The 83,534-nt window shown below is 63.3% G+C and carries 88 protein-coding genes and 1 tRNA gene; 52 read left to right on the top strand and 37 right to left on the bottom strand.

Annotated elements, in window-relative coordinates:
• Window positions 1-14: 14 nt before the first annotated feature.
• From GWC77_RS05815 to GWC77_RS05850, 8 genes are all read left to right on the top strand, one after another.
• Entirely contained in the window at window positions 15-548 is a 534-nt protein-coding gene (locus GWC77_RS05815) for a chemotaxis protein CheW (protein ID WP_173255928.1), read from the top strand.
• Between the two features lie 83 nt (window positions 549-631).
• The gene (locus tag GWC77_RS05820; RefSeq protein WP_173255930.1) at window positions 632-2,572 is read left to right on the top strand and encodes a methyl-accepting chemotaxis protein; all 1,941 of its coding nucleotides are present in this window, start codon (window positions 632-634) and stop codon (window positions 2,570-2,572) included.
• Window positions 2,573-2,620: 48 nt separating this feature from the next.
• On the top strand, window positions 2,621-3,586 hold the full coding sequence (locus GWC77_RS05825) for a CheR family methyltransferase (RefSeq protein ID WP_173256022.1): 966 nt from the start codon (window positions 2,621-2,623) through the stop codon (window positions 3,584-3,586).
• Window positions 3,583-4,335 (top strand): chemoreceptor glutamine deamidase CheD, encoded by a 753-nt coding sequence (gene cheD / locus GWC77_RS05830; protein ID WP_173255932.1) that lies wholly within the window; start codon window positions 3,583-3,585, stop codon window positions 4,333-4,335. The genes GWC77_RS05825 and cheD overlap by 4 nt, the downstream gene beginning before the upstream one ends.
• Window positions 4,332-5,417 carry a chemotaxis response regulator protein-glutamate methylesterase gene (locus GWC77_RS05835; protein ID WP_217283183.1) on the top strand — a complete coding sequence of 362 codons (1,086 nt, stop codon included), beginning with the start codon at window positions 4,332-4,334 and terminating at the stop codon, window positions 5,415-5,417. The genes cheD and GWC77_RS05835 overlap by 4 nt, the downstream gene beginning before the upstream one ends.
• Window positions 5,418-5,468: 51 nt before the next feature.
• Window positions 5,469-5,861 carry a chemotaxis response regulator CheY gene (gene cheY, locus GWC77_RS05840; RefSeq protein ID WP_173255935.1) on the top strand — a complete coding sequence of 131 codons (393 nt, stop codon included), beginning with the start codon at window positions 5,469-5,471 and terminating at the stop codon, window positions 5,859-5,861.
• Window positions 5,862-5,883: 22 nt separating this feature from the next.
• A complete protein-coding gene (cheZ, locus tag GWC77_RS05845) occupies window positions 5,884-6,582 on the top strand; it encodes a protein phosphatase CheZ (RefSeq protein WP_173256023.1) in 699 nt (232 codons plus the stop codon).
• Between the two features lie 200 nt (window positions 6,583-6,782).
• Complete coding sequence (locus tag GWC77_RS05850) at window positions 6,783-7,274, top strand: DUF2844 domain-containing protein (protein WP_173255937.1); 492 nt, start codon at window positions 6,783-6,785, stop codon at window positions 7,272-7,274.
• 32 nt (window positions 7,275-7,306) lie between these two features.
• On the opposite strand, the gene GWC77_RS30250 is transcribed toward GWC77_RS05850, so the two are convergent.
• Window positions 7,307-7,657, bottom strand: a complete 351-nt coding sequence (locus GWC77_RS30250) for a hypothetical protein (protein ID WP_367949007.1) — start codon at window positions 7,655-7,657, stop codon at window positions 7,307-7,309.
• On the opposite strand from GWC77_RS30250, the gene GWC77_RS05855 reads away from it, so the two are divergent.
• From GWC77_RS05855 to GWC77_RS05865, 3 genes are all read left to right on the top strand, one after another.
• Window positions 7,581-8,642 (top strand): DUF3443 family protein, encoded by a 1,062-nt coding sequence (locus GWC77_RS05855; RefSeq protein WP_367949004.1) that lies wholly within the window; start codon window positions 7,581-7,583, stop codon window positions 8,640-8,642. The genes GWC77_RS30250 and GWC77_RS05855 overlap by 77 nt on opposite strands.
• Before the next feature lie 302 nt (window positions 8,643-8,944).
• The gene (locus GWC77_RS05860; protein WP_367949005.1) at window positions 8,945-9,421 is read left to right on the top strand and encodes a DUF2844 domain-containing protein; all 477 of its coding nucleotides are present in this window, start codon (window positions 8,945-8,947) and stop codon (window positions 9,419-9,421) included.
• 25 nt (window positions 9,422-9,446) lie between these two features.
• Entirely contained in the window at window positions 9,447-10,688 is a 1,242-nt protein-coding gene (locus GWC77_RS05865; protein WP_217283184.1) for a DUF3443 domain-containing protein, read from the top strand.
• Window positions 10,689-10,742: 54 nt separating this feature from the next.
• Here GWC77_RS05865 and GWC77_RS05870 read toward each other — a convergent pair whose 3' ends face one another.
• Window positions 10,743-11,210, bottom strand: a complete 468-nt coding sequence (locus GWC77_RS05870; protein ID WP_173255941.1) for a GNAT family N-acetyltransferase — start codon at window positions 11,208-11,210, stop codon at window positions 10,743-10,745.
• Window positions 11,188-11,481, bottom strand: a complete 294-nt coding sequence (locus tag GWC77_RS05875) for a DUF1778 domain-containing protein (protein ID WP_173255942.1) — start codon at window positions 11,479-11,481, stop codon at window positions 11,188-11,190. Before GWC77_RS05875 ends, GWC77_RS05870 begins: the two co-directional genes overlap by 23 nt.
• 242 nt (window positions 11,482-11,723) lie before the next feature.
• On the opposite strand from GWC77_RS05875, the gene flhB reads away from it, so the two are divergent.
• Genes flhB through GWC77_RS05900 form a run of 5 tightly spaced genes read left to right on the top strand, consistent with a single transcriptional unit; the run spans window position 11,724 to window position 18,530 of the window.
• Window positions 11,724-12,923: a flagellar biosynthesis protein FlhB gene (gene flhB / locus GWC77_RS05880; protein WP_173255943.1), complete on the top strand. Its 1,200-nt coding sequence runs from the start codon at window positions 11,724-11,726 to the stop codon at window positions 12,921-12,923.
• A complete protein-coding gene (flhA, locus tag GWC77_RS05885) occupies window positions 12,920-15,025 on the top strand; it encodes a flagellar biosynthesis protein FlhA (protein ID WP_173255944.1) in 2,106 nt (701 codons plus the stop codon). Before flhB ends, flhA begins: the two co-directional genes overlap by 4 nt.
• A complete protein-coding gene (flhF, locus tag GWC77_RS05890; RefSeq protein ID WP_173255945.1) occupies window positions 15,022-16,902 on the top strand; it encodes a flagellar biosynthesis protein FlhF in 1,881 nt (626 codons plus the stop codon). Before flhA ends, flhF begins: the two co-directional genes overlap by 4 nt.
• The gene (locus tag GWC77_RS05895; RefSeq protein ID WP_173256025.1) at window positions 16,895-17,770 is read left to right on the top strand and encodes a MinD/ParA family protein; all 876 of its coding nucleotides are present in this window, start codon (window positions 16,895-16,897) and stop codon (window positions 17,768-17,770) included. Before flhF ends, GWC77_RS05895 begins: the two co-directional genes overlap by 8 nt.
• Window positions 17,771-17,801: 31 nt before the next feature.
• Window positions 17,802-18,530 (top strand): RNA polymerase sigma factor FliA, encoded by a 729-nt coding sequence (locus GWC77_RS05900; protein WP_173255946.1) that lies wholly within the window; start codon window positions 17,802-17,804, stop codon window positions 18,528-18,530.
• Window positions 18,531-18,534: 4 nt separating this feature from the next.
• Here GWC77_RS05900 and GWC77_RS05905 read toward each other — a convergent pair whose 3' ends face one another.
• From GWC77_RS05905 to GWC77_RS05915, 3 genes are read right to left on the bottom strand one after another with little or no spacing between them, the layout of a single operon-like run.
• Window positions 18,535-18,981 carry a hypothetical protein gene (locus tag GWC77_RS05905; RefSeq protein ID WP_173255947.1) on the bottom strand — a complete coding sequence of 149 codons (447 nt, stop codon included), beginning with the start codon at window positions 18,979-18,981 and terminating at the stop codon, window positions 18,535-18,537.
• Window positions 18,982-19,033: 52 nt separating this feature from the next.
• Window positions 19,034-19,516 (bottom strand): DUF2778 domain-containing protein, encoded by a 483-nt coding sequence (locus GWC77_RS05910; protein WP_173255948.1) that lies wholly within the window; start codon window positions 19,514-19,516, stop codon window positions 19,034-19,036.
• 26 nt (window positions 19,517-19,542) lie between these two features.
• Window positions 19,543-20,049 (bottom strand): hypothetical protein, encoded by a 507-nt coding sequence (locus tag GWC77_RS05915; protein WP_173255949.1) that lies wholly within the window; start codon window positions 20,047-20,049, stop codon window positions 19,543-19,545.
• A gap of 310 nt (window positions 20,050-20,359) precedes the next feature.
• On the opposite strand from GWC77_RS05915, the gene GWC77_RS05920 reads away from it, so the two are divergent.
• From GWC77_RS05920 to GWC77_RS05930, 3 genes are all read left to right on the top strand, one after another.
• Window positions 20,360-20,746, top strand: a complete 387-nt coding sequence (locus GWC77_RS05920) for a diguanylate cyclase (RefSeq protein ID WP_173255951.1) — start codon at window positions 20,360-20,362, stop codon at window positions 20,744-20,746.
• A 224-nt stretch (window positions 20,747-20,970) separates the two neighbouring features.
• The gene (locus GWC77_RS05925; RefSeq protein ID WP_173255953.1) at window positions 20,971-21,267 is read left to right on the top strand and encodes a type II toxin-antitoxin system Phd/YefM family antitoxin; all 297 of its coding nucleotides are present in this window, start codon (window positions 20,971-20,973) and stop codon (window positions 21,265-21,267) included.
• Window positions 21,221-21,523 (top strand): Txe/YoeB family addiction module toxin, encoded by a 303-nt coding sequence (locus GWC77_RS05930; RefSeq protein ID WP_173255954.1) that lies wholly within the window; start codon window positions 21,221-21,223, stop codon window positions 21,521-21,523. Before GWC77_RS05925 ends, GWC77_RS05930 begins: the two co-directional genes overlap by 47 nt.
• Window positions 21,524-21,586: 63 nt before the next feature.
• Here the strand turns inward: GWC77_RS05930 and GWC77_RS05935 are convergent, their stop codons facing one another.
• From GWC77_RS05935 to flgA, 3 genes are all read right to left on the bottom strand, one after another.
• A complete protein-coding gene (locus GWC77_RS05935; protein ID WP_173255956.1) occupies window positions 21,587-22,027 on the bottom strand; it encodes a flagella synthesis protein FlgN in 441 nt (146 codons plus the stop codon).
• A 74-nt stretch (window positions 22,028-22,101) separates the two neighbouring features.
• On the bottom strand, window positions 22,102-22,440 hold the full coding sequence (flgM, locus tag GWC77_RS05940; RefSeq protein WP_173255958.1) for a flagellar biosynthesis anti-sigma factor FlgM: 339 nt from the start codon (window positions 22,438-22,440) through the stop codon (window positions 22,102-22,104).
• 144 nt (window positions 22,441-22,584) lie between these two features.
• Entirely contained in the window at window positions 22,585-23,883 is a 1,299-nt protein-coding gene (gene flgA, locus GWC77_RS05945) for a flagellar basal body P-ring formation chaperone FlgA (protein WP_254366829.1), read from the bottom strand.
• Between the two features lie 246 nt (window positions 23,884-24,129).
• On the opposite strand from flgA, the gene GWC77_RS05950 reads away from it, so the two are divergent.
• The 12 genes from GWC77_RS05950 to flgL all read left to right on the top strand — a co-directional run bounded on the left by GWC77_RS05950 (window position 24,130) and on the right by flgL (window position 36,263).
• Window positions 24,130-24,642: a flagellar basal body rod protein FlgB gene (locus GWC77_RS05950; protein WP_173255961.1), complete on the top strand. Its 513-nt coding sequence runs from the start codon at window positions 24,130-24,132 to the stop codon at window positions 24,640-24,642.
• 82 nt (window positions 24,643-24,724) lie between these two features.
• Window positions 24,725-25,147 carry a flagellar basal body rod protein FlgC gene (gene flgC, locus GWC77_RS05955; RefSeq protein WP_173255962.1) on the top strand — a complete coding sequence of 141 codons (423 nt, stop codon included), beginning with the start codon at window positions 24,725-24,727 and terminating at the stop codon, window positions 25,145-25,147.
• Between the two features lie 11 nt (window positions 25,148-25,158).
• Window positions 25,159-25,881, top strand: coding sequence for a flagellar hook assembly protein FlgD (locus GWC77_RS05960; RefSeq protein WP_173255964.1), 723 nt, complete (start codon window positions 25,159-25,161; stop codon window positions 25,879-25,881).
• Between the two features lie 36 nt (window positions 25,882-25,917).
• On the top strand, window positions 25,918-27,156 hold the full coding sequence (gene flgE / locus GWC77_RS05965) for a flagellar hook protein FlgE (protein WP_173255966.1): 1,239 nt from the start codon (window positions 25,918-25,920) through the stop codon (window positions 27,154-27,156).
• Between the two features lie 56 nt (window positions 27,157-27,212).
• On the top strand, window positions 27,213-27,971 hold the full coding sequence (gene flgF / locus GWC77_RS05970) for a flagellar basal-body rod protein FlgF (protein ID WP_173255968.1): 759 nt from the start codon (window positions 27,213-27,215) through the stop codon (window positions 27,969-27,971).
• Window positions 27,972-28,020: 49 nt separating this feature from the next.
• Window positions 28,021-28,809 carry a flagellar basal-body rod protein FlgG gene (flgG, locus tag GWC77_RS05975; protein ID WP_173255969.1) on the top strand — a complete coding sequence of 263 codons (789 nt, stop codon included), beginning with the start codon at window positions 28,021-28,023 and terminating at the stop codon, window positions 28,807-28,809.
• Window positions 28,810-28,881: 72 nt separating this feature from the next.
• The gene (locus tag GWC77_RS05980; RefSeq protein ID WP_173256026.1) at window positions 28,882-29,577 is read left to right on the top strand and encodes a flagellar basal body L-ring protein FlgH; all 696 of its coding nucleotides are present in this window, start codon (window positions 28,882-28,884) and stop codon (window positions 29,575-29,577) included.
• Window positions 29,571-30,743 (top strand): flagellar basal body P-ring protein FlgI, encoded by a 1,173-nt coding sequence (locus GWC77_RS05985; protein WP_367949002.1) that lies wholly within the window; start codon window positions 29,571-29,573, stop codon window positions 30,741-30,743. Before GWC77_RS05980 ends, GWC77_RS05985 begins: the two co-directional genes overlap by 7 nt.
• A gap of 42 nt (window positions 30,744-30,785) precedes the next feature.
• Entirely contained in the window at window positions 30,786-31,787 is a 1,002-nt protein-coding gene (flgJ, locus tag GWC77_RS05990; protein WP_173255971.1) for a flagellar assembly peptidoglycan hydrolase FlgJ, read from the top strand.
• Between the two features lie 356 nt (window positions 31,788-32,143).
• The gene (locus GWC77_RS05995) at window positions 32,144-32,899 is read left to right on the top strand and encodes a flagellar brake protein (RefSeq protein WP_173255972.1); all 756 of its coding nucleotides are present in this window, start codon (window positions 32,144-32,146) and stop codon (window positions 32,897-32,899) included.
• Between the two features lie 188 nt (window positions 32,900-33,087).
• On the top strand, window positions 33,088-35,025 hold the full coding sequence (gene flgK, locus GWC77_RS06000) for a flagellar hook-associated protein FlgK (RefSeq protein WP_173255973.1): 1,938 nt from the start codon (window positions 33,088-33,090) through the stop codon (window positions 35,023-35,025).
• 11 nt (window positions 35,026-35,036) lie between these two features.
• Window positions 35,037-36,263 carry a flagellar hook-associated protein FlgL gene (flgL, locus tag GWC77_RS06005; protein WP_173255974.1) on the top strand — a complete coding sequence of 409 codons (1,227 nt, stop codon included), beginning with the start codon at window positions 35,037-35,039 and terminating at the stop codon, window positions 36,261-36,263.
• A 27-nt stretch (window positions 36,264-36,290) separates the two neighbouring features.
• On the opposite strand, the gene fliR is transcribed toward flgL, so the two are convergent.
• The 13 genes from fliR to fliF form a co-directional block, all read right to left on the bottom strand.
• On the bottom strand, window positions 36,291-37,082 hold the full coding sequence (gene fliR, locus GWC77_RS06010; protein ID WP_173255975.1) for a flagellar biosynthetic protein FliR: 792 nt from the start codon (window positions 37,080-37,082) through the stop codon (window positions 36,291-36,293).
• Window positions 37,083-37,123: 41 nt separating this feature from the next.
• Window positions 37,124-37,393 (bottom strand): flagellar biosynthesis protein FliQ, encoded by a 270-nt coding sequence (fliQ, locus tag GWC77_RS06015; protein ID WP_173255976.1) that lies wholly within the window; start codon window positions 37,391-37,393, stop codon window positions 37,124-37,126.
• Between the two features lie 26 nt (window positions 37,394-37,419).
• On the bottom strand, window positions 37,420-38,199 hold the full coding sequence (gene fliP / locus GWC77_RS06020; protein ID WP_254366830.1) for a flagellar type III secretion system pore protein FliP: 780 nt from the start codon (window positions 38,197-38,199) through the stop codon (window positions 37,420-37,422).
• On the bottom strand, window positions 38,200-38,718 hold the full coding sequence (gene fliO, locus GWC77_RS06025; RefSeq protein WP_302181328.1) for a flagellar biosynthetic protein FliO: 519 nt from the start codon (window positions 38,716-38,718) through the stop codon (window positions 38,200-38,202). It abuts the gene before it with no gap.
• Between the two features lie 71 nt (window positions 38,719-38,789).
• Window positions 38,790-39,272: a flagellar motor switch protein FliN gene (gene fliN, locus GWC77_RS06030; RefSeq protein WP_173255978.1), complete on the bottom strand. Its 483-nt coding sequence runs from the start codon at window positions 39,270-39,272 to the stop codon at window positions 38,790-38,792.
• Window positions 39,265-40,263, bottom strand: a complete 999-nt coding sequence (fliM, locus tag GWC77_RS06035) for a flagellar motor switch protein FliM (protein WP_173255979.1) — start codon at window positions 40,261-40,263, stop codon at window positions 39,265-39,267. The genes fliN and fliM overlap by 8 nt, the downstream gene beginning before the upstream one ends.
• A gap of 63 nt (window positions 40,264-40,326) precedes the next feature.
• The gene (gene fliL, locus GWC77_RS06040) at window positions 40,327-40,821 is read right to left on the bottom strand and encodes a flagellar basal body-associated protein FliL (RefSeq protein WP_173255980.1); all 495 of its coding nucleotides are present in this window, start codon (window positions 40,819-40,821) and stop codon (window positions 40,327-40,329) included.
• Window positions 40,822-41,233: 412 nt separating this feature from the next.
• The gene (locus GWC77_RS06045) at window positions 41,234-42,820 is read right to left on the bottom strand and encodes a flagellar hook-length control protein FliK (RefSeq protein ID WP_173255981.1); all 1,587 of its coding nucleotides are present in this window, start codon (window positions 42,818-42,820) and stop codon (window positions 41,234-41,236) included.
• 103 nt (window positions 42,821-42,923) lie between these two features.
• Window positions 42,924-43,376 carry a flagellar export protein FliJ gene (fliJ, locus tag GWC77_RS06050; protein ID WP_173255982.1) on the bottom strand — a complete coding sequence of 151 codons (453 nt, stop codon included), beginning with the start codon at window positions 43,374-43,376 and terminating at the stop codon, window positions 42,924-42,926.
• Window positions 43,377-43,402: 26 nt separating this feature from the next.
• Window positions 43,403-44,974 carry a flagellar protein export ATPase FliI gene (gene fliI, locus GWC77_RS06055; protein WP_173255983.1) on the bottom strand — a complete coding sequence of 524 codons (1,572 nt, stop codon included), beginning with the start codon at window positions 44,972-44,974 and terminating at the stop codon, window positions 43,403-43,405.
• Complete coding sequence (gene fliH, locus GWC77_RS06060) at window positions 44,968-45,636, bottom strand: flagellar assembly protein FliH (RefSeq protein ID WP_173255984.1); 669 nt, start codon at window positions 45,634-45,636, stop codon at window positions 44,968-44,970. The genes fliI and fliH overlap by 7 nt, the downstream gene beginning before the upstream one ends.
• The gene (gene fliG, locus GWC77_RS06065) at window positions 45,629-46,624 is read right to left on the bottom strand and encodes a flagellar motor switch protein FliG (RefSeq protein WP_173255985.1); all 996 of its coding nucleotides are present in this window, start codon (window positions 46,622-46,624) and stop codon (window positions 45,629-45,631) included. The genes fliH and fliG overlap by 8 nt, the downstream gene beginning before the upstream one ends.
• Complete coding sequence (gene fliF / locus GWC77_RS06070) at window positions 46,614-48,437, bottom strand: flagellar basal-body MS-ring/collar protein FliF (protein ID WP_173255986.1); 1,824 nt, start codon at window positions 48,435-48,437, stop codon at window positions 46,614-46,616. The genes fliG and fliF overlap by 11 nt, the downstream gene beginning before the upstream one ends.
• Before the next feature lie 256 nt (window positions 48,438-48,693).
• Between fliF and fliE the strand changes: the two genes are divergently transcribed.
• The 5 genes from fliE (at window position 48,694) to GWC77_RS06095 (ending at window position 52,017) form a co-directional block, all read left to right on the top strand.
• A complete protein-coding gene (gene fliE, locus GWC77_RS06075) occupies window positions 48,694-49,035 on the top strand; it encodes a flagellar hook-basal body complex protein FliE (protein ID WP_173255987.1) in 342 nt (113 codons plus the stop codon).
• A 227-nt stretch (window positions 49,036-49,262) separates the two neighbouring features.
• Window positions 49,263-49,697 carry a flagellar export chaperone FliS gene (fliS, locus tag GWC77_RS06080; RefSeq protein ID WP_173255988.1) on the top strand — a complete coding sequence of 145 codons (435 nt, stop codon included), beginning with the start codon at window positions 49,263-49,265 and terminating at the stop codon, window positions 49,695-49,697.
• Window positions 49,694-50,023: a flagellar protein FliT gene (locus GWC77_RS06085; RefSeq protein WP_173255989.1), complete on the top strand. Its 330-nt coding sequence runs from the start codon at window positions 49,694-49,696 to the stop codon at window positions 50,021-50,023. The genes fliS and GWC77_RS06085 overlap by 4 nt, the downstream gene beginning before the upstream one ends.
• 72 nt (window positions 50,024-50,095) lie before the next feature.
• The gene (locus GWC77_RS06090; RefSeq protein ID WP_173255990.1) at window positions 50,096-51,646 is read left to right on the top strand and encodes a flagellar hook-length control protein FliK; all 1,551 of its coding nucleotides are present in this window, start codon (window positions 50,096-50,098) and stop codon (window positions 51,644-51,646) included.
• Window positions 51,643-52,017: an EscU/YscU/HrcU family type III secretion system export apparatus switch protein gene (locus GWC77_RS06095; protein WP_173255991.1), complete on the top strand. Its 375-nt coding sequence runs from the start codon at window positions 51,643-51,645 to the stop codon at window positions 52,015-52,017. The genes GWC77_RS06090 and GWC77_RS06095 overlap by 4 nt, the downstream gene beginning before the upstream one ends.
• 44 nt (window positions 52,018-52,061) lie before the next feature.
• Here the strand turns inward: GWC77_RS06095 and GWC77_RS06100 are convergent, their stop codons facing one another.
• The 7 genes from GWC77_RS06100 to GWC77_RS06130 form a co-directional block, all read right to left on the bottom strand.
• Window positions 52,062-52,598: a CoxG family protein gene (locus tag GWC77_RS06100; RefSeq protein WP_173255992.1), complete on the bottom strand. Its 537-nt coding sequence runs from the start codon at window positions 52,596-52,598 to the stop codon at window positions 52,062-52,064.
• Between the two features lie 151 nt (window positions 52,599-52,749).
• Window positions 52,750-54,147 carry an amino acid permease gene (locus GWC77_RS06105; protein ID WP_173255993.1) on the bottom strand — a complete coding sequence of 466 codons (1,398 nt, stop codon included), beginning with the start codon at window positions 54,145-54,147 and terminating at the stop codon, window positions 52,750-52,752.
• 179 nt (window positions 54,148-54,326) lie between these two features.
• Entirely contained in the window at window positions 54,327-54,986 is a 660-nt protein-coding gene (gene rqpR, locus GWC77_RS06110) for a response regulator transcription factor RqpR (protein ID WP_173255994.1), read from the bottom strand.
• The gene (locus tag GWC77_RS06115) at window positions 54,983-55,903 is read right to left on the bottom strand and encodes a sensor histidine kinase (protein ID WP_254366832.1); all 921 of its coding nucleotides are present in this window, start codon (window positions 55,901-55,903) and stop codon (window positions 54,983-54,985) included. The genes rqpR and GWC77_RS06115 overlap by 4 nt, the downstream gene beginning before the upstream one ends.
• A 415-nt stretch (window positions 55,904-56,318) precedes the next feature.
• Window positions 56,319-57,089 carry a ferredoxin--NADP reductase gene (locus GWC77_RS06120; RefSeq protein ID WP_173255995.1) on the bottom strand — a complete coding sequence of 257 codons (771 nt, stop codon included), beginning with the start codon at window positions 57,087-57,089 and terminating at the stop codon, window positions 56,319-56,321.
• 120 nt (window positions 57,090-57,209) lie between these two features.
• Window positions 57,210-58,016, bottom strand: a complete 807-nt coding sequence (locus GWC77_RS06125) for an endonuclease/exonuclease/phosphatase family protein (protein WP_173255996.1) — start codon at window positions 58,014-58,016, stop codon at window positions 57,210-57,212.
• A gap of 29 nt (window positions 58,017-58,045) precedes the next feature.
• On the bottom strand, window positions 58,046-58,666 hold the full coding sequence (locus GWC77_RS06130) for a hypothetical protein (protein WP_217283185.1): 621 nt from the start codon (window positions 58,664-58,666) through the stop codon (window positions 58,046-58,048).
• A 254-nt stretch (window positions 58,667-58,920) separates the two neighbouring features.
• Here GWC77_RS06130 and GWC77_RS06135 point away from each other — a divergent pair, with 254 nt between their 5' ends.
• The 3 genes from GWC77_RS06135 (at window position 58,921) to GWC77_RS06145 (ending at window position 61,658) form a co-directional block, all read left to right on the top strand.
• Complete coding sequence (locus GWC77_RS06135; RefSeq protein WP_254366833.1) at window positions 58,921-59,898, top strand: AAA family ATPase; 978 nt, start codon at window positions 58,921-58,923, stop codon at window positions 59,896-59,898.
• Window positions 59,899-60,068: 170 nt separating this feature from the next.
• Complete coding sequence (locus GWC77_RS06140) at window positions 60,069-61,175, top strand: NAD(P)/FAD-dependent oxidoreductase (protein ID WP_173255997.1); 1,107 nt, start codon at window positions 60,069-60,071, stop codon at window positions 61,173-61,175.
• Between the two features lie 171 nt (window positions 61,176-61,346).
• Window positions 61,347-61,658, top strand: a complete 312-nt coding sequence (locus tag GWC77_RS06145) for a high-potential iron-sulfur protein (protein ID WP_173255998.1) — start codon at window positions 61,347-61,349, stop codon at window positions 61,656-61,658.
• Between the two features lie 119 nt (window positions 61,659-61,777).
• Here GWC77_RS06145 and GWC77_RS06150 read toward each other — a convergent pair whose 3' ends face one another.
• The gene (locus tag GWC77_RS06150; protein WP_173256031.1) at window positions 61,778-62,473 is read right to left on the bottom strand and encodes a dienelactone hydrolase family protein; all 696 of its coding nucleotides are present in this window, start codon (window positions 62,471-62,473) and stop codon (window positions 61,778-61,780) included.
• A 280-nt stretch (window positions 62,474-62,753) separates the two neighbouring features.
• Between GWC77_RS06150 and GWC77_RS06155 the strand changes: the two genes are divergently transcribed.
• A complete protein-coding gene (locus tag GWC77_RS06155) occupies window positions 62,754-63,851 on the top strand; it encodes a nitronate monooxygenase family protein (protein WP_173255999.1) in 1,098 nt (365 codons plus the stop codon).
• Between the two features lie 437 nt (window positions 63,852-64,288).
• Window positions 64,289-65,470 carry a branched-chain amino acid ABC transporter substrate-binding protein gene (locus GWC77_RS06160; RefSeq protein ID WP_173256000.1) on the top strand — a complete coding sequence of 394 codons (1,182 nt, stop codon included), beginning with the start codon at window positions 64,289-64,291 and terminating at the stop codon, window positions 65,468-65,470.
• A gap of 270 nt (window positions 65,471-65,740) precedes the next feature.
• On the opposite strand, the gene GWC77_RS06165 is transcribed toward GWC77_RS06160, so the two are convergent.
• The gene (locus GWC77_RS06165) at window positions 65,741-66,949 is read right to left on the bottom strand and encodes an MFS transporter (protein ID WP_367949003.1); all 1,209 of its coding nucleotides are present in this window, start codon (window positions 66,947-66,949) and stop codon (window positions 65,741-65,743) included.
• Window positions 66,950-67,168: 219 nt separating this feature from the next.
• Here GWC77_RS06165 and GWC77_RS06170 point away from each other — a divergent pair, with 219 nt between their 5' ends.
• From GWC77_RS06170 to GWC77_RS06180, 3 genes are all read left to right on the top strand, one after another.
• Window positions 67,169-67,837 carry a HugZ family protein gene (locus GWC77_RS06170; protein ID WP_173256001.1) on the top strand — a complete coding sequence of 223 codons (669 nt, stop codon included), beginning with the start codon at window positions 67,169-67,171 and terminating at the stop codon, window positions 67,835-67,837.
• A gap of 384 nt (window positions 67,838-68,221) precedes the next feature.
• Window positions 68,222-68,515 (top strand): H-NS family nucleoid-associated regulatory protein, encoded by a 294-nt coding sequence (locus GWC77_RS06175; RefSeq protein WP_173256033.1) that lies wholly within the window; start codon window positions 68,222-68,224, stop codon window positions 68,513-68,515.
• Between the two features lie 308 nt (window positions 68,516-68,823).
• Window positions 68,824-70,008: a cation diffusion facilitator family transporter gene (locus GWC77_RS06180; RefSeq protein ID WP_173256002.1), complete on the top strand. Its 1,185-nt coding sequence runs from the start codon at window positions 68,824-68,826 to the stop codon at window positions 70,006-70,008.
• Window positions 70,009-70,092: 84 nt separating this feature from the next.
• Here GWC77_RS06180 and GWC77_RS06185 read toward each other — a convergent pair whose 3' ends face one another.
• The 3 genes from GWC77_RS06185 to GWC77_RS06195 all read right to left on the bottom strand — a co-directional run bounded on the left by GWC77_RS06185 (window position 70,093) and on the right by GWC77_RS06195 (window position 71,928).
• Entirely contained in the window at window positions 70,093-70,551 is a 459-nt protein-coding gene (locus GWC77_RS06185) for an Lrp/AsnC family transcriptional regulator (protein ID WP_173256003.1), read from the bottom strand.
• A gap of 91 nt (window positions 70,552-70,642) precedes the next feature.
• Entirely contained in the window at window positions 70,643-71,287 is a 645-nt protein-coding gene (locus GWC77_RS06190; protein ID WP_173256004.1) for an exonuclease, read from the bottom strand.
• Entirely contained in the window at window positions 71,284-71,928 is a 645-nt protein-coding gene (locus tag GWC77_RS06195) for an MBL fold metallo-hydrolase (protein ID WP_173256034.1), read from the bottom strand. The genes GWC77_RS06190 and GWC77_RS06195 overlap by 4 nt, the downstream gene beginning before the upstream one ends.
• Window positions 71,929-72,614: 686 nt before the next feature.
• Between GWC77_RS06195 and GWC77_RS06200 the strand changes: the two genes are divergently transcribed.
• Complete coding sequence (locus tag GWC77_RS06200; protein ID WP_173256005.1) at window positions 72,615-73,235, top strand: septal ring lytic transglycosylase RlpA family protein; 621 nt, start codon at window positions 72,615-72,617, stop codon at window positions 73,233-73,235.
• Window positions 73,236-73,310: 75 nt separating this feature from the next.
• On the opposite strand, the gene rsmI is transcribed toward GWC77_RS06200, so the two are convergent.
• Window positions 73,311-74,189, bottom strand: coding sequence for a 16S rRNA (cytidine(1402)-2'-O)-methyltransferase (gene rsmI / locus GWC77_RS06205; protein ID WP_173256006.1), 879 nt, complete (start codon window positions 74,187-74,189; stop codon window positions 73,311-73,313).
• 73 nt (window positions 74,190-74,262) lie between these two features.
• Here rsmI and GWC77_RS06210 point away from each other — a divergent pair, with 73 nt between their 5' ends.
• The 5 genes from GWC77_RS06210 to GWC77_RS06230 all read left to right on the top strand — a co-directional run bounded on the left by GWC77_RS06210 (window position 74,263) and on the right by GWC77_RS06230 (window position 76,659).
• Complete coding sequence (locus GWC77_RS06210; RefSeq protein WP_254366842.1) at window positions 74,263-74,652, top strand: YraN family protein; 390 nt, start codon at window positions 74,263-74,265, stop codon at window positions 74,650-74,652.
• A 93-nt stretch (window positions 74,653-74,745) separates the two neighbouring features.
• Window positions 74,746-75,336 (top strand): SIS domain-containing protein, encoded by a 591-nt coding sequence (locus GWC77_RS06215; protein WP_173256008.1) that lies wholly within the window; start codon window positions 74,746-74,748, stop codon window positions 75,334-75,336.
• 24 nt (window positions 75,337-75,360) lie between these two features.
• Window positions 75,361-76,161 (top strand): BON domain-containing protein, encoded by an 801-nt coding sequence (locus GWC77_RS06220; protein ID WP_173256009.1) that lies wholly within the window; start codon window positions 75,361-75,363, stop codon window positions 76,159-76,161.
• 38 nt (window positions 76,162-76,199) lie between these two features.
• Entirely contained in the window at window positions 76,200-76,505 is a 306-nt protein-coding gene (locus tag GWC77_RS06225) for a c-type cytochrome (RefSeq protein WP_367949006.1), read from the top strand.
• Window positions 76,506-76,583: 78 nt separating this feature from the next.
• A tRNA-Ala gene (locus GWC77_RS06230) sits at window positions 76,584-76,659 on the top strand.
• 146 nt (window positions 76,660-76,805) lie between these two features.
• On the opposite strand, the gene GWC77_RS06235 is transcribed toward GWC77_RS06230, so the two are convergent.
• The gene (locus tag GWC77_RS06235; RefSeq protein ID WP_254366835.1) at window positions 76,806-77,291 is read right to left on the bottom strand and encodes a DUF4145 domain-containing protein; all 486 of its coding nucleotides are present in this window, start codon (window positions 77,289-77,291) and stop codon (window positions 76,806-76,808) included.
• A gap of 361 nt (window positions 77,292-77,652) precedes the next feature.
• Between GWC77_RS06235 and GWC77_RS06240 the strand changes: the two genes are divergently transcribed.
• Complete coding sequence (locus tag GWC77_RS06240) at window positions 77,653-82,641, top strand: type ISP restriction/modification enzyme (RefSeq protein WP_173256012.1); 4,989 nt, start codon at window positions 77,653-77,655, stop codon at window positions 82,639-82,641.
• A 30-nt stretch (window positions 82,642-82,671) separates the two neighbouring features.
• Entirely contained in the window at window positions 82,672-83,022 is a 351-nt protein-coding gene (locus GWC77_RS06245) for a hypothetical protein (RefSeq protein WP_173256013.1), read from the top strand.
• An 85-nt stretch (window positions 83,023-83,107) separates the two neighbouring features.
• Here GWC77_RS06245 and GWC77_RS29120 read toward each other — a convergent pair.
• Window positions 83,108-83,534: hypothetical protein (locus GWC77_RS29120; RefSeq protein WP_217283187.1), on the bottom strand; the 427-nt coding region annotated here is incomplete at its 5' end.

Here is an 83,534-nt window from a genome sequence, read left to right on the forward strand (position 1 = left end):
GTTTGGGGGCTAACGTGGCAGAAGGCCAAACCACTCATTCGAACACTGCGCTCGTCGCAGGCGGGCGCCGCGATGCGCAGCAAGCCGATGCGGCCGGCCAGGAGTTCCTGGTCTTCACGCTCGGCGCGGAAGAGTACGGCATCGACATCCTCAAGGTGCAGGAAATCCGCGGCTACGACAGCGTGACGCGCATCGCGAATGCGCCCGAGTTCATCAAGGGCGTGGTCAATCTGCGCGGCATCATCGTGCCGATCGTCGACATGCGCATCAAGTTTCATCTCGGCCGCGTGGAGTACGACCACCAGACCGTCGTCATCATCCTGAACGTCGCGCATCGCGTCGTCGGCATGGTGGTGGACGGCGTGTCCGACGTGTTGACGCTCACGCCCGATCAGATCATGCCCGCGCCCGAATTCGGCGCGACGCTGACGGCCGAGTATCTGACGGGCCTCGGCACCGTCGACGGCCGGATGCTGATCTTGATGGACATCGAGAAGTTGATGGTCAGCAAGGAAATGGCGCTGATCGAGTCTTTCTCGGGGCAGTAATTCGGACGAGCGGTGCGATGCGGACGCCGGCGTGCGATGCCGGCGCGTCGTGCTGCGCGCGGTCCAGAACGGAGATTTGAAAGATGCTGCAGAACTGGTCGATTCGCACCACGCTCACGGCCATGGGGGCCGTGTTCGTCGCGCTGACGCTGGCGGTCGGCGCGCTGGGGCTCACGGCGCTGTCGAGCGCCGGCCGGGTCGTGGATACGCTCGCGGGCGATGATTTACCGGCGATTCACGCGCTCGACGACACGGGCTCGTACTTGCTACGCACGCGCATTTCGCTCGATCGCTATCGCGCGCTGACCGAGTCGAACAATCTCGACGAGGCGAAGAAGGTGCTCGATCGTTCGCAGGTCCTGCTCAACAAGGCGAACGAAGCCTGGCAGGCCTTCCAGAGCGAGCCGAAGCAAGGCGTCGATGCCGCACTCGTCACCGAGATCGCCGCACGCTACGCGACGCTGTTGCATGACGGTGTCGAGCCCGAATTCGCGGCCGTTCGCGCGGGCGACATGGCGGGCTACCACGCGCTCGCCGACACGAAGATCAGCCCGATGTTCGTCGCGTTCGGCGATGCGGCCGATCGCATGCTGAAAGCGTTGCGGGATCGCGCCGAAGAGCAGCGCGTGCAGTCGGCGTCGAATATTTCGATGATGAACGCGCTGATCGTCGGGGCGCTCGTGCTCTCCGTCGTGCTGATGGTGGTCATCCGCTTCGTGCTGCGCGGTCTGATCGTCCAGCCGATCGACGATGCCATCTCGCACTTCGGCCGTATTGCCGACGGCGACCTCACGTGCACGATCGAAGCGAAGGGGAGAAACGAAATCGGCCGGCTCTTCGATGGCGTGCGGCAGATGCAGGACAGCATGGTGACGATGGTCAAGGCGATTCACGGCGGCACCGAATCGATCGATGTCGGTGCGCGCGAAATCGCGATGGGCAATACCGATCTGTCGCAGCGCACGGAAGAGCAGGCGTCGTCGCTGCAGCAAACGGCGTCCAGCATGGAGCAGTTGACGGGCACCGTGCGCCAGAACACCGAGAACGCGCGCCAGGCGAGCCAGCTCGCGGTCAATGCGTCGGATATCGCGATGCGCGGCGGCGAAGTCGTGAGCGAGGTCGTGACGACGATGCAAGACATCGCGACGAGCTCGAACAAGGTCGTCGACATCATCGGTGTCATCGAAGGCATCGCATTCCAGACCAACATCCTCGCGCTGAACGCTGCGGTGGAAGCAGCCCGTGCCGGCGAGCAGGGACGCGGCTTCGCCGTGGTGGCGGGCGAAGTGCGCAGCCTCGCGCAGCGCAGCGCGGCCGCAGCCAAGGAAATCAAGGCGTTGATCGGCGATTCGGCCGACAAGGTGGCGAGCGGCTCTGAACTGGTGGGCCGTGCCGGCACGACGATGGACGAGATCGTGCAGGCGGTGCGCCGCGTGACCGACATCATGGGTGAAATCAGTGCCGCGTCGGAAGAGCAATCGACCGGTATCGAAGGCGTCAACCGCGCGCTGGCTCAGATGGACGATGTGACGCAGCAAAACGCGGCGCTCGTCGAAGAGGCCGCGGCCGCGGCCGCATCGCTCGAAGAGCAGACGCGGCAACTGAAGACGGTGGTTGGGCGTTGGCAGGTCCAGGGCTCTCATGTGTCGGTTGCCGCGGCGAAGCCGGCGGCCGTTGCGGCGAGCAAACCGGCCAGCAAACCGGCCAGCAAACCGGCCAGCGCGCCGGTGGCCCGGTCGATGGATCGATCGATCACGAAGCCGGTCGCCAAGGCCCCCGCCGCGTCGACTCCGAAGGCCGTTCGCGCTGCTGCGCCGGTGGCACATGAAGCTGCCGCGCCGAGCCGGACCGCCGCAACGGGCGAGAAGCGCGCCGCCGCACCGGCCGTTGCCGCGGCGACGAAGGCAAACGTTGCACCGAAGGCAAGCGCGGCGCCGGCCATCAAACCTGCGCCGCTCGTCAAGCCGGCGCCGGCCGTGACGGCTGCGTCGGGCAAGTCGGACGACGACTGGGAAACGTTCTAACACCGTCGCGCGGCAACGCGCGACGGGTAGTGCAGGTAACCGAGCAACATCATGACAGCGCGCGCACCCCAACGGCCCGAGCGGGCCGAGCCAGCCGGCACAGGTCCGGCCGAGCGTACCGCGTTCGCCGATCGCGATTTCGAATTCACGTCGGCGGATTTCGCACGCATTCGCGAGCTGATCCACCGGCGCGCGGGCATTTCGTTGTCCGATCACAAGCGCGACATGGCGTACAGCCGGCTCGCGCGGCGCTTGCGAGCCCGCAACATCGAGACGTTTCGTCAATATCTCGAGTTGCTCGAGTCGGAAAACGATCCGGCCGAGTGGGAAGCGTTCACGAATGCGTTGACGACGAATCTGACGGCATTTTTTCGTGAATCGCATCACTTCCCGATCCTGGCCGAGTTCGTGAAGCGCCGCCAGCAACCGGTGTCGATCTGGTGTTCTGCCGCCTCGACGGGCGAGGAGCCGTACTCGATCGCCATGACGCTCGTGGAGGCGCTCGGCGATTCGGCCGCGCGCCAGGCGACGATTCTCGCCACCGATCTCGATACGCAAGTCCTCGCGAAGGGCGAGGCCGGCATCTATTCGCTCGAGCAGGTCAAGCCGCTCTCGCAGGAGCGCCTGAAGCGCTTTTTTCTGAAGGGTACCGGGCCGCACGCGGGGCTCGTCAAGGTGCGCCCGGAGTTGCGCGCGATGATCCGCTTTCAGCAGCTCAATCTCACGGATGCGGATTACGGCTTGCGTACGCAGTTCGACGCGATCTTTTGCCGCAACGTGATGATCTACTTCGACAAGCCGACGCAATCGCAGGTGCTTTCGCGTTTCGATCCGCTCATGAAGCCGGGCGGATTGCTGTTCGCGGGGCATTCGGAGAACTTCACCTACGTGACGCAGTCGTTCCGGCTGCGCGGCCAGACGGTCTATGAGCTCACGCGCGACGTGGCATCCGGCACCCGTCCCCGCGCGCCTGCTCGCACCACCGCGCGCACAGGCGAGGAGGCTGAAGCATGAGCGGACTGCCCATCGCAACCAATCTGTATTTCGACAACCACTTCGGGCGGCGCGGTGTGAAGCTGCTGCCGAACGAGTTCTATACGACCGGCGAAGACATGGTGCTCGTCACTGTGCTCGGCTCGTGCGTGGCGGCCTGCATTCACGACCGCACGCTCGGCATCGGCGGCATGAATCACTTCATGTTGCCCGACGATGGCGATAACCCGGCCGCCGCGGCGTCGGACTCCATGCGCTACGGCGCGTTCGCGATGGAAGTTCTTATCAACGAATTGATCAAGATGGGCGGACGGCGCGAGCGCTTCGAGGCCAAGGTGTTCGGAGGCGCGGCCGTGCTGGCCGGGATGACGACGATCAACATCGGAGATCGCAACGCCGAGTTCGTGCGCCGCTATCTGGGGCTCGAGAACATCCGGATCGTGGCCGAGGACCTGCAGGGGCAGCATCCGCGCAAGGTCGCGTTCATGCCGGCCACGGGTCAGGCGATGGTCAAGAAATTGCGCCTGCAGCAAGAGCCGAATGTCGCCGAGCAAGAGCAGGCGTTGGCCAGGCAGGTCGCGGAAGCGCGTGCGGCGCGTCATGCGCGTGCGCGAGCGAAGGAACATGCCGAATTGTTCACATCGCCTGCCGCGGCGGGCGCAGGCAAGCCTCGCATCGAGCTTTTCGGTGCGAGGCCTGCCGCGCGCACAGAGCTTTTTGGTGCAGGCATCAGCATGAACGACAGCGCCAAGACCGTGAAGGAGGCATGATCGCTGTGCAGAAAATCAAAGTATTGTGTGTCGACGATTCGGCGCTGATCCGCAGTCTGATGACGGAGATCATCAACAGCCAGCCCGATATGGCGGTCTGTGCGACGGCACCCGATCCGCTCGTCGCGCGCGAGCTCATCAAGCAACACAATCCGGACGTCTTGACGCTCGATGTGGAAATGCCTCGCATGGACGGGCTCGATTTCCTCGAAAAGCTCATGCGGTTGCGGCCGATGCCGGTCGTCATGGTGTCGTCGCTGACGGAGCGCGGCTCGGAGATCACGCTGCGCGCCCTCGAACTCGGGGCCGTGGATTTCGTCACGAAGCCGAAGGTCGGCATTCGCGACGGCATGCTCGAATATGCGGAGAAACTCGCCGACAAAATCCGCGCGGCTTCGCGCGCCCGCGTGCGCGCAACGCAGGCCCAGCCCGCGCATGTTGTCGCCGCGGCGCCGGCGGCGAGCCATGCGCCGATGCTCAACAACCCGCTCATCAGTAGCGAGAAACTGATCATCGTCGGCGCCTCCACGGGCGGCACCGAGGCGATTCGCGAGCTGCTCGTGCCGCTGCCGCCCGATTCGCCGGCCGTGATGATCGCGCAGCATATGCCGCCCGGTTTCACAAAATCGTTCGCGCAACGCCTAAATGGTTTGTGCCGAATTACCGTTAAAGAGGCTGAGCACGGCGAGCGTGTGCTTCCGGGCCATGCCTATATCGCGCCCGGGCATGCACATCTGTTGCTGGCGCGCAGTGGGGCCAACTACATCGCGCACCTGTCGGACGATCCGCCCGTCAATCGGCATCGGCCGTCGGTCGATGTGCTGTTCCGCTCGGCGGCCCAGCACGCGGGCAAGAACGCCGTGGGCGTGATCTTGACTGGCATGGGGCGTGACGGTGCGGCGGGTTTGTTAGACATGAGAAATGCGGGCGCATACACTCTCGCACAGGATGAGGCGAGCTGTATCGTCTTCGGGATGCCGCGCGAGGCGATTGCGCTGGGTGCGGCCGATGAAGTCGCGCCCTTGTCGGAGATGAGCCGACGCGTGATGGCGCGCCTGGGCGATCGTGTCGGGCGCGTGTAGCCGGGGCTTAGCGCAGCGTCTTCGCCGCGAAATTGGGATAAAGGGATCGAGATGGATAAAAGCATGAAAATTCTGGTGGTGGACGACTTTCCGACGATGCGCCGGATCGTCCGCAACCTGTTGAAAGAGCTCGGCTATGCGAATGTCGACGAAGCCGAAGACGGTGCCGCCGGGCTCTCGCGTTTGCGCGGCGGCGGCTACGACTTCGTGATTTCCGACTGGAACATGCCGAACCTCGACGGCCTGGCCATGCTCCAGGAAATCCGTAAGGATCCCGCGCTTTCGCACCTGCCGGTGCTGATGGTGACGGCGGAGTCGAAAAAGGAAAACATCATCGCGGCGGCGCAAGCCGGCGCGAGCGGCTACGTGGTGAAGCCGTTTACCGCTGCAACGCTCGACGAAAAGCTCACGAAGATCCTCGAGAAGATGCAAAAGACGGGGTGATCGAGTGGACCAGTCGACCAATATGGGCGCTGCCGCGAGCGCGGGTGCCGAAGCCGGCACCGAAATCAATGCGGACCGCATCCTGGCCCGGATCGGACAGCTCACGCGCACGTTGCGCGATTCGATGCGCGAGCTCGGTCTCGACAAGCACGTCGAGGAGGCGGCCGAGGCGGTGCCCGACGCGCGCGACCGGCTCAAGTATGTCGCGGCGATGACGGAGCAGGCGGCCGAGCGGGTGCTGACGGCGATCGATATCGCCAAGCCGATGCAGGAACAACTGCAGGCCGATGCAGCGACGCTCGATGCACGCTGGGCGCAGTGGTTCGCAGCTCCAATCGAGCGTGACGAGGTGCGTGCGCTGATGACGGATACGCGTACGTTTCTCTCGCGTGTGCCGGACTCGACGAGCGCGACCAACGCGCAATTGCTCGAGATCATGATGGCGCAGGATTTCCAGGATCTGACGGGTCAGGTGATCAAGAAGATCATGGATGTCGTCTATCTGATCGAGCAGCAGTTGCTCGGCGTGCTGGTCGAGAACATCGCGCCGGAGCGGCGCGAGCAGTTCGCGCAAACGGCGGCGGCGCTGGCTGCCGAGCCCGGCTCCACGGGCAGTCCCGAGCATCTGCTCAACGGCCCGCAGATCAATCCGGAGGAGAAGACCGACGTCGTGCAGGATCAATCCGACGTCGACGATCTGCTCGCCAGTCTGGGTTTCTGACGCAATTCCTTTATTTCAGGTTACGAGGTGCGGCCCCGCGTTGTGCGGCGCCGCCCTCGGCATGCGTGTAGCGGGGTAGCGCTGGCTCACGCCCCGCGCGCTCGGCGCGACCGTTTGTGCGCCGATGGTTGTTCAAAGGTGATGCCGGCATCAAGCGCCGAAGTGCGCAATAAGAAATCAACCAAAAGAGGGTTTTTCCGATGTTGAATCGAACCATGCGCGCCGCGGTTTGCGCGGCGCTGACGTGCGGGGTATGGGGCGTGGCCGCGCCCGCTTTGGCCGCGCTCGGCGGCACGCCCACGCCGCCGCCGGCGGGGGCTGTCTCGAGTTCGCTGGCTCCTGTCGTCCATGCCGCATCGGGCGCGGTCGTCGCCGCGTCATACACGGTGACACAGACGACGTTCGCCGCCGGCACGATCGTGCGCGAATATGTCTCGACGGCCGGGACGGTGTTCGGCATCGCCTGGAATGGGCCGATCATGCCGAATCTGCCGGTTCTTCTTGGCACCTACTTCACCCAGTTCGATAGTGCGCGTGTCGCGTTGCGCGCGGCGCATCCGGGCCGCGGTCCGATTGCTCTGGACTTGCCTGGCCTCGTCGTGCATTCGGGCGGACACATGGGCGGCTTCTCCGGGCAGGCTTATCTGCCGCAATCGCTGCCGGCCGGCGTGAGTGCCGCCGACATCCAATAACGAACGAGAGCGAGGAGAACCATGTTGCGTATTCAAAGCAAATTGGCCCGAGCGCTCGGCGCGTTCGGTTTGGCGGCAGCCGTTGCGCTCGTCGCGGGTTGCGGCGGCGGAGGCGGGTCCAGCGGAACGCCGACGAGCACGACGAGCAGCACCAGTAGCACCAGCAGCACGACTACGGGTAGCACGAGCAGCACCGGCACGACCACACTCGCAGCCGGCGCACCGGTGTCGAGTACGCCAGCGACGCTGGCGAGCAACCAGGTCGCTGTCGTCGTAGCGGCAAACACGATAAGCAATGCGGCGAACATACCGATGGTCAGCGTGAGGGTTTGCGCGCCCAGCACCACTACGTGCCAGACGATCGACAACGTCCAGGTCGACACGATGTCGTACGGCTTGCGACTTGCGAAGGATGCGCTAAATAGCACGATGTTGAGCGCTCTGTCGGCCGAGACGGTGAGCGGGAAAGCGGTAGCCGAGTGCGCGGGCTTCGCCGACGGGAACACCTGGGGAACGGTGCGCACGGCCGATCTGACGATTAGTGGTGAAACTGCCTTGAGCGTGCCCATTCACGTGCTCGGCGACCTGCCGCAATCGGCTGCCGGTGGCACCAGCAACAGGTGTGCAAGCGGTACGCTAAACGACACTTCGTCCGCGATTGCCTCGCACGGGATACTCGGCATCGGGACAGCAAAGTTCGACTGTGGTTCCAATTGTGCGAGTACGACCGTGGACGTCTATTACGGGTGTACGACGGTTGGCAGCACGACGACTTGCACCGACATGGTGGTGCCGGAGGCGCAACAGGTGACCAATCCTGTGCGGCTCTTTGCCACCGACAACAACGGTGTGATCCTCAACATGCCAGCTGTGACGGCAGCGGGGTCGACGAGTGCTTCGGGTTTCTTGACCTTCGGCATCGGCACCCAGGCGAATAATGTGCTGCCGGGTTCGGGTATCAAGCAGATGACGACAGACCATTACGGCAACATGCAAACCGCATCGTTGAGCGGTACGAGCACGAATGCTGCGTTTTTCGATACCGGATCGAACGGCTTGTTCTACGCCGATTCGCTGACTCGGTGCTTACCGAGTATCGATTTCTATTGCCCTGCCTCCACAGTGTCGCGTACGCCTTCCGTGACCGGCTTCAACGGTACGACGGCCTCCGTCGCGCTGAGCATTGGCAACGCGCAGAACTTGTTCAACGACGGTGGTTATGCCTACAACAACATCGGTGGTGTCCTGTCGGGGACGGCGTTCGATTTCGGCATGCCGTTCTTTTACGGTCGTACCGTGTATGTCAATTACGACTCGGCAGCCGACGGCAGCATCGGTGTTTCGTCTTCGGCTTTCATCGCATTCTAATCGGGCGCACCTGACCTGAACCTCGTTGTCCCCCCGAAGGGCGGCCCGCGCAAGCGGGGCCGCCCTTCGGCGCTTCTGTCTTCGTTTTTCTGCATTTTTCCAAAATCGGGTCGGGCGCGAATATTGCGCATTGCAAGATGGCAGTAGCCAGTCGCCGTGGTGTGCGTTAGATTTTTGAAAGGCGTTGTTCTGAAGACTGGCGGTCGTTTGAGGCGTTTGACGTGCAGGATGCGCGCCGAGGCGCGCGTAACACTTCGAAGAGAGGAACCCATCCCATGTCGATTCGATTGATTCGAGCCCTAGTGCCAGCAGCGGCCGCCTTGTGCGGCGCGCTGGGTTTTGGCACGCCGGCTAGTGCTGAGCTGGGGGGCGCCCCGATGACAACGCCGTCGGGCGCGGTCGCGAAGACCCTTTCGCCCGTCGAGCGAGCTGCTTCGTCGACGAGATCGTCGATTGCGTCGCCGAGCTATAGAGTCCAGGAGACGACGTTTCCAGTGGGAACTGTGGTGCGCGAGTACATCGACGCTGACGGTAAGGTATTCGGCATCGCGTGGCGCGGGCCGTTCGCGCCGAATTTGTCAGCGCTGCTTGGCACTTATTTCTCTCAGTACAAAAGCGCGGTCGAAGCGCAGCGTGCGCGGCGCCCAGGACGCGGGCCCGTCGCGGTCGAGCAGTCCGGGCTTGTTGTCCATTCACTAGGTCATATGGGCGCTTACTCCGGACAGGCCTATTTGTCCACCGAGCTGCCGTCGGGCGTGAGCGCCGACGATATCCAATAATCGGGTAGCCACGAGGAGAACGATCTTGCAACCAAACAGCAGACTCGTGCGCGCTTTGAGTGCATTCGCCGCGGCGCTGATTGCCTTGATCGTCGCTGGCTGCGGCGGCGGCGGTTCCAACAGTTCCAGCAGTTCGGGCGGCACGACGGCGGCTTCGAATCAGGTCGCGGTAAGCGTTGAGACCGGCACGGCCGGGTTGGTCAACATCCCGACCGTTAGCGTGACCGTTTGCAAGCCTGGGACGTCGACGTGCCAGACCATCAATAACATCCAGCTGGACACGATGTCGTACGGTTTGCGCATCGTAAACACGGCGGCTGCCGCGGTGCTCAGCAGTCTTTCGATCGAGACCGACAGCAGCGGTAACCAGATTGCCGAATGTACGGTATTTGCTGACGGCTACACCTGGGGATCGGTGCGGAGCGCTGACGTGACCATCGGGAGCAAGACCGCGGGCAACATCCCAATCGGGATCATCGGTGATATGGCGGCGTCGACGGTGCCCTCGGGCTGTTCCAGTGCCGGCAACGCGGAGAACACAGTGGCCGCAGTGGGCGCGAATGGAATTCTCGGTATCGGCGTGAAGCCGTATGACTGCGGTTCGACCTGCGTAACATCGGTGCCCACTTCGCCGTTTGTTGCGCCCTATTATTCCTGCCCAGGGGGCACCAACTGCACTGGCACGATGATCGCGCTTTCTCAGCAAGTGACCACTCCGGTCGTCAAGTTCTCGAGCGATAACAACGGCGTGATCCTCACGATGCCGACTATTAGTTCGGGAGGCGCGAATTCGGTGACGGGCATGCTGACGTTCGGTATCGGAACGCAATCAAATAACGGCCTGTCCGGCGTGACGGTCTTCGGGACTGACTCGGCAGGCGACGTCAACGGCACTTTCAACGGTACTACTGGATTGACATTTTTTGACTCCGGATCGAACGCTTTCTTCTTCGCCGACGCGACGCTCGCGGAATGTTCGAATGGTTTCTACTGCCCGCAGTCCCCGACCACGCGCTCGGTCTCGATTTCCAACGCTTCGGGCGCAAGCGCGTCGGTGGCAGTGACGATGCCGATCCAGAACGCGGCTACGCTTTTCAACAGCGGTAACTTCGCGTTTAATGACTTGGCTGCCGATTCGGGAACGACTCTGTCTAACGCTGGCTTCGTCGCCGATGTCGGCATGCCATTCTTCTACGGACGCACTGTCTTTTTCGGCTACGACCAGTCCTTGACCGGGGGCACCCAAACGCCTTACGTCGCGTTTTAGCGAGCTCCGCCCCACGCGTCGTCGGCCCATGGCCGCCGACGTGTGGTATTTCCGCTATAGCGGCAGGAACAGATTGAGCGGATGGTCAGCCATCCGTTCAAAGCCATATCGGGTATAGAAATCGACAGCGGACGGCTTTGCGTTAACTATGAGGCAGATCCCCCCAATTTCGGTCGCGATGCGAGTCACGCGATCGATTGCATCGAAAAGCATGAACTCTCCGATGCCTTTGCCTGCGTGGAGTTTAGCGGTGGCCAATCGGCCAAGCCGGAAGGCGGGCACCTTGGTAGGCAAGCGCTTACGATACTGCGATGGCAATTCCGCATTCACCAACTCGGCCAAGCTGATAGCGTAGAAGCCCTGCACCTCAGTGCTGGCTTCCTCCTCGACGACGACAAACGTCGATGAAATACCTTTTTCCTTGTGTTGCCTGGCTACCTGAGCGAACCAACTGTTGAGTTCGGCATTTCCACAATCAAATCCCTTCCTGTCGTGCTCGTTACTTAGCGGTAGAACCAGCACCGTTCTTTATCCTCTTATAGCGGGCTTGCGCTTGCATGAACTTCTCGTTGCGCGGTGGCGGATTTTCGATCAGTTCCAACAGCCTTAAAGATTCACGGCGTGTCAGGACAATCGTCGACTCGCTTTCAATGACCTTGTCCGCCTTTTCGAGTGCAGCTTGCACGACGAACTGGTTCAGGGTGGCGCCCACGAGGTCCGCCGCCGCTTGCAGCTTTTCCTGCACGTGGTCGGTGATTCTCGTGGTGAGACGTTTACTGGTATGAGCGAGCATAGCGGCCTCGTTGCCGGATAGAAGCTGGTCATTCGCAGTATAGATCGGTGGCGTCATTTTGTCACCAGGTGGTCGGTGACCCGCGAAAACAAGGGTTTTCCCTTATTAAGCGCGCGCAACCGATCACTCGAAATACACCCCTTTCCCCGTCCTTATCCGCCGATCGTCGATAGACGCCAACAGGAATAATCGCTCTCAATGAAGAAGCGGCATGTTGCCGTGCCTGGAGCGGAGAAAACCCTGTGGCAGAGGATAGCGACCTCGAGAAGACCGAATCAGCCACCCCCCGGCGCCTGGAGAAGGCGCGCGAAGAGGGGCAGGTTGCGCGTTCGCGCGAGCTCGCGTCGTTCGCGCTGCTCGCGGCGGGCTTCTTCGGTGTCTGGGCCCTTTCCGGTTCAATCGGCGCGCATCTGCAAACGATGCTGCGCGGCGCGTTCACGTTCAACCACGCGAGCGTCGTCGATACGAACCGCATGCTGATCGGCGCCGGCGCGGCGGGCCGCGAAGGGCTGCTGGCCGTGCTGCCTGTGCTCGCGCTGACCGGTGTCGCAGCGCTCGCGGCGCCGATGGTGATCGGCGGCTGGCTCCTGTCCCCCAACGTTTTCCAGTTCAAACCCGAGCGCGTCAATCCTATTGCCGGCTTCGGCCGCATCTTTTCGCTCAACGGTCCGATCCAGGTCGGCATGTCGATCGCCAAGGTCCTCGTGGTCGGTGGCATCGGCGGCACCGCAGTCTGGCATCGCAAGGACGAACTGCTCGCGCTCGCCAACGAATCGCTGACGGCCGCCGTCGGCCATGGACTTTCGCTGATCGCCGTGTGTTGCGCGACGACGGTGGGCGGCATCTTCGTGATCGCCGCACTGGATGTCCCGTACCAGCTCTGGCAATTCCACAAGAAACTGCGCATGACGAAGGAAGAAGTGAAGCGAGAGCACCGCGAAAGCGAAGGCGATCCCCACGTGAAGGGGCGCATTCGCCAGCAGCAGCGTGCCATCGCCCGCCGCCGCATGATGAGCGCCGTGCCGAAGGCCGACGTCGTGGTCACGAACCCGACCCACTATGCGGTCGCGCTGCAATACGCCGACGGCGAAATGCGTGCGCCGAAGGTCGTCGCCAAGGGCGTCAACCTCGTGGCCGCCCGCATCCGCGAGCTTGCCAGCGAGCATAACGTGCCGCTCCTCGAAGCGCCGCCGCTCGCTCGCGCGCTCTATCACAACGTCGAACTCAACCGCGAAATCCCGGGCGCGCTCTACAGCGCAGTCGCCGAAGTGCTCGCATGGGTCTATCAGCTGCGGCGTTTCCGCGACGAAGGCGGCGATGTACCGGCGGCACCGACGGAGTTGGACGTGCCGGCCGGCATGGACAAGAGCCCGATTTCGGATAGCGACGTGCGTGAAGAAGAAGAGGATGTGCTCGGCACGGACAACGGAGCTTCGGCATGAACGCACGCGTCGGAAGCTTCTTCGGCAAGCGGCCGCCGGCACTGGCGGCAACGAATCTGAGGGCACTCGCAGGTCCGATCCTGATCTGCATGATCCTCGGCATGATGATCCTGCCGTTGCCGCCGTTCCTGCTGGATCTGCTCTTCACGTTCAACATCGCGCTTTCGGTGATGGTGCTGCTCGTCAGCATGTACACGATGAAGCCGCTCGATTTCGCGGCCTTCCCGAGCGTGCTGCTGTTCTCCACGCTGCTGCGGCTCTCGCTGAACGTCGCCTCTACGCGCGTCGTGCTGCTCGAAGGCCACACAGGGCCGGCCGCGGCAGGCCGCGTGATCGAGTCGTTCGGCCACTTCCTCGTCGGCGGCAACTTCGCGGTGGGTATCGTCGTCTTCGCGATCCTCATGGTCATCAACTTCATGGTGATCACGAAGGGCGCCGGGCGTATCGCCGAAGTGGCAGCCCGCTTCACGCTCGATGCGATGCCGGGCAAGCAGATGGCGATCGACGCCGATCTCAACGCGGGCCTCATCAACGAGGAAGGTGCACGCAAGCGTCGCCTGGCCGTGTCGCAGGAAGCCGAGTTCTATGGTGCGATGGACGGTGCTTCGAAGTTCGTGCGCGGCGACGCCATCGCGGGCCTCATCATCATGGTCGTCAACGTGTTCGGCGGGCTCATCGTCGGCATGGTTCAGCACGGCATGGATTTCGAATCGGCTGGCACGACCTACACGCTGCTCACGATCGGTGACGGACTCGTCGCGCAAATCCCGTCGCTGATCATTTCGACGGCGGCCGGCGTGATCGTTTCGCGCGTGGCCACCGATGAGGACATCGGCACTCAGCTCACGGGGCAGCTTTTCACGAACCCACGGGTGCTGATGATCACGGGCGTGATCATCATGGTGCTCGGCCTCATTCCCGGCATGCCGCACTTCGCATTCGTGCTGCTGGGCGGCGGCGCGATCCAGTTGAGCCGCATGCTGAAAAAGCGCGCTGAGCAGGCGAAGGCGAGCGCCATCCTCGTCGATGCGGCACCGGCCGTCACCGCTCCCGCCGAAGCGCACGAAGCGAGCTGGGACGACGTGACGCTCATCGATACGCTCGGACTCGAAGTCGGCTACCGCCTCATTCCGCTCGTCGACAAGAACACCGACGGCGAGCTGCTCAAGCGCATCAAGAGCATCCGCAAGAAGTTCGCCCAGGAAATCGGCTTCCTGCCGCCCGTCATTCATATCCGCGACAACCTCGAGCTGCGTCCCAACGGCTATCGCATCGCGTTGAAGGGTGTGGAAGTGGGCGTCGGCGAGGCATATCCGGGTCAGTGGCTCGCCATCAATCCGGGGCAGGTCTCGGCCGCCCTGCCGGGCACGCCGACGCAGGATCCGGCCTTCGGTCTGCCCGCGGTCTGGATCGACACCAACCTGCGCGAACAGGCGCAGGTCTATGGCTACACCGTCGTCGATGCGAGCACCGTCGTCGCCACGCATTTGAATCATCTCGTCGTTCAACATGCCGCCGAGCTGCTCGGCCGGCAGGAAGTGCAGGCACTCATCACGCGTATCGGCAAGGATGCGCCCTCGCTCGTCGAAGACCTCGTGCCGAAGACGCTCTCGCTTTCGACGCTGCAAAAGGTTCTGCAAAACCTGCTCGAGGAAGCCGTGCCCATCCGCGATATGCGCACGATCCTCGAAGCGCTGTGCGAGCAGACCGGCAAGACCGGCGACGCACACGAACTGACCGCCATCGTTCGCCTCGCGCTGGGCCGTGCCATTACGCAGCAGTGGTATCCGGGCGCCGGGGAAATGCAGGTGATGGGGCTCGACGCGAATCTGGAGCGCGTGCTCTCGCAAGCGCTCTCGACCGGTGCCAATCCCGGGCTCGAGCCGGGTCTCGCTCACTCGCTTCTGACGGAGACGCAACGCGCGATCGCCCGTCAACAAAATTCCGGGCTGCCGCCTGTGCTGCTCGTGCAGCACGCGCTGCGCACGATGCTCGCGCGGTTTTTGCGCCGCAGCCTGCCGCAATTGAAAGTGCTCTCGTACGCTGAAGTGCCCGAGTCACGCACGATCAAAGTCGTCAACCTCATCGGGGGTCTAGCTTGAACATTCGTAAATTCATTGGTGCAACGAGTCGCGACGCTTTGCGTCTCGTGCGCGAGGCCCTCGGTGCCGACGCAGTCGTCCTGTCCAACCGCACGAACGACGATGGCACCGTCGAAATCGTGGCGCTCGCCGATACGGATTTCGCGGCCATCGCACCCGATGCCGGCGAAGATTCGGGGCAAGGCACGGGTCAATCGCCGCGTCGCGCGCCGGTCGCTTCGCTGCCCGCGCAATCGCAGACGATGATGCCGCCCGCCGCTGCCGCGCCTGGCATGGCGCCGATCAATCCGTACGCGAACGGCATGCCGGACGTGTTCTCGGCTGTTTTCGGAACGAGCCCGGAAGCCGGTCTGAGTACGAGCGGTGCGTCTGCTGCGATGCCGTTCAACACGGCCGCCACCGCCGTTGCCGGCGGCGGCAGCGCGGCCGGTGGCAACGCAGCAGCTTTGACCTCGCGCGAGCCGCGCGCCGAAGCGAACGCGGCCCACGCCGCGCCCGCCACGGCCCGGCCGGCACGGACCGCGCGCCCGGCTGCGCCCGCGGTTGCCGAACTTTCGCCGACGCTGGCCGACTCGAACCCCTGGCTCATCGATCATGCGCAGCGCATCGCCTCGCAGCAGCGTGGCGCCGAGCCTCAAGCCGCCCATACGGCGCGCACGCATGCGATGACGCCCGCTGCTGCCGCCGCAAAGGGACTCGGCACGCCGGGCAAGATTCTTTCGCCGGAAGAGCTCGTGGCCGGGGAACTCCCCGACTGGGCGCATGAGGCCGCGCAAGTCGCCGCGCGCCGCGCCATGCCGCGCATCGCGCCGGCGTTCGAGGGCGTCGGCGCGAAGAGCGGTAGTGCCGAAGACACGGCAGCCATGGCCGACGCCGTTCGCGCGCGCATCGAGGAAGTCGTCAATCAAACCGTGATGAGCGAGCTGTCGTCGATGCGCGGGATGATGGAAGAGCAGTTCGCGGGTCTGCTGTGGGGCGAGCGCCAACGCCGCAACCCGCTGCAGAGCACGCTCACGAAGCAGCTCTTTGCGGCTGGGTTTTCCGCTCAGCTCGTGCGGATGATGGTCGAGCGCATGCCCGAGCTCGAGAATGCCGATGCCGGCATGGAGTGGGTGCAGTCGGTGCTCGGTGCTAACCTTCCCGTGCTCGAGAACGAAGAGGCACTGATGGAGCGCGGCGGCGTGTTCGCGCTGATGGGGCCGACGGGCGTCGGCAAGACCACGACGACGGCCAAGCTGGCGGCGCGCTGCGTCATGCGCTTCGGCGCGAGCAAGGTCGCGCTGCTGTCCACCGATAGCTACCGGATCGGCGGCCACGAGCAACTGCGCATCTTCGGCAAGATTCTCGGCGTATCGGTGCATGCCGTGAAAGATGCCGCCGATTTGCAACTGGCGCTCACCGAGCTGCGCAACAAGCACATCGTACTGATCGATACGATCGGCATGAGCCAGCGCGATCGCACGGTCTCCGACCAGATCGCGATGCTGTGCGGAGCCGGGCTACCGGTGCAGCGCTTGTTGCTGCTCAATGCGACGAGCCACGGCGATACGCTCAACGAAGTCGTGCAGGCTTATCGCAGCGCGGAAGGCCAGCCTGAGCTTGCCGGCTGCATTCTGACGAAACTCGACGAAGCCACGAATCTCGGTGGCGTGCTCGATACGGTGATCCGCTACAAGCTGCCCGTGCACTACGTGTCGACGGGACAGAAAGTGCCCGAGAACCTTTACGTCGCGACGAAGAAGTTTCTGATCAAGAGCGCGTTCTGCATTCCGCGCGACCGCTCGCCGTTCGTGCCGCACGACGACGATATCCCTGCTTTGCTGTCTTCGCTCTCCAGCCGTACGAGCGCTGAGCTGCATGAGGTCCGCTTTGGATAAGCACGTCACCGATCAAGCCGAAGGGCTGCGCAGGCTGCTCGCGAAGAGCGGCTCGCGCGTGGTAGCGATCACGGGCGGGCCCGTGGGCGTGGGCTGCACGTCGACGGTCGTCAATCTGGCTGCGGCACTGGCCGGGCTCGGCAAGGATGTCCTCGTCATCGACGAATGTCTCGGCGCGAAGTCCGTATCGGCGATGTTGGGCGGCGTGAGCGGCGCGGGCAATCTGCGGGCATTCCTCGCCGGTCACATCGGCATCGAAGAGGCTGCGCCGCGCCACCCGCTCGGGTTTTCGGTGCTGGCCGCCTCGCGTGAGAACTGCGCGGACTATAGCCCCGCGCAACTCGGCGCGATCCTCGCCGGACCAGCCGACGTGGTGCTCATCGACGCGCGGCTCGACCGCCGCGGCATGCTTTCGGCGCTGGCCTCCCAAGCAAATGACGTGATGATCGTCACGCGTGTCGCGGCGCAGGCGATTACCGAGGCCTATGCCGGGATGAAGCGGCTGCATTACGAACACGCGATTGCACAGTTCCGCGTGCTCGTGAACCACGTTTCGAGCCACTCGGACGCGCATACGGCGTTCGAGAACCTCGCCGAGGTGGCCGCGCGCTATCTGACGGTGTCGATTGCGGACGCCGGCTGCGTGGCGGAGGACGCGTTCATGGAGCGTTCGCTCGAACTTGGACGATGCGTGGTCGACGCGTTTCCATCCGCGCCGTCCGCGCGTGATTTCCGGCACATCGCTGCCGAAATGCTTTACTGGCCGATGCGTCCGGCGCTTTCGTCGTGCGCATCGACAACAAAGGTACGCACGGCCATGCCGGCGTCGGCGCTCGCCGACGCGCCGACCGCGCGTCAACATGCTTGAAACGTTAGGGACAAGGAGAAGGAGACCCTCGATGTACAACGCTCAAGGGAAAATGTCCCAGACGGAAGTCTTGGAGCAATATGCGCCGCTGGTGCGCAGGCTGGGTTTGCAACTCGTGGCGAAGATGCCGGCGAGCGTCGATCTCGACGATCTGATTCAGGCGGGCATGATTGGTTTGCTCGATGCGGCGAGCCGCTACAAGGAAGACCAGGGCGCGCAATTCGAAACGTACGCGAGCCAGCGGATTCGTGGCGCGATGCTCGACGAGCTGCGCAACAACGACTGGTTGCCGCGTTCGCTGCGCAAGACGTCGCGCGAGGTGGAGTCGGCCGTGCATCAGGTCGAACAGCGGCTGGGCCGCTCGGCCAGCGAGACTGAGGTGGCCGATCATCTGAAGATGCCGCTCGATAGTTATCAGTCGATGCTGCAGGACCTGCATGGCTCGCAGCTCATCTATTACGAAGACTTCGATCGTTCGGCTGACGATGAACCGTTCCTGGATCGTTACTGTGTGGACCATACGGACCCGCTTTCGGCGCTGCTCGATGAAAGCCTGCGTGCTGCGCTGGTCGAGGCGATCGACAAGCTGCCGGAGCGCGAGAAACTTTTGATGTCGCTTTATTACGAGCGCGGGATGAACCTGCGCGAGATCGGGGCGGTGATGGAAGTGAGCGAATCGCGTGTGTGCCAGCTGCATAGCCAGGCTGTCGCGCGGTTGCGGGCGCGGTTGCGGGAGATGGCTTGGGCGAGTGTGGACTGAGGGTTCACGAAGTCCTCGTCCGCATTCGGTGCCGGACTGCCCAGGCGATTACGCACGCGATCAGCGCGAGGAACAACCATGTTTCCCACCATAATTCGTAGCCAGCGGCATCAAAAGCGTATTCGCCATCAAGGCCGAACAGCGACGCGATCACGCCGAGCGTCATCCTGTCGAGGATGGCTGACGGAAGCGCACGTGTGACCACCTGTGTCAGCACGTTTAGCGCTGCGGCGGCTGCAAGGACGATCAGAAAGATACGGCTTCTTCGGCGTGCCAGGGTAACCGCGAGCCACGACGCGCCGATACCAAGAATCAAAATGGCGACGAGGCTGGCAATCGTAGATGAATCCGAGCTTGGGAATGGCAGAAGTACGATGAACGGAGCCACGTCAAACACCGTTAGAAGTCCTGCCAGGAGGGCGCGTGCGAGGGCGGAAAATGGTGTGCGCATGACGTTGGTTTCGAGACGATAGGGCCGGGACTCAGTTGCGGCACGGAGATACTTAGCGAACCGTGACCGTTCCGTAATAGTTGATTGTCGTGCCGGGAATTTTCCGTGTGGGTTGTGCCTTGAGGAATTGACGCAGCTTATCGAACTGCCCGGCGTGCGGCAGTGTGATGCAGCCTTCACTCATACCCCACCACCCGGATGGATGAAGGCGAAAATTGCCTCGGCGGACGCCCTCCACGAACGTCCAATCGTCGATTGTTCCGTCGTTGCGGTAGAGCGCGAACCACCTGGAGCGATCTGTTCCCGCTCTCGCGTCGGCCATGAGGTCGTTGAACCATCCTAGTCGGCCACCGCTCTGACGATCGACGATGAAATACGTCCCAGCGGGGAGAGGGCCTGCTTTCTTCAATGCAGTGGCACCCGGATCGTCTATATGCTTCCCCCTGCCGGAATATGCTGGCACCGAGCCGAAGCCCGGGCATACGAGGTTTGACACACTGCTTCGATTCAAAACGAAAGTGCATGCAACCGGCATATTAGTACCCGTCCATTCGCGATGCGCTAATTTACCCCCTTTTTACCGCTCTTGCGAAAGTCAGAGGGATGCGATGCTGTTTGTCGGATAGTTGCTGTTTTGAGCTCCAGCGCGAGAAGAATGATGTACGCGTCGTTATGCTGGTAGCCCGTTTGCAACTCGAATACCTTTTCCGGATCGCCCGCGGTGATGAGGCTTTCGTCGACAGATCCTAGCAAGGAAAGCGATAACGAGTGGCCGACCGCACCATATTCGAGACCCGGCTGGGTGTAGTCAAGCTCGCTTGTCTGGGAAGTGACGTTATCGATTTTCTGAACGACCGCGGTTGGTGTTTCAAGTTCGGGTTGGTAAATCGTTTCCACTCGTTTCAGCGTCTCCTCTTTCCATCCACAGGGAACGGTATCCAGCGTGTTAAAAACGCGTATCCCGCGCTCTTCCATCTGATTATCGAAATACGCCGCGAACGCGCCGTTACCCGCCGTCGGCGCGCCAAACGTATCGCACTGGTGAATCTCTCCTGACGACGCCCACATTGGGATTCGGCACGTCTTTTCCCGAGGTGTCCGTGGTTGCGCCGTTGAGGACGAACGAGAGCAGGAGGTTCGTCTGGGCTGTTCGAGCATGCCTGAGGGGAGCGTATTCCCGCGCCTTCCTCTCCGCCATGGCACCGAGGGATGGCATCAAGCCCCGGCTGAAAGGCCGCCATTGCTTGATTTGGTTCGATTGCGGCGAGGCCCGGCCCACCCATCTACGAGCGCTCAATGACCGCGATGCGGCCACTGCGATAACATCTTGGAATCGCCGACCGCCCGAATGTGGCGGCCGCACTACGGAGGATTCTTTATGCCCGTGATCGGCTTCAGTCACTACAACCTGCGGGGCGATCGACGCATACTCGACGCGTTGCGCGATTTTTATGTCGACGTGATCGGGCTACGGGTCGGCGAACGCCCGCCGTTCGCGCATTTCGGCTATTGGTTGTACATCGGCCAGCAAGCGGTATTGCATCTGAGCGAAGCGCGTCCGAACGAAGTGCGCGAAGCGAACGTGACGGGCACGTTCGATCACGTCGCGTTCTCATGCACGGCGCGCGCCGAATTCGAGGCGCGCTTGCACGAGCGCGGCATCGCTTACCGCAGCTCGCGTGTACCGCTTACCAATCAGTACCAGCTCTTCCTGGTCGATCCCGCCGGCAATGGCGTGGAGCTTAATTTCGCGGATGACGAATAAGGCAACTGCACCAACTCAAACCAGCGAACCCCGCTATCCGGCATCTATGGGCACGCTCGATCACGCGCGCCAGGGCGCGGGTCGCATTTACGTGATCGTCGAGTGGCAATATAGTACAAAACTATGTACAATTGGCTGTCCGCTCCCAAGTTCGGGGGCGGCCATTGCGTAGCAGACACGCCTCGCCTCGACAACTCGAGGCGCTGGGCAAAGTGAGAACAGAGATGAATATCCTGACTTTCAGTGAGGCGCGAGCCGGCTTTAAGCAGGCGCTGGACACGGTATGCCGAGATCATGAGCCGACCGTCATCACGCGGCAGCGCGGTGAGCACGTGGTTATGATTTCGCTGGACGATTACAACAGCATGCAGGAGACGTTGCACCTTCTGGGAACGCCAACGAATGCTGATCGACTGCGCCAGTCCATTGCCGAATTCAAGGCCGGCAAGACCTTGATAAGGGACTTGCCAAAAGATGTCGCAACAGAAGAAAGCAAAAAACAAGGCCGCAGCCGCAAGTAGCTGCAAGGTTGCTTGGAGCACGAACGGTTGGGACGACTACCTACACTGGCAAAAGCACGACCGAGATATCGTCGAAGAGATCAACGGTCTCATCGAGGAAATTTGGCGTGACCCGTTCAGAGGTACAGGAAAACCCGAGCCTCTGAAGGGTGATCTCACAGGCTACTGGTCAAGGCGCATCACCAAAGTTGACCGTCTGGTGTACATCGTTCAAGACGGCATCATCCACGTGATGCAGTGCCGATTCCACTACTAATTTCGGCACGACAAGGGCGGCGCAACGGCGTCCTTGTCGGTTCGATGCCGCAGACCCCGCAGCCTAAACCAACGAAACCCGCCCATCCGGCCCATACACGCCCGATGCGTTATTCGCGGTCGCCCCACGCAAGATCGAAAGCGCCTTCTCGTTGTAATTCATGCGCACGCGAATCATGAGCCCATTGGTCATATTGGCGCGCCGGGCGCGGTCGACCACGTCCTGAAGCAGCTTCCATTGCTGGGCGAGCCGCGGCTCGTCCGCGCTCGCGAGCTCCATGCCGCGCTTGCCGGCAGGCAGCCCAAGCGCCTCCAATTGAGCGTCGCGTGCTTTCTCCAGCGACGCGAGCTTGTCGGTCAATTCGGTTTTCTTTTCGAGGATGGCAGGCAGCGTCTCGAGCGGTGACACAGCAGCGAGCGCTTTTTCCTCATAGACCAGCAGCGACGCAAACGCCTCGAGCGTCGCATGTTCTTCCGTCACGGTATTGAGCAGGGCGTCTTTCATCGGATTCGCCAAAATTCGCGCGTGAGCGCTCGTTCATCAGAATCGCCCCGCAACAATGCCGTGCTAGAACGGCCTCAGCCGCCGGACGATTGAGGTTTTTGCAACAAATTGCGCGCGGTTTCGAGGATGCCGTCCGCGATCTTGCCCGTGTCGATCGACAGCGTGCCGTCCTTGATGGCCTGCTTGATCGATTCGACTTGCGCAACATCGATGTCGGCTGCGCCCGATGCCGCGAGCGAACGCAACTGGGACGAAAGGCCCGACAAGCTGACGCTCGCATCGCCGCCGGCCGACGCACCCGCGCCCGCCGTGCCGGCAGCATTGGCCGCCGGGGACGAATCTCCCTGGCGCGCGTTCTGGACGCCGCCCTTGGGCGACGACACGCTGGAGTTGGTGGAGGACTCGATTTTCACGATTGGCTTCCCAAGGTTCTCGATTTGAATGTGATATCGGCACACCCAAGTGGAACTTTAGCGCAATCGCGTCCGTCGCCTTGCCAGCCGGCCTGCCCCTTTCCTCTCGGGGCCGAGGCGCGGCGCCCCCAGCCTTGGCCCCATTTACATCTGAATTTCGACCGTCGAGCCGTCCTTGACGATCCCCGAAATGATCTGGCCCGCCGCGGTCTTGACCCGCACCTGTTGTCCAGGCGACGCATTGTTCATGACGGCGCCTTCGGACGAAATCGAGAATCCGGTACCCACCGCGATGACCTTGACCGTCTGACCGATCGTCACGGAACTGGCCGTGCGCAGCATGTCCTCGCGCAGCGGCGAGCCGGCGCCGATCCGCGCCAGCGCCACGGCGCCCACGGCTTGCGACGGATCGGTCACGATCGTACGCGGCAGGTTGGCTAGGTCGCCTTCGCGCGTCATCAGGTCGGCGGCAGAGACCACCGCACCGGGTTCGATCTGCCGCGCGGCGAGATAGTAGGTCGATTCGAGCGAAACGCGCGCTTGCAAATAAAGCGTCCAGGGCCGTTCGCCGGCGCAGCGCACGCCCACCGTGGTGCGGCCCCACAGGCGCGCGCCCGGTGGCATGAACGGTACGAGCGTCGTGCACGAGGCGAGGCCGCGCGGGAAGGCGGGCGCCACGGTGATCGTGATCTTGCCCGGCAAGCCGGCCGATTGCTGCTGCAAAAACGTCAGCGCGGTGCGGCGAACGGATTCGCCGTCCTGCGGGCCGGCCGGCACGGCGGCGGCGACCGGTGTGGGTGCCGCGTTGGTCGCCGGGGCAGTGGTTTCGACAGTCCGTGCCGCAGTTTGCGCCGGGGTGGCGGTGGCGGCGAGCCTTGCGGCCTGTGAAGCGCCGTTCGTGGCCGCCGCGCTCGGCCCGCCCGCGCTGGCCGGCCGGTCGATCGGAATCGGCTGCGCGGCCCTGGTCGCGCGCGGCGAAGGCGTGACGACAACGGGGATTACCCGGGATGCCGCCTGCATCGCCGCCACATGCGGCAGCGCGCTGCGGGACGCGGGTTGCGCCGCGGCCTGTTCGCCCGGTCCTGGAATGGTGATCACGCCGGTCGTCGCGCCCGGCTGTACCGGGCGCTCGCCCGGACCGGGGATCGTAATCATGCCTCCCGGTGCTTCGCTACCGTCGTTGGTGGCGCGCAGGGTGCCCACGGCCGGGGCGGCCGGTGTTGCCGAACGCTCGCCGGGCCCGGGAATGTAAATCTGCGTGCCGCCCGTTTGCTGGGCATGGGCTGCCGTTGCCAAGCCCAGGCCCAGGCCCAGGCACGTCACGACCGACGCCGCGAGCCCGAGAACGGCGCCCGCGAGCGTGCGCGAAGCGCGTTCGGGCGCCGTCCGCACGGCGGCGGGCCGTGCTGAGCGCGGAACTGCGGTGGCGGCGAAAAGCGACATCTCTGTTTCTCCATCGAACTTCGGACAGCCCCCGAAGCGCGAGCTCGTCATGACAACGAATTCTAGAAGCCCGCCCCATCGCGCAAACGTTGAATAGAGGCCTGCTTCCCCGGTTATTCGTCCGATTGGTACTTGACCGCCGCCCATAAGATGCAGTCCATGCAAAAAGGTCTTGCCGGACGGCGCCCCAGGCGCTCCGACAAGGCGAACCGCCTGACTCATTGCTTGGCAACGGAGAAACATTCGATGCTGGACAAACTCGATGCCGAATTCGCCTTCGGCCGCGAAGCGCTCGATGTGCGCGCTTATCGGCAGGAGCTGCTCTCGTCGAACATCGCGAACGCCGATACGCCCGGCTACCGGGCGCGCGACGTCGATTTCGCCTCGTCGCTGGCCGGCGCCCTGAAAAAAGCGGGTGCGCCCGGCACGCATGCCACGGCGACGGTGGCCGGCACCTCGAACGCCGCGCCGCTGGCCATGGCGCAACCGGCCGGTGTGACGAGCGGCATGGCGATGAACGCGACGGCGCCCGGCCATATGGCCGGCGAGGCGCGGCTCGTGGCCACGGGCGGCTCGAGCCAGGACTACGGTCAACTGAAATACCGCAATCCGACGCAGCCCGCGCTCGACGGCAACACCGTCGATCTCGACGCGGAGCGCGTGCAGTTCGCGGACAACTCGCTGCATTACGAATCGGGCATGACGGTTCTCACGCAGCAGATCAAGACGATGCTCGCGGCGATTACGTCGGGCGGCTGATGCCGCACGCCCGACGCCTCGCCGCAGCCAACGAATAAATCGCTACGGGGTATTAACAGGAAAGCAAGGAGGCCACGCCGCCATGTCATTGATGAACATCTTCACGGTTGCCGGTTCGGCGCTCTCGGCACAGTCCGAGCGGCTCAACGTGACCGCGTCGAACCTCGCCAACGCGGATAGCACGACGGGCCCGGACGGCCAGCCGTACCGCGCGAAACAGGTCGTCTTCCAGGTCAAGCCGGTGGGCGGCGCGCACACGGCGTCGGGCCAGCAGATCGGCGGCGTCCAGGTGAGCAACGTCATCGACGATCCCACGCCAATGAAGACCACCTACGACCCGAGCAACCCCTCGGCGGACGAGAACGGGTACGTCACGCGTCCGAACGTCGATCCGGTCCAGGAAATGGTCAACATGATCTCGGCATCGCGCTCGTACCAGGCCAACGTCGAGACGTTGAACACGGCCAAGAACCTGATGCTGAAAACACTCACGATCGGCACCTGAGGAGAAACTTCGTGACTTCATCCAGTACGACCATCGCCTCCGGCGGCACGGTCTCGCAGTCGCTGCTCGACACGATGAACGGGGCGTCTTCGTCGTCCGGTTCGTCGAGCACGTCGTCCACCGGCAACGCGACGAACGATCTGCAGAACACCTTTCTGAAGCTGCTCGTCACGCAGTTGAAGAACCAGGACCCGACCAATCCGATGGACAGCTCGCAGATGACTTCGCAGCTGGCCCAGATCAACACGGTCACGGGGATCAGCCAGCTCAACACATCGCTCACCTCGCTCGCCTCGCAGCTCGCCGCCGGCCAGAACGCGCAGACCTCGCTGCTCATCGGCCAGGACGTGCTCGTGCCGGGCAACACCGCGACGGTGTCGAGCGGCAGCTCGTCGGGCTTCGGCTTCACGCTGTCGCAAGCGGTCACGGACCTGAAGGTCACGATCAAGGATTCGTCGGGCAACGTCGTCAGTAGCGTGGACCTCGGTCCGCAGGCGGCCGGCACCGTGCCGGTCGGCTGGAAGCCGACCGACGCATCGGGCAATACGCTGCCCGATGGCACCTACTCGATTTCGGCGCAGGGCACGACGAGCGCCGGCACCTCGGCCACGGGCATTACGACCCTGACGGGCCAGCAGGTGGTGAGCGTCGTGCAGCAGAGCTCGGGCAAGCAGGGCCTGCTGCTCGGAAACGGCACCACGGTCGATTCGACGAGCGTCGCAGCGATCCTCTAACCCTTCTTCCAGAACATTCGCGCAGGAGACCCGACAATGGGCTACCAACAAGGTTTGAGCGGCTTGTCCGCATCGGCGAACGACCTCGATGTCATCGGCAACAATATCGCGAACGCGAACACGACGGGCTTCAAGGAAAGCACGGCGCAGTTCGCCGACGTCTACGCCAATACGATCGCCACGACGGTGAGCAATCAGATCGGTCTCGGCACGCGGCTCGCCAGCGTGCAGCAGGATTTTTCGCAAGGCACGATCAACACGACGGGCCAGGCACTCAACGTGGCCATCAACGGCACGGGCTTTTACCAGATGTCGAACAACGGCACGCTGACCTACTCGCGTGACGGCGTCTTCCAGATGGACAAGAACGGCTATATCACCGACGCGCAGGGCCTCAAGCTGATGGGCTATGCGGCCGGTGCGAACGGCGTCATCAACACCGCTTCGACGGTGCCGATCCAGGTGCCGACGACGAACATCGCCCCGCTCGCGACGACGAACATCACGGCGCAACTGAACCTGAATTCGCAAGATACGGTACCGACCGTCACGCCTTTTTCGGCGACGAACTCGCTGACCTACAACTATTCGACGTCGATCCAGAGCTACGACTCGCTCGGCGGTGCGCAGCAGGTCAACATGTACTTCGTCAAGACCGGATCGGGTGCGTGGGACGTGTACTCCGGCACGGCGACCGGCACGGTCAGCAAGGTCGGCGCGATCGGCTTCGACACGGCGGGCGCGCTCTCGAGCACGGCTGCCACGGCACCCGCAACGAGCTCGGGCACCGGAATGCTGACCTTCAACATCACGAACTCCGACGGCAGCACGTCGCCGCAGGCGCTGACGCTGAATCTGAGCGGCACGACGCAATATGGCAGCAAGGACGGCGTGAACAGTCTCGCGCAGGACGGCTACGCCAGCGGCCAGTTGACGAACTTCTCGATCGCCGACGACGGCACGATCACCGGCAACTACTCGAACGGCAAGTCCCAGCCGCTCGGCCAGATCGTGCTCGCGAACTTCTCGGACCCGAACGGGCTGCAGGATCTCGGCGGCAATCAGTTCGCCGAAACGGCGGCTTCCGGCGTACCGCAGATCTCGGCGCCGGGCTCGACGAACCACGGCACGCTGCAAGGCGGCGCGATCGAAGAGTCGAACGTCGATCTGACGAAGCAGCTCGTCAACCTGATCACGGCGCAGCGCAACTACCAGGCGAACGCGCAGACGATCAAGACGCAGCAGGCGGTCGACCAGGCCGTCATCAACCTGTAAGCGGCTTTGCGCTTCTCAGGACCGGGCACTCACGACTTCATCGGAAAAAGCGAGTCATGGACCGACTGATCTACACGGCGATGACGGGCGCGAGCCAGACGCTCGAGCAGCAGGCCACCGTCGCCAACAACCTGGCGAACGTCTCGACGACGGGCTTTCGCGCGCAACTCTCGACTTACCGGTCGGCGCCGATGAATTTCGGCGATGGCACGACGATCAACCCCGACACGACGCGCACGTTCGTGCTCTCGTCGACGCCGGGGGCCGATTTTGCACCGGGTGCGATCTCGCAGACGGGCAACCCGCTCGACGTCGCGATTCAAGGCCAAGGCTGGCTGTCCGTGCAAACGGCGGACGGCAACGAAGCCTATACGCGCGCCGGCAATCTTCACGTGGACCAGAACGGGCAGCTCGTGACGGCCAGCAACCTGCCGGTGGTCGGCAGCGGCGGGCCGATTTCGATTCCGCCCGGCGCCGAGGTGACGATCGGCAAGGACGGCACGATCACGGCGTTGATGCCGGGCGATCCGCCCGCGGCGCTTGCCGTCATCGACCAATTGAAGCTCGTCAACCCGAGCCCGGGTTCGTTGCAGCGTGGCGACGACGGACTCTTCCGCGCGGCCGACGGCCAGCCGGCCGATGCGGATCCCACTGTCACGGTGGCCTCGGGCGCGCTCGAGGGCAGCAACGTCAATCCCGTGGCGGCGATGGTCTCGATGATTACCAACGCACGGCAGTTCCAGATGCAGACCAAGCTGCTGCAGACGGCCGATCAGAACGAGCAGACGGCCAACCAGCTGCTGCAGTTCAGCTGACCGGTTCGCTCGACGAAACCGGCCCCCTCATTTCAGGAGAAGTTTTACCGTGAACCGCTCGCTCTACATCGCCGCCACGGGCATGAACGCCCAGCAGGCCCAGATGGACGTGATCTCGAACAACCTGTCGAACGTCAGCACGAACGGGTTCAAGGGTTCGCGCGCCGTGTTCCAGGATCTCATCTATCAAACGCTGCGCCAGCCCGGTGCGAACTCGACCCAGCAAACGGAGCTGCCGTCCGGCAGCCAGATCGGCACCGGTGTGGAGCAAGTCGCCACGGAGCGCCTCTACACGCAGGGCAATCTGCAGCAAACGGGCAACTCGAAGGACATCGCCATCAACGGCAACGGCTTCTTCCAGGTGCAGATGCCCGACGGCACGACGGCTTACACGCGCGACGGCTCGTTCCAGACGAACGCGCAGGGCCAGCTCGTCACGTCGAGCGGCTACCAGGTGATTCCGGCCATCACGATTCCGCAAAACGCGACCTCGATGACGATCGGCACCGACGGCGCGGTCAGCATCACCGTGGCCGGCTCGACGACGAATCAGACCATCGGCACGGTGCAACTGGCCACCTTCATCAATCCGGCCGGTCTCGAATCGAAAGGTCAGAACCTGTTGATGGAAACCGCTTCGTCGGGCGCACCGAACGTCTCGACGCCGGGCCTGAACGGCGCCGGCACGCTCAACCAGGGCTACGTCGAAGCATCGAACGTGAACGTCGTGCAAGAGCTCGTGAACATGATCCAGACGCAGCGCGCGTACGAAATCAATAGCAAGGCGGTCCAGACTTCGGACCAGATGCTGCAGACCTTGAGCCAGATGTCGGTTTAAGGCGATCGGCAGCATTCTCGAAGAAACAGGCGGTAAAGGAAGATGTCGCAAACGAGCCCCATTCCGTTTCGCATGCGCACGCTGCGTGCAACGCTCTCGCTGGTCCACGCAGGCGCGCTCGCGGGCCTGCTGACGAGCACGTTCGCCGGCTGTGCGTATATCGAGCACCGGGAGCCGATCACGCAGCAGCCGATGACGGCCACGCCGCCGTTGCCTCCGCCGCCGCAGCCCACCGGATCGATCTATAACCCCGGGTTTGCGGGCAGGCCCCTTTTCGAGGACCAGCGGCCGCGCAATATCGGCGACATCCTGACCATCGTCATCCAGGAAAAGATCAACGCGACGAAGTCCTCCGCAGCGGGCGCCGGACGCACGGGCTCGACGGCGACGTCGGTCCCGACCGCGGGCTTTCTCGGCGGTTTGTTCAACAAGGTCAACCTGAGCGCGTCGGGCAGCAATACGTTCCAGGGTACGGGCGGTGCGAACGCGTCGAATACGTTCGACGGCACGATCACCGTCACGGTCACGAACGTGCTGCCCAACGGCAACCTCGTCGTCAGCGGCCAGAAGCAGATGCTCATCAACCAGGGCAACGAGTTCGTGCGTTTTTCCGGGGTCGTCAATCCGAACACCGTCGCGGGCGACAACAGTGTGCTCTCGACGCGCGTGGCCGACGCGCGCATCGAATACTCGGCCAAGGGCTACATCAACGAGGCTGAGACGATGGGCTGGCTGCAACGATTTTTCCTGAACGTCTTGCCGTGGTGATCATGGATACCGTTTCCACTCGGCGTGTCGGCGCGGCAGTACGCGGCTTGCTCACGCTCATCGTCCTTCCCGCCATGCTGGTATTCGCGGGCAACGCACATGCCGAGCGGTTGAAGGATCTCGTGCAATTCCGGGGCGTGCGGGACAATCCGCTCATCGGCTACGGCTTGATCGTCGGTCTCGATGGCACGGGCGATCAGACGACACAGACGCCGTTCACGACGCAAACGCTCACGAACATGCTCGCCAACCTCGGCATTTCGCTGAACAGCAATGGTTCGAGCGGTTCGTCGGCCTCGTCGAACATGCAGCTGAAGAACGTCGCCGCGGTGATGGTGACCGCAACGCTGCCGCCGTTTGCGCGTCCGGGCGAGGCGATCGACGTGACCGTCTCGTCGCTCGGCAATGCGAAGAGCCTGCGCGGCGGCACGCTGCTGCTCACGCCGCTCAAGGGCGCCGACGGTCAGGTTTATGCGCTCGCTCAGGGCAACGTCGCCATCGGCGGCGCGGGCGCCAGCGCGAACGGCAGCAAAGTGCAGGTCAACCAACTCGCGGCCGGCCGGATCACGGGCGGCGCGATCGTCGAGCGCTCGGTGCCGACGCAGGTCTCGCAGGCCGGGACGCTGCAAATGGAACTCAACGATATGGACTACGACACGACGCAGCGCGTCGTGGCGGCTGTCAACAACGTGTTCGGCAGCGGGACGGCGATGCCGCTCGACGGCCGCACGATCCAATTGCAGGCGCCCACCGATCCGGCTCAGCAGGTCGCTTTCATGGCGCAGCTTCAGAACATCGAAGTCAAGCCAGCCCAGGCCGCGGCCAAGGTGATTCTCAATGCGCGCACGGGCTCGATCGTGATGAACCAGATGGTGACGCTGCAAAACTGCGCCGTGGCGCACGGCAATCTGTCGGTCATCGTCAATACGACGACGGCAGTCAGCCAGCCCAACGCGTTCTCGAACGGTTCGACGGTGGCGGTGCCGCAGTCGCAGATTCAGCTCAAGCAGGACAACGGCGCTTTGAAGTTCGTGACGGCCGGCGCGAATCTCGCCGAAGTCGTCAAGGCGCTCAACACGCTCGGCGCCACGCCCGCGGATCTCATGTCGATCCTGCAGGCAATGAAGGCCGCAGGCGCGTTGCGCGCGGACCTCGAGATCATATAAGGGCTCGTCAGCGCGTATTCGACGGGCTCTCAGGAGGCACAGATGGAATCGAACGTACCCAACACCGCAGTGGATTTGTCGCAGCGCTTTGCGCTCGACGTGCAAGGTTTCGACGCCTTGCGCGCTCAAGCCGCCGCGTCTCCGCAACAAAGCCTCAAAGGGGTGGCCAAGCAGTTCGATGCCGTGTTCCTGCAAATGATGCTCAAAAGCATGCGCGAGGCGACGCCGCAAGACAGCCCGCTCGATTCGCGCGACGGCGCACAGTTCACGTCGATGCTCGACGAGCAGCTGGCCCAGCAGATGTCGTCCAAGGGTGTCGGCGTGGCCGATGCGCTGATCAAGCAGCTCTCGCGCAGCGTCCCGGGTGCCGGCGCGAACGGCACGGCGGGTGCGTCAGGGGCTTCGGGCGCGATGGGCGCGCTCGGTGCTGCCGGTAGCGGGGGCGGTATCGGTGCCGAAGGCAATGCGGCAATGATGAACGCGCTGGCGCGCGCCTATTCGAACGCGGCGGCCAACGGCTCGCTGTCCAAGGGCGCCGGCTATTCGGCCGCGAGCTCGCTCACGCCGCCGTTGCACGGCAACGGCAATTCGTCGAAAGTCGATGCGTTCGTCGACAAGATGGCCGCGCCGGCCCAGGCCGCGGCGGCGGCAACGGGTATTCCGGCGCGGTTCATCATCGGCCAGGCGGCGCTCGAATCGGGCTGGGGCAAGGGCGAGATCAAGAATGCGAACGGCTCGCCGAGCCACAACATATTCGGCATCAAGGCCACCAAGGACTGGACGGGCAAGACGGTATCGACGGTCACGACCGAGTACGTGAACGGCCGGCCCCGCAAGGTGGTCGAGAAGTTCCGCGCCTACGATTCGTATCAGGACGCGATGACGGACTACGCGAACATGCTGCGCAACAATCCGCGCTACGCATCGGTCGTCAACAACGCGCACGATGCCGCGAGCTTTGCACACGGCATGCAGCGGGCCGGTTATGCAACGGACCCGCATTACGCGAAGAAACTGATTTCCATCATGCAGCAGTTGGTGTGATGACGGAATCTGCTCACGGGGGTGCCTTCGGGCGCGACGGGGCCAGGCAGTAGAAGACGGTACGGCCGGCTATCGAAAGATGGCTGGCCGAAGCCGCAACCTTTCAAGCATCGAGGCATCGACTCATTCAGGGATCGGGGCCGCCCGATATCTCACCGGATGACCCGCTTCGGCCCGCCCAGACTGCCGCTCGCGCAGTTCACAAAAATTCGAAAAATTATTTCGGGATTGCCTCTAAACTTTGCACGTTTGATGCCGCTAATCAGATAGTCCCTTTTCGGATCGCCGCAAGGTATCCGAAAGCACGTGCGTCGGCGCTTTGCGCGCTCTGACGCGACCACGCATACGGCAAGCCCATGGATACCAATCAGTCGAACGATTCGACGGAGGACGACGTAGAGCCCGCTCTCGACTTCGGGCGGCGCAATCCGCTTGAAATCGGGGTGCAACTGCGCAACCTCGCCAATCGCGGAGACTTCCTGACCGTTCAATACAAGAGCGGTCAGCTCGTCACGCGTATCCTCGATGTCGACGTGAGAGAGCGCACCTTCATGTTCGACTGGGGCGCGCTGGCCGAGCAAAACCGCGGCATGCTCGCCTCGCCGAGCTGTACGTTCCGGGCCTCGCCCGAAGGCGTGCGTGTCGAGTTTTCTACTCCGACGCCGGGCGAGACCCGCTTCGAAGGGCTCCCCGCGTTCGAGGCGGCGTTCCCTGAAGTGCTCTACTACGTGCAGCGGCGCGAGTATTTTCGCGTCGATGCGCCCATTCTCGATCCGTACTTCTGCCGCGGCCAACTGCCCGAGGGCGAGGCGTTCCGCTTCGAGATCCACGACATTTCGCTCGGCGGCATCGGCTTGCGCACGGCCGACGAGCGCGTCGTCGAATTGCCGATGGGCGTGACGCTGCAAGACGTCGAGGTCAATCTGAACGGACACGGTACGCTGTCGCTCGATCTCGAGCTCGTTTCGCTGCGCGCAACCGAACTGCCCAACGGCGGCCGGCGCTACCAGCTCGGCATGCGGTTCGTGTCGCTCCCCGGCAGTGCCGAAAACACGCTGCAGCGGCTGATTACGCAACTCGAGATGAAGCGCCGCTCGCTCGTGCGCGCCTGAAGACGAAACGCTCGCGCCGCGCTGGCGCGCGACCGCCCCACGCGGGTCTCCCCGGCCCGCCTACCGATGCCGAAAAAGCATCGCGTCATGTGGATCTGTGCCCTTAAATTTTCCGGCGCGCGGCCGATATACATGTGTTCCCTCAACGAGGCGGTGGCAACGAAGCTCGCCGCCCTTCAGGAAGACGCATGTCCAACAACATCTTCAGCATCGGCCTTTCGGGGCTGGCGGCCGCCCAGTGGGGCCTGACGACGACGAGCAACAACATCAGCAACGCGTCGACCACGGGCTACACCGTGGAGAATCCCGTCTACGCCGAAGCGAGCGGGCAGTACACGGGCGCCGGGTACATGGGCGGCGGCGTGTCGTCGGTGACCGTGGCGCGCAACTACAGCCAGTACCTCTCGACCGAGCTCAACAACGCGCAATCGACGAGCAGTGCGTTGACCACGAACTATTCGATGGCCTCGCAGCTGAACAACCTGATCGGCAGCCCGACGGCCGGGATTTCCACGGCCATCACCGCCTACTTCACGGGCTTGCAGAACGTCGCGAACGATCCGAGCAGCCTCGCCACGCGCCAGGGCGCCATGAGCGCCGCGCAAACGCTCGCGAGCCAGATCACCGCGACCGGCGCGCAGTACGATCAGCTGCGCCAAACGGTGAACCAGCAATTGACGACGACCGTCAACCAGATCAACGGCTATTCGAAGCAGATCGCCGACCTGAACGCGCAGATCGCGAACGCGAGCGGGCAGGGGCAGCCGCCGAACCAGCTACTCGACCAGCGCGATCAGGCTGTTGCCGACCTCTCGAAGGCGGTGGGTGTCTCCGTCGTACAGGGCGCGAACGGCTACAGCGTTTTTCTGAGCAGCGGTCAGCCGCTCGTGGTCTCGAACCAAAGCTTCGATCTGGGCACCAAAGTGTCGTCGGGCGACCCGAGCGAATTGGATGTCACTTATAACGGCCTCGCCGGCACGACGCCTACGACGACGCAATACCTGTCGAACTCGGTGCTTTCGGGCGGGACCGTCGGCGGCTTGCTCACGTTTCGCAGCCAGACGCTCGATCCGGCGCAAGCGCAGCTTGGCGCCGTCGCCACGAGCTTCGTGAACCAGGTCAATTCGCAAAACGCGCTCGGTCTGGACCTGTCGGCCAATGTGGGCGGCAACCTGTTCAGCGTGGCCGCGCCGACCGTCTACTCGAATCTGCAAAACACCGGCACCTCCACGCTGTCGGTGGCGTTCGCCAACGGCGCGCAGCCGACCGCGGGCGACTACACGCTGTCCTACAACGGCACCACCTATACGCTGACCGACAACGCGTCGGGCTCCACTATTGGCACGACCACGGCGCTCGGTGCCGGTTCGGTGACGATAGGCGGCCTCGCATTGACGCTCTCCGGGACGATGAACTCGGGCGATTCGTTCACGATCCAGCCGACGCGCGGCGCACTGAACAGCTTCGCGCTTGCCACGTCGAACACGTCGGCGATTGCGGCGGCGTCACCGGTGCTCGTGTCGACATCGACCACGAATACGGGCACGGGGACCGTCACGCAGGGCACGGTCTCGGCCGGCTACACGCTGCCGGCCACGCCGCTCACGCTGACCTACAACTCGGCGACGAATACGCTCGACGGCTGGCCTGTCGGCGCGAGCGTTTCGGTGAACGGCGCAGCGGCGACCACCGGAACTTCGTTCCCGTACGCGGCAGGCAACACGTACACCTACAACGGCATGACATTCACCATGAGCGGCGCGCCCGCGAATGGCGACACGCTCACGATAGCGAAGAACACCGGCACCGCCGATGGCCGCAACGCGCTGGCGATGTCGAAGCTCGTCTCGACGACGACGCTCGGCAACGGCACGGCCACCTTGACGGGCGCCTACGCGAACTATGTCAACAACGTCGGCAACGCAGCCGCCCAGCTGAAATCGTCGAACACCGCGCAAACGGCACTCGTTTCGCAGATCACGGCGGCGCAGCAATCGGTCTCGGGTGTGAACCTCGATGAGGAAGCGGCCAACCTGTTGAAGTACCAACAGCTCTATCAGGCCAACAGCAAAGTCATTCAGTCCGCCGAGTCGATGTTCCAGACTCTGATGGGTATCTTCGGCTAAGGTGCAAAGCGATGCGTATTTCTTCCTCACAGTTGTTCGCGCAGAGTGTCCAGACGATGGACAACCAGCAGTCGTCGCTCAATCAGCTCTACCAGCAGATTTCGACGGGGCAGTTGCTGCAGACGCCGGCCGACAATCCGCTCTATGCGGCGCAGGCCGTGCAGTTGACGATGACCACGGCGACGCTCGCGCAGTACACGACGAATCAGAACTCGGCGCAGACCTCGCTGCAAATCGAGGACAAGACGCTTTCGAGTGTGACGAACGTCATGCAGAGCATCAATTCGCTGATCGTGCGCGCCGGCGATGGCACGTTGCAGGATTCCGACCGCGTGTCCATCGCGAAGACGATGCAAGGCTATCGCGACCAGTTGCTGACGCTCGCGAACACGAGCGACAGTTCCGGGAATTACCTCTTTTCGGGCTTCCAGGCCACGACGCAACCGTTCACGAACAATGCCACGGGCGGCGTGAACTATCTGGGCGACAACGGCCAGCGCCAGGTGCAGGTGGCCGATTCGCACCAGATCACGACGAACGATACGGGCGCGAGCGTGTTTTTGTCGGTGCCGTCGATCGGCACATCGCCTGTTGCCGCGGGCTCGGCCGCTAACACGGGAACGGGCGTCATCGGTCGCGTGGCGAACAACAATCCTTCGGTTGCGACGAACGGCGACAAGTTCACGATCACGTTTGGCGGAACGGCCGCCGCGCCGACCTACACGGTGACGGACAATACGACCGGCTCGACGACGGCTGCCACGGCGTTCACGGCCAATGCGCCGATCGCGCTCGGCACCGGTATGACGGTGTCGATTTCGGGCGCGCCGAATCCGGCCGATACGTTCACGGTGACGCCTGCGACCACCACGGCGAACAGCAGCGTGTTTTCGACGATCGATTCGATGATCGCCTCGCTTCAGACGCCGGCGGACAACAATCCGGCGGCCAAGGCCACGCTGTCGAACGATCTGGCGACGGGCCTCACGCGCTTTCAGAACTCGCTGACGGCGATCACGGTGGTGCAGGCATCGGTGGGCGGGCGCGAGCAGGAGTTGACGGCGCTGCAGACGACGACGAAGAACAACTCGCTGCAGGCGACGAACGACTTGTCGAACGTGACGGATGTCGACATGGTATCGGCGATCAGCCAATACCAGCTCACGCAAAATGCGTTGCAGGCGGCGCAGCAAAGCTTCGTGAAGATTCAGGGGTTGTCGCTGTTCCAGTACATGTGATCGAAGCTTGGGAGGGCGCCGGCGCGGTCAAGGATGTGGTGCGAGCGATCCCGCCACGCGCCCCATCGCGTCGACGCCCATATCGAACAGATGCGCGAAAAACGGAATCATATTGGGCAGCATGAGCTGCACGAGCAGCAGCCCGACCATCAACGTGACCGGAAAGCCAACCTGAAAAACGCCGATTTGCGGCGCGGCCCGGTTCAGGATGCCGAGCGATAACGTCGCCACGAGCAGCGCGACGACGACCGGCAGCGCAAGCAGCAGCCCCGCCGAGAAAATCGCGCCGCCCCATTGGACGAGCGTGCGCCAGCCTGGCGCGCTGAGCAGCGCGGCGTCGATCGGCACCGCCTGAAACGAGCCGATCAACGCGTTGATCACCTGCAGGTGCCCATCGAAGGCGAGAAAAGCCAGCAGCGCGATCGTATGCAGATAGCGCGAAACGACTTCCGACGAAGCGTTCGAACTCGGATCGAAAAACGTGGCGAAGCCAAGCCCCATCTGCAGCCCGATCAGCGATCCGGCCATCTCGATGGCCGTGAACGCGAGCTGCATCGTAAGGCCGAGTGCCGCGCCGACGATGAACTGATTGACCATGATCCAGACGCCCGACGCGGAGAATACGGTGACGGCCGGCAGCGCGCCGAGGGTCGGCGCCACGATCAGCGTGATAAAAGCGGCCAAGCCGATCTTCACCCGGGCGGGTACGCTCGTTTGGCTGAACGCAGGCGCGGTCGCAACGAGCGCGGCAATCCGCACGAACGGCCAAAGAAACGCGGTGAGCCAGGCGTTCAGCTGAGCGTAGGTGACGGTAAGCATCGTCGTGCCGGGCCGGATGCTGGCTGAGCGCTAAGGCGCGCTCATCCGGCCAGCGACGGAATGCTCGTCAGCATCTGGCGCATGTAGTCGAGCACGATCTGCAACATCCACGGTCCCGCGATCACGAGCGTGACCGTCACGGCGACGAGCTTCGGAATGAACGACAGCGTGGCCTCGTTGATCTGCGTGGCCGCCTGAAAAAAGCTGACGAGCAGGCCCACCACGAGCGAGACGATGAGCGGCGGCGCGGTCAGCAGCAGCGCGACGTACATCGCGCGGTGAGCGAGGGTGAGAACGGATTCCGGCGTCATGGTGGCAACTTCGAAGGCAATCTGGGTCAGGAAAAGCTCTGCGCGAGCGAGCCGATCAGCAACTGCCATCCGTCGACGAGCACGAACAGCATCAATTTGAACGGCAGCGAAATCGTGACGGGCGACACCATCATCATCCCCATCGACATCAGCACGCTCGCCACGACCATATCGATGATGAGAAACGGAATGAAGATCGTGAAGCCGATCTGAAACCCCGTTTTCAGCTCGCTCGTGACGAAGGCCGGTACGAGCAGCGAAAGCGGCACGTCCTCGGGGCCTTGCATCGCGGGCGCATGTGAAATCTTGGCGAACAGGGCGAGATCCGATTCACGCGTTTGACGCAGCATGAACGTCTTGAACGGCACCACCCCGCGCTGCACGGCCGTCTCCATCGGGATCGCGCCCTCGGAGAACGGCTTGTAGCCCTCCTGGTAAGCCTTGTCGAGCACGGGCGACATGACGAACAGCGTCAGAAACAGCGCGAGACCGACGAGCACCTGGTTCGGCGGCGTCGTCGTCGTGCCGATCGCCTGGCGCAGCAGCGAGAGCACGATGATGATGCGCGTGAAGCTCGTCATCATGAGCACCATCGCCGGCAGGAACGACAGCATCGTGAGCAGCAGCATCGTCTGCACGCTCAGCGAATAGGTCGTACCGCCGTTCGGGCCCGGGCTCGTCGTGAACGCCGGCAGACCGTTGGCCTGCGCGAAGGCATGCGACGGCGCGAGTGCGAGAATCAGAACGAGAAGCGGCAACACGGGCGCGAAGGCTCGCGCGAACCGCTCGACACGGCACAACGACATTTACTTGCCTCCGCCCGAAGGCCGGGTAAAACGCTTTTTGGCTTCGCCCGCCAGCGCGGCGCGAAATCGTGACCCGAACGTGCCCGCCTGCGTGGCGGCGTCGTCGGGTGAGTCAGCGGGGCCCGATGAACCGGGGCCGCCGCGCGTGAGATCGATGGAGCCGGCCGGCAGCGTATGCAGAAGCCGCACATTGCCGGGGGCGGCCCCGAGCACGAGCCACGTATCGCCGATCTCGACGACGGCAACGCGCTCCTTGCCGCCCAGCGAGACCCCGCCGACGGTGCGTACGACATTGCCGCGCGCCGACGGCCGCAAGCCGAAGCGCCGCGCGAGCCACGCGCACGCAAACACGAGCCCGATGACGACGGCGAGGCCGACCAGTGTTTGGAGCACGGCGCCGACGCCGAGCGACGGTACGGCCGTTCCGGCACCGACGCCCGATGCGATGCTCGCCGCGTGGTTGACTGCGTTCAGATCGGCTGCGTCGGCGACACCCGGCGCAATGGCCGCCGCCGCCATGGCGAGCGCCAGACCGGCTGCGCGTACTGCTTGCGGTACCGGCAGGATGCCTTGCCGACGCATGAGCCCTTTCATCGGTTCAACTTACGAATCCGCTCGGACGGCGTGATGATATCGGTGAGCCGGATGCCGAACTTGTCGTTGACGACGACGACTTCGCCCTGCGCAATCAGGCAGCCGTTCACGAGCACGTCCATCGGCTCGCCGGCGAGCCCGTCGAGTTCGACGACCGAGCCTTGCGCGAGCTGCAGCAGGTTGCGGATCGCGATCTTCGTGCGCCCGAGTTCCACCGTCATCTGCACGGGGATATCGAGGATCATGTCGATGTCGTTGCGCGTGGAGGCGGGTGCGACTTTCGAGAGCGGCTGGAACACGCCCGCGGCGGCCGTGGGCGTCTCGTTCGCGTTTTGCTCGGCGAGCGCGCTGGCCCAGTCGTCGAGGCCCGTTTCGGCATCGGCAGCCGTGGCGGCCGCTTTCTCGGCCTGCATGGCCGCCGCCATCTGCGCCTCGAGCTCCCGGGCGCCGTCGCCCGGCGTCGCGTTCAGATCACTCATATCCACCTTCCTTCATCGTATCGGCCGCGCTGATCATCTTTTGCACGCGCAGCGCGTATTGACCATTGAAAATTCCGTAGCCGCATTCCATGACCGGCACACCGTCGACTTTCGCGGTGACCTGTTCGGGAATGTTGATCGGCAGCACATCGCCGGCGCGCATATTGAGAATGTCCTCGAACGTGACCGGTATCGCGGCGAGGTCGGCCGTCAGTTCCACCTCGGCCGATTGAACCTGCTGCGACAGCACGCGGACCCAGCGGCGATCGACTTCGAGCGCCTCGCCCTGGATCGGCGAAGACAGCACGTCGCGGATCGGCTCGATCATCGAGTAGGGCATGCAGATGTGCAGCGTGCCGCCCGTCGCGCCGAATTCGATCGAGAACTGCGTGACGATGACGATTTCGTTCGGCGTCGCGACGTTGGCGAATTGCGTGTGCATTTCCGAGCGCATGAACTCGAACTGCAGCGGCCGCACGCTTTTCCAGGCGGTCGAGTAGTGATCGAACACGAGGTTCAGCAGCTTGCCGATGATGCGCTGCTCGGTCGCCGTGAAGTCGCGTCCTTCGACCCGCGTATGAAAACGGCCGTCGCCGCCGAAGAGGTTGTCCACCACGAAGAACACGAGGTTCGGATCGAACACGAAGAGCGACGTGCCCCTGAGCGGCTTGATATGAACGAGGTTCAGGTTCGTCGGAATCGGCAGATTGCGCGTGAACTCGCTGTACTTTTGCACCTTCACGGGCCCCACCGAAATCTCGGCCGTGCGGCGCATGAAATTGAAGATGCCGATGCGCATCAAGCGCGCGAACCGTTCGTTGATGATTTCGAGACCGGGCATCCGGCCTCGAACGATGCGCTCCTGCGTGGCGATGTTGTACGGGCGAACAGTGGCCTTGTCGCCATGCTCCGCGTCCGCATCGGACTCGCCAGTTACGCCCTTGAGGAGTGCATCGACTTCCTCTTGGGACATGAACTCTTCGTGGCCCATACCTTTATTCGTCCCTCGTTGCGATTGGTGGGATGCGGCGCAATGCCTTCGACCGGCGACCCATTACTGGACGACGAATTCCGTGAACAGCACTTCCTGTACCTTGGCCGGCGGCGCGCCCGCATCGGTCGGCTGCTCGATCAGCGTCTTGAGCTCGTTCGCGAGGGCATGTTTGCCTTCGAGCGTCGAGAGCTCCTCCGGGTGCTTGTTCGAGAGATCGAGGAGGATACGGCTGCGCAGCTCGGGCATGTGCTCGGTCAGGCGCGCCTGCATCTTCTCGTCGGCGATCTTCAGCGTGAGGCCCACACGCAGGTAATGCTGGCCGTCGTCCGAGAGCAGGTTGACCGTCATCGGATCGAGCGCGAAAAACAAGGGCGGCGGAGGCGGCGGAGGCGCCACGGGCTTGGACGGACCATGCTTGGCGAGAAAGAAGTAGGTGCCGCCCGCGGCCGCCGCGGCGGCCACGAGGGCGATCAGAACGATCAGCACGAGACGTGTCAGTTTCCCGGGCTTGGCGGAGGTGGCGGCTGGCTGCTGCGTTGCGGTCGTGGTTGCCATGGCAATGCGTTGCTTATGAGCGATAGGTAGGATTGTTGGTCAAAGCCGCTTTCGGCGATAAGCCGAAAAGAAGGGAGATTCGATGCCATCTCGTCTCTTTGACCCGGCCTGTCAAACCCAGCGCCGCGGGCCCGTCGCGGCGGAAAGTGAGCCGGGACAGGGCGTATTCATTGCTCAGATCAGAGCAAAAAACGGACCGCGATAACGCCAGGGCCGCGCGAGGTGGTCTCTGCGTTATCGGCACGTGGGGGATTTCCTTGATGCTGCCGGTCGAACTGCTCGGCCGGTGCGAGCGCAAGGGAAGACGAGGCGGTGAGGCGACGGGGCGAGTTGGGCGCGCGAGGCGTCAGTCGCCCTGCGGGGCCGGCAACCGGACCCGCCGGTTGCCATCGACTCGCTACACAGGGTGCCGTCAGGCGAAGGTATCGACGATCCCGACTTGGCGGCGCACCGGGACGCTCGCCGCCGAGGCGACGGCATCGTCCGCGCTGCCGCCCCCGAAGCTGCCGCCGCGGCCCCGGCCGTTGCCGCCGTTGCCCGAGCGGGCGTCTTGCTGGCCGTTCTGGCGCGAGAAACCATCGCTGACGCTTGCGCTGCCGAGTCCGAGGCCGCCGGCTTCGAGCGCATCGCGCAGCTTCGGCAGGGCCGCTTCCACGGCTTCGCGAACCTGCGCGTGTTGCGAGACGAACAACGCGTGGGCATGGTTGTCCGCGACTTGCAACACGACTTGCAGGGGACCCAGATCGCGCGGATTGAGCGTGAGCTCCGCGCTTTGCTGATGCGCGTTGGAGAGGAAGACGACTTTCTGGCTCAGCGCATCTTCCCAATCGGCCGTGCCGACCTGCGGCGCGAGCGTGGCGGCCGCGGCCGATGCGCTCGTCGTGGCCGCGGCGGCCGTCGCGCTCGTCGCCTGCGTGCCTTGTGCCTGTTGAGCGGCCTGGGCGGCGGCCAGCGCGGCGCGTGCCGCTTCGGCCGTGTCCTTCAGTGTGGCGAAGTCCGCGGCGGCGCCGGGATTCGAGGCACCGGTTGCCGCCAGCGCCTGGGCAGCCGACGCGCTTGCGTCCTGGGCGTTGGCGCCGCCTTGCGCCGCCTTGGCATTCAGCGCTGCCGCGTTGGCCGCGCCGGCATTGCCGTTCTTGCCGTCGCCGGTCAGTGCCGCGAGACCCTTCGACGAGAGCGGCGGCGCACCGACGCCGTTCGCGAGATTACCCGTGCCGAGTCCGCCGGCGGCCGTATTGCCGCTGTTGCCGAGCACCGTGGCTCCGCCCGGGCTCGCTACCGCAGCCGCCGCGGCGCCTTGACCGCCCATTTGCGCCGCGAGGGCAGCTTCCAACGCGGCCCGCACCGATTTGGGCTGGGTCGTGCCGGTTTTTTTGCCGCCCGTCGCCGTCACGCCCGCCAGGTCGGAATTGCCAGCCGTCGTGGCAGTGCTCGCGGCATCGCTTTGCGCGCCTTGTGCGCCCGCCTGGGCTTGAGCTTGTGCTTGTGTTTGCGCCTGGGCCTGCGCTGCCGCCGCGGCGCTGGCCGCGGCCTGATCGGCGGCGCTCCCTGCACTGGCATTCGCGTTTTGTGAGGCGCTGGCCTGACGGTCGCCGTTCGCGCCATCCGTGCGCTTCCCGTTGCCGGCCGCCTGCGTCCCGTCGCTCGTGCCCGCCGAGTTTCCAGCCGTATTCGCGCCGGTATTCGCCGCTGCGTCGGCTTGCGAACCGCTGTCAGCCGACTTCGCCGCGCCCGCATCCGCCGAGTTGGCTTGCGCGGCGGCTGAATTGGCCGGATCCGCGGCATTGCCCGAGTTGGCCGGCGAACTGTTTCTCGCGCTGTTGGCCGGTTCGGCCCGCGCGGGTGCCGGTGCGCTTTGCTGCGCGTCGATGCTTTGCTGCAGCGTCTGCGCGAACGGTACGGCAGGCGCGGCGGAACTCGCCGACGGGCGGGCGGCTGCGGCCTTGCCCGTGGCGGCGCCCGGTCCCGAAACCGAGTCGAGGAAAGAGAAAAACGACATGTGATGCCCCTTGCTGCCGTGCGCCTGTCATCGTCTGGCGACGCATCGGATAAATCGATTCGATAAGCGAACGGCCGGCGGTCCGATCCGGCCGGTCAGTCAATCAGTTCAAACTCTCCGCGCGCATGCGCAGGATTTTCGCGGCGTGTTCGTCGGATTCGCGTTGCTCCTGCTTCGCGGCCACGCGCGCTTCGGCGGCTTCGCCGCGCGCCTGCAGCACTTCATAGGAGCCGAGCTTCTGCTTTTGCCGCACCCACTCGGGCTTGGCGGCCTCGACGCGCGAGGTGGCGGCTGCCAGGAGGCGCCGCTGCTGCTCGATGGCGGCATCGAGCGTATCGATGAACGCCTGGAAGTTGCGCCAGTTGCCGGCCGGCATGCCGGCTTGTGCGGAGTTCGAGAAACTTGCGTGATATTCGTCGCGATAGCGGATCAAGTCGGCCAACTGCGTCTCGATGTCGGCACGCTCGCGCTGTACCCGTCCGAGCTGCTTGGCAGCAGCGTCCAGATCGCCCTGAGCGAGATCGACGAGCGTCTTGATCGGAAAATGCTTCGCCATCCTGCGACTCCTTGTTTGTCACCCATTTACTCGAACAACGCACCCAGCATCGTGAGGCTTGAATCGAATGCTGCGCATTCGCGAAAACCCTGCTGCAGGAATGCCTCGATGCGTGGATAGAGCGCAATCGCCCGGTCCAGCAACGCGTCGCGGCCGCTCGCGTAGGCCCCGACGTTGATCAGATCGCGGTTGCGCTGGTAGCGCGACAGCATCTGTTTGAAAACACGCACGCGATCGAGATGTTTATCGTCGATCAGTGCCGTCATCGCTCGAGAAATCGACGCTTCGATGTCGATCGCCGGGTAATGTCCGGCTTCCGCGAGCGTGCGGGACAACACGATATGACCGTCGAGAATCGCGCGGGCCGCGTCGGCGATCGGGTCCTGCTGGTCGTCGCCCTCGGTCAGCACCGTATAGAACGCGGTGATCGAGCCGCCGCCGGCCGGGCCGTTGCCCGTGCGCTCCACGAGTGCCGGCATCTTGGCGAAGACCGAAGGCGGATAGCCTTTCGTGGCGGGCGGCTCGCCGATCGCGAGCGCGATCTCGCGTTGCGCCATCGCGTAACGCGTGAGCGAGTCCATCAGCAGCAGCACATGCTTGCCCTGGTCGCGGAAATATTCGGCGAGTGAGGTGGCGTAAGCGGCGCCCTGCATGCGCAGCAGCGGCGAGACGTCGGCCGGCGCCGCGACGACGACCGAACGCGCGAGCCCGTCTTCGCCGAGGATCTGCTCGATGAATTCCTTCACTTCGCGGCCCCGTTCGCCGATGAGGCCGATCACGATCACTTCCGCACTCGTGTAGCGCGCCATTTGGCCCAGCAGCACCGATTTACCGACACCCGAACCGGCGAACAGCCCCATGCGCTGGCCGCGTCCGACGGTGAGCAGGCCGTTGATCGCGCGCACGCCCACGTCGAGCACCTTGTGGATCGGTTCGCGCTGCAGCGGGTTGATCGACGGGGCCGAGAGCGGGGCGTCGGCGCCTGTGTCGAGTTCGCCGAGGCCATCGAGCGGGCGACCCGAGGCGTCCACGACGCGCCCGAGCATGCCCCAGCCCACTGGCAGGCGCTTGGCGCCGGCGAGCGGATCGGCCACGGGCGCGCTTTCGCGCGGAAAGACGCGTGCGCCCGGCAACAGACCGGCGACTTCGGTCGTCGGCATGAGGAACAGGCGCTCCGCGGCGAAGCCGACGACTTCGGCTTCGGCCATCGCGTACGGGCTGCCGGGCGGCAACTCGATCATGCATTCGGATCCGACGCCGAGCCGCAAGCCCACCGCCTCCAGCACGAGGCCGGCCGCGCGCGTGAGCCGCCCGCAGGCGGACAGCGGCCGGGCGAGCGCATTGCGCTGGCCCAGGCCGTTCAGCCGCGCGCGCCAGGCGGCGAGATGCGGATTGGCGGCCAGCACCGGGTCGGGCGTCGCGAGCGGCATGCGCAACGTCGGCGCGGTAATCGCGCGGCGTCCGTGCGAGAGCACGCCGGCGTCGACGGGCGCCATCTCGGGCGCGCCTTCGGGGCCGAACGAAGCAAGCGCGAGCTCGACTTCGAGCGGCGACATGCCGCTCGCGCGCAGTGCATCGACGGCGCGCTCGGTCACCATTGGCTCACCTTGCCGAGCGCCGCCGCCACGCGTTCCCAGCGCGATCCGATGGACGCGTCGATTTCGCCGCTCGCGGCATGCGCGCGGCAGCCACCGCGCTCGATCGTGGCGTCGGTGCGCACGCTCCAGCCCAGCGCTTCGAGTTCTTCCTTCAAATAGGCTTCGACGACCGGCAGATCGGCCGGATTGACGACGAGTTGCGGTGCGCCCGTGAGCGCGGGTTCGGCGGCCAGCACTTCGCGCGCGCACGCGACGAGCGCGACCGGATCGTGCGCGATATGCTGCCGCACGACCTGCTGGGCGACGTCGAGCGCCAGGGCGACGAGCGTTTCGGAGAGCTCGCTTTGCACGCCGTCGAGGGCTGCCTTGAACGATTCGGCGAGGCTGGCCAGCCGCGCCGCTTCGGCCAGCGCTTCCTGACGGCCCTTTTCGAAACCTTGAGCGAGGCCTTGATCGAAGCCTGCCTGATAGCCCAATGCCTGGCCGGCCACATGGCCCGAGGCGAGGCCCTGCGCGTGCGCTTCGTCGCGCAGGCGCTGCAGCTCGCGCTCGTGAGCGCGATCGGCGACGGGGTCGGGGGGCGGGGGCGGATCGAACGAAGCCATCTCCCAGCGCTGGTACGCCGAGATCTGACCGTTGCCCTGACGCCCGGAATCAGACATATGCATCTTCCGCCTTTCCGCCAATCACGATCTGGCCGCTTTCCGCCAGATTGCGCACGATCTGCAGGATACGCCGTTGCTGCGTTTCGACTTCGGAGACGCGCACGGGACCGCGCGAATCGAGGTCTTCCGCGAGCAGCTCGGCCGCACGCTGCGACATGTTCGAGAGGAACTTCTGACGCAGCGCGGGCTGCGCGCCCTTGAGCGAGATGATGAGCGCTTCGGACTCCACTTCCTTGAGCAGCAACTGGATCGCGCGGTCTTCGAGATCGAGCAGGTTCTCGAAAACGAACATCTGGTCGATGATTTTCTGCGCGAGGTCCGCGTCGTACTGCTTGACGTTTTCGAGCACCGATTCCTCGTGCACGCTCGTCATGAAGTTCAGAATTTCGGCCGCCGTGCGGATGCCGCCCATCGGGCTGCGCTTCAGGTTGTCGCTACCGGAAAGCAGGCCCGTCAGCACGTCGTCGAGTTCGCGCAGCGCCTGCGGCTGAATACCGTCGAGCGTCGCGATGCGCAGCAGCACGTCGTTGCGCAGGCGATCGGTGAAGCACGAGAGGATTTCCGAGGCCTGGTCGCGGTCCAGGTGCACGAGGATCGTCGCGATGATCTGTGGGTGCTCGTTCTTGATGAGCTCGGCCACGGCCGGCGAGTCCATCCACTTGAGCCCCTCGATGCCGCTCGTATCGCTGCCTTGCAAGATTCTGTCGATGAGCACGCCGGCTTTGTCTTCGCCGAGCGCCTTGGTCAGCACCGAGCGGATGTAATCGCCCGAATCGAGCGACATCGCCGTGTGCTGCTCGGCCGCCTTGACGAAATCCTGCAGCACCGTTTCCACTTCCTCGCGCGTCACGTTCTTGAGCGACGCCATCGTCGCGCCGATCTTCTGCACCTCGCGCGGCCCGAGGAATTTGAATACCTGTGCGGCCTCTTCTTCGCCGAGCGACATCAGAAGCAGCGCGCTTTTGGTTACGCCTTCAGCGCTCATCGGACACCCAATTCTTGACGACGGTTGCTACGATCTTCGGATCCTTGCGCGCGATCGTCCGCGCGTAGTCCAGGTTCCGCTCGAATTTCTGCTTCTCGTTCTCGAACGCGAGCAGGTTGATTTCCATTTCGCTGTTTTGCTCGATGGCGTTCGTGACCGGCGAGGCGCCGCCGTTCGCCGGGATGCCGTCGAGCAGCACGGGCTCGTCCGGCGTGCCGATACCGTTGCCGGCCAGCGCTGCTGCTTCGCTTCCCGGCGCCGGCAGCGGCGGGAACGCGCGCTTGAGCGCCGGCTTGACCATGACCAGATAGAGGACCAATGCCGCGATGCCGATACCGATCCACTTCGCCGCCTGGACGGCGAGCGCGATCATGTTCGGCTGGCGCCACCACGGTACGTTGGCGAGCGGATCCTCTTCGGTCGAGAACGTGCTGTTCACGATGTTCACGGAGTCGCCGCGCTTCGCATCGAAGCCCATCGCGTCCTTGACGAGCTGATTGACCTTGGCGAGTTCGTCGGTCGTGAGGGGCTGCATCGTGGCATGGCCCTTCGCATCGATCACCCGCTTGTAGTTGATCACGACCGCCGCCGAGAGCCGCTTGATGCCGCCCATCGGTTGCTCCATATGGGAGACGCGCTTGTCGAGTTCGTAGTTGGTGGTCGCGTTCTTCTGCTCGCTGATCGGCGTGGTGTTGGCCGACGCCGTCGCACCGCTGGCTGCAACGATCGGCGCCGACGCCGGCTGCGGCGGCGTATTCGAGAGCGCGCCCGGCACGCCGCCCGCGGCGCTCTGGCCGACTTCCGTCGCCGAGCTCGTTTGCTGGCTGCGGATCGCGGCCTGCTGCGGGGTGCCGTTCGGGCCGTAGGACTCGGCCGTCTGCTCGCTTTGGGAGAAGTCGATGTCAGCACTCACTTGCGAGTGCGCGTTGCCCGCACCGAAAAGCGGCGCGAGGATGGCATCGATTCGCCGTTGCGTGTTGTGCTCGATCTGCTGAACGTACTTGAGCTGGGTCGCATCGAGGCCGTTGCCCGAAGACGGTTGCGTGAGCAGATTGCCGTCCTGGTCGACGACGGTCACGTTCTTGAACGGCAATTGGGGCACGCTGGACGCGACCATATGCTGGATCGCCGATACCTGGCCTTCATCGAGCGTGCGGCCCGGGTAGAGATTGACGAGCACCGAGGCGGACGGCGCTTCGCGCTCGCGCACGAACACGGTCGGCTTCGGAATCGCCAGATGCACGCGCGCGGTGCGCACGACGGAGATCGACTGGATCGTGCGCTCGAGTTCGCCTTCCAGGGCCCGCTGATAGTTGACCTGCTCGGCGAATTGGCTGATGCCGAATTTTTCGCGGTCCATCAGCTCCATGCCGACGGAGCCGCTCTTGGGCAGACCTTGCGAAGCGAGCCGCAGCCGCACTTCGGCGACTTGATCGGACGGCACGAGAATCGCGCTGCCGCTTTCCGAGAGCTTGTAGGGGACGTTGGCCTGCTGCAGTGCAGCGACGATGGCGCCGCCGTCCTGATCGGAGAGGTTGCTATAGAGAGTGCGGTAGTCGGGCGAACGGGTCCAGAGGATGAGGGCGGCGACGGCGGCGATGAGGACGGCCACCGCGAAGATCAGCGGCGCGCGCGGGTTGCCGCGCATTTGCGAAAGCGACGAGAAGCGCTGAGCGAGGCCGCCGAGCTCGGCGCCGCCTGCACCGGCGCCGCCGGCGCCAGCCAGGGCGCCCGCAGCGGCTGCGCCGGGCTGCGCGCCCGCCAGGCTCATGCGAGCGTCGGGGTTGATCAAGGAATTGGCCTGCGAATCCATGCGTCGGGGTTCTCCGGGATGCGGGGGTGACCAACCGGCGCCGGCCCTGGAGCGGGCGCGGGTGGACACTTTCACGAGAAGGATTATCACCACGCGACCCGCGGCGCTATCAGTCGAATAGAGCCGGGTTTTCCCCCTAGTTTCGCGGGTTTGGCAAAAGGGCCGCTGCTATGCTCCATTCCTGATCGGTGAATGGGTCGGCAAGCGTTGGCCTGTCCCGATCATCGTTTCAGCCCTTTTCCCTCCCGGAGAAACTATGACTGTGCCAGTCAATCCGCTCGAATCGGCTCTCGCGCAGATGCGGTCGATGGCGGCCGAGGCGGCCGGCGGTGCCCACTCGGTCTCGCTTGGCGAGAAGACGGAAGCGAGCGGCGCCGGCAGCTTCGCCGCGGCGCTCAAGAGCTCGCTCGACAAGATCAGCGGCGATCAGCAAAAGGCGATCGGCGAATCGCAGGCGTTCGAACTCGGCGCGTCGAACGTGTCGCTAAACGACGTCATGGTCGATATGCAGAAGGCGAACATCGGCTTCCAATTCGGCCTGCAGGTGCGCAACAAGCTCGTGACGGCCTACAACGAGATCATGCAGATGTCGGTGTGACAGGCGCACGCGGGCCGCGCGTGCCTGGTGGAAAGGTTCGTAATTTCGTCTAAAGCTTTGGTCCGGTTGATCCGATAACCGCGATATAAGCACGGTGCGCCGGCCGCGGGGTGCTGGCGCCGGCGCTGCGGTCGGTGAGCCGGCCCGAGCGCTGTGCGGTACGTTTCGCAAGAAGCGTCGCTTTTCACGAATTTCCGCAACCATTGAACAAAATAGGAGAGGCGCCGATGTTTTCCCAAGGCCACGCTGGAGCGAACGCGTACGCGCGTGTCGGCGTCGAGACAGGGGTGATGGGCGCGAATCCGCATCAGCTGATCCTGATGCTCTACCAGGGCGCCCGGCGAGCCATTGCGCAGGCACGCATGCATTTGCAGCAAGGCAACATCGGCCCACGCGGCGAAGCTATCGGCAAGGCGCTTGCGATTATCGGCAGCGGCCTTCAGGCATCGCTCAACATGGAAGTGGGCGGCGAGGTTGCGGCGCGCCTCGACGCTCTCTACAGCTATATGACCCGGCGTCTCCTGCAGGCCAATCTCGAGCAAAGCGATGCGATGCTGCTCGAGGTGGACGGCCTGCTGGCGACGCTGGAGGAAGCCTGGATCGGCATCGGCGGCGAAATCGCTCGCGTGGCGGCCCAAGGCTCCCCGGAAGTTCAACGATGAACGCGACAGCAGAATATCTTGCGCATTACGAAGCAATCGCCGCCGTTTCGGCCCGCATGTTGGCCGCGGCCCGCAAGGCGCTCTGGAACGACCTGATCGAATTGCAGGAAGAGTATCGCGTGCTCGTCGATATGCTGCGGGAGATGGATGCCGGCGCGCCGCTCAGCGAAAACGAGCGCGGGCGCAAATTCGATCTGATCCGCCAGATATTGGCCGACGATGCCGCGATCCGCGATCTCGCCAATCCCAGCGTGGCTCGTCTGTCGGTGTTTTTCTCGGCGCGGCGCCCCGCGCACGTGCTCAAGGAATTGTTCGGCGCGCGCTAGGCGGCGCGGCGCTCATTTTATCCAAGGTCTTCGTACCGCCTCGTGCGGCGACGGGGCAGCTCAGGACCCTGCATGACAGGAATCGACTCGAGGCTGGCCACGGTGCTGGCGAGCCGCATCGACAGCCTCATCGACAGTGTCGCTGCGGGCTCGCGCACGGCCGCCGCGCAGACAGGCGCGTCCACGCAAGCGAGCGATATGAGCGCGGCGCCCACGCTGGGTGCGCCGCTCGTCGATACGCCGCTGCCGGCCTCGGCCCAAGCCACGTTGTCCGAAGTCGCGCTGACGCTCGACGCTATTTCGCGTCTCGGCGGCGAGGCTACGCCTGCCGTGCTCGGCGAGACGCCGATCTGGCCGGCGCCGCCGGCCATCGATGCGCAAGCGGGTCTGCCTGAAGGACTCTTCGCCGCGACGGGGGCAGCGGGCGAGCCAGCCGCCGCGGTCGACACTCGAAGCGGTTCGGCTGCTCAGACAGGCGCCAACGAGCCGCTCGCAGCCGATGGCGCCGCATCGTCGGGTTCGGTTGCTCCGGTTGCATCGGCGGCGAGCTTGCCCGTCGCCGCGCTCGCCGGTGCGCTGGCGAGCACCGTCGCCGAAACCGGTCTCTTCTACGAATCTCATCTGGCGCAGTGGCTGAGCGGCGGCTATCCCGCCGAGGCACTGCTCAAGGAGCCGCAAGCGCGGCTTGCCGCCGAGACCTCCCAGCTTTCGCTCCCCTGGAGCGATGCCGACGACGCCGGCTTCGTCTCAGCCGGTCCGCAGCTTTCCGGATGGAGCGGCACGGCGCCGGATGGGGGCTTGCCCGGCATGCCCGTGCCTCCGCATGCGGCCGCCGCGCAATTGCTGGCCTCGGCGCTCGCGTCGCAGGCGCGCTCGGATGCGGCTGGCTACGCGGGTGCGCGGCAAGTGCCGGGCATCTCGACGCAGGTCGGTACGGATTCGGACAAAGCGGCACAGGCGCAAACCGGCTCAGCGGCGCGCGCATTGCAAACGGCCGACAGCGCGCCGGGTTCGATTGCGGCCTCGATTCATCCCGCCACGATTCCGCTCGTGCGGCAGCAACTCGATTTGCTCGCGACCGAGCAATTTCGCTGGAGCGGCGAGGTGTGGCCCGGTGCGAAGCTCGACTGGACGATCGAGCCCGACGACCCGCGCCGCGGGCGACCGGGCGAGGCGGATACAGATAGCGAGCAGGCATGGCGCACGCGGCTCACGCTGACGTTGCCCACGCTCGGCACGGTCGACGCGGATCTCATGCTGCGCGGTTCCCAATTGATCGTCCGAGTTCAGGCAAGTGCAGCGGGGGCGGCCCGGCTCGCGACGGGCGGCGCGGCCTTCGGGCGCAGGCTCGAAGCGGCGGGTATCGAGCTTGCGGGCCTCACGGTGAGGGAGATCGGCGGACCGACGGCGGGTGCCGCGAGCGGCGCCGGGCAGGCCGCCACTTCGGCGTACGCCCGTGCTGCGGCGACGGCGGCCGAGGCGCAGGTACACGAAACGACTTCGGCCAGCGATCGATGGGAAGGTGCCCCCGCGGAAACGGCGACACAGTCAACGGCTGCGCGCGCGCCGCATTCGCCGCTCGATCGTCTGTTCGACGATCCGTTCGATTGGAGCGGAGCATGAGCCGCACATCGCGCAAGAGCGCGGCGGCGCTCGCCTATGACGCGAAGTCGGGCGATAGCGCGCCGCGCGTCATCGCAAAGGGCTACGGTCTCTTTGCCGACATGATCGTGCAGCGCGCCGAGGAAGCCGGGCTCTACGTTCACCGCTCGCCCGAGATGGTGTCGTTGCTGATGCAGGTCGATCTCGATTCGCGCATTCCGCCGCAACTCTATCAAGCCGTGGCGGAACTGCTCGCCTGGCTCTATCGGCTCGAAAGCGGCGCGGGCGATACGGAAGAAGCTTCGCCTGTTGACGCGCCCGATTCCACGCAACGGCAAACGGGGCCGGGCGAGGCGGGGCATCCACCTTACCCGCTGCTCCCGGCCAATTGATGCGGCGGGCAGGCGATTTTTCTAAGAATTCGACCTGAGGTGATTCAGGCCTTCCAGGCCTTCCATGATTTGGCGCCTTTACCGGTAGGCGCGGATTCCGCCACTGCCGCATGCTGGACCGAAGGATCGCCGGGCAGGGGCGCATCGCTCTCGGCGCCGGCACCGTCGCTCGTCACATGGGCCGCAAAGCGCTTGACGAATTCGTCGGCCACTTTCATCACCGCGCCGCCCGTGCCGTTCGTCGAACTGCGCGAGACGCACGACAACGTAGTGGACGCTTCGCCATCGGCTTCGAGCTCCAGGTGCGCGCTGCCGACCGCGCCAGCTTCGCTCCCGGCCTCGCTTTCGAAACGCAGCGTGCAGGCGCGCGGGGCCTCGCCGCGGATCATTCGCATATGGCCGGTGAACCGCGCTTTGACCCCATCCAGCGACGTATTGACGGCGAAAGCGAACGCTTCTTCGCCATCCGCAACGAGATGGTCGCACCCCGGAATCGATGCGCGCAGGACTTGCGCATCGCTCAGTGCATCCCAGGCGCGTTGCGGCGGTACGGGCAGCGTATAGCTGTGCGTCGATTCCATTGCATTGCCTCCCTCGTGAAAGTCCAAAAGGGCGGCCGAGCCACCGGCCGGCCGCTTCCATTATGAACCTTGTGAGGCAGGGCGGTTCCGCGAATTGCCGCGGCGCGAAGCCGCCCCGCCGGGGGCGGAGCGCGACGCAAGAATGCGCGTATCAGCGAGGTACCGGGGCCAGATGCGAGCGGCGGCGCGAATAGCCGAAATAGACGAACAGACCCAGAGCGAGCCAGATCAGGAACGCGGCCCAGGTGATCCACTGCAGGTTCACCATCAGAAACACGCACGCGGCGACGGCCAAGAGCGGCAGCACCGGCACGCCGGGGCAGCGAAATGCGCGCGGCAGGTCCGGGTGGGTGCGCCGCAGGATCAGCACGGCGATCGACACCATCGAGAAAGCCGCGAGCGTGCCGATGTTGATGAGCTCGGCGAGCACATCGAGCGGCACGAGCGCGCCGATCAGGCCGAAGAACAGGCCCACGAGCCAGGTCGTCTTGAACGGTGTCGCGAAGCGCGGGTGAACGCTCGAGAGCGACTTCGGCAGCAGGCCATCGCGCGACATCGCGAAGATGATGCGCGTTTGCCCGTAGCTCATGACGAGAATGACGGTGAGCATGCCGAGCACCGCTCCGAGATCGATGAAGCCGGCCACCCATCGCTCGCCGGCCACTTGCAGCGCGTAAGAGACCGGATGCGAGATGCCCGCGAACTGCGCCGACGGTACGATCCCCGTCACGACGGCTGCCACGGCGACATAGAGCACGGCACATACGGCCAACGAGGCAATGATGCCGATCGGCAAGTCGCGCTTCGGATTCTTGACCTCTTCGGCCGCCGAGGAGACCGAATCGAAGCCGATGAAGGCGAAGAACATCACCGCCGCGGCACCGAATACCCCGTGCCATCCGTTTGCCATGAACGGATGCCAGTTGGCGGGCTGCACGTGAAACACGCCCACCGCGATGACGGCCAGTACGACGGCCACCTTGATCGCGACCATGGCGTTGTTTACGCGCGTCGATTCGCGCACGCCTACGGACAGCAGCGTCGTGATGACCATCATGACGAGAAACGCGGGCAGATTGAACAGCGTCACCGCGCCCGGCACGGTACCCGGTGCGGCGCTCAGGGCCAGCGGCAGCTTCAGTCCGAAGCCGGCGAGCAGCGACTGCAGGTAGCCCGACCAGCCGACGGATACCGCCGAGGTGGCCAGACCGTACTCGAGCATCAGGTCCCAGCCGATGATCCAGGCCGCGAGCTCGCCGAGCGTGGCATAAGAGTACGTATAGATCGAGCCAGCCACGGGGATCGTCGAAGCGAATTCGGCGTACGCGAGACCCGCGAGCGCACAGGCGACGGCGGCGATCAGAAACGAGATCATCAGGGCGGGGCCGGCTTGTACGGCGCCCGTGCCGGTCAGCACGAAGATGCCGGTGCCGATGATGGCGCCGATGCCGAGAAATGTCAGGTCGAGCGCGCCGAGCGCCTTTTTGAGGCCGGTGCGCTCAGCGCCGGCAATCATCTGCTCGACGTTCTTTTTGCGGAAGAGGGACATAAGGGGCGAATCTCCGAAATGCACCGGCGAGGTGCGTGTGCCGGCCACCGTGAAAACCCGCAATTCTAGCGGATCGGCCTTGGCTGGACTGGAGATTCGTCGGAAAACTAGAATAATCGCTAGGACGGAGCGAGCGCAAATGCACTGAAATGGTGCGCATCGGTGCGAAAGAGACCGATTCAGCTGTTCATGACCGGATTGAAGTCGACGAGGCGGTTGCTCATCACGTAGTAGGTCAGCTCGGCGTTGTTGCGTAGCTTCATTTTTTCGAGCAGCCGGGTACGGTAGACGCTGACGGTCTTCACCGACAGCGAGAGCGTGTGCGCGATGTCGGTCAGCCGCTTGCCCGATGCCAGCATGCAAAGCGTCTGATATTCGCGGTCGGAGAGCTTCTCATGCGGGAGCTGATCGCTATCGAACGATACGTATTCGGCGAGCGCCTCGGCGAGCGCAGGGCTCACGTACTTGCGCCCGGCGGCGACTTGCCGGATCGCCTCGATCATCTGCGCCGCCGTCACCGTCTTCGAGAGATACCCCGACGCGCCGGCCTTCAGCGAGCGCACGGCGTACTGATCCTCGCGGAACATCGAGAACATCATGACGGGTGTGCGCGGCGCACGCCGTTTCATGCGTTTGAGCACCTCGACGCCGTTCATGTCCGGCAGCGAAATGTCGAGCAGCACGAGATCGAAGGGCTCTCCGGCGTCCACGCCCATCAGCGCCTGCGCGCCGTTGTCGGCTTCGACGACTTCACGCGCCACGCTGTGATTGAGCAGAAGCTGCCGGACGCCCTGGCGCACGATCGCATGGTCGTCGGCGAGCATGATGCGTAATGTCATGTGGCCTGCCCCGTCGCGAAGCCGCCGGCATCGGCGTGGGCGTCGCGTGCTTCCAGGATCGCGTTCCAGCCAAAACGCGCGCGTACCGCCGTACCGGGACCCACGCCTACGCCTTGCGGCAAGCCATCGGCGAAGGCCCTGGATGAACCGCTTGCGGGCGCACTGCGCGTGGCGACGCGCAGCGAACCGTCGAATGCTTCGCAGCGTGCTCGCATGCCCGCCAGACCAAAGCCCACTGTCCGTACCCGATCGGAGCGTCGGCGGCGCCGGATGCCGCGCCCGTCGTCGCTGACGATCAGCGTGAGATAGCGCGCATCCGTTTCGATGCGCACGTCCGCGCACGAGGCCAGCGCGTGCTTGGCGACGTTGCTCAACGCTTCTTGCGCCACGCGAAAGACGGCGAGCGCCGCGCCTTGCGGCAGTTGAGTGAGGCGAACATCGGCGGCGCACACGACGCTCGTGCGCAAGCCCGTGCGTTCGGTGAACGCATGCGTCCAGTGGGCCAATGCGCCCACGATGCCGCCCTCGAAGTGCGGTGCGTGCAAGTCGGAGACGATACGATGACTGGCTTCGCAGGCGGCTTCGAGCGAGCGCTGCGCAATGGCGAATGCCTCGGTTGCGGATACGTCGCGCTTGGCCGCCACGCTCGGTTGCACACCCGCAAGCGCAAAGCGCGCGGCTGTCAGTTCCGGGCCCACGCCGTCATGCAGCTCGCGCGCGAGATGCTCGCGGGCCGCTTCGCAGGCCAGCACGAGTTCGCCGGCAAGCTCGCGCAGACGTTTTTTCAGGGCGGTGACATCTTCCCCCACGGCGGCGGGGCCGGCCGGATCGAGCGGGAGGGGCGCCTCGAAAGAGGAGGTCTTCGAGGTGACCATGCTCTCCTCGTCGCGCAGGAAATCGATCGGACGTTCACTCATCGCGGACAAAAACGGCTTCCAAGCTAAACGGACGGAAAAATGGCGAACTCCTGCTTGTCACATGCGCCGCGCAAGATCCTGACGCCGCCCGTAACGGTACTTACAACTTGTAGCAAGACAATTCCTAAGAGAAATCGTTTACATCCTACCGACACCGGTCGCGCCGATCATATCTCAAAAATTAAGAAAAGGTCAGACCCGACAAGACTTAGGCGACGTTCTTAATGTACCGATTGACATTTTTTGTGTGTTGAGATGTAAGACTAATTCCTACGAGCAAACGAGGCGCGCGATGTGTCGGGATGTAACAAAGGTAACAGCGGCGCCCCCCGACGGTGCAACGCGAGATACGAAAGGCGAAAAAAAACCGGAGCCTCGGCTCCGGTTCGCATGCAGCGGGTAGCTTGCTTCGGCTTCAGCCGACGAACGCCTTTTCCACGACGTAGTGGCCGGGCTCGTTGTTGCTGCCTTCCTTGAACCCCAGACTGTCGAGCAATTCGCGCGTGTCACGCAGCATATGCGGGCTGCCGCAGAGCATGACGCGGTCGTTTTCGACCGAGAACGGCGGCATATTCAGATCGGCGAAGAGCTTTTGCGTATCGATGAGCTCGGTGATGCGGCCGCGGTTATGGAACGATTCGCGCGTAACCGTCGGGTAATAGATGAGCTTGTCGCGGACCAGATCGCCGATGTGCTCATGCGCGGGCAGGTGGTCGGTGATGTATTCCTTGTACGCGAGCTCGTCCACGAAGCGGCAGGTATGCGTCAGCACGACCTTCTCGTAGCGCTCGTAGACGTCCGGATCCTTGATCAGCGACATGAACGGCGCGAGGCCCGTACCCGTCGAAAGCAGCCAGAGCGTCTTGCCCGGCAAGAGGTTGTCCGTCACGAGCGTGCCCGTCGGCTTCTTGCCGATCAGCACCTGATCGCCCACCTTCAGGTGTTGGAGGCGCGACGTCAGCGGGCCGTCCTGCACCTTGATGCTCAGGAACTCGAGGTTTTCCTCGTAGTTCGCGCTGGCCATGCTGTAGGCGCGGATCAACGGCTTGCCGTCGACTTCGAGCCCCACCATCGTGAACTGGCCGTTCTCGAAGCGAAACGAGGTGTCGCGCGTGCAGGTGAAGCTGAAAAGCGTGTCGGTCCAGTGGTGGACGGAGAGGACGGTTTGCGAGTTGAGATTGCTCATGGCTACTTGGACAAGAACGGCGTCGCCGGACGCAGAATCCGCTATTTTACCGCGCTTGGCGCAGCGGCGCTCAATGCGTCGTTGCGACGCATGGCGACCGGCGTGCCGTCGCCGTGCGGATCAGTCGGCGAGCCGCAGCCGCGCAACGTAGGGAAGGTGATCCGAGAGCCACGCCGTTTCCTGCGTCGGCGCGATCCATTCGACCGGCTTCAGCCCGCGCACGAACATCTTGTCGAGCGCGAGCGCAGGCGAAAATGCCGGGAAGGTTCGCGCCGGCTGGCCGAGTTCCGTCGCGACTTCGATCAGTCCGTGCTCGCCGAACAGCGGAATCGAATCGCTGCGCCAATCGTTGAAATCGCCGGCCAGGACGAGCGGACCGTCCGGGGCTTCGCGCGCGATCCAATGCGCAATCCAGTGCATCTGGCGCAAGCGCGCCGAGCGTGTGAGCGCCAGATGTGCGCACAGCAGCGTCACCGAGCGGCCCGCGAACGCCGCGCGCGCGACGAGCAGGCCGCGCTTTTCGAAGCGATGCGCCGAGATGTCCCAGCGTCCGCCGAGATCGAGCGGATGCGGCGAAAGAATCGCATTGCCGTGGCGCCAGGACGGCTTGAATACGTTGGGGCCGAGCGCGATGTCGAGCTCGAGCGCGTGCGCGAGTTCCGTGGCCTGGCATTCCCAGACATCGGAGAGCGGTTCATGCACGGGCGCGCCGAAGCTCGTCGCGAGGACCGGGCCCGGCATGCGGCGCGCCATCGCTTCCTGCAGAAAATAGGCGTCGGCGTGCGTCGATTCGACCCAGCGCTGCATGGCTTTCCACGCTGTGAAGCCGAGCGGCGAGCGCCCTTTATGCAGGTTCCAACTGACAGCGATGAAGTCCTTTTTGGCACTCGCTGCCGCCTCGCGTAGCAGTTCTTCGGGATTTCGCATTGCACGCTGTTCCTGCTTCTCGATTGCCATCAATGGGAGGCCACGCTCGCGCTGACGCGATAGACGAGCGTCGGATGCGCCTCGACGATGGTCCAGCTCGCCGGTTGGCCGGGCACCGCGACAAGGCCAGGATGATTGGCCGCGATACGCCGCGGCTGCGGCGGCAGCGTGCAGCCTTCGGGTGTGCGTTGTGCCGTCTCGTCCTCGATCGTCTCTTGAGCGTCGATTGCAAGCGTGATGCCGGACGGTTCGGCGGAGATCGGCGAGACCGTCAGTGTTCGCGCGAGATCGATGCGCGCATCGGGCTGGTTTTTGCAACCGACGGCATGCACGACCTCGTGATGATGCGTGGCCGTGACCGCCTGCCCGACGGCTGTCGTGCCTTCGAACGTGTCCACGTCGCGGCCGTCGCGCAACACTTCGAGTCGCCACTTTACGAGCGTCGGTTCGGCCGGTGCCGGTGCTTGTACGGCTGGCGCCGGTGGGGGCGGGGGTGCCGGGGCTGCCGTGGGTGCCGGCGGTACTGTTTGCGTCGGAGGTTGCGTGGCAGTTTGCGCCGCCGCCGCGAGCGCGGTGCAGCACACAGCGCACGACACGATGAACCGCACAGCGCGCCTCGGCCACGCCGCGATACCGATTTCGCATCCCATTCGAAAGCTCTCCTTCGCGCCCCTTTTGTCGCTGCGGGCGCAAGCGCTCATCTTACGCCTAAGGCATCGGGTGGGATTTCGCCGCTATTAGCAGCAACGGGCGCCCGCTGCTTGCTTTGCGCACGGAACTTGCGTCGCTACACTGGACTCGTTGTGAAACTAGCAAGCGAAATGCGCGCCGCCTTCAGGGCGCCGATGTTCCGGGGGACGACCCAAGACCGACGGCGGGCAGATTCGCAAGAGTGAGGTGAGCGATGACGACAGCCATGGTCAAGCACGAACTTGCGGTCGCCTCGTTCAGCAAAGTCTACGATCTGGATCAAGTCGAGACGGCGCTGAACGAATTGGGAGAGAGCGCGAACGAGGCATTGCGCACGACGTACGAGAAGATGCTGAAGGTCGGCAATATGCGCTTTTGTGTGAAGCCGAACCGGATGCCATCGATCGATGCGCTGCTCGACACCTTGCCGAATTTCGCCGAACCGCTCGAAGACGTGCGGCGGCAAATCGCGCTTTGCATCGAGACCGAGGACCGGCTCGAACTGATGCCGATCCTGCTGCTCGGCGATCCGGGCATCGGCAAGACGCATTTCGCCAAGGCGCTCGCGCGTCTTTTCGGCACCGCTTATCAATACGTGGCGATGAGCTCGCTCACGGCGGGCTGGATTCTGTCGGGGGCTTCGTCGCAATGGAAGAACGCCAAGCCCGGCAAGGTCTTCGAAACACTCGTGAACGGCAGTTATGCGAATCCCGTCATCGTCGTCGACGAACTCGACAAGGCCAACGGCGACTCGCAATACGACCCGCTCGGCGCGCTGTATGCGTTGCTCGAACACGAAACGGCGCAGTCGTTCATCGACGAGTTCGCCGAAATTCCGATCAACGCCGCGCAGGTGATCTGGGTCGCCACGGCCAACGACGATCGCAGTATTCCCGAGCCGATCCTGAGCCGCATGAGCGTCTACGAGATCACGCCGCCCGATTCGGCGGGCGCGCGGCGCATCGCGCAGGCCATCTACGACGAGATCCGCTGCACGCATGCCTGGGGACAGCGTTTTCCGGCCGAGCTCGGCGACGATGCGCTCGATGCGCTCGAGCGGACCTCGCCGCGCGACATGCGTCGCGCGATTCTGCAAGGGTTCGGCGCGGCACGCGTCGATGGGCGCGATGCGATCCGCGCCGACGACATCCGGCTCGACCGCAGCGCGCGCCGCCGTCCGATCGGCTTTTGAGGCCGGCGATTCGCCGCATGCGGTCGCGCGCATGGCGCGCGTCGTACAATCGCCGGGACGAGGCGCATCGGCGGCGATGTGCGGTCATACGAAAGCGCCTGTCTATCGGGGCACATACGCGCGCGGGTAGTTGACGCGAACGGGCACCGGGGCAGGCCGCGGCGGAAGACATGGACCAGATCGAATGTGTAGTGATCGGCGCCGGCGTCGTGGGTTTGGCGGTGGCGCGTGCGCTGGCCGAGCGCGGGCGCGAGGTGCTCGTACTCGAGGCGACACAAGCCATCGGTACCGGCACGAGTTCGCGTAACAGCGAGGTCATCCATGCGGGGCTCTACTATCCGCGCGGCTCCCTCAAGGCCACGCTATGCGTGCGCGGGCGCGAAATGCTCTACGAATACTGCGCCGAGCGCGGCGTACCGCATCGGCGTTGCGGCAAATTGCTCGTGGCCACCGCGCGCAATCAGCTGCCTCAGCTCACGGCCCTTGCCACACGCGGCAAGGAAAACGGGGTGCTCGATCTCATGCGGCTCACGGCCGACGAGGCACAGGCGCTCGAGCCGGCGCTCGAATGCGTCGAAGCGGTGTTTTCGCCGCAAACGGGCATCGTCGATAGCCATCAGCTGCTGCTTGCGCTGCAGGGCGACGCGGAGCGCAACGGCGCCGTCTGCGCGTTTCATGCGCCGGTGGAGTCCATCGACGCAAGCGGCGGGCGCTTCGTCGTGCAAGTCGGCGGTTCGTCGCCGAGTGTGCTGTCCGCGGCAACGCTCATCAATAGCGCGGGGCTCCATGCCAATGCGCTCGCGCGAAAGATTCGCGGCCTCGATGCGCGCCACGTACCGCCACTTTACTTTGCGCGCGGCTGTTACTTCAGCATCTCGGGGCGCGCGCCGTTCTCGCGACTCATTTATCCGATGCCCAACGAAGCGGGGCTCGGTGTGCATCTGACGCTCGATCTGGGCGGACAAGCGCGCTTCGGTCCCGACGTCGAGTGGATTCAATCGATCAACTACGACGTCGATCCGCGCCGCGCCGAGAGCTTTTATTCGGCGATTCGCGAGTACTGGCCCGCGCTGCCCGATGACGCGCTACAGCCCGCTTACGCCGGCATCCGTCCGAAGCTGTCCGGTCCCGGGGAACCGGCTGCGGATTTCGTCATTCAGGGGCCCGCGGCGCATGGGGTGCGCGGACTCGTCAATCTGTTCGGCATCGAGTCGCCGGGCCTCACCGCAAGTCTCGCCATCGCCGCGCGCGTCTGCGAAATCGTCGCGCGTACGTGAGCCCATCCGCGTGCGCGTCGCGAGCCTAGCCGCGTGCGCCGCTCGGCACAAACCCTGATCTCCAGCAGGGCCCGCAATGCACGGGAGATGGCTCGCTTCGTTGTATGCTGCCATTGCTGTCACAAGAGCAGCCGCCCGAAGCGGTTCATTACAACTATGGAGAGTCCCCTGATGAAATCATCTCGTCGTACGTTTTTGATCACGAGTCTCGGCGCCGTTTCGGCGCTCGCGCTGTCGCGTCAGGCATTGGCGGATGCGCCCAAAGTCGCCGAGAGCGATCCCACTGCTCAGGCGCTTGGCTACAAAGAAGATGCAACGAAGGTGGACAAGGCGAAGTACGCCAAATACCAGGCCGGCGAGCAGTGCAACAACTGCTCGTTCTTCCAGGGCAAGGCGACGGACGCCTATGCGCCCTGTCCGATGTTCGGCGGCAAGCAGGTCAACGGCAAGGGCTGGTGCAGCGCTTATAACAAGAAGGCCTGAGAAGCAGGCGTCAGCAGCCGGGCGGGCGGCCTGCGGCCGGGCGGCGCGCCGCTCGATCCGGCTTATCGCCGTTGCCGGCGCAGCCTTTCTCGCGGGCCGCGCCGGCAACGTGCGATCGATCAGGTACGCGTAGCCAGGAACGTCATCGTGCGTCCCAGCGCGAGTGCGGAGGCGCGCTGATCGTACGAGGCGCGATCGGTGCAATTGAAGCCGTGGCCTGCGCCGGGATAGACATGAAGTTCCGCATTCGCCTTGCCGGCGAAGCGCGCTTCGATCGCTTTGACCGCGTCGATCGGAATCGAGGTGTCCCGATCGCCAAAATGAAAGAGAATCGGCACGTCGATGCTGTCCGCCTGATCGAGCAGATTCTGGATTCCGCCGCCGTAGTAAGCGACGGCCGCGTCGATCGTGCTTTGGGCAGCCATGCGATAGGCGAGCTGCCCACCGATGCAGTAGCCCACCGCAGTAACGGAGCCGGTCAGTTCAGGGCGCGCTTTCAACGCGCGTACGCCCGCGCCGAGATCGGCCACCGTGCGATCGATATCGAGCGACTTCAGCAGCGACAACGCCTTGTCCCGATCGGGCCCGTCATAGCCTAGTTCGACGCGTCGCTGGGTGCGCCAGAACATGTCGGGTACGAGCGCGACATAACCCGCGAGCGCATATTGCTCGGCGACCGAGCGGATATGTCCGTTGACGCCGAAAATCTCTTGCACGATGAGCACGCCGGGCCCGCGGCCCGCTCTCGGCAAAGCCAGGTACCCATCGAAGCGCTGGCCGTCGTCGCTCTCGATTTCGATCCACTGAGAAGTCACCGTCATCGTCGTTTCCTCATTCGTCATTCATCGTTCATCGTTTCGTTGCTCGTCCGGCTTCACGCAACCGGAGACGCTGCGCCGCCAGAGTTTGTCACTATTCGCCGCTGCTTGCTGAAAGGCGGCGCAGTCGTCGTTCACTATAGGCCGCCGTTCGTTCTTGCCTTTGAATCGAATCGATCTCGATTATTCATTTTTCCGGAAGGCCGTGCGCGCGTAGAGTAAGCGCGTAGCGTCCGCCAAAGGTCACGACGGCCATGAAACGAAAGGGGAATCGACCATGAGTACGCCGCGTTATCCGTCCGCGCTTGCCGAGCGTTTCGATTTGCGCTTGCCTGTGGTCCAGGCGCCGATGGCGGGTGCATCGAATCCCGCGTTCGTCGCTGCGGCCTGCAATGCGGGGGCGCTCGGCAGTCTCGGCGCATCGGGCATGTCGCCCGACAAACTCGCGGCGGCCGTCGCCGAGATTCGCGCGGCGACTTCGCGGCCCTTCGCCGTGAACCTGTTCGTGCTGCAACCCGCCTCGCCCGACGAAGCCACGGTGCGGCGTGCGCTCGAAGCCATCGATCCGTTGCGTGCCGAGCTCGGACTGCCGCCCGGGCATGCGCTCGATCGTTATGCGCCCGACTTTCGCGCGCAATTAGAGGCATTGATCGAATTGCGCGTGCCCGTCGCGAGCTTCACGTTCGATGTGCTCAGCGCCGCCGACGTCGCGCGGCTGAAGGCCGCGGGCAGCTATGTGATCGGCACCGCGACGCACGTGGCCGAAGGCGTTGCCTGGCGCGACGCGGGGGCCGACGCGGTGTCCGCGCAAGGCGGCGAAGCCGGCGGCCATCGCGGCACGTTCATCGGTGCCTTCGAGGATGCGCTCGTCGGCACGATGGCGCTCGTCCCGCAGCTCGTCGATGCGCTCGGCGACGTGCCCGTATTGGCGGCCGGCGGCATCATGGACGGACGCGGCATCGAGGCGGCCCTCACGCTCGGCGCCCAGGCCGCGCAGATCGGAACTGCCTTCCTGACCTGCGCCGAATGTCCGATTCCGCAGGCATGGAAGGCACGGCTCCTCGAAAGCGAAGACACCTCGAGCACCGTGACGCGCGCCATCTCGGGCCGCCATGCGCGCGGTATACGGAACGGTTTGATGACCCGGCTCGGGGCGGCGGCGGAACGCATCGCCCCGTATCCCGTGCAGAACGCACTGACGCAAGAGCTGCGTCAGACTGCCGGACGCGCCGGGCAAAGCGATTATTTGTCTCTGTGGTCCGGGCAGGGTGCGGCGCTTGCGCGCAGGCGCCGCGCCGGACTCACGGTCGGCGAACTCGTCGATGCGCTCGAAGCCGAATGGCTTGCCGCGAGCCGCCGGCATTCAGTGGGGTAACGGCGCAACGGCCGTGTAAAAGCGGCTTACCGATGGCAAACCGATAGTGAAACGATGCGTTCCGCATCGCATCGGCGGCTGTCATCCGATTGCCGCATTCGGGTTATCCGCATCGCACATACGGCATATTGGTTTTGAAAGAAAACGATTGCCATCGAGAGTCTATCCGCGTAAAACCCGCACTGGCGCTGCGTTAGCGGCGGGTGTATACCGATAGCGCACGCATAGTCCGGCGACCGGCTATTAGTAGTCGTCCCGATTCTCAAAAAAATCCCCAACTTTAATTTGTTGCCCTACACTTGCGCGCAGCACGAGGCGTGGCTTGTCACGAACTGGCCGGCTCGCGTGCCAGACCAAGTGCATGACGATGCATTCCGGTGTTCTTGCTCCTCGGATCGATCGACACGATATAAGACGAAGGCGGGGTACGGGCGGGGATGCCGTTTTTGGGACCGAAACTGGAGACTTACATGAAAAGCAAGATGCAAAAGGTGTTGCCGATCAGCGCGGCGGCGATGTTGTTCGCCGCGATGGCAACGGGCGCAGCGGCGGACGAGGTCGTCAAGATCGGTCACGTCGCTCCGCTGACGGGCCAGATCGCCCACCTCGGCAAGGACAATGAGAATGGCGCGCGCCTTGCCGTCGAAGAGATCAACGCCAAGGGCCTCACGATCGGCGGCCAGAAGATCACGCTCCAGCTCGATGCGCAAGACGATGCGGCCGACCCGCGTCAGGCCACCCAAGTGGCGCAAAAGCTCGTCGACGACAAGGTTGTCGCGGTCGTGGGCCACTTGAACTCCGGCACGTCGATCCCGGCGTCGAAGATCTACAGCGACGCGGGCATCGTTCAAATCTCGCCGTCGGCGACGAACCCGCAGTACACGCTGCAGGGCTTCAAGACGACGTACCGTGTGGTGGCGACGGACGCGCAGCAGGGTCCGGCATTGGCCAACTACGCGCATGACCAGCTCAAGCTGAAGAAGGTTGCCGTCGTCGACGACGCCACGGCATACGGCCAGGGTCTCGCGAACGAATTCGAGAAGAAGGCGAAGGCGCTCGGCATGACGGTCGTTTCGCACGATGCGACGAACGACAAGGCGACCGACTTCCGCGCCATTCTGACGAAGATCAAGGGTGAGAACCCCGACGCGATCATGTACGGCGGCATGGATGCCACCGGCGGCCCGTTCGCCAAGCAGGCGAAGCAGCTCGGTCTGCGCGCGAAGATTCTCGCGGGCGACGGTGTCTGTACCGACCAGCTCGCGCAGCTTGCCGGCGACGCGACGTCGAACGTGGTGTGCTCGGAAGCAGGCCGTTCGCTCGAGAAGATGGGCAAGGCTGGCGAGGCGTTCCAGGCCAAGTTCCAGAAGCGTTTCGGTGTGCCGATCCAGATCTACGCGCCGTTCACGTATGACGCCGTGTACATCATCGTCGATGCGATGAAGCGTGCGAACTCGACCGATCCGGCGAAGATCCTCGCCGCGATGCCGTCCACCGACTACAAGGGTGTGATCGGCGAAACGACGTTCGATTCGCATGGCGATCTGAAGCATGGCGTGATCTCGCTCTACCACTACAAGGATGGCAAGAAGACGCTGCTGAACGAAGTGGCGATGTAATCGACGCCATCGTCGCGCGCTGATGGGCCGCTTACGGGCGGCCTGGCAGCAGGTACAAGAAAGCGCGTGCCGCTCTGGCGGTTACGCGCTTTGTTTTTACGGCCCGAGTTAGCGCTTCAGCGCTTACTGGGGCCCAATGCAGAGCAACGGCCCGAGTTAGCGCTTTAGCGCTTACTGGGGCCCAATGCAGAGCAACGATCGCAGTTGGCGCTTTAGCGTCTTACCGCTCTCTCTCATGCGAAGCAGCGTCTGGCCGACAGCGTTCCGCGCTTAGATTCCCAACCGTTTCAACACCTTCGGCCCGATCAACGCCACGAGCGCGGCACAGACCGCGACGACCGCGAGACCGGTAGACAGATTCGTCGCCTGCGCCACGCCGCCGATCAGCACCGGACCGACCAGCAATCCCACGTAAGCGATGCCCGCGACATGGGCGAGTCCTTCGGCCGAATGAATGCCCTTGACGCGCATCGCCGCGGCAAAGAGCACCGGCATCATGTTCGCCAGGCCGAGCCCCATCAATGCGAACCCCGCGAGCGCGGTCACGGTGAACGGCAGCACGAGCGCGCCAATCATGCCGGCACAGGCCACCGACGCGCTCACGAGCACGAGCGGCACCGCGCCGAATCGGCCTCTGACGGCGTCGCCTGCGAACCGGCCCGCCGCCATCGCCCCTGAAAACGCCGCATACCCCGCGCTGGCCGACGCGGGCGTCGCGCCGACGACATCGCGCATGTAGACGGTGGCCCAGTCGTACATCGCCCCTTCGGCGACGAGCGCAATCAAGGCGACGATGCCGAGCGCCCAAAGCGCAGGCGTGCGCCAGCGGTTGCCGCGGGAATGCTTCGTTTGCGGGTGATCCTGAGGGGCGACGTGCGGCAACGTCCACGGCGACGCGGCAAGCAGCATAGCGGCGCCGGCGAGCGCTGCGAGGGCGAGGTGCAGCGCCGGCGCCATGCCGGCGGAGAGCAGCGCGCCGCCGCCCGCGGCGCCGGCCATCCCGCCGATGCTGAACATGCCGTGCAGCGACGACATGATGGGCCGGCCCAGCGCGGTTTCGACCGCGCTCGCTTCGGCGTTGATGGCCACATCGAGCGTGGCCATGCCGGCGCCGAACAGCGCCAGCACCGGCAGCAGCAGCCAGTAGGACGGCACGACGAGGATCAGCGCGGTACACGCCGACATGAGCAGGCCGCCCGCCAGGCAGGCGCGCCGGGTGCCGACGCGCGCTATCCACGGCCCATTGACGACCATCGTGGCGATCGAGCCGCCCGTCAGCGAAAAGAGGGCGACCGAGAGCCAGGCCGCATCGAGGTGAAATTTGTCGCGCACGGTCGGGACGTGAATGCCCCAAGACGCGTAGACCATGCCCGCGAGGAAGAAGAGCACCATCGTTGCGTAGCGTGCACGCTCGCGGGCGGCGACGGGCAAATCGCGATGCGCGGCGGGAGGCAAGGGGGATTCGGACGTGTGGGACACAGTCGGGGTAGGCAGAATGTGGGAAAGCGCGGTAAATCGCGGACGCAATGCAACAAATGTCAGGCGAAATGCGCGACAAGCCGCTAGGATGAAAGCCGAACGGAAGATTCTAGCCGAGCGCTTCGCGGCTTGCCGGTGGCTGGGCCTTCGGCTGGGTCTGCGGGCCTGGCCTGCAGCCGACGATGACGCTCGAGCAACGCCTACAAGGGGAATACGTCGATGAACATTCCAGCTCACGCGCCTTTACATTTGCTGCACCGAATGCCGGTGGGCACGCTGGCCACGCATTCCCGCGAACCCGACGGTTTTCCTTTTCCGACCATGTTGCCGTTCGCGCTCGATGCGTGGCATCGCCCCACGATTCTCGTGAGCCGGCTCGCCGAGCACACGCGCAATCTGCAACTCGATACGCGCGCCGGCTTTCTCGTCGTGGACGCGCCGAACGAGGCCGTGCTCGACGGTGCGCGCGTCACGCTGATCGGACGGTTCACGCCCGCCGCGGCCGACGAGGCCAACGCCGTCGCGCGCCGGTATTTGCGTTATCACCCGGCTGCGGAGCGCTATCTGGCACTCGGTGATTTCTCATTTCTCGTGATGGATGTCGAACGGCTCCGATTCATAGGCGGATTTGGCGCAATGGGCTGGTTGAACGGCGATGAACTCGACCCGCTCGATCCCCTTTCGGACGAAGACGAAATGTTCCTGACGCGGAAATTCGAGGCTGATGTAAAACGCACATCGAACGTCGAATTGGCCGGTATCGACCGCTATGGCGCCGATTTGAAAGTTGCCGGCGAGCGCCGGCGCGTAATCTTCGATGCGCCGAAAACGACGCTCGAGGAACTCGAGCAGGCACTCGTCGAACGCCTGCGCGAGAGCATCGATTAGCCGCGCTTGCGTGCCGCCGAAGCGCTTACCGCGGTTGCGGAGATTGCATGGCGGGCTCGCGGTTTGTCGAACTTGTCATCCCATGAAACGTTTTTAATGAGATAGCCCACAGAGATTTCATCTGTCGAGAGATATCGGTGCAGTGGAGCGGCGTTGTCTGAAAATGATCGAGTGAAACCCCTATTGGGTAAATCCCTCATCAATGTGCGGTGCCGCAATGTGTGAAAGAAAAAGGAAAGCGCGGATTTCGAAAATTGGGTTTTTTGGGCTTTTCGAGGAGATGATTTTTGTGCTAATCTCGCCACGAAATATCCGAGGCACAACGTATTGAGATGGCTAACCGGCATCAGATCGGTGTCATTTACCGAAACCACAAGGGAAAGTATGTCTTCTTACAAGGAACTTCTCGCACAACGCGAAAAGCTGGAGAAGCAGATCGAAGAAGCCAAGGCGCGCGAATACGCCGAAGTGTTGAACGAGATCAAGCAAAAAATGGCCGACTACGGCATTACGCTCGCCGAACTCGGCGGCCGTAAGCAAGGTAAGGTTGGACGTCCGCGCGCAGGCGTTGCGCCCAAGTATCGCGATCCCGAGACCGGGAGTACCTGGTCGGGCCGTGGCAAGCCGCCGCGCTGGATCGCGGGTCAGAATCGTGAAGAATTCCTTATTCAGAAGTAAGGTAATCCTGAATCGAAGCCAATTGGGGCGGCTTTCAAAAGCCGCCTCGGGCGAACAGAAAGCCGTGCACCTATGAGGATGCGCGGCTTTTTATTCGTCTAACGATTGCTGGCGGTAAGCCGACTTCGGGTGCGGCATGAATAAACGTGCGGCGGAAGCCACTGTGCTGGTTCCCTCGCGAAACACGAATGGTTTGCGTTCTCATAACCGACTGATTTAAAAGCGGATTTCCGGTTCGAGTACAGCATTTCCGCAAGCGGCTTGATAGAATCGGGGTGATTGCCGACTGTCATTTCAACCGTTAGCCGATGCATCCTCACATCGACGTCGATCCCGGCGTAAAACAAGCCGTCGCACGCAAGACCACCTATGCGAGCGTCGCGCTGAACCTTTTCCTGATGACGCTGCAAATCGCGGTCGGGCTGGTGGCGCATTCCCAAGCGCTCGTGGCCGACGGTGTGCATTCGCTCGCGGATCTGATTTCCGACTTCATCGTGCTCGTGGCCAACCGGGCGAGCGCCGAGAAGCCCGATGCCGATCACAACTACGGACACGGGCGCTACGAAACGGTTGCCTCGTTGTTTCTCGGCGGGTTGCTCGTGGCGGTGGGCGTGGGCATGCTCTGGCGCGCCGGCACGCGGCTGGCCGATCTCGAGAACATACCGCCCGTGCATATCAGCGCGCTGGCCGTGGCCGTGCTCGTGCTGTTTTCGAAAGAGGCGCTGTTCCGATACATGCTGCGCGAGGCCGAACGCGTGCGTTCGGCCATGTTGATTGCGAACGCATGGCATGCGCGCTCCGATGCGGCGTCGTCGCTCGTCGTCGCGCTCGGTATCGGCGGGAGTCTCGCGGGCGTGCGGTTGCTCGACCCGATCGCCGCGGCGATCGTCGGCTTTCTCGTCGCGCGCATGGGTTGGGTGTTCGGATGGAACGCGTTGCAGGATCTGTCCGATCGAGCACTCGACGAAAACGCCACGGCCGATATCCGCAAGCTGCTGATGACCACGCCAGGCGTGCGCGACGTGCATGAATTGCGCACGCGCAAGATGGGCGACTACGCCCTCGTCGACGCGCATATCCTCGTCGATCCGCTGATTTCTGTTTCGGAAGGTCATTACATCGCCGAGTCGGCGCGGGCGCGGGCGCTGACGGATAAGCGCATCATCGACGCACTGATTCATGTCGACCCGGAAAACGATGCCGTGAGCCGCCCCACGACGCGCTTGCCGACGCGTGCGGCCGTGGTGGCGCTGGTTGATGCGGAGTTGGCCAAGTACGGGTTGCGTGCCGCAGGATTGAACGTGCACTACTTGAGCACCGGGCTCGATGTCGATATCACGCTGGCTGCCGATGCACTCGCCGACCGCGAGCACGACGAGGATCTCGCCAAACGTCTCGATTTGAGCGAGCTGCAGGCGCGTCTTGGGGCACGGCGCATCACGGTCCAGCGACGCGTCGAGAACGCGTCGACATCGCCTGCGCGGCATGCTTGAGGCATATGGTGGCGGGCGGCGATGGGCTCGCTCGATGCGAGCCCAGTCCCGGGGCGCCGCTCGGCATCGCAGCGCTTGAATAGCTTATAGCGGCAGTTGGGTATCGAACTTGATCTCGCGTAACACGACGCTCGTACGCACCTGCGCGACGGCCGGAATTTTGAAGATCCTGTCGTGCAGGAAGGCGTCATAGGCCTTGATATCGGCCGCCACGATTTTCAGGATGTAGTCCGACTCTCCGGTCGTGCTATAGCACTCGGTGACTTCGGGACAGGTAGCGATTTCGCGTTCGAACTGTTCGACGCCACCTTCGGTATGGCGGGTGAGATGGATGTGGGCGAGGGCGCAGACGTGCAGTCCGAGCTTCTCGCGGTCCAGCAGCGCCGTATAGCGCTGGATGATGCCGGACTGCTCCATGTCCTTGATGCGTCGCCAACAAGGCGTACTGGAGAGCCCGACCTGATCCGAGATCTCCTGCACGGAGCGGCGTGCATCGAGCTGCAGCAGGCGCAGTATTTTTTGAGAGAAGGTATCGAGCGTCATCCGCGCCTCCGAGTTCGGCCGCCACATTCTGGGATGGTAGTGGCGCACGAAACAAAAGGCAATCGAATGAGCGGAAACTGAGGGAGATTACCTAATTCGGCGGGCTCTCGGTATCGTTTTGTGCTGCGTCTGTAACCGCCGCCTCATCGGCTTTCGATGCCGCCAGCGGCGCGGCCTTCTGCCACGCGCGCAGGTCCGTCAGCATGTTGCAAAAGAGCGCGCCTTGCTCGATGGCGTCGTCGAGCGCCACGTGCGTATGGGGATGGTCGTCGAACCAGTGCTTCGGCATGCGCGGCTTGATGCACTTGCGATAGGGCAGCCCCGTCATCGCGAAGGCCAGCGTCTTGATGTCGAGCGCCGACCATGAGAACGGACAGCGGCCGGCAAAGCGCATCATGTACCAGAACATGAACGTGAAATCGAAGCCGGCCGGCATGCCGACGAAGACCGGTTTGCCCGGCAGCGCTTCGACCCATTCGACATAAGCCGTCAACGCTTCCTCGGGGCGCCGCAGATCGCGGCGGCAGGCTTCCCACGCCTCGCGCTGTGTCTTCCACCAGGCCGCCTGGACCGGGTGAGCAGCGGCGCCGGGCAGCGTTTCCAGGTTTGCCGAGAACGTGGCGACCAACTGCTTGTCGGGTGTATAGGCGGCGGAGGCGAAGCTGAGCATCGAATGCGGGCCGGGGATCGGGCCATCCGCTTCGATATCGGTACTGACATAGATTTCTGACGTCACGCGCTGACTCCGTCGGCGACATAAGGGTTCGAGCGCCGCTCCTCGCCGAACGTCGAGGTGGGCCCGTGGCCGGGGACGAACGTGATGTCGTCGCCGAGCGACCAGAGTTTCGTGCGAATCGAACGGATCAGGTCGGCATGGTTGCCGCGCGGAAAATCCGTGCGGCCGATCGAGCCCGCGAACAGCACGTCGCCCACGAACGCGATGCGATGCTTCGTGCTGACGAAGACGATATGCCCCGGCGTATGGCCCGGGCAGTGATAGACGTCGAGCGTTTCCTCGCCGAAGCGGACCGTATCGCCATCCGTGAGCCACCGGTCCGGCTCGAACGGCTCGGCCGGCGGAAAGCCGAAGCGCGCGCTTTGCGCCGCGAGTTGATCGAGCCAAAAGCGCTCGTCCACGTGAGGGCCTTCGATGGGCACGCCGTGCTTGGTCGCAAGCGTCTTGGCCGCGCCGCAATGGTCGAGGTGGCCGTGAGTGAGGAACACCTTTTCCAGCGTCACGCCTTCCTTCGTGAGCGCGCGCTCGATCAGCTCGATGTCGCCGCCTGGATCGACGACGGCGGCGCGGCGCGTCGCCTCGCAAACGAGGACCGAGCAGTTCTGCTGAAACGGCGTGACAGGGATGACGAAGACCTTCATAGGGGCGAAAAGCGCGGCGCGCAGCATCGCTGCAGGCAGCCGGAGGAAATCGAAAGCGCTCATTGTACCGGCCGGACCCGCTTCACGCCGGTCGGCCGAATGGCCAGGTCGCGAACGTCGGTTGCAATGCGCATTGTTGCGATCATAGGAAGAATCAATCAGTGCAGGTATCCGGGATGCTCGATTCCCCGCGGTTTTTGGTACAATGCCTCTCACATGCCGCGGTCCGACCGCGCTGCCTTTTATTGATCGGTCCCATTTCCATGTTCCGCGGGCCGATCGCTCTCAATGCGAAGCCGTCAATGTAGCGGCTTCGATCTGTATCGGCATTGTTCGATGCACACGTCTTGACCGGCCAGGCGCTACGCGTCTGCCGCAGCCAACAGGTTGCATAGCCGGTCAGGCCAACGCCGCCGTTCCTCGCGTCAGTCGACGCGCCAGAACGTGCAAGTCATGTTCGACGACGACGGCGTGTGGGGTCTGGTCAAGCTGTTGGGGACAGTCGCGCCAGACGTGAATACCAACCGGGCAACTTGCGGCCGAGTGTGGCCGCACCCGAGCGCCAGTCCGCGCACCGTTTGCATTCGTGCTTTCGGTGGCGCGTGTTTTGGCGTCCGGATGCCCGAGCCGCTTCGCGAAGGGATGTTTCGACGCGTTGCGGCTCGACACTGTGGCATGCACGTCATATGAACATCAATCGATTCCGCCGATGGCTGGGTACCGTTTCCGTCGTCGCCGTAGGGTTGCTCGCGGGTTGTGCCGCGCAGCCAACGCAAACCAGCAATGCAGGTGCCAGCGGTGCACGGCTCGCGACACGCGCGGGCGCACCGATGGGTTACGGCGAGGCCTCGGCTCAGCCTCAACCTCAAGCGCCCGATGTGGCGCCCAAGCTCGCCGACGCCAAGCCGCTCGACGAGGACATTCCCGACGTCTCGAACTTCAAGCAGAGCGGGCGCGCGTCGTGGTACGGCAAGCGATTCAATGGCCGCAAGACCGCCAGCGGCGAGCGTTACAACATGCATGCGATGACGGCCGCGCACAAAACGCTGCCGCTTGCGTCGTATGTACGCGTGACGAATACGTCGAATCAGAAGTCCGTCATCGTGAAGATCAACGATCGCGGACCCTACGTGCGTGGGCGCGTGATCGATCTCTCGTATGCGGCCGCGCGTGAACTAGGGTTGCAAACGGCCGGGACCGCCCGCGTGCAGATTCAGGGGCTCACGCAGGAAGAAGCGCAGGCGAGCCGTGCCGAGGTGGTGGCTTCGGCCAGTCCGCAACGGGATATGGTGCCGGCGCATCCTTGATGCGCGCTTCAGCGTTGGTTTGATCGAAGGGCCGCCGAGTGCGGCCCTTCGTCGTTCTTGTCTCTTGTCGGTTTCTCAGTCTTTCTTGAGTTCCAGCGCGCGTGCGTAGAGCGCATGACGCGAGGCCCCCGTGATCGCTGCCGCGACACGGGCCGCGCCGCTCACCGGAATTTCCTCCAGCAGCAGGGCCAGCAGCGCATCGTGCGCTGTGGCGTCGTCGCTGCCTTGCTCCGGCGTCGCTCCTTCCACGACCAACACGAACTCTCCGCGTTGGCGATTTGCGTCTTGCGCGAGCCACGTTGGCCCTTCGGCCAGGGTGCAGACGTGAAGCGACTCATGTAGCTTCGTCAACTCGCGTGCGATCAGGATGCGGCGCGCGCCGCCGAATGCGTCGGCGAGCGCCTGGACCGTTTCGCCGATGCGATGCGGCGCTTCGTAGAACACCATCGCGCGCGTGTGGTTCACGAGCGGCTGCAGGAACGCTGCGCGTTGCTTCGTCTTGGAGGGCATGAAGCCGAGGAAGGTGAACGTTGCGGCCCAATCGCCGGCGACTGAAAGGGCCGTCGTGATGGCGCTTGCGCCCGGCAGCGGGACGACACTGAAGCCTGCCTCCCGCACCGCTTCGACGAGTTTTGCGCCCGGATCCGAGATGCCCGGTGTGCCGGCGTCCGAGACATAGGCAATGCGCTCGCCCGCGCGCAGGTGTTCGACGATGCGTTCGGCCGATGCGCGCTCGTTGTGTTCGTGGACCGCGACGAGCGGCTTGCTGATGCCGTAGAGGCCCAGCAGCTGTGCCGTGTTGCGCGTGTCTTCGGCCGCGATGCGATCGACGAGGCCGAGCAGATGCAGCGCACGCAACGTGATATCGGCGGAATTGCCGATTGGCGTCGCAACGACGTAAAGCGTCGCGGCCGGGTACTGCTGGCGTTGCGCGAGTTCGAGGAGGTCGGACATGAAACGAAGGGCGCTGCCGTGCGAAGCGAGGCCGCCATTGTGCCACGCGGTGGGCGATGATCGCCGTGCGGTGATGGGGCAGCCCGACAACTTTTGCGGGCGAGTGCAGTCGAAGAGGCTTGGCAGCGTATTCGAAGGTTTTGCGCTCGAGTACTTGCAGCGTCAGCGGCTGCGTTTCGTTGCGCGCAATGTCACGTGTCGAGGCGGAGAGATCGATCTGGTCATGCGCGAGCCCGACGGCGTGCTGGTTTTTGTCGAAGTGCGGGCGCGGGCCGGTAACCGTTATGGCGGTGCCGTGGCGAGTGTCGGACGGGAGAAGCAGCGGCGGATCGTGCGTGCCGCGCAATATTTTTTGGCGAAGCGTGCCGATACGACGAGTGTGTGCCGCTTCGATATCGTCGCGTTCGATGGCCGGCGCATTGCCTGGCTGCGCGATGCTTTTCGGGCCGACGGTTTTAGCTAAGGGTGATGTCGAGCGAGTGCGTTAAACTTGCGCGCTGATGCGATGCAATGCGGCAACCGGTGCGCGAAGGCGTGCCGAACAAGTAGAGAACCGATGTCAGTCGAACGGATTCAACAGCATTTCCGCGATAGCGCGGCCCTGCAACTCGAAGCGATGAATGCGCTAGCGATGCCGATTGCGGCCGCAGTCGATACGATGTTTGGCGCGCTCGCGAACGGCAACAAGATTCTGGCGTGCGGCAGTGGCGTTTCCGCGGTGGAGGCGCAGCGTTTTGCCGCGCAATTGACCGCGCGTTTCGAGCGCGAGCGACCCGGGTTGCCTGCCATTGCGCTGACGGCCGATGCGGCCGTATTGACCGCGCTTGCCGACGAGGACGGCGGTTTCGAGGCCGTGTTTGCGCGGCAGGTTCGTGCGCTGGGACATGCCGGCGACATCTTGTTGGCCGTGACCGCGACGGGCGATTCGGCCAACGTACTGGCTGCCATTAGGGAGGCGCATGAGCGTGAGATGTTCGTGATTGCGCTGACCGGAGCGGGGGGCGGCAAGATTGCCGAGGCGCTGGCCGAGACCGATATTCATTTGTGCGCGCCGACCGAGCGCGTGGCGCGCATCCGCGAAGTGCACTTGACCACCATTCATTGCCTGTGTGACGGCATCGATGCCATGTTGCTTGGCGAAGACTGACCAACGTAGAAGGGGAGTTCGTTGATGAATGCGAATCGCGTCACGAAGACGCTGGTGCGGGCGATGCTCGCTGCGGGGATGGCGGCGTCGCTGGCCGTGACGTTGCAGGGGTGCGTGCTGGCCGTGGCGGGTGCCGCGGGCGGCGGGGCGTTGATGGCGACGGACCGGCGCACGCTGGGCGCGCAGACCGAGGATCGCGAGATTCAGGTCAAGGCCTATTCGCAGATATCGAGCGATCTTCCCGACGGCTCGCATGTCGATGTGACGGTGTTCAATCGGCGGGTGTTGTTGACGGGCGAGGTGCCGGACGATCGGTCCAAGCAGCTCGCCGAAGCCATTGTGAAGGCGATCAACAATGTCGATGCCGTGATCAATGAGCTTGCGGTCGCGCCGAAGAGTGACTTCACGGATCGCGCTAATGATTCTTATCTGGTTGCGCGGGTTAAGACGGCGCTGATCCAGGAGAAGGGGATTTCGGCGAATGACTTCAAGGTCGTCAGCGAGCGCGGGAATATCTATCTCATGGGGCTCGTTACGCAGGCTGAGGGGAATCTTGGTGCTGATGTGGCTAGCCGGGTGCCTGGGGTCATGAAGGTTGTGAAGGTGTTTCAGTATATTCAGCCCGGGGAGCAGGCGACGGTGGCGGCTTCGGCGCCGGCAGCTAGTGCGCCGAGTTCGGCGCAGTCGGCGGCGGCGGAGCCTACGGTGGGGGCGGTGCCGAGTTCGTCCATTACTGCGCAGCCGCTGCAGCAGCAAGCGCCCGCGCCGGTTTCGGATTCGACGCAGGTGCGGCCGGGGAATGCTAAGAAGGGTGCTGGGCAGTGAGGGTGCTGCGGGTCGGGGTGGTTGTTGGGGCTGCTGCGGTGGGGTTCATTGTACAGGGGGCGGTGGCTGCCGGCGCGCCGACCGGGCTCGTCGTGGCTCGTAGTAACGCTTGTCTTGGGTGTCATGCGGTGGATCGCAAGCTCGTTGGACCGTCGTTTCGGCAAATCGCCGAGAAATATAAAGGCGATCCGCAGGCTGTTGCCAAGCTTTCCAAGAAGGTTAGGGACGGCGGGTCCGGGGTTTGGGGTGTCATTCCCATGCCTTCGCATCCCAGGATGAAGGATGAGGAGATTCAGACGGTTGTGACGTGGGTGCTGGCTGGGGCGCCTGAGGGGGCTAAGTAGTGGTTGGCCGCGGCTGCCGGTGCGTCCGCTGGCGGCACTTGCCTCGCCAGTTCCTTGTGCTAGAATCTTCGCTTCGTTGGGGCGGTAGCTCAGCTGGGAGAGCGTCGCGTTCGCAATGCGAAGGTCGGGAGTTCGATCCTCCTCCGCTCCACCAAAAGTTTCGTTAAAAATCAGCCGCTTAGGCTGATTTTTATTTGTGCGTTGCTTTCGTCGCTGCTGGCTCGGCACCCCGCAGGGTGACATCAGGGTGACAGACGGTTGCCTGCCGGGTGGAAGCATGGCACGCGCTCCGATGCAAGGTCAACGGTCACGGCAGGGCGTGCCCGTCATTACCGACATCTGATGGCGGTCTTCTTCAGCGATGCGGTTCTTCTCCCGAAGCAATGCCAGCACCGTTTCACGATCTTCGTAGAAGTCGTGCAGCAGGTATGCGGCGTATTCCTTGGCTGTCGCCACTTCCGAGGGCGTGACTTCGCGCCACTCGTCATGCAGCACGTCATTCCCGAGTGTCCGAATCTCTTCATGCGCTCGTCTGCGTCGAGATGCAGTGATTACGCCATCTTGCGCGGCCAAATCGATTTGCTGTTCGAGTGGCGTGCCCTTCTTCAACTTGTATCCGTTCGCGCGAAGAGTCTTATCTAGCACTGACCGGAACAAGGCCGCAGCCGCCCGATAGCAGCCAGCTTCCGCACATTTCTCCCCTTCGCGGAATTCCCTTGCGATGCCGGGTGGAACATCGTTCGGCAGTGCTTGGCGAATGTCCGCTTCGGGGTAGAAATCGGCCAACTCGACATCGGTGATGCCTCGCCTATTGGTTTGCATCAGGGTAATGAGCGCACAGCACCGCACCCGGCGCATCTAGCCAATCGGTATATCGCGGTCTGGTTCGAATCGACTTGCCGAAAAAGCTGCCCATATCTACCGCGTTGCGGGTCGCCAATCAGGAACGAAGTTAAGGCACCGCTGCACGTTGGGCAGTTCGCGAGTACGTGCCCGTGTTCGTTCATGATCGCCATGCCTTGGCCTTTATCGCGGTGGACAGGTGAGATCGCGAGCAACCGTCGTCTGTCTTGAAAGTCGTCCGTGCGGACTGCCGGAAGGCATAATGTAGCACCCCGCAATCTCAAAATTCGAGAGACAAGTAAAAATGACCGCCCTCGAAACCCTTCTCGATACCTTCCGCAGTGCTGCCGTCACGGAACGGGAGAAAGGGACCTACTTCGAAGAGTTGATTTCCACGTATTTGCGGAACGAAGCCACGTACCGCGACCTGTACAGCGATGTCTGGACCTACGCGGAATGGGCTGACCTACGAGGGTTGGACAAGCGCGATACGGGAATCGACCTTGTGGCGAAGACGCGCGGCACTGACGAACTCCACGCGATCCAATGCAAGATGTACGCGCCGGATTACAAGGTCCAGAAGAGCGACATCGACAGCTTTTTTACGGCATCGGGCAAGAAGCCGTTCACGCGCCGGATTATCGTCGCCACGACGAACCATTGGAGCGAACACGCGGAGGACGCGCTGCTGGATCAGCAGCCGCCAGTCAGCAAGATCGACCTGACGGCCCTTGAGGAAAGCCAGATCGATTGGGGCAAGTACCAGCCGAACGCCGCACCGGTCATCAAGTCGAAGAAGGAACTGCGCCCGCACCAGACCAATGCACTGAACGCCGTTGTGCATGGTCTGGCGGATGCCGACCGTGGCAAGCTGATAATGGCCTGTGGAACCGGCAAGACGTTTACCAGCTTGAAGATTGCCGAAACGATGGCCGGTGCGGGCAAGCGGGTCCTGTTTCTTGTACCGAGTTTGTCGCTGTTGAGCCAGACCTTGACGGAATGGACACAGGAGAGTGAGACGCCGCTTCATAGCTTCGCGGTTTGCTCGGACAGCGACGTTGGCAAGAAGCGCAAGAAAGAAGACGACGAAGTGAAGACCTTCGTCCATGAACTGCGCTATCCGGCGACAACGAATTCGGCACGACTAGCGGACGAGATGGCAAAGCGACACGACGCGTCGCACATGAGCGTCGTTTTCTCGACCTACCACTCGATTGATGTCATCAGCCGTGCGCAGAAGCAGTTCGGGATGGCTGACTTCGACCTCATCGTCTGCGATGAAGCGCACCGCACCACTGGCGCGACCTTCGGCGACGACGACGAAAGCACATTTGTTCGAGTCCACGACGCCGACTACATCCGTGCTGCCAAGCGCCTGTACATGACCGCGACGCCGCGAATCTATGGTGATTCAGCGAAAGCGACGGCTGAACGTGACAACGTGGCGCTTTGCTCGATGGACGACAAGGCCCTCTACGGTGACGAACTGTTCGTCATCACCTTCTCGGAAGCGGTCAAGCGCGGGCTGCTGGTCGATTACAAGGTGATCGTGCTTGCAGTCGAAGAGACGCACATTAACCGGCGTCTGCAAGACCTGCTGAAGGACGATAACAACCAGTTGAAGGTGGACGATGCGGCCAAGATCGTCGGCTGCTGGAAGGCGCTTTCGAAGCAGGGATTGACCGAAGACTTGGTTGGCGACGGCGATTCGATGAGTCGTGCGGTGGCCTTCTGTCAGGTTATCGAAGTTTCGAAAGGTGCGAAGACGCACAAGGTAAGCTCAAAACAGATCGCCGGGATGTTTCAAGCGGTCGTTGAGGCGTATCAGGAGTCTGAAGAGACGGAAGAATTCGAACAGGTCGTCCGACTTCACTGCGAAGCCGAACACGTTGACGGCGGCATGAATGCCAGCGAGAAGGAAGCGAAGCTGGCATGGCTGAAGGCCGAAACGCCCGAAAACACCTGTCGCATCCTTAGCAACGTCCGATGCTTGTCGGAAGGCGTGGACGTTCCGGCACTGGATGCCGTGCTGTTCCTGACGCCGCGTAACTCGCAGGTTGACGTGGTGCAGTCGGTCGGTCGTGTCATGCGAAACGCACCGGGGAAGAAGCGCGGCTATGTGGTGTTGCCGGTTGTGATTCCGGCTGGCGTCGAACCGCATGAAGCCCTGAACGACAACAAGACCTATGCCGTCGTCTGGCAGGTTCTACAGGCGCTGCGTTCGCACGATGATCGTTTCGACGCGATGGTCAACAAGCTAGAACTGAACGGGCCGAATACCAGCAAGATGGAAGTCATCGCCATCACCGACAAGATTCAGAAGAAAAAGGAGAAGGGCAAGGGCGCGACGAATAAGGATGCCGGTAAGGGCGAGTTCACCATTGGTGACGCGGTCAAGAAGCGGACAAAGCAGGAACAGCACGAACTGCAGTTCGAGATCGGAGAGATTGAGAAGGCGATCTATGCCAAGCTGGTCCAGAAGGTCGGCAATCGCCACCATTGGGAAGATTGGGCGAATGACATCGCGCAGATTGCCCGGACACACATTGACCGCATCACCGCCATCATCGAGAACCCGCAGAACGCGACGGAACGACAGGCGTTCGACTCGTTTGCCGCTGAACTGCGCGATGACCTGAACGGTAGCATCACGGATGGCGAGATCGTCGAGATGCTGGCGCAGCATCTCATCACGAAACCGGTATTCGATGCCCTGTTTGCCGACTACAGCTTCGCGAAGCACAATCCGATGTCGTTGGCAATGCAGAGCGTGCTGGACGTGCTGCAAGAACACCGGCTGGACAAGGAAGCCGACACGCTGGAACGATTCTACGAGAGCGTGAAGCTGCGGGCCGAGGGCATCGACAATGCATCTGGCAAGCAGAAGATCGTAGTCGAGCTTTATAACAATTTCTTTGCCAAGGCGTTCCCGCTGCTTCGAGACAAACTAGGCATCGTCTATACGCCGGTCGAAGTCGTGGACTTCATCATTCATAGCGTCGGCCACGTGTTGCAGTCCGAGTTCGGCCAGACTTTGGGTAGCAAGGGCGTTCACATCATCGACCCGTTCGTCGGGACGGGCACATTTGTGACCCGCTTGCTACAAAGCGGTCTTATCAAATCCGAAGAACTGCCGCACAAATACAAGCACGAAATTCATGCAAATGAGATCGTGCTGCTGGCTTATTACATTGCGTGTATCAACATAGAAGCCGTGTATCACGGCATCGTCGGTGGTAAGTACCAGCCGTTCGAAGGGATATGTCTTGCTGATACCTTTCAAATGCATGAATCTGAGGACATGGTCGATACACTGCTAGTGCAGAACAGCGCTCGTCGTAAGCGGCAGAAGGAACTTGACATCCGGGTCATCATCGGCAATCCGCCTTACTCAGTCGGGCAAACAAGTGCAAATGATAACAACCGGAACGTCGCGTACCCATGTTTGGATAGTCGCATCCGAAGCACTTATGCGGAGCGCTCGATTGGCGGCAACGTGCGCAATCTCTACGATAGTTATATTCGAGCGATTCGTTGGGCGAGCGACCGAATCGGGGATAGTGGTGTAATCGGATTTGTATCTGGTTCTGGATTTGTCGAAAAGCCAGCGATGAGTGGCTTGCGTAAGTCGCTTGTTGATGAGTTCTCTTCTATATACGTTATCAACCTGCGTGGGGATATTCGAAAGAATATGTTGAGTAAAGGTCGAGCAAAGGAAGGTCAAAATATCTTCGGAAGCGGAAGTATGACCGGCATCTCGATTTCTATTCTTGTAAAGAATCAGAGCGCGACGAAACGTGGACAGATATATATACACGACATTGGCGACGACCTGACGCGTAATGAGAAGCTTGATCGAATCAAGGAATTCGGTAGTGTCGATGGCGTGAGAGCGCGGCAGCGGTGGCAGATTATCGAGCCAGATGAGCACGGTGATTGGTTGAATCAGCGTGATAATGACTTCTCTCGGTATATCGTATTGGGTGAGAAGAAGGGCGAGGCGTTAAAGATTTTTGAGGTCTTTTCGCTGGGTGCTACTACAAATCGCGATGCATGGTGTTATAACGCATCGAAGGCCGCTGTCGAGGCGAATGTGAGAAAGATGATTCGCTTTTACAGCACCGAGATGGTGCGCTATCAGTCCGCCTGTGCTGGACTCAAGATAGGTCAGTACCCTCAGGTGGACGAATTCATCAACGTAGACCCCAGAGAAATCGGATGGTCAAGAGGGCTTCGGCAGTCTCTGTCTAAAGGCCGCCGGATTTCGTTTGATGAGTCAAGTCTTGCGATTAGCTTGTATCGCCCCTTCTTCAAGCAGTGGATTTATTTTAATCGTGCATTGAATGAGTATGTGTACCAACTGCCACGCCTATTTCCAGACTGTGGTGTAGATAATCGGGTGATCTGCGTCTCCGGTGTCGGTGCAAGAAGCGGTTTTTCAGTCTTGATTGCAAACGCTATACCGTGCCTCGACAGCGTTGAGAAGGGACAGTGCTTTCCCCTGTATATTTTCGATGAGCCGTCTGGCGAAAGTGCTAGTGCTTCAGGGCAAGCAGGACTTTTCGATCCAATGCAGGCCAAAGGGGATAAATTGCTGCGCCGGGAAGCTTTGACGGACGAAGGACTGACTTATTTCGAAGCTGCATATCCAGGCGAGACGATCAGCAAGGAAGATATCTTCTACTACGTCTACGGCGTGCTGCACTCGCCGGTTTACCGCGAGCGCTACGCCGACAATCTCAGCAAGGAACTGCCCCGTATACCATGCTCGAAGACCGCTGCCGATTTCTGGGCTTTCTCGAAAGCTGGTAGAAAGCTGGCCGATTTGCACGTCAACTATGAAACGGTCGAGATGTACCCTTTGCAGATCGAAGGTGGCGGACTGCTGCTGACCGACGCCGACTACCGTGTTGAGAAGATGCGGTATGGCAAGAACGGCAAGGACAAAGACCTGACCACGTTGATCTACAACGACAAGATTACGGTCAAGGGCATCCCGCTGGAAGCCCATGAATACGTGGTCAATGGCAAACCGGCACTGGATTGGGTGGTCGAGCGCCAGTGCGTCAAGGTTGACAAGGATAGCGGCATCGTCAACGACGCGAACGATTATGCCATCGAGACAATGAACAATCCACGCTACCCACTGGAACTGTTTCAGCGGGTCGTGACGGTCAGTCTCGAAACGATGAAGATCGTGAAATCATTGCCGGGTCTGGACGTTCAGACGCCGGGTCCGACTGTAGGCCAGTTGGTCGAATCGGCGGGCACTTCGGACGCACTTAGTGCTTGATCGACCCCGGGTCCCCAGCTTGATATCAATATGAAAAGAACCGTTCTCCTTGCCCTTGTCCTGCCATCAATTGCCGTTGCATCCACCATTTCCGACTTCACGTCGCAGGTGCGTTGGACATCCCGCACAGGCCAGCTACTGTACGGCGGTCCATGCCATGCAACGTTCGGAACGACTGGCGTCGCACCTACCAAGCCGTTGGCCTTTTCGCTTTCGTGTCCTGGATATGCCGAGGCACGGATATTTGTCTGGCCGCAAACTGACCTTGCCACGGTCGGCGATCTACCTGCGAGGGTGACGCAAAAGCAGCGGCGGTCGATGTCTCTCTTCACGGCGGAAGGAGAAACGCTCACCTTCTCCATCGATCCGAACGCGGAATGACAACGAGACGGGTACCGATTCATATCGAAATCAGAAGCCTATGAAGACTATCGACAATCTGCGGCCGGCCGAAAGGCAACGCGTGTCAGACGTGGTTCAAGCGGTAGGTATTCCGACTGACGGCTGGAAGGGTAGTGATGATCCGAGCAAGCGCTCCAACTGGTCCTTCGGAGAAGCCGGGAAAGCGAATGTTGCCTTCATTTGGCATAACAACCTGCGGCAGGACGGCGCACATATTTACTTTGTAAACGACGCGGCAGAAAGAGCCGATACTTGCAGGCGGAAGGGCGAATATCAGCGTGCGAAGCGTGCCGATAACCTCGACCGATTGATCAGCCAATCGTACTTCACGAAGAACCCTATCAGAGTCGCAATAGTGTCGGGTTGTGGCGCGACAATCTGGATGAGAGACGCGCGACAAACAAGATGAGAATGTCGCGGCGAGGTTGATGATGCCGATGTTGATTGACGCTGACAAGCGTTTGTTGATTGACGCGCGGCGCATGTTGCAT

The organism is Paraburkholderia sp. NMBU_R16, from assembly GCF_013282575.1.
In the GTDB taxonomy this organism is placed as follows: Bacteria; Pseudomonadota; Gammaproteobacteria; order Burkholderiales; family Burkholderiaceae; genus Trinickia.

Coding starts and splice junctions, on each gene's coding strand:
- GWC77_RS05820 (WP_173255930.1), top strand. CDS start 632: ATGCTGCAGAACTGGTCGATTCGCACCACGCTCACGGCCATGGGGGCC.
- cheD (WP_173255932.1), top strand. CDS start 3,583: ATGAGCGGACTGCCCATCGCAACCAATCTGTATTTCGACAACCACTTC.
- GWC77_RS05835 (WP_217283183.1), top strand. CDS start 4,332: ATGATCGCTGTGCAGAAAATCAAAGTATTGTGTGTCGACGATTCGGCG.
- cheY (WP_173255935.1), top strand. CDS start 5,469: ATGGATAAAAGCATGAAAATTCTGGTGGTGGACGACTTTCCGACGATG.
- cheZ (WP_173256023.1), top strand. CDS start 5,884: ATGGGCGCTGCCGCGAGCGCGGGTGCCGAAGCCGGCACCGAAATCAAT.
- GWC77_RS05850 (WP_173255937.1), top strand. CDS start 6,783: ATGTTGAATCGAACCATGCGCGCCGCGGTTTGCGCGGCGCTGACGTGC.
- GWC77_RS05875 (WP_173255942.1), bottom strand. CDS start 11,481: ATGCTCGCTCATACCAGTAAACGTCTCACCACGAGAATCACCGACCAC.
- flhA (WP_173255944.1), top strand. CDS start 12,920: ATGAACGCACGCGTCGGAAGCTTCTTCGGCAAGCGGCCGCCGGCACTG.
- GWC77_RS05900 (WP_173255946.1), top strand. CDS start 17,802: ATGTACAACGCTCAAGGGAAAATGTCCCAGACGGAAGTCTTGGAGCAA.
- GWC77_RS05905 (WP_173255947.1), bottom strand. CDS start 18,981: ATGCGCACACCATTTTCCGCCCTCGCACGCGCCCTCCTGGCAGGACTT.
- GWC77_RS05910 (WP_173255948.1), bottom strand. CDS start 19,516: ATGCCGGTTGCATGCACTTTCGTTTTGAATCGAAGCAGTGTGTCAAAC.
- GWC77_RS05915 (WP_173255949.1), bottom strand. CDS start 20,049: ATGTGGGCGTCGTCAGGAGAGATTCACCAGTGCGATACGTTTGGCGCG.
- GWC77_RS05920 (WP_173255951.1), top strand. CDS start 20,360: ATGCCCGTGATCGGCTTCAGTCACTACAACCTGCGGGGCGATCGACGC.
- GWC77_RS05925 (WP_173255953.1), top strand. CDS start 20,971: ATGAATATCCTGACTTTCAGTGAGGCGCGAGCCGGCTTTAAGCAGGCG.
- GWC77_RS05930 (WP_173255954.1), top strand. CDS start 21,221: ATGTCGCAACAGAAGAAAGCAAAAAACAAGGCCGCAGCCGCAAGTAGC.
- GWC77_RS05935 (WP_173255956.1), bottom strand. CDS start 22,027: ATGAAAGACGCCCTGCTCAATACCGTGACGGAAGAACATGCGACGCTC.
- flgA (WP_254366829.1), bottom strand. CDS start 23,883: ATGTCGCTTTTCGCCGCCACCGCAGTTCCGCGCTCAGCACGGCCCGCC.
- GWC77_RS05950 (WP_173255961.1), top strand. CDS start 24,130: ATGCTGGACAAACTCGATGCCGAATTCGCCTTCGGCCGCGAAGCGCTC.
- flgC (WP_173255962.1), top strand. CDS start 24,725: ATGTCATTGATGAACATCTTCACGGTTGCCGGTTCGGCGCTCTCGGCA.
- flgE (WP_173255966.1), top strand. CDS start 25,918: ATGGGCTACCAACAAGGTTTGAGCGGCTTGTCCGCATCGGCGAACGAC.
- flgF (WP_173255968.1), top strand. CDS start 27,213: ATGGACCGACTGATCTACACGGCGATGACGGGCGCGAGCCAGACGCTC.
- GWC77_RS05980 (WP_173256026.1), top strand. CDS start 28,882: ATGCGCACGCTGCGTGCAACGCTCTCGCTGGTCCACGCAGGCGCGCTC.
- flgJ (WP_173255971.1), top strand. CDS start 30,786: ATGGAATCGAACGTACCCAACACCGCAGTGGATTTGTCGCAGCGCTTT.
- GWC77_RS05995 (WP_173255972.1), top strand. CDS start 32,144: ATGGATACCAATCAGTCGAACGATTCGACGGAGGACGACGTAGAGCCC.
- flgK (WP_173255973.1), top strand. CDS start 33,088: ATGTCCAACAACATCTTCAGCATCGGCCTTTCGGGGCTGGCGGCCGCC.
- flgL (WP_173255974.1), top strand. CDS start 35,037: ATGCGTATTTCTTCCTCACAGTTGTTCGCGCAGAGTGTCCAGACGATG.
- fliR (WP_173255975.1), bottom strand. CDS start 37,082: ATGCTTACCGTCACCTACGCTCAGCTGAACGCCTGGCTCACCGCGTTT.
- fliQ (WP_173255976.1), bottom strand. CDS start 37,393: ATGACGCCGGAATCCGTTCTCACCCTCGCTCACCGCGCGATGTACGTC.
- fliP (WP_254366830.1), bottom strand. CDS start 38,199: ATGTCGTTGTGCCGTGTCGAGCGGTTCGCGCGAGCCTTCGCGCCCGTG.
- fliO (WP_302181328.1), bottom strand. CDS start 38,718: ATGGCGGCGGCGGCCATTGCGCCGGGTGTCGCCGACGCAGCCGATCTG.
- fliN (WP_173255978.1), bottom strand. CDS start 39,272: ATGAGTGATCTGAACGCGACGCCGGGCGACGGCGCCCGGGAGCTCGAG.
- fliM (WP_173255979.1), bottom strand. CDS start 40,263: ATGGGCCACGAAGAGTTCATGTCCCAAGAGGAAGTCGATGCACTCCTC.
- fliL (WP_173255980.1), bottom strand. CDS start 40,821: ATGGCAACCACGACCGCAACGCAGCAGCCAGCCGCCACCTCCGCCAAG.
- GWC77_RS06045 (WP_173255981.1), bottom strand. CDS start 42,820: ATGTCGTTTTTCTCTTTCCTCGACTCGGTTTCGGGACCGGGCGCCGCC.
- fliJ (WP_173255982.1), bottom strand. CDS start 43,376: ATGGCGAAGCATTTTCCGATCAAGACGCTCGTCGATCTCGCTCAGGGC.
- fliI (WP_173255983.1), bottom strand. CDS start 44,974: ATGGTGACCGAGCGCGCCGTCGATGCACTGCGCGCGAGCGGCATGTCG.
- fliH (WP_173255984.1), bottom strand. CDS start 45,636: ATGTCTGATTCCGGGCGTCAGGGCAACGGTCAGATCTCGGCGTACCAG.
- fliG (WP_173255985.1), bottom strand. CDS start 46,624: ATGAGCGCTGAAGGCGTAACCAAAAGCGCGCTGCTTCTGATGTCGCTC.
- fliF (WP_173255986.1), bottom strand. CDS start 48,437: ATGGATTCGCAGGCCAATTCCTTGATCAACCCCGACGCTCGCATGAGC.
- fliE (WP_173255987.1), top strand. CDS start 48,694: ATGACTGTGCCAGTCAATCCGCTCGAATCGGCTCTCGCGCAGATGCGG.
- fliS (WP_173255988.1), top strand. CDS start 49,263: ATGTTTTCCCAAGGCCACGCTGGAGCGAACGCGTACGCGCGTGTCGGC.
- GWC77_RS06085 (WP_173255989.1), top strand. CDS start 49,694: ATGAACGCGACAGCAGAATATCTTGCGCATTACGAAGCAATCGCCGCC.
- GWC77_RS06090 (WP_173255990.1), top strand. CDS start 50,096: ATGACAGGAATCGACTCGAGGCTGGCCACGGTGCTGGCGAGCCGCATC.
- GWC77_RS06095 (WP_173255991.1), top strand. CDS start 51,643: ATGAGCCGCACATCGCGCAAGAGCGCGGCGGCGCTCGCCTATGACGCG.
- GWC77_RS06100 (WP_173255992.1), bottom strand. CDS start 52,598: ATGGAATCGACGCACAGCTATACGCTGCCCGTACCGCCGCAACGCGCC.
- GWC77_RS06105 (WP_173255993.1), bottom strand. CDS start 54,147: ATGTCCCTCTTCCGCAAAAAGAACGTCGAGCAGATGATTGCCGGCGCT.
- rqpR (WP_173255994.1), bottom strand. CDS start 54,986: ATGACATTACGCATCATGCTCGCCGACGACCATGCGATCGTGCGCCAG.
- GWC77_RS06115 (WP_254366832.1), bottom strand. CDS start 55,903: ATGAGTGAACGTCCGATCGATTTCCTGCGCGACGAGGAGAGCATGGTC.
- GWC77_RS06120 (WP_173255995.1), bottom strand. CDS start 57,089: ATGAGCAATCTCAACTCGCAAACCGTCCTCTCCGTCCACCACTGGACC.
- GWC77_RS06125 (WP_173255996.1), bottom strand. CDS start 58,016: ATGCGAAATCCCGAAGAACTGCTACGCGAGGCGGCAGCGAGTGCCAAA.
- GWC77_RS06130 (WP_217283185.1), bottom strand. CDS start 58,666: ATGGGATGCGAAATCGGTATCGCGGCGTGGCCGAGGCGCGCTGTGCGG.
- GWC77_RS06135 (WP_254366833.1), top strand. CDS start 58,921: ATGACGACAGCCATGGTCAAGCACGAACTTGCGGTCGCCTCGTTCAGC.
- GWC77_RS06140 (WP_173255997.1), top strand. CDS start 60,069: ATGGACCAGATCGAATGTGTAGTGATCGGCGCCGGCGTCGTGGGTTTG.
- GWC77_RS06145 (WP_173255998.1), top strand. CDS start 61,347: ATGAAATCATCTCGTCGTACGTTTTTGATCACGAGTCTCGGCGCCGTT.
- GWC77_RS06155 (WP_173255999.1), top strand. CDS start 62,754: ATGAGTACGCCGCGTTATCCGTCCGCGCTTGCCGAGCGTTTCGATTTG.
- GWC77_RS06160 (WP_173256000.1), top strand. CDS start 64,289: ATGCCGTTTTTGGGACCGAAACTGGAGACTTACATGAAAAGCAAGATG.
- GWC77_RS06170 (WP_173256001.1), top strand. CDS start 67,169: ATGAACATTCCAGCTCACGCGCCTTTACATTTGCTGCACCGAATGCCG.
- GWC77_RS06175 (WP_173256033.1), top strand. CDS start 68,222: ATGTCTTCTTACAAGGAACTTCTCGCACAACGCGAAAAGCTGGAGAAG.
- GWC77_RS06180 (WP_173256002.1), top strand. CDS start 68,824: ATGCATCCTCACATCGACGTCGATCCCGGCGTAAAACAAGCCGTCGCA.
- GWC77_RS06185 (WP_173256003.1), bottom strand. CDS start 70,551: ATGACGCTCGATACCTTCTCTCAAAAAATACTGCGCCTGCTGCAGCTC.
- GWC77_RS06195 (WP_173256034.1), bottom strand. CDS start 71,928: ATGAAGGTCTTCGTCATCCCTGTCACGCCGTTTCAGCAGAACTGCTCG.
- GWC77_RS06200 (WP_173256005.1), top strand. CDS start 72,615: ATGAACATCAATCGATTCCGCCGATGGCTGGGTACCGTTTCCGTCGTC.
- rsmI (WP_173256006.1), bottom strand. CDS start 74,189: ATGTCCGACCTCCTCGAACTCGCGCAACGCCAGCAGTACCCGGCCGCG.
- GWC77_RS06210 (WP_254366842.1), top strand. CDS start 74,263: ATGGGGCAGCCCGACAACTTTTGCGGGCGAGTGCAGTCGAAGAGGCTT.
- GWC77_RS06215 (WP_173256008.1), top strand. CDS start 74,746: ATGTCAGTCGAACGGATTCAACAGCATTTCCGCGATAGCGCGGCCCTG.
- GWC77_RS06220 (WP_173256009.1), top strand. CDS start 75,361: ATGAATGCGAATCGCGTCACGAAGACGCTGGTGCGGGCGATGCTCGCT.
- GWC77_RS06240 (WP_173256012.1), top strand. CDS start 77,653: ATGACCGCCCTCGAAACCCTTCTCGATACCTTCCGCAGTGCTGCCGTC.
- GWC77_RS06245 (WP_173256013.1), top strand. CDS start 82,672: ATGAAAAGAACCGTTCTCCTTGCCCTTGTCCTGCCATCAATTGCCGTT.